Genomic DNA, 115,016 nt, shown 5'->3' on the forward strand with positions numbered 1-115,016 from the left:
GACCCACCCCCGCCTGCACCGGGCCTGGGCGTTGAAAGAAGGCCTCCGACTGGTGTTCACCCTGGCCAAGACCAGCCCGACAGCCGCAGTCGAGGCCCTCGACCGATGGATCGGGTGGGCCCGCCGCAGCCGCATCGACATCTTCATCGACCTACAACGACGCGTCACCCGTCACCGCGACCAGATCATCGCCGCCATCACCCATGGCCTGTCCAACGGCCGCATCGAGTCCGTCAACGCCAAGATCCGCCTCATCACCCGCATGGCCTTCGGCTTCCACTCATCCGAAGCCCTCATTGCCATGGCCATGCTCAGCCTCGGCGGCCACCGACCCGAACTACCCCGCCCATGAACACCCGACCCACACATCCGTCACAAGACCCATATTTATGACTCTGAGGTATATCGCTTCACCGCGAACGTCCACCGCCTGGCGTCACGCGGCGTGATCGCGCCCGGACTCTTCGGCTACGAACCGGCCCGCGATCGCCGGGAAGATGACAGGATGCGGCGGTGGCAGTCGACAAGCGACAGTTGGGGCGCAGCGGCATCGAGGTGAGCGCCCTCGGTATGGGGTGCTGGGCCATCGGCGGCCCCTGGGCCGAGGGCGCCCGCCCGCTGGGCTGGGGCCAGGTCGACGACGACGAGTCGGTACGCGCGATCCGCCGCGCGCTCGACCTCGGTGTCACGCTGTTCGACACCGCCGACACGTACGGCGCCGGGCACGGCGAGCGGGTGCTCGGCCGGGCGCTCGCCGGGCGGCGCGGCGAGGCCGTGATCGCCACGAAGTTCGGCTACACGTTCGACGAGAGCGCCCGGCAGGCCACCGGGGAGAACGCCTCGCCGCACTACCTGCGCCGGGCGGTGACCGACTCGCTGCGCCGGCTGGGCACCGACCACATCGACCTCTACCAGCTGCACCTCGGTGACCTGCCGCTGCCCCGGGCCGAGGCGCTCATCGGCACGCTCGACGACCTGATGGACGACGGCCTGATCCGGGCGTACGGCTGGAGTACCGACCGGGCCGACCGGGCCGCCGCGTTCGCCCAGGTCGCCCGGGGCGCCGCCGCCGTGCAGCACGCGCTGTCGGTGCTCCGCGACGCCCCGGCCATGCTCGACGCCTGCGACAAGCACGACCTGGCCAGCCTGGCCCGGGGACCGCTCGGGATGGGGCTGCTCACCGGCAAGTACACGCCGGAGTCGACGCTGCCCCGCGACGACGTACGCGGACTCGGGCCGACCTGGCTGGAGTGGTTCCGCAGCGGCCGGCCCGCCCCGGAGTGGCTGCGCCGGGTCGCCGCCGTCCGCGACGCGTTGACCGCCGACGGCCGTACCCTCGCGCAGGGGGCGATCGGGTGGATCTGGGCGCGCAGCGGCCGCGCGGTGCCGATCCCCGGCGCCCGTACCGTCGCCCAGGTCGAGGAGAACGCGGCAGCGCTGAGCTGGGGTCCGCTCGCCCCGGACCACTTCGCCGAGGTGGAGCGGCAGCTGGCGGCGGTACGCTCGGCAGCCCTCCGGGACGCCGACCGCCCCCACTGGCCGATGCCCCCGGTCCCCGCCGTCCGCCCCTGACCCCGCGGCGGGTGGGCGGGGCGGGCGGGGTCAGTGGGAGGTGGACTCCTTGCGGGCCTGGTCGGCCAGGTGGGCCGGCATGGGGTCGTGGCGGGCGAACTCGCGGCGGAACGTTCCCGTGCCGGCGGTCATCGAGCGCAGCTCCACCGCGTACCGCAGCAGCTCCGTGGCGGGCACCTCGGCGCGGACCAGCGTGCGGCCCTCGGCGTCCGGGTCCGGCTCGGTGCCGAGCACCCGGCCGCGCCGCCCGGACAGGTCGCCCATCACCGCGCCGACCGACGAGTCCGGCACCCGCACGGTGATCTCGTCGACCGGCTCCAGCAGCGTCGGCTGGCCCTTCTCGGCGGCGTCACGCAGCGCCAGCGCGCCGGCGGTCTGGAACGCGGCGTCGGAGGAGTCGACGCTGTGCGCCTTCCCGTCCACGAGCGTCACCCGCAGGTCCACCACCGGGTAGCCGGCGACCAGACCGCGTTCCATCTGCGCCCGTACACCCTCCTCCACCGACGGGATGTAGTTGTGCGGGACCGCGCCGCCGACCACCCGGTCGACGAACTCGAAGCCGGCGCCCCGGGGCAGCGGCTCCACCTCGATGTCGCAGACCGCGTACTGACCGTGTCCGCCGGACTGCTTGACGTGCCGGCCGTGCCCGCGCGCGGCGGCGCCGAACGTCTCGCGCAGCGGCACCCGGACCGGCTCGGTGTCCAGCTCGACCCCGCCGCCGCGCAGCCGGTCGAGCACCACGTCGGCGTGCGCCTCGCCCATGCACCACAGCACCAGCTGGTGGGTCTCCGCGTTGCGTTCCAGCCGCAGCGTCGGGTCACCGGCGACCAGCCGGGACAGGTTGCGGGCCAGCGCGTCCTCGTCGGCCCGGCTGCGCGCCACGATCGCCACCGGCAGCAGCGGCTCGGGCATCTCCCAGGGCGCGACCAGCAGCGGGTCGTCCTTGGCGGAGATGGTGTCGCCGGTCTCCGCACTGCCCGACTTGGTGATCGCGCACAGGTCACCGGCGACGCAGGCGGCCACCTCGCGCAGCGTCGCGCCCAGCGGGGTGTAGACGTGGCCGACCCGCTCGTCGGCGTCGTGGTCGGGGTGGCCGCGCTCGGCCATGCCGTGACCGGACACGTGGATGACCTGGTCGGGGCGGAGCGTGCCGGAGAAGACGCGCACCAGCGAGACCCGCCCGACGTGCCTGTCGACTGTCGTCTTGACCACCTCGGCGACGAGCGGGCCGTCCGGGTCGCAGGTCAGCGGCGGGCGGGGCGAGCCGTCCACGCCGGTGACCGCCGGCAGGTCGTGCTCCAGCGGCGACGGGAACGCCGCGACCAGGCCGTCGAGCAGCGCGTCCAGGCCCACGCCGGTCTCCGCGCAGACCGGCACCACCGGGTAGAAGTGGCCGCGGGCCACAGCGGTCTCCAGGTCGGTGATGAGCACCTCGGGGTCGATCTCCTCGCCGCCGAGGTAGCGGTCCATGAGGGTCTCGTCCTCGCTCTCGGCGATGATCCCCTCGATCAGCTCGTTGCGGGACTCCTGGATGGCCGGCAGGTGCTCCGGGTCCGGCTCGCGTACCTCCGGCGGCAGCCCGGCCGAGTAGTCGTACACCCGGCGGGTGATCAGGCCCATCAGGCCGGCCACCGACTCGCCGTCGTCGCCGAGCATCGGCAGGTAGAGCGGGAGCACGTTGTCGCCGAAGACGCGCTGGCACAGCGCCACCGCCTCGTCGAAGTCGGCCCGCGGGTGGTCCAGCCGGGAGACCGCCACCGCGCGGGGCATGTCGACGGCGGCGCACTCCTCCCACAGGGCGGCCGTGGCGGCGTCCATGCCGTCGACGGCGGAGACCACGAACAGCGCCGCGTCGGCGGCGCGCAGCCCGGCGCGCAGCTCGCCGACGAAGTCGCCGTAGCCCGGCGTGTCCAGCAGGTTGACCTTGACGTCGCGGTGCACGAGCGGCGCGCAGGCCAGGCTGACCGAGCGCTGCTGGCGTACGGCGGCGGGGTCGTGGTCGCAGACGGTGGTGCCCTCGGTGACGGCGCCGGCCCGGCCGATCGTGCCGCTGGCGGCCAGCAGCGCCTCGACGAGAGTCGTCTTGCCGGCGCCGGAGTGCCCGACGAGCACCACGTTGCGAACCCTGCCGGGCTCGGTCACCACCGGCGCGCCGCCGGTGACACCCTTCTCGTTCTTCTGCGCCATCGCGGCGCACCTCCCTCAACCGGTGGTGGTGGCGACCGCCGCGGGCGACGGGGGAGCGGACCCGGGACGGGCGCCGCGGCGATATCTTCCGGTGATCTCCTGCTGGCCGGGAACGCGGACCGGTGATCCGGTGAACTGGCTCACCTCCTGGCTCGATCTCACACCCGCGCGGGGGCGGGCACAAGGGCCGTCGGGCGGGTCGTGTGCCCGGCTGTGTCCCCGGCGGTTGCGGGCCGTTATCGTGGGACCGCCATGGCGAAGATCTTCCAAGTGACGGCCCGCGCGGGCATGACCCGCGTCGTGGAGCCGATCGCCCGTGCGCTGCTGCGTGCGGGCGTGTCCCCCAACGCGGTCACCGTGACCGGCACCGTCGGCGTGCTCGTCGGCGCGCTCGGCTTCGGCGCGCGCGGCCATCTGGTCGCCGGCGCGCTGATCGTCACGGTCTTCGCCCTCACCGACCTGCTCGACGGCACGATGGCGCGGATGAGCGGCGGGTCCACCCGGTTCGGGGCGTTCCTCGACTCGAGCATGGACCGGGTCGCCGACAGCGCGGTGTTCGGCGCGGTCGCGTACTGGCTGGCCACCGAGCACGACTACTCGGGCGTGGCGGCGGCGCTGATCTGCCTGGCCGCGGGCGGGCTGGTCTCCTACGTCAAGGCCCGCGCCGAGGGCCTCGGGATGACCTGCAACGTGGGCATCGCCGAACGCACCGAGCGGCTGCTCATCGTCGGCGTCGGCGGCCTGCTCACCGGCCTCGGCGTACCGCTGGCGCTGGAGATCGCACTCTGGCTGCTCGCCGCCGTCTCGATCTTCACCGTCGGGCAGCGGATGGCCCACGTGTACCGCCAGGCCCAGCGGGTCGGCGTCGAGTGAACCTCACCGAGGCGGGCTTCGTCGCGGGCTGGCGCCTGATCCGGGCGCTGCCCCGGCCCGTCGCGGCCGCGGCCTTCCGGGCGGGCGCCGACCGCGCCCACCGCAAGGACGGCGGGGGTACGCGCCGGCTGCGCGCCAACCTGCGCCGGGTGGTCGGCCCGGAACTGCCCGACGCGGAGCTGGACGCGCTGGTGCGCGAGGGCCTGCGCTCGTACGCCCGGTACTGGATGGAGGCGTTCCGGCTGCCCGGCCTGAGCCGGGCGCAGATCCTCGCCGGGTTCCGCCTGGACGGGCAGGAACTGCTCGCCGCCGACGTGGCGGCCGGGCGGGGCGCGGTGGTGGCGCTGCCGCACGCCGGCAACTGGGACGCGGCCGGCGCCTGGGTGGCGGCCACCGGCTGGCCGATGACCACGGTGGCCGAGCGGCTCCCGGACGGCGTCTACGAGCGGTTCGTCGGGTTCCGGGAAGGGCTGGGCATGGAGATCCTGCCCAACACCGGCGGCCCGCGTCCCGCGTTCGACGTGCTGGTGGACCGCCTGCGCGCCGGCTACGTGGTGCCGCTGCTGGCCGACCGGGACCTGTCGGCCCGGGGCGTGGAGGTCGACTTCTTCGGCGGCCGGACCCGGATGCCGGCCGGGCCGGCGCTGCTGGCGATCCGCACCGGCGCGCCGCTCTACGTGGCCTCGATGTGGTACGAGCCGGACGCGGCGTGCGCGTCGATCGACGGCCCGCTGCCGCTGCCGGACCCGGACAGCGCCCCGCTGGACGAGCGGGTCCGCGCGGTGACGCAGCGGATTGCCGACGGTCTGGCGGCGGGCATCGCCCGGCATCCGCAAGACTGGCACATGTTGCAGCGGATGTGGCTGGACCAGGGCCGGGACGGTACGCCCACGTCGGCGGCGCCGCCGGCCACCACCGGGACGGTCTAGGGGGAGGGCGCAGTGCGTATCGGCATCGTGTGCCCGTACTCGTTCGACGTGCCGGGCGGGGTGCAAAACCACGTCATGGACCTGGCCGAGGCGCTGCTCGGGCTCGGCCACGAGGTGAGCGTGCTGGCGCCGGCCGACGAGGACTCGGCGCTGCCGCCGTACGTGGTGTCGGCCGGGYGGGCGGTGCCGCTGCCGTACAACGGGTCGGTGGCCCGGATCGCGTTCGGCCCGGTCTCCACCGCCCGGGTGCGGCGTTGGATCACCCGGGGCGACTTCGACGTGCTGCACGTGCACGAGCCGCTCACGCCGAGCCTGTCGATGCTGGCCGTGCTCTGCGCCCGCGGCCCGGTGGTGGCCACGTTCCACACCGCGATGACCCGTTCCCGGGTGCTGTCGGCCGCGCAGGGCGCGCTGCAGATCGTGCTGGAGCGGATCACCGCCCGGATCGCGGTGAGCGCGCTGGCCCGCAAGGTGCAGGTCGAGCACATGGACGGCGGCGCGGTGGAGATCCCCAACGGGGTGGCGGTGGCGAAGTTCGCCGGGGTGCCGCCGCTGCCCGGCTGGCCGGGGGAGTGCGCGCCGGGCACCGGCGGCACGCTGGGTTTCCTGGGCCGGTTCACCGAGCCGCGCAAGGGCTTCCCGATCCTGCGGGACGCGTTCGTCGCGCTCGCGCCGCACCGCCCCGGGCTGCGCCTGCTGGTCGCCGGGCCGGGCGACGCCGACGAGCTGTACGGGCGGTTCCCGGCCGCCCTGCGCGACCGGGTCACGTTCCTCGGCCTGGTCTCCGAGGCGGACAAGGCACGCATGTTGCGCAGCGTGCACCTGTACGTCGCACCGAACACCGGCGGGGAATCCTTCGGGATGATCCTCACCGAGGCGCTGGCCGCCGGGACGACTGTGGTCGCCAGCGACCTGGACGCGTTCCGCCGGGTGCTCGACGGCGGCCGGGCCGGGCGGCTGTTCCCGACCGGCGACGCGGCGGCGCTGGGCGGCGCGCTGTCCGAGCTGCTCGACGACGCCGGCCGCCGCGCCGGGCTGACCGCCTGCGGCGACCAGGTGGTGGCGAATTTCGACTGGCCCGTGGTTGCCCGCCGTGTTCTGGAGGTATACGCAGCCGCGATCGAGGCCACCGACGGCCGGGTCATGGACCAGGAGTGGGCGGGACTGGGCTGACCGGGGTGGCCGCTGCGGCCGCTGTGACGAGCGCGTCGCCCGGTGCCCCGCGCCGGGCGGGCGGGATGAGGAGCAGCACTACGATGCCGGGCATGTGGTGGGTGGTGGGCGCGGTCGGTGTGCTCGGGCTGGTCTCGGCGTACCTGATCTGGACCTCCGGCCGGGTGCAGCGGCTGCAGGTCCGCGCGGACTCGGCGGCCCGCGCGCTGGAGGCGCACCTGCTGCGCCGCGCGGCCGCCGCCGCGGTCCTGGCCGAGCAGCGGTACGGCGTGGAGCTGTACGCCGCCGCCCGGATCGCGCTCGACGCCGCCCCGGAGGAGCGCGAGGCGGCCGAGAACGACCTGACCCGGCAGTTGCGGGCGGTGCGGCTGGACCCGGACGACCCGGGCTGCGCGGCGGTGATCGCGGCGAGCCGCCGGCTGGCGCTGGCCCGGCAGGTGCACACCGACCTGGTCCGGGACGCCCGCTCGGCGCGCAGCCGCCCGGTGGTGCGGCTGTTCCGGATGGGGCGGGGGCGGGAGTGGCCCCGCTACTTCGACATCGACGATCCCACGCTGGCCTCCCCGGCGGACGTGACCACCGGCTGACCGCCGGTCGTGACCGGGGCCACACGGCAGGCCACCGGGGGTTCGATTGGCGCTCGGAGCGGCGTCGCGACGGTCGTAGCATTCCTGCGCAGTCACCTCCCGAGCACGCCGAGGAGCGATGTCCCGTGTCTGAGTCCGCAGCCCCGACCCCCGCCACCGCCGTCGGCACCGCCCGCGTCAAGCGCGGCATGGCCGAGATGCTCAAGGGCGGTGTGATCATGGACGTGGTCACCCCCGAGCAGGCGAAGATCGCCGAGGACGCCGGCGCGGTGGCCGTGATGGCGCTGGAGCGGGTGCCGGCCGACATCCGCGCGCAGGGCGGGGTGTCCCGGATGAGCGACCCGGACATGATCGACGGCATCATCTCCGCCGTCTCGATCCCGGTGATGGCCAAGGCCCGGATCGGCCACTTCGTCGAGGCGCAGATCCTCCAGGCGCTCGGCGTCGACTACGTCGACGAGTCCGAGGTGCTGACCCCGGCCGACTACGCCAACCACATCGACAAGTGGGCGTTCACCGTCCCGTTCGTGTGCGGCGCGACGAACCTGGGCGAGGCGCTGCGCCGGATCACCGAGGGCGCCGCGATGATCCGCTCGAAGGGTGAGGCGGGCACCGGTGACGTCTCCAACGCCACCACCCACATGCGCAAGATCCGGCAGGAGATCCGCCGGCTCCAGTCGCTGCCCGACGACGAGCTGTACGTGGCGGCCAAGGAGCTGCAGGCCCCGTACGAGCTGGTCAAGGAGGTCGCCGAGCAGGGCAAGCTGCCGGTCGTGCTGTTCACCGCGGGCGGCATCGCGACCCCCGCCGACGCGGCCATGATGATGCAGCTCGGCGCCGAGGGCGTCTTCGTCGGCTCGGGCATCTTCAAGTCCGGCAACCCGGCGCAGCGGGCCGCCGCGATCGTCAAGGCGACCACGTTCCACGACGACCCGGACGTGCTCGCCAAGGTGTCGCGCGGGCTGGGCGAGGCGATGGTCGGCATCAACGTCGACGAGATCCCGCAGCCGCACCGCCTCGCCGAGCGCGGCTGGTGAGCGAAAGGAAGGGCCCCCTGTTAACGCCTCCGGTAGAGGCGGGGCCCCTTGTTAACACCCCGGAAGGAGCGGCGTGACCGTACCGGTGATCGGCGTGCTCGCGCTGCAGGGCGACGTACGCGAGCACGTCGCGGCGCTGACCGGCGCGGGCGCCGACGCCCGGCCGGTGCGGCGCCCCGGCGAGCTGGACGCGGTCGACGGCCTGGTGGTGCCCGGCGGCGAGTCGACCACGATCAGCAAGCTGGTGGACATCTTCGAGATGCGCGAGCCGATCGACAAGCGGATCGCCGCCGGCATGCCGGTCTACGGCTCCTGCGCCGGCATGATCATGCTGGCCGTCGAGGTGCTGGACGGCCGCCCCGACCAGCGCGGCTTCGCCGGCGTCGACATGACGGTGCGGCGCAACGCGTTCGGCCGTCAGGTCGACTCGTTCGAGGCGCCGGTGGCGCTCACCGGCGTCGACGGCGGCCCGTTCCACGCCGTGTTCATCAGGGCGCCCTGGGTCGAGCGCGTCGGCCCCGACGTCGAGGTGCTCGGCCGGGTGACAGACGGCCCGGCCGCGGACCGGATCGTCGCGGTACGGCAGGGCAACCTGCTGGCCACCTCGTTCCACCCGGAGCTGACCGGCGACCTGCGCCTGCACCGCCACTTCGTGGAACTGGTCCGGGCGAGCCGCTGAGCGGCCGGTCCGTCCCTGATTGTGCCGGTTCGGGCGGCCCGGGGCGGGCCGCTGCCGTGCGGCGCGTGACAGTGACCCGGCCCCCGCCGGTAGGATTGCCGAGATTCGGCAGGGCCATCAGCCCGCCGCGGCTCCCAGCAGAGATCACGGCACCTCGGCGTCGGCGTGCGCCGGCGGGGGAGCGGGGCGTGTGGTGCGGTCGATGCAGACGGCGGGTAGCAACGGAGGTAACAGATGTCCGGCCACTCAAAGTGGGCGACGACCAAGCACAAGAAGGCGGTCATCGACGCCAAGCGCGGCAAGATGTTCGCCAAGCTGATCAAGAACGTCGAGGTGGCCGCCCGTACCGGCGGTGGTGACCCGGCCGGCAACCCGACTCTCTACGACGCCATCCAGAAGGCGAAGAAGAACTCGGTCCCGAACGACAACATCGACCGCGCGGTCAAGCGCGGCTCCGGCCTGGAGGCCGGCGGCGCCGACTGGCAGACGATCATGTACGAGGGTTACGGCCCGAACGGCGTGGCGATGCTGATCGAGTGCCTCACCGACAACCGCAACCGTGCCGCCACCGAGGTGCGCACCGCGCTGACCCGCAACGGCGGCTCGCTGGCCGACGCCGGCTCGGTGTCGTACATGTTCTCCCGCAAGGGCGTGGTGATCGTCCCCAAGGGCGGCACGACCGAGGACGACGTGATGATGGCAGTGCTCGACGCGGGCGCGGAGGAGGTCAACGACCTCGGCGAGGCGTACGAGGTGGTGTCCGAGCCGGGCGACCTGATCGCGGTCCGCACCGCGCTGCAGGACGCCGGCATCGAGTACGAGTCGGCCGAGTCCTCCCTCATCCCCAGCGTGAACGTGCCGCTGGACGAGGAGGGCGCGCGCAAGATCTTCAAGCTGATCGACGTGCTGGAGGACTGCGACGACGTGCAGAACGTCTACGCCAACTTCGACGTGTCCGACGAGGTGATGGCCGCGGTCGGCTGACCCCGGTCCGACGTGCCGAGCGCCGGCTCCCCGCTGCGGGGTGGCCGGCGCTCGGCGTATGCCGTCGTCAGCCGATCGGCTCGCGCTGCCGCCACGCCGCCCGCACCGAGGTCCGCCCGTTGGTGCGCAGCAGCGAGCCCTCGTAGACCCGGGCCCCGGCGAGCAGGAACCCGGCCGCCGCGAGCAGCAGCAGCGCCAGCGACACGAACGGCTCCCACGTCGCCGCGTCACCGGTGAACAGCCGTACCGGCATCGCTGTGGGCGCGGAGATCGGCAGGTACGACAGGACCCGCATCGCGGTGGCGTTGTCGTTGAGGAACACCACCGCGAAGAACGGCGCCATCACGGCGAGCTGCACCGGGGTGGACGCCCCGGCGATGTCCTCCTGCCGGTTCACCAGCGCGCCGGCCGCCGCCCACATCGCAGCCAGCAGCAGGAAGCCGCACAGGAAGAACGGCACGAACCAGCCGATCGCGGGCGCGATCAGGCCCAGCAGGTCACCGCCGTCGGTCAGGCGCATCCCGATCAGCGCGACGGCCGCGATCAGCGTGATCTGCCCCAGCGCCAGCGCGCCCGCGGCGAGGATCTTGCCGGCCAGCAGCGCCCGGGCCGGCACGGCGGCCACCAGGATCTCCACGATCCGGGTCTGCTTCTCCTCGGTGACGCTCTGCGCGATCTGCAACCCGAACGTCTGGGACATGAAGAAGAAGACGAACGCGAAGGCGAACGGCACCAGGTACGCGACGAGTGGATCCACCGCGTCCGGGTCCAGCAGCTTCACCTGCGGGGCCGCGCTGAGCGCGGCGACCACGTCGTCCGGGGCCCGCTCGTCGGCGACCACCACCGGACCGGTTACCACCGCGGCGTCCGCGTCGCCGTCGCGTACCGCCTGCTCGGCGGCGCCGTCGTCGGCGACCAGCAGGACGTCCAGCCCGGCCGCGCGCAGCGGTTCGGCGCCGGCCGCGGTCACCGCCACCGTGGACGGGCCGCTGCTCAGCATCGCCGGCACCACGGTGGCCACGACGGCGAGCAGCAGGAAGATCAGCGTGCTGTAGAGGAACGTCTTGTCGCGGACCTTGACCTTGATCTCGCGGGCCGCGACCAGCCGGGTGGCCTGGAACGTGTTCACTGGTTGACCTCTCGGAAGATCTCGGCGAGGGACGGGGTGACCGGGCCGAACGCGCGTACCGGGCCGCGTTCCAGCGCCGCGCGCAGCACCGCCTGGTCGTCGGCGGGCGGGTCCACCTCGAACACGGCGCGCGCGCCGTCGAGGTCGACCAGCCGCACGCCGGGCTGGTCCCGCAGCCAGCCGGCGTCGCCGTCCACCACGAGCGAGAACCGGGGCAACGTGTACGCGGCGCGCAGCTCCTCGCGGGCGCCGGCGGCCCGGATCGTCCCGCCGGCGATGAGCACCAGGTCGTCGCAGAGCCGCTCCACCACGTCGAGCTGGTGGCTGGAGAACAGCACCGGCGCTCCGGCGGCGGCACGTTCCCGCAGCACCGCGACCACCATGTCGACGGCGAGCGGGTCGAGCCCGGAGAACGGCTCGTCCAGGATCAGCACCTCCGGGTCGTGCACCAGCGCGGCGGCGATCTGCGCGCGCTGCTGGTTGCCCAGCGACAGCGTCTCCAGCAGGTCGTCGGCCCGCTCGCCGAGACCGACCCGCTCCAGCAGCGCGTCGGTGCGGCGGCGCGCCCCGGCGGCGTCCAGCCCGTACAGGCGGCCGAGGTGGACCACCTGCTCGCGGGGCGTCATCTTCGGGTAGAGGCCGCGTTCCTCGGGCATGTAGCCGAACCGGGCCCGGTCCTCCCGGGTGAGCCGGTGTCCCCGCCAGGTGACCTGCCCGGCGTCCGGGGCGAGCACGCCGAGGATGATGCGCATGGTGGTGGTCTTGCCGGCGCCGTTGCCGCCGACGAACCCGGTCATGCGCCCGGCGGTCACGTCGAAGGAGACGTCTTTGAGCACCTGACGGCCGCCGAAGCTGCGGTCGACGCCGTCGAGGCGGAGCACGCTGGTCATGATCCCGACGCTACGGCCGGCGCCCGCACCCGTCGTCCCACCGCGGAACGATCACGTGGTCCGCCCTGCGACGGACCGGCGTCATCCGCCGGGCCGGACCACCCCGTGCTCGTACGCGAACACCACCGCCTGCACCCGGTCGCGCAGCCCCAGCTTGGCCAGGACGCGGCTGACGTGGGTCTTCACCGTCGCCTCGCCGACGCGCAGCACGTCCGCGATCTCGGCGTTGCTGGCGCCGCTCGCGATCAGCTCCAGCACCTCCCGCTCGCGCGGGGTCAGGTCCGCCGTCGCCGCGTCGTGCCGGGGGTCCGGCGGCGCCCCGCCGGGCCGGGCGAACGTGGAGATCACCCGCCGGGTCAGCGCCGGCGCGATCAGCCCTTCGCCGCGCGCCACCACCCGCACCGCCTCGACCAGGTCCTCCGGGGTGCCGTTCTTCAGCAGGAAGCCGCTCGCCCCGGCGCGCAGCGCCGCGAACAGGTAGTCGTCCCGGTCGAACGTGGTGAGGATCAGCACCGCCGGGCCGCCCGGCGTCGAGTCGGCGGTGATCCGGCGCGTGGCCTCCAGCCCGTCGAGCACCGGCATCTCCACGTCCATCAGCACCACGTCCGGCCGCAGCGCGGACGCCATCGACACGGCGCGCTGCCCGTCGGCGGCCTCGCCGACCACCTCGATGTCGTCCTCGACCTCCAGGATGACCCGGAAACCGGTCCGGACCAGGTGCTGGTCGTCGACGAGCAGCACCCGTACCGGCGCGTTCACGCCGCCCGCCCGGCGGCCTCGACCGGCAGCGGCATGCGGGCCCGGACCCGGAACCCGCCGCCGGGGCGCGGCCCGGCCTCCACCTCACCGCCGTGGGCGGCGACCCGCTCCCGCATGCCGATCAGGCCGAGCCCGGTCCCGGCCGCCGGCGCGCCGCCCTGCCCGTCGTCGCTCACGTCGATCTCCAACTCCCTCGCCAGATAGCGGATGCGCACGTCCAGCGTGGTGGCGTGGGCGTGCTTGACCACGTTCGTCACCGCCTCCTGGACGATCCGGTACGCCGCCTGCGACACCGAGCGCGGCAGCGGCACCGGCTCCCCGTACACCCCGAGGTCGGCCCGTAGCCCGGTCTCCCGGGCCCGGTCGACGAGCGCGCGGACCTGGTCGATGCCGGCGGTGTCCTCCGGCGCGGTGACCGCGCCGGCCGCGGCGTCCGGGTCGCGCAGCACGCCGAGCATCCGGCGCAGCTCGTCGACGGAGGTGCGGGCCGTCTGCTCGATGGCGGCCAGCGCGGTACGCGCCTTGTCCCGGTCCCGGTCGAACACGCGCCGGCACGCGGCGGCCTGCACGCCCATCACCGACACGTGGTGGGCGACCACGTCGTGCAGTTCGCGGGCGATGCGGACCCGCTCGCCCATCACCGCGCGCTCGCGCGCCTCCGCCTGGGAGCGGCGCAGCTGCTCGGCCTGTTCGCGTAGCTCGTGCCGGCGGCGCGCGGCCACCCAGGCGGTCTGCCCGGAGTAGTAGGCGAAGCCGAAGAACAGCACGTTGTAGAGCACACCGTTCACCACTGCGGCGAGCACCGGCGGCACCGGGCCGGCGGCGTCGGCGAAGGAGGCAGCGGAGATCTGGTCGGCCCGCAACGCGAGGGACAGCCAGAGCCAGGCGAACATCGCGACGATGATGCCGGCCCGCAGCCGCCCGGCCAGCCGCCGGTCGGTGCCCCACGCGCCGAGCGTGAACAGGGCGGCGAACAGCGCGCCCGACGGGATCTGGGCCAGCGGGACCGCCCGCGCCTGCCCGGCGACGAAGGCGACGGCCACGATCACCGCGACGGTGGCGGGCCAGCGCCGCCGTACGGCCAGCGGGGCGGTCACCGCGACGGTCCACCAGACCTGCTCGGCGACGCTCGGCGGCGGCCCGAGCAGGAACGCCCCGGTGCTGTACGCCAGGGTCAGCTCGAACAGGGCCAGCACGGTGACCGCGAGCCCGACCCAGAGGTCGGCGCGGAACTGCGCCGCCGTGGGAGCCGGCCGGCGCCAGGCGTTGGTGGGTGCGGTGCTCACCGTACGACCATGCCACCGACCGGGCCGTCGCGGTGGCCGGGGCGTAATCGGGTGGGCCGGACGACAGTGCCGACGTAGCCTGCCGGGGTGTTCGTGCCTGATCTGCCGTTGCGTACCGAGCGTCTGCTGCTGCGCGCCTTCACCGCCGCGGACGTGACCGTGCTCCGGGACTACCGGGGCCGCCCGGAGGTCACCCGCTACCTCTACCACGAGCCGTACGACGACGGCGCCGCCCGGGCCGCGATCGAGCGGCTGGTCCGGCGGACCGCGCTGCGCGCCCCCGGCGACGTGCTCAACCTCGCCGTGACGGTCGCGGACACCGGCGAGTTCGTCGGCGACGTGCTGCTGAGCTGGACCAGCGGAGAGCACCGGCAGGGCGAGATCGGGTACGTGGCGCATCCCGCGCACACCGGCCGCGGGTACGTCACCGAGGCGGCCCGGGAACTGCTGCGGATCGGCTTCGACGGGCTGGGCCTGCACCGGATCGTCGGCCGGCTGGACGCCCGCAACACCGCCTCGGCCCGGTTGCTGGAGCGGCTCGGCATGCGCCGGGAGGCGCACCTGCGGGAGAACGAGTTCGTCAAGGGGGAGTGGACCGACGAGGTGGTCTACGCGCTGCTGGCCCGGGAGTGGCGGGCGGCGGCCTGACTGTCCGCGTACCCGGAAGGGCCCGGCACGCCCTCGACGGGGCGTGCCGGGCCGGGCGTGGCTCAGGCGGCGCGGCCGGCCTTGACCGCGCTGTCGATCACGTCCCAGATCGCGACCAGCACGACCACCGCGCCCGCCACCCGGGCGAACTCGACGGTGCCGCCGTCGCGCAGCCAGGCGAACCGCTCGACCAGCTCCGGGTTGAGCAGCCGGTCGGTGGCGAGCAGCCAGAGCACCGGGGCGGCGAAGGCGACGTTGAGCACCGCGTTGACCGCCACCAGGGGCCAGGTCCACCGGCCGGACCGGTACTTGGCGATCTCCAGGCCGACGGTGGCCAGCAGCACCACGATCAGGGCCGGCAGCCAGAAGCTCCAGAGCGCCGGGTCGAGCGCCGGCAGCCGGGTGCCGTCGTCGGTGGTCCAGCGCTGGAAGTGCTGGCCGATCAGGAGGCCGATGGTGGCGAGCAGGAACACCACCGAGGCGATGCTGTCGGAGTGGTTGATCTGCCGTTCCCGGGTCTCCTCGGGGAGCTGGTCGACGGTCCACTCGGGCAGGCCGAGCGGGGTGCGGGTGCGTTCCAGCACGGCGAACACCAGCGTGACCCAGAACGCGATCTGCACCGCGGTCTGCATGGCGGCCACGATCGCCGCGCCGATCGCCGCGCCCGGCTCGCCGTCGACGAGCGCCTTCGTGACACCGGAGAGCACGCCGACGATCGCCGGGATCCAGGTGAGCAGCAGTCGCAGCAGCCGCCACCAGGTCAGGTAGTAGCGCGGGCCGATGAGTTGCAGCGTGCGGTCGCTGTAGCGGGCCGCGAGCTTCTCCGGGTGGCCCAGCTCGGTGAGCACCTCGCGTTCGGCGGAGGCGTGGTCCTGCCCGCCCGCGGTCCGGTCGTCGATCATGTCGGCGATGGAGCCGCGCAGTTCCTCGGCGAGTTCCAGGCGGCGCTGCGCGGGCACGGCCCGCATGGTGGCGGCGACGTAACGGTCGGTCAGGGAACTCATCGTTCCGCTCCTTCGATCAGGTCGGTGACGGACGTCCGCACCGCGGTCATGTCGTCGAGCAGGCGGTTCAGGACGGACTCGCCGTCGTCGCTGGTCCGGTAGAACTTGCGCGGCCGGCTCTCCTCGGTGTTCCACTCGCTGGTCAGCAGGCCCTGGTCCTCCAGCCGGCGCAGCAGCGGGTAGAGCGTGTTGGCGTCGACCGCGAAGCCGTGCGCGGCCAGCCGTTGCAGCAGGGCGTATCCGTAGTCGGGGCGGCGCAGGGCGACCAGGCTGGCCACCACGACAGTGCCGCGCCGTAGCTCCTGGAGGTGGGTCCGGAGGACCTCTTCGCTGACCATGCTCAACACGATAGTGTGTGCCACACACCATTGCAATAGAGAAGAACATCGCGTGCCGCACACCGGCCGGCCGGAGAGACCCGGGCCACGCCCGGCGCGGACGGTGGAGCCCGCGAGATCACCTCGGTAGGGTGGGTCGGTCGACTCCGACGCAGCTTGATCCACAACCCGGGGGGCGCCACGCATGGGCGATTCGTTCGCGCATCTGCACGTACACACCGAGTACTCGATGCTCGACGGGGCGGCCCGGCTCAAGGACCTCTTCGCCGAGGCGGCGCGGCTCGGCATGCCGGCGGTGGCGATCACCGACCACGGCAACATGCACGGCGCGAACGACTTCTACAAGCAGGCCATGGACGCCGGGGTCAAGCCCATCCTCGGCGTCGAGGCGTACGTCGCGCCGGAGTCGCGCTTCCACAAGGCGCGGGTCAAGTGGGGGCGCCCCGAGCAGAAGAGCGATGACGTCTCCGGCAACGGCGCGATCACCCACATGACCATGTGGGCGGCCAACCGCGACGGCCTGCACAACCTGTTCAAGCTCAACTCCCGCGCCTCCATGGAGGGCCACTACGTGAAGTGGCCCCGGATGGACATGGAGCTGATCGCCGAGCACGCCCAGGGCATCATGGCCACCACCGGCTGCCCGTCCGGCGCGGTGCAGACCCGGCTGCGGCTGGGCCAGTTCGACGAGGCGCTCAAGGTCGCCGCCGCGTACCAGGACATCTTCGGCAAGGACAACTACTTCCTGGAGATCATGGACCACGGCCTCGACATCGAGCGCCGCGTCCGCGACGGGCTCACCGAGATCGCCCGCAAGCTCGACATCCCGCCGGTGGTCACGAACGACTCGCACTACACCCACGAGGCGCAGGCCGAGGCGCACGACGTGCTGCTCTGCGTACAGACCGGCAGCAACGTGGCCGACCCCAACCGGTTCCGGTTCGAGGGCGGCGGCTACTTCGTCAAGTCCGCCGACCAGATGCGCGCCGTCGACTCCTCCGAGCTGTGGCAGCAGGGCTGCCGCAACACGCTGCTGGTGGCCGAGAAGGTCGACCCGGCCGGCATGTTCACGTTCCACAACCTGATGCCGCGCTTCCCGATCCCCGAGGGCGAGACCGAGGAGTCCTGGTTCCGCAAGGAGACCTTCGCCGGGCTGAAGCGCCGCTTCCCCAACGGCATCCCCGAGGGCCACGTCGTCCAGGCCGAGTACGAGCTGGGCGTCATCATCCAGATGGGCTTCCCGTCGTACTTCCTCGTGGTCGCCGACTTCATCCAGTGGGCCAAGAGCCAGGGCATCGCGGTCGGCCCCGGGCGTGGCTCGGCGGCCGGCTCGCTCGTGGCGTACGCGCTCGGCATCACCGACCTCGACCCGATCCCGCACGGCCTGATCTTCGAGCGGTTCCTCAACCCCGAGCGCGTCTCCATGCCCGATGTCGACATCGACTTCGACGAGCGCCGGCGCGGTGAGGTCATCAAGTACGTGACCGACAAGTGGGGCGAGGACAAGGTCGCGCAGATCGCCACGTTCGGCACGATCAAGGCGAAGGCCGCGATCAAGGACTCGGCCCGGGTGCTCGGCTACCCGTACGCGGTCGGCGACCGGATCACCAAGGCCATGCCCCCGGCGGTGATGGGCAAGGACATCCCGCTGTCCGGCATCTTCGACCCGAAGCACCCCCGCTACGCCGAGGCGGGCGAGATCCGTGGCCTCTACGAGTCCGACCCGGACGTCAAGAAGGTCATCGAGACCGCCAAGGGCATCGAGGGCCTGATCCGGCAGACAGGTGTGCACGCCGCCGGCGTCATCATGTCCGCCGAGCCGATCATCGAGCACATCCCGCTCATGCGGCGCGACTCCGACGGCGTCATCATCACGCAGTTCGACTACCCGACCTGCGAGTCGCTCGGGCTGCTGAAGATGGACTTCCTCGGCCTGCGCAACCTGACGATCATCGACGACGCGGTGAAGAACATCCAGCTCAACCACGGCCGGGAGCTGGACCTGCTCGGCCTGCCGCTTGATGACAAGCAGGCGTACGAGCTGCTGGCCCGCGGCGACACGCTCGGCGTGTTCCAGCTCGACGGCGGGCCGATGCGCTCGCTGCTGCGGCTGATGAAACCGGACAACTTCGAGGACATCTCCGCCGTCCTGGCGCTCTACCGGCCCGGCCCGATGGGCGTGGACTCGCACACCAACTACGCGCTGCGCAAGAACGGCCTCCAGGAGATCACCCCGATCCACCCGGAGCTGGAGGAGCCGCTGCGCGAGATCCTCGCGCCCACCTACGGCCTGATCGTCTACCAGGAGCAGGTGCAGCGCGCCGCGCAGATCCTCGCCGGCTACACGCTCGGCCAGGCCGACCTGCTGCGCCGGGCGATGGGCAAGAAGAAGAAGGAGATCCTCGACAAGGAGTTCATCCCGTTCCGGGACGGCTGCCGCGAGCGCGGCTACTCCGACGAGGCCATCCAGGCCGTGTGGGACGTGCTGGTCCCGTTCGCCGGCTACGCCTTCAACAAGGCCCACTCCGCCGCGTACGGCCTGGTCTCCTACTGGACCGCGTACCTCAAGGCGCACTACCCGGCCGAGTACATGGCCGCCCTGCTCACCTCCGTCGGTGACGACAAGGACAAGATGGCGATGTACCTGTCCGAGTGCCGCCGGATGCGCATCCAGGTGCTGCCGCCGGACGTCAACACCTCGGCCGGGCCGTTCACCCCGGTCGGCGAGGAGATCCGCTTCGGTCTCGGCGCGGTACGCAACGTCGGCGCGAACGTGGTCGCCTCGATCATGCGGTGCCGCGAGGAGAAGGGCGACTACGCCGACTTCTACGACTTCCTGTCCAAGGTCGACGCCGTGGTCTGCAACAAGAAGACAATCGAATCGCTGATCAAGGCCGGGGCGTTCGACGCGCTCGGCCACCCGCGCAAGGGCCTGCTCGCAGTGCACGCCGACGCCATCGACGCGTACGCCGACGTCAAGCGCAAGGAGGCGGTCGGCCAGTACGATCTGTTCGGCGCCGGCTTCGGCGAGTCCGAGACCGGCGGCACCACCACTGTCATGCCGGTCATCGGCGAGGGGGAGTGGGACAAGCGCGACAAGCTCGCGTTCGAGCGCGAGATGCTCGGCCTGTACGTCTCCGACCACCCGCTGTTCGGCCTGGAACACGTGCTCGGCGCGGCGGCGGACACCACCATCGCCGCGCTGTCGGAGGAGGGCACGGTGCCCGACGGCGCGGTGGTCACCCTGGCCGGCATCCTCTCCGGCGTGCAGCGCCGGGTCACCAAGCAGGGCCGGGCCTGGGCGTCGGCCACCCTCGAAGACCTCGCCGGCGGCGTGGAGACGCTGTTCTTCCCGAACACGTACGAGGTGATCGGCCAGTACATCGCCGAGGACGCGATCGTGGTGGTCAAGGGCCGGGTCGACCGGCGCGACGACACCCCGCGCATCATGGCGATGGACATGTCCATGCCGGACGTCACCAGCAACCCGGCGAACAAGCCGGTCACGCTCACCATCCCGGTGCACCGCTGCACGCCGCCGCTGGTGGAACGGCTCAAGGAGACGCTGGTGCTGCACCCCGGCGACACCGAGGTGCACGTCAAGCTGCTCAACGGCGGCAAGGTCACCACGCTGCGCCTCGGCCCGTTCCGGGTCGCGCCCACCACTGCGTTGATGGGTGACCTGAAGAGCGTGCTCGGCCCGGCCAACGTGAGCTGACCGGGCCGAGCGGGGACGTGCCGGCTAGACGCGGGTGACGCGGATGGCGTCGGCGATCACGTACCCGGTGCTGCCGGACCACCTGCTGACACCGACCTTGTTGGCGTCACCGGCGGCCAGGGTGAAGGTGCCCAGCGAGCGCCACGAACCGCCGTTGGCGCTCTGGTTCACCGAGACCGTCTGGTTGCCGCTCGTCGTCGCGACGATGTACGGCGTGGAGGTGTTGTAGCCGGCGACGGCCGGATACCAGACCTCCACCCGGTAGGTGGCCGTCGCCGGGATGTTCACCTTGTACCAGGCGGTGTCGCTGGCCGCGACGGGGTTGGCGTACCGGTAGTCGGCGCCGTAGCGCTGCGCCGAGTACGTCGAGGTGCCCCAGTTGGCGCTCGCGGTGAACCGGCCGGCGGTGGTGTTGTCCACGATCGTCGACCAGGCGGTCGGCGGGGGAGTGGTGCCGCCGGTGACGAGCTGCATGTAGTAGGTCCAGTTCCAGTTCGACCCCGGGTCGGTGTGCGTGGCGCCCGGCACCTGGTTGTGCCCGATGATGTTGGTGCGGGTCTTCGGGATGCCGTACTTGTCGCACAGGTACCGGGTCAGCGCCGCCGACGACCGGTACATCGCGTCGGTGTACCAGGAGGCGTTGTCGACGTACCCCTCGTGCTCGATGCCGATCGACTGGGTGTTGTAGGTCCAGTTGCCGGCGTGCCAGGCGATGTCCTTGTCCCGCACCATCTGGGTCACCGCGCCGTCGGAGGAGCGGAGCAGGTAGTGCGCGCTGGTGCCGGCGGCGGCGTTCTGGAACCAGCTGATCGAGCCGGCGTAGCTGCCCTGCATGGTGTGGATGACGATGTAGTTGATCGGGTACGCCGACTCGCGGCTGGAGACCGTGTAGTTGGACGAGTTGGCCGGCACCCATGCGGCCGGGCCGTAGTCGGTGCTCAGGGTGCCGAAGTCGCCGGTGCCCAGCGGCGCCACGTCGGCGTACCGGCCCCGCTGCGGCGCGACCGGACGGCCGTCCACGCTGACCTCGCCGCCGGCCGTGGTAGCGATGAAGCCCCGGGCGAGCAGGTCGTACACGGCGTCCGCGTACAGCCGGGCGGTGGCCGCGTCCGCCGAGCCGCCGTAGCGGGCGATCGGGACGTACCACTGGTTGACGTCGTCGCGCTGCGCCGCGGTCAGCCCGGCCTCGTCGGCGTAGGAGCGCAGCACGGCCGCCGCGCCGGCCACGTTCGCCGCGTCCCGGGTACGCAGCTCGGCCCGGTCCAGCCGGGTCCGGCGTGCGGCCTCGTCCAGCGTCCGTACCTTCGGGTTGCTGGTCAGGTGCATCACGCCGTATCCGCCGGAGGCGCTGGGCTGCCCGCCGTGACCGTCCAGGCGGGTCTCGGCGTACCCGAGCGCGGCGAGCAGGTCGCGCGGCACGTCGGAGCCGGCGGCGGCTCGGTCGAAGGCCGCGGCGAGCGGCTGCGCGTCATGCTGAGGCGCGGCCTGGGCCGGCTGGCCGGTCAGGCCGATCATGAGGATCACGGCGCCGCCGAGCAGGTGGCTCACCCGGCGCGAGGGTCTCCGAACTGTCACGTCACTCCTCGTCGACTGCATGGGGCGACTGGCTCCCGTCGCCGGTTCGCCGCACCTTATAGCGTGACGTTCGTCTATGTCGATACCTTGCGTCGAAGGGCTGTTTGCTGAAGACTTCCTTCAGATGCGGAGCTGTCCCCGTACCGTCGCGGTCTTGCCCGCCGCGCCGCGGCCGGGCAGCATCGTGCGGATGCCGCCCACCGACCTGCTGCTCGTCCGTGACCTGGTGCCCGACTTCCTGGCCCGCGCCGAACGGTCCGGCCCGCCGTGGACCTCCCGCTACCTGGCCGGGCACCCGGACGTGGTCCGGGCGCTGCGCCGCGACGGCGGCTGGTCCGACGCCGCCGGCGTGGCCGCCGCCCTGGACGGGCTCCGCGGCCGCGCCACCGAGCTGGCGGCACGAGCCGAGACGGTACGCGCGCTGCTGCCCGGCGGCGTCGCGGCGGTGGCGGACGCGCTGGGCTGGTCCGGCGACGGCGGGCCGGTCGAGTGCGTGGTGCTGGTCGGGCGCAACCAGGCCAACGGCTGGGCCGGTGAGCTGAACGGCAGGTACGCGCTCTTCCTCGCCGTGGAACAGCTCGGCCCGCCCGAGGATCTCGACCTGCTGGTGCGGCACGAGGCCGCGCACGTGGTGCACGACCGCGGCGCCGCGATCCGCGACTGGCCCGAGTACGGGGTGGCGAACGCCCTGTTCACCGAAGGGCTCGCCACCCAGGTGACGGCGGAGCTGGACCCCGGGCGGCCGGACGAGGAGTACCTCTGGTTCGGCCGGCCCGGCCACCGGCAGTGGCTCGACGAGTGCCGCCGCCGGTGGCCGGAGATCCTGCGCCGGGTCCGCGCCGACTTCGACGCCACCGACGTCGAGCACCACGCCCCGTACTTCCTGATGCGGGACTCGCCGCTGGCCGACGGCCTGCCCAAGCGGTGCGGCTACCTGGTCGGCCTGACCGTGGTACGACACCTGCGCCGCCACCACTCCCTGCGAGACCTGGTCACCTGGCCCCTGCCCCGGGTCCGCGAGGAGCTCACTGCCGCACTCCCCGACCTCCCCCCACCCCCCTGACCCTCCCCACCCCACCGCGTCGATCATGAAGTTGACGGCACCTGACGTCCGATTTGTCGCCGCCAACTTCATGATCGACGGGACGGGGGTTGGCGCGTTGGTGCCCCCGCCTGGCCCCGTGATCTTGCACGTTCCGCCCCTCGCCCTCGTTCCGCCGCGCGATTTTGTACATCTCGCCGCCCCCCAACGCCCTCGTTCTGCCGCGATCTTGCAGCTTCGGCCCCACCGAGGGCCTGTTTGCCCCGATTCGCCGGGGCCGAAAGTGCAAGATTGCCGGGGCCGGGCGGGCCGGGCGGGGGCGGGCGTGGGGGTGGGCGGTGCGGGGGCCACGGGGGTGGGATTGGTGGTGTCGGGGGTGGGGTGGGGGTGGTTAGCGTCGGGGGCATGGAGCTGGAGCAGGCACGGAAGTTGTGGCAGCCGGAACCGGGCTGGTTGAACACCGCCACCTACGGGCTGCCGCCCGAGCCGGTGTGGGACGCCGTGCAGCGGGTGCTCGCCGACTGGCGGGGCGGACGGGTGTCGTTCGAGGTGTGGGACGAGTCGGTGGACCGGTCCCGGGCCGCGTTCGCCCGGCTGACCGGCGTGGACGCCGCCGACGTGAGCATCGGTTCCGCCGTGTCGCAGCTGGTCGCGCCGATCGCGGCGAGCCTGCCGGAGGGTGCGACTGTGGTGGTGCCCGAGAGCGAGTTCACCTCGATCCTGTTCCCCTGGCTCGTCCAGCAGGAGCGCGGGGTGCGGGTCCGCACCGTGCCGCTGGCCGGCCTGGTCGACGCGATCGACGCCGGCACCGACCTGGTGGCGTTCAGCGTGGTGCAGTCCGCCGACGGCGTCGTGGCTCCGTACGACGAGATCGTCGCGGCGGCCCGCGCGCACGGCGCCGTCGTGGTGGTCGACGCCACGCAGGCGTGCGGGTGGCTGCCGTTCGCCGCGGACCGGGCGGACGCGGTGGTGGTCGGTGCGTACAAGTGGTTGATGGCGCCGCGCGGCGCGGCCTTCGCCTACCTGGCGCCGGAGCTGCGCGAGCGGATTCGCCCGGACGCGGCCGGGTGGTTCGCGGGCAAGGACCCGCACGCCTCCTACTACGGACTGCCGCTGCGCCTGGCCGACGACGCCCGGCGCTTCGACATCTCCCCGTCCTGGCTGTGCTACGTCGGGGCCGCGCCCGCGCTGGAGCTGCTCGCCGACCTCGATCCGGAGGAGGTGCGCGCGTACGACGTGGGGCTGGCCAACCGGTTCCTGACCGGGCTGGGCCGCCCGCCCGGCGACAGCGCGATCGTCTCCGTGGACGTGCCGGACGCGCAGGAACGGCTGGCCCGCGCCGGGGTGCGCGCGGCGGTCCGGGCGGGCCGGGTCCGCGCCTCGTTCCACCTGTACACGACCGAGGAGGACGTGGACCGGGCGGTCGAGGCGCTGACCGGCTGACGGCTCGGCCCGGCGACCGCCCAGGCCACTCAGGCCAGGTGGCCGCCGATCTTCGTGTAGCCGCGTAGCAGGTCCCGGGAGATGATCAGCCGCTGCATCTCGTCGGTGCCCTCGAAGATCCGGTACAGCCGGACCTGCCGGTACCAGCGTTCGATCGGCAGCTCGCGGGTGTAGCCCATGCCGCCGTGGATCTGCAGCGCGCGGTCCACCACCCGGTTGACCATGCCGGCGCCGTAGAGCTTGCCCATCGAGGAGGCGTGCCGGGGGTCGAGGCCCTGGTCGACCGTCCAGGCCGAGCGCAGGATCAGCCAGCGGGCCGCCTCCAGCTCGGTCTCCGAGTCGGCGATCATCCACTGGATGGCCTGGTTGGTGGCGATCGGCGCGCCGAACGTCTCCCGCGTGTTGGCGTGGTCGATCGCCATCTGGAGGACTCGTTCGGCGATGCCGACGGCGTGCGACGGGATGGTGTAGCGGCCCTTGCCGATCCACTCCATGCCGAGCGTGAAGCCCTGCCCGATCTCGCCGAGGATGTTGCGGTGCGGCACCCGTACGCCGTCGAAGATCAGCGAGGCCGGGCCGCCCTCGCCCATGGTCTGGATGAACTCCGAGCGCCAGCCCATCGCGCGGTCCACCAGGAAGGCGGTGGCGCCGCCGCGGCGGGCGCCCTTCTCCGGGTCGGTCACGGCGACCACGATGGCGAAGTCGGCGTCGTTGCCGTTGGTGATGAACGTCTTCTCGCCGTCGAGGATCCAGTCGTCGCCGTCGCGGCGGGCGCGCAGCTTGATGTTCGCCGCGTCGGAGCCCGCGCCGGGCTCGGTGATGGCGAAGCAGGAGATCCGTTCCCCCTCGATGGTGGGGATGAGGAACTCGCGCTTCTGCTCCTCGGTGGCGTGGAACAGGATGTTGTCGGCTTCGCCGCCGAAGCGGAACGGCACGAAGGTGCGGCCCAGCTCGGTCCAGATCAGCGACTGCATGACCGCCGGCAGCGCCATGCCGCCGTACTCCTCCGGGGTGGCCAGCCCCCAGAAGCCGAACTTCTTCGCCTTGAGCTGCAGTTCGCGCAGCTCGGAGCGGTCGAGGCCGGGCTGGTGGGCGCGCTCGCGGCGCAGCACCTCCGCCTCCAGCGGCATCACCTCGCGGGTGACGAACGTGCGAACGGTGTCCCGGATCGCGCGTTCCTCGTCGGACAGTGCGAAGTCCACGGTTCCCCCTCAGGTCGACTGGCTATAAACTAGCGCTGGAAGTTTTCCCGCGTCCAGACCCGATGTCGAAAGGAGGATGATGATCAGGTGCCCCGACCCCGACAGGCCCTGCTCACCCGCGACCGGATCGTCGAGACCGCGCTGGCGCTGATCGACGCCGACGGGCTGGACGCGCTCTCCACCCGGCGGCTCGCCGCCGCGCTGGGCGTACGCGGCCCCTCGCTCTACAACCACTTCGCCACCAAGGAGGAGATCCTCGACGCGGTGGCCGACGGCGTCGCGGCGACCGTGGACATCGGCGTCTTCGACGAGTACGAGTGGCTCGACGCGCTCGGCCGCTGGGCGCGCTCGTACCGGGCCGCGCTGGCCGCGCACCCGAACATCGTGCCGTACCTGGCGCAGGGGCCGGGCCGCCGTCCGGCCGCGCTCGCCATGGCCGACGCGGTCTACGGCGCGCTGGTCCGGGCCGGCTGGCCGCCCGCGCGGGCCACCCACATCGGCGCCGCGATGCGCTACTTCGTGGCCGGGTCCGCGCTCGGCTCGTTCGCCCGCGGCTTCGTCGAGGACCCCTCGCTCTACGCCGCGCACCCGCACCTCAACCAGGCGCACCGCCTCGCCGGCCACCAGCGCAGCGTGGACGAGGGGGCGTTCGCGCTCGGCCTGGACGCGCTGCTGCACGGCCTCGCCGCCGAGTACGCGGCCACCGTCGCCCCGCTGGAACGGGTCGGCGGTCCGGAGTAGCGTCCAAACTCCCACCGCTAGTTTCCACCGCCGCCCCCGAAGGACGCCATGGATCTCGCCGCCGCCCCGCCCGCCCTGCTGACGCGCCGCCACCTGCACATCGCCGGTGACTGGGCCGACCCGTCGTCGGACGACACCGTCCCGGTGGAGAACCCGGCCACCGCGAGCATCATCGGCGAGGTGCCGGCCGGTACGCCGGCCGACGTGGACCGCGCGGTCGCCGCCGCCCGCGCCGCGTTCCCCGGCTGGGCCGCAACCGCCCCCGAGCAGCGGGCCGCGCACCTGGACCGGCTGCACACCGCGCTCGCCGCGCGCGCCGACGAGATCGCCCGCACCGTGGCCACCGAGCTGGGCACCCCGCTCAAGCTCGCCACCCGCGTCCAGGCCGGGCTGCCGCTCAAAGTGCTGCGGAGCATGGTCGACCTGGCCGCCCGCCCGGCCGCCGAGCACACGGTCGGCAACTCGCTCGTCGTCCGCGAGCCGGTCGGCGTGGTCGGCGCGATCACCCCGTGGAACTACCCGCTGCACCAGGTGGTCGCGAAGGTCGCGCCCGCGCTCGCCGCCGGGTGCACAGTGGTGCTCAAGCCCAGCGAGTTGACGCCGCTCACCGCGTACCTGCTGTTCGACGCGATCACCGACGCCGGCCTGCCGCCCGGCGTGGTGAACCTGGTGCCCGGCACCGGCCCGGTGGTCGGCGAGGCGCTGGCCGCGCACCCCGACGTCGACCTGGTCTCGTTCACCGGCTCCACCGCCACCGGCCGGCGCATCGCCCACCTGGCCGCCGAGCGGATCGCCCGGGTGTCGCTGGAACTCGGCGGCAAGTCCGCGAACATCGTCCTGGCCGACGCCGACCTGCCCACCGCGGTCAAGGTCGGCGTCGGCAACGCGCTGCTCAACTCCGGGCAGACCTGCACCGCCTGGACCCGGATGCTCGTACACCGCGACCGCTACGACGAGGCCCTGGACCTGGTCGCGGCGGCGGTGGCCGGCTACCGGCTCGGCGACCCCTTCGACCCGGCCACCCGGCTGGGCCCGCTCGCCTCCGCCGCGCAGGCCCGGCGGGTACGCGACCACGTGGACCGGGCGCTCGCCGACGGCGCCCGGCTCGTCGCCGGCGGACCGGACGCGCCGCTGCCGCCGCAGGGGCACTTCGTCGCGCCCACCGTCTTCGCCGACGTGCACCCGGACAGCGCGCTCGCCCAGGAGGAGGTGTTCGGCCCGGTGCTCGCGGTGATCCCGTTCGCCGACACCGACGAGGCGGTCGCCATCGCCAACAACTCCCGGTACGGGCTGGCCGGCGCGGTCTGGTCCGCCGACCCCGACGCGGCGCTGGCGGTGGCCCGGCGGATGCGTACCGGTCAGGTGGACGTCAACGGCGGCGCGTTCAACCCGCTCGCCCCGTTCGGCGGCTACAAGCAGTCCGGCCTGGGCCGGGAACTGGGCGCGTACGGCGTGGAGGAGTTCACCGAGCTGAAGGCGATCCAGCGGTGAGGGCGCTGGTGGTACGCGGCCGGGGCGAGACCCCGGCGGTCGAGGAGGTACGCCTGCCCGCGCCCGGCCCGGGCGAGCTGCGGGTACGCATCCGCGCCGCCGGCATCTGCCACTCCGACCTGGCCATGGTGGACGGCACGCTGGCGCCCGCGTACCCGCTGGTGCTGGGCCATGAGGCGACCGGCGTGGTGGCCGAGGCCGGGCCGGACACGACGATCGCGGTCGGCACACCCGTGGTGCTCAACTGGGCGCCGGCCTGCCGGGACTGCTGGCACTGCCGGCACGGTGAGCCGTGGCTCTGCGCGGCCAATCCCAACCCGTCGACACCCCGGGGTAAGACGGCCGCCGGTGAGCCCCTCGCGGTCACGCTCGGGCTCGGCGCGCTCGCCGAGGAGGTGGTGGTGCCGCAGCGCGCCGCCGTACCGGTGCCGGCCGGGCTGCCGCCGGAGCAGGCCGCGGTGCTGGGCTGCGCGGTGCTCACCGGCGTCGGCGCGGTCCGCAACACCGCGCGGGTCGCGCCCGGTGAGTCGGTAGCGGTGATCGGGCTCGGCGGGGTGGGCCTGGCCGTGCTGGCCGCCGCGCGGCGGGCCGGCGCGTCGCCGATCCTCGCCGTGGACGTGGTGGAGGCCAAGCGGGACCTGGCGCTCGCGGCCGGGGCCACCGACTTCCTGCGCTCCGACGACACGCTGGGCAAGCAGATCCGGGCGCGCACCGACGGGCGCGGCGTGGACCACGCCTTCGAGTGCGTCGGCCGGTCCGCCACCATCCGCGCCGCCTGGCGGGCGACGCGGCGCGGGGGAGCGGTCACCGTGGTCGGCATGGGCGGCAAGGACGACATGCTCAGCCTCTCCGCGCTGGACATCTTCCACTCCGCCCGCACGCTGCGCTCCTCGGTGTACGGCTCGACCGACCCGGACCGGGAGGTGCCGGAGCTGGCCGCCGCGCTCGCCGCCGGTGATCTCGACCTCGGCCCGCTGGTGAGCGGCACGGTGCCGCTGGCGGAGGCGCCCGATGCGCTGGAGCGGCTGGCCCGTGGCGAGGGCGCCCGCTGGGTGGTGACCTTCCCGGACTGACCGGCCGATCCGGATCCGCCGTCGGCGCATCCGGATCGGCCGGTGCGAGCGAACCCCTGGGTAGGAGAGCTACCCGGGGGTACGTCCGTTGCTGACCGAGAACATGCCGGCCGGGGCCGCCGAGACGGCCCGCAAACGGCTGACCGCCGCCGCCGAGGACCTGGACGACAACCAGGTCGCCGGGCTGCTGCTCGACCTGGCCGCCGAGGCCGGCGTGGTGCCCGCCTGGGAACAGGTCTGCCTGCCGCTGCTCGGCTCGCTGCGCGGCGACAGCGCCGCCGAGATCGCGATGGAGCACGCCCTCTCCGAGGGGCTGCGGGTCGGGCTGGACGTGTTCGGCCGCGAGCCGACCCGGCCGCTGCCCGCCCAGGGTGTGCTGCTGGCCGGCGCCGAGCACGAGACACACTGCCTCGGGCTGCACGCGCTCGCCGCGGCGCTGCGCGAGCGCGGGCGCGGCGCGCTGCACCTCGGCCCGGCCCTGCCCTGGTCGGCGCTGGCCAGCGCGGCGGCGCGGGTCCGTCCGCGGGTGGTGGTGGTCTGGTCGCAGACCCCGGTGACCGGCCGCGCGTACCGCCTGGTCCGGCTGCGGCGGGACCTGCCAGGGGTACGGGTGCTCGCCGCCGGCCCGGGTTGGATCGAGCCGTTCCCGCCCACCTCGGCCGTGCCGCAGCGCCTCACCACGCTCGGCGAGGCCACGCTGGCCTGCCTGCGTAGCGCCGCCTGACGCCGAGAAGTGACCTGGCACACATTCGATACGAACCGGTTCCGTATCGAAATCCTCGCGCCTACGCTCGTCACCGTTACGAGTCTGGCCCGTATCGTATTTCGACGCGGGGGAGCCGGGGGGAGAACCTGCAGTGGAGCCACACGGGAACACCGGACACCCGAGGAGGTGGGCGATCCTCGGGGTGCTGGTGATCAGCCTCCTCGTGGTCGTCCTCGACAACACCATCCTCAACGTCGCGCTGCGCACCCTCGCCGACCCGGTGCACGGCCTCGGCGCCACCCAGGGCGAGCTGGAATGGGCGATCAACTCCTACACGCTCGTCTTCGCCGGGCTGCTGTTCACCTTCGGCGTGCTCGGTGACCGGCTCGGCCGCCGCCGCTTCCTGATCCTGGGCCTGGCGCTGTTCGGGCTGGCCTCGCTGCTGTCCGCGTACGCGCAGGACCCGGCCCAGCTCATCGCGGCCCGCGCGCTCATGGGCGTCGGCGGCGCGGCCATCATGCCGGTGACGCTCTCGATCATCTCCAACGTCTTCGACCCGCGTGAGCGGGCCAAGGCGATCGGCGTCTGGGCCGGCGCGGTCGGCCTCGGCGTGGCGATCGGCCCGGTGCTCGGCGGCGCGCTGCTGGAGCGCTTCTGGTGGGGCTCGGTCTTCCTGATCAACGTGCCGGTGGTGGCGCTCGGCGTGGTGCTGGTCGCGGCCCTGGTGCCGGAGTCCCGCGACCCGAAGCCCGGCCGGGTCGACGTGCCCGGAGTGCTGCTGTCGGTGGTCGGCCTGGTCGCGCTCACGTACGGCATCATCGACGGCGGCGAGCACGGCTTCGACCGGCCGCAGGTGTGGGTAGCGGTGCTGGGCGGTCTCGCGGTGCTCGGCTGGTTCATCGCCCACGAGCTGCGCAGCGACCACCCGTCGCTGGACGTACGGCTGTTCCGGGTGCCCCGCTTCGCCGCCCCGGTGGCGCTGGTCGGGCTGGTCTTCTTCGCCGCCATGGGCGTGATGTTCTTCGGCGCGTTCTACCTGCAGCTCGTCCGCGGCTACAGCCCGCTGGAGAGCGGCCTGCTGTTCCTGCCGTTCGCGGTGGCCCAGCTGATCTTCGCCCCGCGCAGCGCGGCGATGGTCCGCCGCTACGGCGGCCGGTCGGTGGCGGCGGTCGGACTGCTGCTCACCGCCACCGCGCTGGGCGCGTTCGTCTTCATCGACGCGGACACCCCGATCTGGATCTTCTCGGCGCTCGGCTTCCTCCAGGGCGCCGGCATGGCCAACATCATGCCCCCGGCCACCGAGTCGATCATGTCGTCGCTGCCCCGGGAGAAGGCCGGTGTCGGGTCGGCGGTCAGCAACACCGTGCGGCAGGTCGCCGGCGCGCTCGGCGTGGCGGTGCTCGGCTCGGTGCTCTCCGCCGTCTACCGCGACCAGGTCGCCCCGGCGGTGGCCGCCCTGCCCGCGCCGGTACGCGACGCGGCCCGCGAGTCGGTCTCCGGGGCGTACGCGGTCGCCGACCGGCTCGGCCCGGCCGCGCCGCGACTCATCGACGCGGCGAACGACTCCTTCGTCTCGGCCATGCACTGGGCCGCCGGCGTCTCGGCGGTGGTGGCCGCGCTCGGCCTCGTCATCGTGCTGTGCTGGATGCCCGGCCGGCCGGTCGCCGCCGCCGGTGGTGCGACCCCCGCCACGGACCGGGAGCTGGCCGGGGCCGCGTAGGTTCGTGGACAATGTCTGACATGACTTCCACGGCGGATGCTCCGCGGTCGCCCGGACGACCGCGGAGCACCCGCGCGGACGAGGCGATCGTGGACGCCACACTCGACCTGCTGGCCGAGGGCAACAGCGTCGAGTCGCTGAGCATCGAGGCGATCGCGGCCCGCGCCGGAGTCGGCAAGGCCACCATCTACCGCCGCTGGCCGGGTAAGGACGCGCTGCTGCTGGATGCGCTGCGCACGCTCAAGGGGCCCGCGCCGCACTGCGCCGGCCGTTCCGTCCGCGACGACCTGGTGCTGCTCGTCGGCGCCGTCGGCCAGCACGCCGACCCCCGGGCCCGCAAGATCATGCCGTGCCTGGTGCCCGAGGTGAACCGCAGCTCGGCCCACCGGCAGGCGTACGAGGCGATCGTCGAGCCCCGCCGCGAGGCGTTGCGCGAGGTGCTGCGCCGCGCGATCGAGCGCGGCGAACTCCGCGCCGACATCGACATCGAGGTGACCATGGCGCTGCTCACCGCGCCGATGCTCACCCAGCGGATGCTGCACTGGCACGCCGGGGACGAGCGGGTGGTGCCCGAGCGGATCGTGGACACCGTCCTGGACGGCCTGCGCGTCCGCTGACCCCGGGTCGCCGTGCCCGGCCCGCTCAGCGGGCGGGCGTGCGCAGGCGGTGCAGGCGCAGCGCGAGCTGCACCTCCAGCGCCCGATCCGGGCGCTGCCAGTCCGCGCCGAGCAGCTGCCCGACCCGTTCCAGCCGCTGGGTGACCGTGTTCACGTGCACGTGCAGCTGCTCGGCGGCCCGGGCCAGGCTGCCGCCCACCCCGAAGTACGCCTCCAGCGTCTTCACCAGCGCCGTGCCCCGCCGGGCGTCGTAGTCCACCACCGGACCCACTGTCGCGGTGAGGAATCCGGCCACGTCCCGGTCCCCGGCGTCGCCCACCGCGCCCAGCAGCAGCCCGACGAAGCCCAGCTCGGCGGTGCTCGCCCCCTGCCCGGCCCGGCCCAGCGCGCCCAGCGCGGACAGGCAGCGCTCCGCCTCGGCGAACGTGACTGCGAGCGACGCCGGCCCGGTCGAGGGGCCGCTCGCCCCCGCCGTCACCGGCCGCCCGGTCACCCGCGACAGGTCCCGGGCCACCGCCCGGGCCGCGCCGCCCGCGTCCCGGCCCGGCAGCATCAGCACCACCCGCCCGTCGCGCGCCGCCGCCAGGCCGCCCCGGGTCGAGGCGTACGTGGTGGCCCAGGACAGCACCCGCTGCCGGGCCGAGCCGGTCTCGGCGAACGCGTCGTCGCCGACCGCCACCAGCACGTGCGGCGCGTCCAGGTCCACCCCGATGCGGCGGGCCCGCGCGCGCAGCGCGTCCGCGTCGCGCAGCGGCCGGGCGATCAGGTCGTCCAGCAGCTCGCCGCGCACGCGCCCCTCCGCCTCGGCCACCGTGCGGCGGAACAGCAGCAGCAACGCGGTCACCAGCGCGGCCCGCTCCAGGATGCGCTGGTCGGCGTCGACCAGCTCGTCGTCCGGGCGCAGCACCAGCGCGCCCAGGTTCTCCGCGCCGGCCACCACCGCGGCGTACCAGAGCGGACCCCGGCGCACGCTGCGTCCCTCGGTACGCGACGCGGCGACCGCCTCCACGATGTCCGCCCGGTCCGGCTCCTCGATCTCGCCGACCCGGGCCAGCCGCCGGCCCTCGGCGTCCAGCGCCAGCAGCGCCCCGCCGAGCACCTCGGTGACCGCCGCGGCCACGTCCTCCATCCCGCCGCCGCGCACCACGAGCGCGGTCATCCGGTCGTGCGCGGCGGCGGCGCGCTCCACCGAGCTGCTGTGCGCCCGGATCGTGCTGTTCGCCGCCGACAGCTCCGCCAGCGCCGCCCGCGTCTCGGCCAGCAGCCGTGCGGTGTCGATCGCCACCGCCGCGTGCGCCGCCAGCGACACCAGCAGCGACACCTCCTCCCGGGCGAACGGCCGGGCCGAGCGGTTCGCCGCGTACAGCACGCCGATCACGCTGGAGCCCAGCCGCAGCGGCACGCCCAGGATGGCCACCAGGCCCTCCTCGCCCACCCCGCCGTCGATCTCCCCGGTGTGCCGGAACCGCTCGTCCTCCTGGTAGTTCGAGGTGACGTACGGCGTGCCGGTCTGCGCCACCAGGCCGCCCAGGCCGTCGCCCAGCTCCAGCCGCAGCCGCTGGAACCGGGCCGAGATCGAGCCGTCGGTCACCCGCATGTACGTGTCGCCGCGCTCCTCGTCGTTGAGCGTCATGTACGCCACGTCGGTGCCGAGCAGGATCCGCGCCCGGTGCACGATCGCGTGCAGCACGTCGTCCAGGTCGCGCAGCCCGGCCAGGTCGCTCGCGGTGTCGTAGAGGCCGGACAGCTCGGTCTCCCGGCGCCGCCGCCGGGCCAGCAGCGCCCGTACCCGCAGCGCCACCACCTTCGCCTGCTCCAGCTCGGCCAGCCGGTCGGCGGGCAGCCCGGCGGCGCGCGCGGCCACCAGCGGACCCTCGAACTCGACCGCCGCGGCCTCGCGCGCCAGCAACTCCAGGAACTCCACCGGCGACGACATGACCGACATTGTGCGGGGCGCCACTAGTTCGCCGTCCAGCCCCCGTCGAGGGCGATCGAGGCGCCGGTGAGGAACGCGGCCGGCGGGGAGCACAGGTACGCCAGCAGCTCGGCCACCTCCTCCGGCTCGATCAGCCGCTTGATCGCCGCCCGGGCCAGCATGATCTTCTCGACCACCTCGTCCTCGCCGATGCCGTGCGTGGCCGCCTGGTCGGCGATCTGGCTCTCCACCAGCGCGGTCCGCACGTACGCCGGGTTGATGCAGTTGGCGGTGACGCCGTGCGCGGCGCCCTCCAGCGCGACCACCTTGGACAGGCCCTCCAGCGCGTGTTTGGCCGAGACGTACGCGGCCTTGAACGGCGAGGCGCGCAGCCCGTGCACCGAGGAGATGTTGACGATCCGGCCCCAGCCGTTCGCGTACATCCGGGGCAGCGCCCGGCGCACGAGCAGGAACGGCGCCTCGACCATCACCCGCTGGATGTACTCGAAGCGCTCGACCGGGAAGTCCTGCACCGGCGAGACGTGCTGCAGGCCGGCGTTGTTGACCACGATGTCGGCGTCGACGTCGAGGCGGTCCACCGCCGCCGGGTCGGCGAGGTCGATCCCGACCGCCCGGCCACCGGCCTCGGCGGCCACCGCCCCGGCCGCCGCCTCGTCGCGGTCCAGCACCACCACTGTCGCGCCGGCCGCCGCCAGGCGCAGGGCGCAGGCGCGTCCGATGCCGCTGCCGCCGCCGGTGACCAGCGCGGTACGGCCGGTCAGGTCGACGTGTACGACGTGGGGGACCACCACGGGTTCTGCCGTCATGGCGCATGAACGTACGAGCCGGGTGCCCCCTGGCACATGGGGCGGCGACACATACTCCACCGCCCGGGTGTGTGGTGCGCCGCGTCACCGGCCGCGCCCGGCGTGTCCGGCCGACCCGCCGTCGGCGGGCACCAGTAGGGTGTGTCGAACACACGTACTGCTGGCGGCTCGGGGAGGAGGCGGCGTGCGCGTGCTGGGCGTCGACCCGGGGCTGACCCGGTGCGGGGTCGGCGTGGTCGAGGGCGTGCCGGGCCGCCCCTGCACGCTCGTGGCCTACTACGTGGTCTACACCGACCCGGCCGACGACCTGCCGCTGCGCCTGCTGCACCTGGACCGCTCGCTCACCGACCTGGTCGCCGAGCACCGCCCGGACGCGGTCGCCGTGGAGCGCGTGTTCAGCCAGCACAACGTCCGCACCGTGATGGGCACCGCGCAGGCCAGCGGCGTCGCGGTGCTCGCCGGGGCCCGGGCCGGGCTGCCGGTGACGACGTACACGCCGAGCGAGGTGAAGGCGGCGGTGACCGGCTCCGGCCAGGCCGACAAGGCGCAGATGACGGCGATGGTCACCCGGCTGCTGCGGCTGCCCGAGCCGCCGAAACCGGCCGACGCCGCCGACGCCCTGGCGCTGGCCATCTGTCACGTGTGGCGCGGCGGCACCCGGTCCAAGCTGGCCGAGGCCGCGCAGCGGGCCCGACGAGGAGGGACGCGATGATCGCGAGCGTACGCGGCACGGTGACCGCCACCGGCCCGGATCACGCGGTGGTGGAGGTGGGCGGCATCGGCCTGGCCGTGCAGTGCGCCCCCGGCACGATCGCCGAGCTGCGCGTGGGCCAGCCGGCCCGACTGGCGACCAGCCTGGTCGTCCGGGAGGACTCGCTCACCCTCTACGGCTTCGCCGACGACGACGCCAAGCAGCTGTTCGAGCTGCTCCAGACCGCCAGCGGGGTCGGTCCCCGGCTGGCCCAGGCGGTGCTCGCCGTGCACACGCCGGATGCGGTCCGCAAGGCCATCGCCAACGCCGACACCGCGGCGCTGACCCGGGTGCCGGGCATCGGCAAGAAGGGCGCCGAGCGGCTGGTGCTGGAGCTGCGCGACCGGATCGGCCCGGTGCCGGTGGGCGCCGACGGCGCGGCCGGGGTGACCGCCGGCGCCTGGCCGGAGCAGGTCCGCCAGGCCCTCGTCGGGCTGGGCTGGACGGCCGCCCAGGCCGAGCAGGCGGTGGCCGCGGTGGCGGAGACCGTGGACGGTGAGACGCCGCCGGTGCCGGTCCTGCTCAAGCAGGCGATCCGCCTCCTGGGCCGGACCCGATGAGCGGGGAGAACCTGGTCTCGGCGTACGTCGACGACGCCGAGCGGGACGCGGAGGCGAGCGTCCGGCCGAAGCGGCTGGCCGAGTTCATCGCCCAGGACCGCGTCCGGGACCAGCTCGACCTGCTGCTGCAGGGCGCGATGCGGCGTGGCTCGCCGCCGGACCACATCCTGCTGTCCGGTCCGCCCGGCCTGGGCAAGACCAGCCTGGCCAACATCGTCGCCGCCGAGCTGGGCGCGGGGATCCGGGTGACCAGCGGCCCGGCCATCGAGCGCTCCGGCGACCTGGCCGCGATCCTGACCAGCCTCGCCGAGGGCGACGTGCTGTTCATCGACGAGATCCACCGGATCGCCAAGCCGGCCGAGGAACTGCTCTACAGCGCCATGGAGGACTTCCGCGTCGACGTGGTGGTCGGCAAGGGCCCGGGCGCGACGGCCATCCCACTCGACGTGGAGCCGTTCACGCTGGTCGGCGCCACCACCCGGTCCGGCCTGCTGACCGGGCCGATGCGCGACCGCTTCGGCTTCGTCGCGCACCTCGACTTCTACGCCCCGGCCGACCTGGAGACGCTGCTGCACCGGTCGGCCCGGATCCTCGGCGTGCCGATCACCGCTGACGGCGCGGCGGAGATCGCCGGCCGGTCCCGCGGCACCCCGCGTATCGCCAACCGGCTGCTGCGCCGGGTGCGCGACTACGCCGAGGTGCGGGCCGAGGGGGTGGTCACGCTGGAGACCGCCCGGGCCGCGCTGACCGTCTACGACGTGGACGCGCTCGGCCTGGACCGGCTCGACCGGGCGGTGCTGACCGCGCTCGTCGACTCGTTCCGGGGCGGCCCGGTGGGCCTGTCCACGCTGGCGGTCGCGGTGGGGGAGCAGCCGGACACGGTCGAGGAGGTCTGCGAGCCGTTCCTGGTGCGGGCCGGCCTGCTGGCGCGTACGCCGCGGGGGCGGGTGGCGACGGAGGCCGCTTGGCGGCATCTGGGCCGCAACCCGCCGAATGGTACATTTGGTGCGGATACCTCTTCGGGGCCCGATCTCTTCTCGGTACAGACCGACCAGCCGTGATCCGTTCGTGATCTGTGCCGCATTCGGTCTTCTCAGGAGCAGGGACTAGACTTCGCCGCGGTTTGTACAGGACGTGAGAATCCGCTTCCGCTGCGGCGCCCTCCGGCGCCGGGACGGAGGCCAACCGGAAGGTCTACACCGTGCTTTACGCAGCAGCGAGTGGCGGGGGAGCCGGCGGTCTGACGCCGATCCTGATGATCGCTCTGCTCTTCGTCGTCATGTACTTCATGATGATCCGACCGCAGCAGAAGCGCCGCCGCGAGGCCGAGCAGATGCAGTCCGCCCTGGCCCCGGGCGACGAGGTGGTCACCATCGGCGGCCTGCACGGCACTGTCACCGCGGTCGAGGACGAGACCGTCCTGCTGGAGGTGGCCCCGGGTGTGCAGACCCGGTACGCCCGCCCCGCCGTGGCCCGCGTGATCAAGCGCGCCGAGGCGCCGGCCGCCGAGACGATCAGCGAGGAAGCCGAGCCGGTCAAGGAGTGACTGCCGCCCCGGACGGGGCAGCGGAATCATCGGTACAAGTGGATAGTTGGGGTCGGCGCCCGGCGCCGGCACCCGGCCAGGCCGTGCGGCGCCCCCGCGCCGTGCCCCGGTCGGCGTGCCGTCGGCCGGTGCCGATCCGCCGGAGCAGTCGGGCGGACACCCCCGGCCCGACAGTTGTCGCCGCCGCGGAAGCGGCGCGACCGTACAGGGAGACAGGACAGCCGTGGCACCACCTCAGGGACAGATGCGGCCCGGACGGCAGCTCGCCGTGCTCGGGCTCATCTTCGTCGTCCTCTATCTTTTGGTGTTCTTCTCGGGCGGCGCCAGCGGTGGCTGGAAGGACCGGCTGGAGCCCCGGCTCGGCCTGGACCTCGTCGGCGGCACCCGGCTGACGCTCGAGGCCACAAACACCGTGGACGGCAAGCCGCCGACCGCCGGCAACCTCGAGGAGGCGCGCCAGATCATCGAGAGCCGGGTCAACGCCTACGGCGTGGCCGAGGCCGAGGTGGTCACCGAGGGCAACCGCAACATCGTCATCTCCCTGCCCGGCCAGAACCGGGACCTGACCGACGTGGGCAGCGCCGCCGAGCTGCGCTTCCGCAAGGTCCTCAAGGCCACCGACGGCAGCGGCGCCGCCGCCGCGCCCGCGCCGACCCCGAGCGTCGCTCCGTCCGGTACCGCCAGCCCGGCGCCGTCGGGCAGCGCGTCGCCGCAGGCGACCACGAGCCCCAAGGTCAGCGGGTCGCCGAGCGCCGGCGGACAGGGCGGCATGGCCCCGAACCCGAGCGCCAGCGCCTCGGCCACCCCGTCGGCCTCGCCGAGCGCCGCGTCCCCCAGCGCCAGCGCCAGCGCCGAGCCGGTGCCGCAGAGCATCGAGCAGCAGCGCAAGGCCGTCGAGCAGAAGGTCGGCGCGGCCGCCTGGGCCGCCGCCTCGGGCCTGCAGGCCCCGGCCGACCTCACCACCGACCCGACGCTCGCCGACAAGCTCAAGCCGTTCGGCACGCTCACTCCGCAGGAGGTCGCGGTCCTGCCGGTCGAGATGCAGTTCAACGTCCCGACCATCACCTGCGCCCAGCTCGACAAGCGCCCGGCCGCCTCGATCAAGGACGAGAAGCAGAAGGCGGTCGCCTGCGAGTCCGGCGCGAAATACCTCCTCGACGTGGCGAAGGTGCTCGGCACCGACGTCAAGAACGCCTCCGCCCAGCTCGACCAGACCAGCTCCTGGGTGGTCAGCCTCAACTTCACCGGCAAGGGCCAGGAGAAGTGGACCGCGCTGACCCGCGAGGCGTTCAACAACGAGGGCCAGGCCTGCGACCAGACCGCGCTCGGCCAGGACGGCAAGTGCCGGGTCGCCGTGGTCCTGGACAACGAGATCGTCTCGTCCCCGGAGATCCAGGGCGTGCTGACCGGTGACTCGCAGATCACCGGCAGCTTCGACAACAAGACCGCGAACGCGCTCGCCAGCCAGCTCCGCTACGGCGCGCTGCCGGTCACGTTCGAGCCGCAGGAGCAGCAGAACGTCACCGCCACGCTCGGCGACAGCCACCTCAAGGCGGGTCTGCTGGCCGCCGGCATCGGCATGCTGCTGGTCATCATCTACTCGTTCTTCTACTACCGGCTGCTCGGCTCGGTCATCTTCCTGAGCCTGGTGCTCTCCGCGCTGCTGGTCTTCGGCGCGCTCGTGGTGCTCGGCCGTTCGATCGGCTTCACGCTCACGCTCGCCGGCATCGCCGGCATGATCGTCTCACTGGGCGTCGCGGCGGACTCGTTCGTCATCTACTTCGAACGATTGAAGGACGAGATCCGGGAGGGCCGCAGCCCACGCAGCGCGGTGCCGCGCGCCTGGATCCGGGCCCGCCGGACGATCATCTCGGCGAACGCGATCACGCTGATGTCGGCGGTGGTGCTCTACATCGTGTCGGTCGGCGCGGTGAAGGGCTTCGCCTTCGCGCTCGGCCTGGCGACAGTGCTCGACCTGGTCGTCGTGTTCCTCTTCCGCCACCCGATCATGACGATGTTCGCCCGCACCCGGGCGTTCCTGTCGCCGCGGGTCAGCGGTCTGGGCCGGGCTCTGCCGGCCCGGTCGGCCGAGTCGGGCACCGCCCGCAACCCGCGTGTCAAGGAGGCCTGAGATGGCTAAGAACGGTCTGGCCGCCCGGCTCTACCGGGGCGAGGCGGATCTCAACATCGTCGGCCGCCGCAACCTGTGGTTCGGCGTGGCGGGCGTCCTCGTCCTGATCGCGGTGCTCAGCTTCGCGATCAGCGGCTTCAAGCTCGGCATCGAGTTCGCCGGCGGCAACACGTTCCAGGTGCCGGCCAGCGTCGGCACGCTGGACCGGGCCGAGCAGACCGTCGACGAGGTGCTGGCCGACGAGGCGCCCGGCGTCGAGGTGGTGAGCGCGCAGAAGGTCGGCAGCACCAGCGGCGAGTTCTACGAGATGCGCACCGGGCAGCTCAGCGCCGAGCAGGCCAACGCGGCCAAGGCCGCGATGGCGGAGGAGTTCGGCATCCAGGCCGACCAGATCAGCGGCAGCCAGGTCTCCGAGGCGTGGGGCAGCCAGGTCACCTCCCGCGCCTTCCTCGGTCTGCTGATCTTCATCGCGGTGGTGTCGATCTACCTGGTGCTGCGCTTCGAGTGGCGGATGGCGGTCGCGGCGATCACCTCGCTGCTGACCAACCTGGTCCTCACCGCCGGCATCTACTCGCTGGTCGGCTTCGAGGTCACCCCGTCGACGATCATCGGCTTCCTCACGATCCTGGGCTTCGCGCTCTACGACGTGGTGGTGGTCTTCGACAAGGTGCAGGAGAACACACGCGGCATCACCGCGAACAACAACGTCACCTACGGCGAGGCGTCCAACCTGGCGCTCAACCAGAGCCTCATGCGGTCGCTGAACACCTCGGTGGTGGCGCTGCTGCCGGTCGGCGGCCTGCTCTTCATCGGCGCCGGCCTGCTCGGCGCGGGCACGCTGAAGGACCTCGGCCTGGTGCTGTTCGTCGGTATGGCGGTGGCGTTCCTGACCTCGATCGTGCTGGCCACCCCGCTGCTGGTGCTGCTGAAGAACATGGACCCGCGGATCAGCGCGCACAACAAGCGGGTGCTGTCGCGCCGGGCCGCGCTGGCCCGGGGCGAGATCACGCCGAAGGGCGCCTCGCGCGCCGCCCCGGCTGCCGACGCCGACGAGCCGATCGACCCGGAGGCCGCCGCGCTCGCCGGCGCCGCCCCCAAGGTCGGCGCCCGCCCGGCCGGCAAGCGCCCCAGCGGCGCCCGCGGCGGCCGGCCCGCCGGCGGTGGCGGCAACCGGCCCGGCGGCAAGCGCCGCTGAACCACGGGCCCGGACGTAGTCGCGACGACGGCGTCCGTCATGCTGGACTCACGGCATGACGGACGCCGTCGTCGTTTCGAGAGGACATGGGACGCACTGTGACGGAGACCCACACCACGGGCGTACGCGGAGACAGCGGCCCGGAGGTCGCCCAGCTCGTCGCCAGCCGGTTGCTGGACGTGCCGGACTTCCCCAAGCCGGGTGTCGTGTTCAAGGACCTGATGCCGCTGTTCGCCGACGGTACGGCGTTCCGTGAGGTGATCGACGGCATCATCGCGTACCACGGGCGCGACTCGTTCGACGCCGTCGCCGGCATCGAGGCGCGTGGGTTCGTGCTCGCCGCGGCCGTCGCGTACGCCACCGGGGTCGGCGTGGTGCCGGTGCGCAAGGCCGGCAAGCTGCCCCGGGCCACGCACTCCGCCTCCTACGCGCTGGAGTACGGCGAGGCGACGCTGGAGGTGCACCAGGACGCCTTCACCGCCGGCCACCGCGTGCTGGTGCTCGACGACGTGCTCGCCACCGGCGGCACCGCCGAGGCGACGCTGGACCTGGTGGAGCGGGCCGGTGGCACGGTGACCGGGTTCACCGTGCTGCTGGAGCTGGGCTTCCTGGAAGGCCGCAAGCGGCTCGCGCCGCGTCCGGTCCACGCCCTGTTGACCGTTTGACCCGGCCCCGGCCGTCGGGCCGGTCGGCGCCGACCGTCCGGGGGAGCGGTGGCGTACCCTGCGTACGGGTAGCATTGCGCTTTGCCCGACCCGGCCGAGGTGTCCGGGGCGGCGAAGGCGCCGGGGCCCGGCCCCGGTGACCGCGCGGAACAACACCGGCCCCCGGGCCGGTTGAACCAGACGTCGGCCGAACGGCCGGCGCATCCCGGCGAGCGGTGAGGAGGCCGGTGTCCCACGATGTCGTCCCTCCGGTGGAGGGCACGGTGCACCCGACAGGCGACGCGGACGGCTCGGTGACCGAGCGCAGCGGCAACCCGCAGGCCCGGGCGACCGGCGCCACCGGCGGCGCGCCCGACGCGACGGCCGACGGCGGGGCGGTCGTGGTGCCGTTCCCGACCGAGGCTGCCGCCGACGCGGCGACCAGCGGCGGGTTCGCGCTCTCCAACGCGCCCACCGGCCGGCGGGTACGCGCCCGGCTGGCCCGGTTCAACGCGCCCTGGCAGACCTCGCAGGTCAGCGAGGTGCTGGAGCCGCTGATCGCGACGCACCGGGAGAACCACCCCAAGGCCGACGCGCGGCTGCTGCAGCGCGCCTTCGACACGGCCGCGCGGTGGCACTCGGGGCAGTACCGCAAGTCCGGCGACCCCTACATCACGCACCCGCTCGCGGTGGCGACCATCCTGGCGAACCTGGGCATGGACACCACCACGCTGGTCGCGGCGCTGCTGCACGACACCATCGAGGACACCGAATACACGCTCGACGCGATGCGCGCCGACTTCGGCGGCGAGGTCGCGCTGCTCGTCGACGGCGTCACCAAGCTCGACAAGGTCAAGCTCGGCGACGCGGCCAAGGCCGAGACCATCCGCAAGATGGTCGTCGCGATGGCGAAGGACCCCCGGGTCCTGGTGATCAAGCTGGCCGACCGGCTGCACAACATGCGGACCCTGACCTTCCTGCCGCGCCCCAAGCAGGAGCAGAAGGCCAAGGAGACGCTGGAGATCCTGGCGCCGCTGGCGCACCGCCTCGGTATGAACACGATCAAGTGGGAGCTGGAGGATCTCGCCTTCGGCACGCTGTTCCCGAAGCGGTTCGAGGAGATCAACCGGCTGATCGGCGAGCACCAGCCGCAGCGGGAGGCGCTGCTGCGCCAGGTGACCCAGAAGGTCTCCACCGACCTGAAGGCCGCCAAGATCAAGGCGGAGACGACCGGGCGGCCGAAGCACCTCTACTCGATCTACCAGAAGATGATCGTGCGGGGGCGCGACTTCAACGACATCTACGACCTGGTGGGTGTGCGGATCCTGGTCGACACGGTGCGCGACTGCTACGCGGCGCTGGGAGTCATCCACGCCAACTGGCAGCCGGTGCCGGGCCGGTTCAAGGACTACATCGCCATGCCCAAGTTCAACATGTACCAGTCGTTGCACACGACTGTCATCGGGCCCACCGGCAAGCCGGTGGAGATGCAGATCCGCACGTACGCGATGCACCGCACCGCCGAGTTCGGCATCGCCGCGCACTGGAAGTACAAGGAGCACAAGGGCACCCCGGTGGTGGGCCCGCCGGCGCACATCGACGAGATGACCTGGCTGCGGCAGCTGCTGGACTGGCAGCGCGAGGCGGCCGACCCGAGCGAGTTCCTGGACGCGCTGCGGTTCGACCTGTCCAGCCAGGAGGTGTACGTCTTCACGCCCAAGGGCGACGTCATCCCGCTGCCGACCGGGTCGACGCCCGTGGACTTCGCGTACGCGGTGCACACCGAGGTCGGGCACAAGTGCATCGGCGCGCGGGTCAACGGCAAGCTGGTGCCCCTCGAATCGACGCTGTCCAACGGCGACGTGATCGAGATCTTCACGTCGAAGTCCGACACGGCCGGCCCCACCCAGGACTGGCTCGGCTTCGTCAAGAGCCCGCGCGCGCGCACGAAGATCCGCCAGTACTTCAACAAGGAGCGGCGCGAGGAGGCGATCGAGGCCGGCAAGGACGCGATCGTCAAGGCGATGCGCAAGCAGGGCATGCCGCTGCAGCGGATGCTCACCTCGGACGCGCTGATGGCGATCGCCCGGGACCTGCACCTGGCCGACGTGGCCTCGCTGTACGCGGCGGTCGGCGACAGCCAGGTCTCCGCGCAGTCGGTCGTGCAGAAGCTGATGGCCTCCTACGGCGGCGAGGAGGGCGCGGCGGAGGACATCGCCGAGACCGCCGTCGCCACCCGGCCGCCGCGCAGCCGGCAGAGCAGCGCCGACCCCGGCGTGGTGGTCCGCGGCGTCAGCGACGTCTGGATCAAGCTGGCCCGCTGCTGCACACCGGTGCCGCCGGACTCGGTGTTCGGTTTCGTCACCCGCTCCGGCGGGGTCAGCGTGCACCGCGACGACTGCGCCAACGCCGAGGACCTGCGCGCCCAGCCCGAGCGGGTGGTCGAGGTCAGCTGGAAGCTCACCTCGGCGTCCACGTTCCTGGTCGCCATCCAGGTCGAGGCGCTGGACCGGCACAAGCTGCTCGCCGACGTGACCCGGGTGCTGTCCGAGGAGCGGGTCAACATCCTCTCCGCGACCGTCACCACCACCCGGGACCGGGTGGCGGTGAGCCGGTTCAGCTTCGAGATGGCCGACCCGAAGCACCTGGGCCACCTGCTGGCCGCGGTACGCAAGGTCGACGGCGTGTTCGACGCGTACCGGGTCACCTCCGGGGCCTGAGCCACCACGTACGCGAAAGCGCCCGCCGGCTGCGATCAGCCGGCGGGCGCTTCGTCGTCGTACCGGTGCGGTCAGCCGCCCTCGACCGGGCTCATCGTCACCTTGGTCATGGTGATCTCCTTCTTCGGGTGACCACCGCCGGCCTGCTTGGCGAACGCGCCGTCGTCACCGGCCGCGGCGACCTGCTTCACCACGTCCATGCCACCGGTGATGGTGCCCAGCACCGTGTAGTTCGGGTCGAGCGGCGAGTCGCCGTACACGATGAAGAACTGGCTGCCGGTGCTGCCCGGCTGCCCGGAGTTGGCCATCGCGATGACACCCTCCGGGTACGGCGGGCGCTTGTTGGTGGGGAGGTTCTCCTCGGCCAGGTTGTAGCTGGGCCCGCCGGTGCCGTCGGTGTCCCGCCAGCCCTTGCCGGTGGCGCTCGGGTCGCCGCACTGGAGCACCTTGATGCCCTCGGTCACCAGGCGGTGGCACTTGGTGTTGTCGAAGAAGCCCTTGCTGGCGAGATGCGTGAAGCTGCCCGCGGTGCAGGGCACGGCGGCACGGTCGATCTTGGCGGTGATCGGGCCCAGGTTGGTGTCGATGGTCATCGTCTGGGAGCCCTTGCCGGCCTGCTGGGTCGGCGGCAGCCCGACGTCCTTGATCTGCGGCGGCCGGCCCTCCTTGGGCACCTCCGTGTACGCGCACTGCACGGCGTCGGCAGTGGTCGTGCCGCCCGTCTGCTCGTCGTCGTCGCCGCCGAGCGAGGTGGCCAGCCACACCGTGCCGGCAACGACGAGCACCAGCACGGCCGCGGCGCCGACGATCGCCTGGGTCTGCCGGCGCTTGCGGGCCTTGCCGGCCCGCTCCGCCATCTCCCGCTCGAGCTTGGCCCGCGCCGCCGCGCGCTGGCGGTCTCTGGTGGACGTCACGGTCACTCCTCACCTGCTGCGTTTGGGGTCGGCGCGCGCGCCGCCGGTCACGTGTGGGTGAGCCGGCGGGCTGCCGCCGGCTCTGGGTCGGTCAGCCCGCGCTGGCGCTCGGCGAGGGCGCGGGACTGTCGGCCGGAGCCGCGCCCGGCTCGCCGACGGTGACGCTCTGCACCAGGATCTGCGTCTTGGGCTTGACCTTGGCGCCGTTGCCATTGTCCTCCGTCGGCATGGCACCGATCTTCTCCACCACGTCGAGCCCGCCGGTGACCTTGCCGACCACGGAGTAGGCCGGCTTCTCCGGGCTGGCGTCCTTGAAGAAGATCAGGAACTGGCTGCCGTTGCTACCCGGCGGGTTGCCGATCATGGCGACCGTGCCCTTCGGGTACGTCGCCGGCTGCCCCGGGGCCGGGGAGGCCGACGGGCTGGGCTCCGGCGCGGCCGGCAGGTTCTCGTCGAAGAACGAGTAGGTCGGTCCGCCGAGCCCGGTGCCGGTCGGGTCGCCGCAGCGCAGCGCGCCCTCGGCGGTGATCTCGTGGCACGTGGTGTTGTCGAAGAACGAGCGGCCGGCCAGGTAGCTCAGGCTCGCCGCGCCGCACGGCGCGTCGGTCTGGTCCAGCTCGACGGTGATCGGGCCACCCTGGTTGGTGGTGATCGTCATCGGCCGGGTGCCCGAGGTGGGCAGGCCCGTGGTGGGCGGCTCGCCGACGTCCTTGAGGTTGGTGTTGACGGCGCCGTCCTGCGCGGTCCAGAGGCAGACGTCCTCGGCGGCCTGCTTCTCCGGCTCCGAGTCGAACGCGCCGAGCGCCCAGGCGGAACCGGCCACGATCAGCACGAGCACCACCGCGGCGCCCACACCGGCCCGGATCTGCCGGCGGCGCTTCGCGGCCGCCGCCCGCCGGGCGAGCTGCCGGTCGAGCTTGGCCCGCGCCAGTTTGCGCTGCCGGTCCCTGCTGGAAGCCACGTGCGCTCCCCTTCCTCTGCCTGAATCGCCGCCGGCGCCGGGCGCCGGCCGCCGTTCCGGTCGGGGTGCGCCACGCCACACGCCCGCCAGAGTGTACGGGTAGCGACTGTGAATGTCGTGTACGAGGTCCCGTCATCTCAGCCCGGCCGGGGCGGACGGGCCCGGTGGCGGGCGGAACTCGCTCGCCGCTACGACTAGGCTGCAAGCAGACGACGACCGGACGGAAAGGGGAGCGACGTGCTCGTGGCCGGCTTTCCCGCGGACGCCTTCGGCACCAACTGCTACGTGGTGGCGACCGCTCCGGGGGAGCAGTGCGTGGTGGTCGACCCCGGCATCGGGGTGCTCGACCGGCTCGACGCCGTGCTCGCCGAGCATCGCCTGCACCCGGCCGCCGTGCTGCTCACCCACGGCCACCTGGACCACACGTTCTCCGTCGCCCCGGTCTGCGGCGCGCGGGGCATCCCCGCCTACGTCCACCCGGACGACCGGGAGCTGCTGGCCGACCCGAGCAAGGCGCTGTCGATGGACCTGACCCAGCTGTTCGGCGGCCGGCTGCCGTACGCCGAGCCGGACGACGTGGCCGAGCTGACCGACGGCGCGACGCTGTCGCTGGCCGGGTTGGAGATCACCGTCGACCACGCCCCCGGCCATACCGGCGGGTCGGTGCTGTTCCGGTTGCCCGGCGCCGGCTCGCCCTGGGAGGCGGAGCAGATCTGCCTCTCCGGTGACGTGCTGTTCGCCGGCTCGATCGGCCGTACCGACCTGCCGGGCGGCAGCATGCCCCGGATGCTGTCCAGCCTGCGGGACAAGGTGCTCCCGCTGGCCGACGACACAGTCGTCCTGCCCGGCCACGGCCCCGCGACCACTATCGGCCGCGAGCGCGCGACCAACCCGTACCTCGTCGAGGTGGCGGGCACCGGCGGCGCGCGCCCGGCCGCGCCCACCCGAGGCCTCTAGACCCTCACCCGCGCCCGCGCGGGTTCTCAAGGAGTTCGTGATGAGCAAGCCCACGCCCATTTCCGGCTTCCCCGAGTGGACGCCGGCGCAGCGGATGATCGAGCAGTTCGTGCTCGACCGGATCCGCGCCACGTTCGAGCTGTACGGCTTCGCGCCGCTGGAGACCCGCTCGGTCGAGCCGCTGGACCAGCTCCTGCGCAAGGGGGAGACCTCCAAGGAGGTGTACCTGCTGCGCCGGTTGCAGGCCGACACCGACGGGCCTGCCGGTGACGACGCGCTCGGTCTGCACTTCGACCTGACCGTGCCGTTCGCCCGCTACGTGCTGGAGAACGCCGGCAAGCTGCAGTTCCCGTTCCGCCGCTACCAGATCCAGAAGGTGTGGCGCGGTGAGCGCCCGCAGGAGGGCCGCTACCGCGAGTTCCTCCAGGCCGACATCGACATCGTCGACCGGGACACGCTGCCGGCCCACTACGAGGCCGAGATGCCGCTGGTCATCGGCGACGCGCTGCGGTCGTTGCCGATCCCGCCGGTGCGGATCCAGGTCAACAACCGCAAGATCTGCGAGGGCTTCTACCGGGGCATCGGGCTGACCGACGCGGAGGCGGCGCTGCGCGCCGTCGACAAGCTCGACAAGATCGGCCCGGCCGGTGTGACGGAGCTGCTGGCGAGCACCGCCGGGGCGAGTGAGGCGCAGGCCAAGGCCGTGCTGTCGCTGGCCGAGATCTCCGCGCCGGACGCCTCCTTCGCCGACGCGGTGCGCGGCCTCGGGGTGAGCGATCCGCTGCTGGACGAGGGCGTCGCGGAGCTGGCCGCCGTGGTGGAGACCGCCGCCGCGCACGCGCCCGGCCTCTGCGTGGCCGACCTGCGCATCGCGCGGGGCCTGGACTACTACACGGGTACGGTCTACGAGACGCAGATGATCGGCTACGAGCGGTTCGGGTCGATCTGCTCCGGCGGCCGGTACGACAACCTGGCCAGTTCCGGCAACGTCCGGTTCCCCGGGGTGGGCATCTCGATCGGGGTGACCCGGCTGCTCGGCCTGCTCTTCGGCGCCGAGGCGCTGTCGGTGTCCCGTTCGGTGCCGACCTGTGTGCTGGTGGCGGTCACCGCCGAGGAGGACCGGGCGGCCAGTGACGCGGTCGCGGCGGCGCTGCGGTCGCGCGGTGTGCCGACCGAGGTGTCCCCGTCGGCGGCCAAGTTCGGCAAGCAGATCCGGTACGCCGAGCGGCGCGGCATCCCGTACGTCTGGTTCCCCGGCGCGGACGGCGACGAGGTCAAGGACATCCGTTCCGGTGAGCAGGTGGCCGCTTCGGCGGGCGAGTGGACGCCGCCCCGGGCGGACCTGAAGCCGCTGGTCGGCCCGGCCGGCACTGGCGTCTGAAGGCGTTTGGACCTACGGTGGCGTAAGTTACGCCACCGTAGGGAGAACGTCGTGACCGTGCTCAGCCAGACCGCTCTGCTCACCGAACTCGAGCCGGTGGTCGAGAAGAACCTCGACCGCCACCTGTCGCTGGCCAAGGAGTGGTTCCCGCACGAGTACGTGCCGTGGAGCGAGGGCCGCACCTTCGACGGCCCGCTGGGCGGCGAGGCCTGGTCACCGGAGGACTCGACGCTGCCCGACGTGGCCCGGACGGCGCTGATCGTCAACCTGCTCACCGAGGACAACCTGCCCTCGTACCACCACGAGATCGCCACCCTGTTCGGGCGCGACGGCGCGTGGGGCACCTGGGTGCACCGGTGGACCGCCGAGGAGGGGCGGCACGGCACGGCGATCCGCGACTACCTGACGGTGACCCGGGCGGTGGACCCGGTGGCGCTGGAGCGGGCCCGCATGGTGCACATGTCGGCGGGCTACCAGAACGTCCACGACCAGGAGATGCTGCACTCGCTGGCGTACGTGTCGTTCCAGGAGCTGGCGACCCGCATCTCGCACCGCAACACCGGCCGGGCCACCGGCGACCCGACGTGCGAGGCGCTGCTGGCCCGGGTGGCGGCGGACGAGAACCTGCACATGGTCTTCTACCGCAACCTGCTCGGCGCGGCGTTCGAGCTGGCCCCGTCGCAGGCCATGCGCGCGGTCGCCGACGTGCTGGCCAACTTCCAGATGCCGGGCGTGGGCATCGACGGCTTCGCCCGCAAGTCGGTGGCGATCGCGCTGGCCGGCATCTACGACCTGCGCCAGCACCGTGACGAGGTGGTGATGCCGGTGCTGCGTCAGTGGAACCTGTTCGACGTGACCGGCCTGAACGCCGACGGCGAGGCCGCCCGCGACCAGATCGCCGCCCACCTGGACATGCTGGAGACCCAGGCGTCCCGCTTCGAGGAGAAGCGCGCAGCCCGAGCAGCCCGCCTGGCCGCAACCCGCTGACCCCGCCCCCCTCTCTCCCGCGCGATCTTGCACTCACGGCCCCCGCGAATGCCGCGAAACCGGCGCTGCGGGGGCCGCAACCGCAAGATCGCCGGGCGCGGCGGGGTCGCGCGCGGGGTGCGGTGGTCAGGGGAGGGGGAAGATCAGGCAGGTTGAGGTGGCGTGGGCCACCAGGCGGTCGGCGGGGTCGGTCAGGCGGGCCTCGGCCAGGGCGGTGCGGCGGCCCCGCTGGAGCACAGTGCCCTCGCAGCGCAGTGTGCCGGTGTCGACTGTTACCGGGCGCAGGAACTTCACGTTGAGGTCGAGCGACGTGTAGCCGACCCCGGGCGGCAGCGTGGTGTGCACGGCGCAGGCCGCGGCGGTGTCCAGCAGCGTGGAGAGGACGCCGCCGTGCACCGTGCCGAGCGGGTTGTAGTGGAACTCCTGCGGCAGCAGCTCGACCGCCACGCGCCCCTCCTCGGCCTCCATCCGGGACATGTCGATCAGGTGCATGATCGGCGGGGCGGCCAGCTCGCCGGCGATCATCGCCCGCATCAGTTCCAGGCCGCTGCGCCGGCCCAGGTGGGCGGCCCCGGCGGCCGGGTCGGACCAGGTGAACGTGCGCGAGCGTTCCTGCGTCTGCGTCATGGACTCAGCCTGGCAGCGCGTTGCTGAGTCTGTCAATCAGACCTAGCCTGGTCGGATGAGACCCGCGGCACTGGACTGGTCGGTGGAGAACTGCACCATCGCGCGCGCCATGGAGGTCCTCGGCGAGCGGTGGACACTGGTCGTGCTGCGCGAGGTCTTCAACGGCGTACGCCGCTTCGACGACATGCGGGTGCGCACCGGCATCCCGCGCCAGGTGCTGACCAACCGGCTCGCCATGCTCGTCGAGCGCGGCGTGCTGCGTCGCGAGCCGTACCGGGAGCCGGGCAGCCGGCCGCGTCACGAGTACCGGCTCACCGAGATGGGGCTGGACCTGTGGCCGGTGCTCGTCGCCGTGCTCGGCTGGGGTGACCGTTACCTGGCCGACCCGGAGGGCTCCCCGCTGAGCGTGGCGCATCGTGACTGTGGCGCCGAGGTCCGGGTCGAGCTGCGCTGCGCCGAGGGGCACGAGATCACCGAGGCGCGCGACGTGCTGCCCCGTCCCGGCCCCGGCGCCCACCGCCGCGCCTGACCGCCCCGCGCGCCCGACCGTTCGCCGCGCCTGCCCCCAGCACGTCGACGTGGGTCGATCCCCGGCTCTGACACCTTGAGTCGATGTTGTTGCTGGGGCGTTACATCGGGCGCTGGTGCGAATCCGGGCAAAGCCATGTCTTGTTTACGATCTTAAATGTGTGAATACTTTGGGCACCCGGGCGGTTTCCCCAGGTCGCCCGGGTTGTCCTCGGGCGCGCCCCCATGACAGCGCCCGTTCACCCCCATTCGGAGGTTGTTACATGCGACCCACGAGGTCCACGCTCCGCCGCGCCGCCGCAGTCGCCGTTGCCGGCACCCTGGTCACCGGCTCGCTGCTCAGCGCCCCCGCGCAGGCCGCCCCCGCGGCCCTCTCGCCGGACGCCGCCGCCACCCTCGTCGAGAAGCTCGGCGCCCGCGCGGCCGGCACGTACGCCGACGCCAGCGGCAAGATGATCGTCACGGTGACCGACACCGCGACCGCTCGCCAGGTGCGCGACGCCGGCGCCATCCCGAAGATCGTGGCGCGCGGCGCGGACAAGCTGAACGCCGCCACCGGCGAGCTGGAGCGCTCCGCCAAGATCCCCGGCACCGCCTGGTGGACCGACCCGGCCACGAACCAGGTCGTCGTCTCCGTCGACAGCACCGTCACCGGCGCCAAGCTGGAGCGGGTCAAGGCGGCCGCCGCCCGGCACAACGGCGCGATCCGCATCGAGGCCGAGGCCGGCGTGCTGAGCACCCGGATCTCCGGCGGCCAGGCGATCTACGCCAGCGGCGGACGCTGCTCGCTCGGCTTCAACGTGCGCAGCGGCTCGACGTACTACTTCCTCACCGCCGGGCACTGCACCAACATCGGCTCGACCTGGTACTCCAACTCCAGCCGCACCACCGTGCTCGGCACCCGGACCGGCACCAGCTTCCCGGGTAACGACTACGGCATCGTCCGGCACAGCAACTCGGCCAACGCGGCCGGCAACGTCTCGCTCTACAACGGCAGCACCCAGGACATCACCTCGGCCGGCAACGCCTACGTCGGCCAGTCCGTCCGCCGTTCCGGCAGCACCACCGGCGTGAAGAGCGGCAGCGTGACCGCGCTCAACGCGACCGTCAACTACGCCGAGGGCAGCGTCTCCGGTCTCATCCGCACCACCGTCTGCGCCGAGCCGGGCGACAGCGGCGGCTCGCTGTTCGCCGGCACCACCGCCCTGGGCCTCACCTCCGGCGGCAGCGGCAACTGCTCCTCCGGCGGTACCACCTACTTCCAGCCGGTCACCGAGCCGCTCAGCGTCTACGGCGTGAGCGTCTTCTGATCCACGCATCGCATCCAACGGGCCGCCGGGCGACCGGCGGCCCGTTCCGCGTACCCGCTCAGGCGCCCGCTCCAAGACGGCCCGGACCGATCGGCGGCCCGTCCGGGCGGGGCGGGTCCGACGGCCGGGCCGTCCAGTGCCGGTGGGCCCGCCGCGCCGACAGCACCGCCGCCAGCGGCCAGAGCGTCACCGCGAGCGCTGCCACCCGCTCGGCCAGCCCGGTCCGGGAGCCGCCGGTCACCTCCGCCACCGACCAGCCGAACAACGCCAGCAGCGCCGCCGTCACGGCCAGCGCCACCGGCCGGCGGAACGCCCACGGCGGCGTGCCGGCCGGGGAGGCGGCCACCTCGCGCGGGACTCTGCGGGGCAGCCGCAGCGCCGTCCCGGCCGGCCACAGCGACAACGCGAGCACCGCCACCGTCGCGACCACGCCGTGCGCCGGGGAGCCACCAACCTGCGGACGGGGGAACGCGACCAGCGCGACGGTGGCCACCCCGCCGACCGCGAGCAGGAAGCGGCTGGGCAGCCCGGCGGCGTGCAGCGCGGCGGCGGTGGCGGCGTAGCAGCAGCCGAGCAGCACCAGCGCGCCACCCATCAGCCACGGATCGGTCGCGCCCTCGCCGGCTAGCTCGCTGATCGTGTCCCGCACCGGGTCGTACCCCGGCCCCTGGCGGGCGCCCGCGACCGTCCAGCCCGCCACCAGCAGCGCGGGCGCGGCGGCCGCGGTGACGACGGCCCAGCTCGGTACGGCACGCACCCGGCCACGGTAGAACGCCGGACCCGGCCCGCACGGCGCTTTCGCCACCGCCGGGGCGGACCGGCTCGACGGGTGCCCGGGAGCGGACTCGCCCGCCCTGACAGAATGCGGGGGAGCAGTGAGTGGACCAGATTGAGGAGACGCCAGCCGTGATCCGTACCCACAATGCCGGAAGCCTGCGCGCCGCGGACGCCGGCTCGACGGTGACGCTCGCCGGGTGGGTGGCCCGCCGGCGCGACCACGGCGGTGTCATCTTCGTCGACCTGCGCGACGCCTCCGGCGTCGTGCAGGTGGTCTTCCGCGAGGAGGACGCGCACGCGCTGCGTAACGAGTTCTGCGTCAAGGTCACCGGCGAGGTGACCCGCCGCCCGGAGGGCAACGAGAACCCGGAGCTGCCCACCGGTGAGGTCGAGGTGACCGCGTCCGAGCTGGAGGTGCTCTCCGAGGCCGCGCCGCTGCCTCTGCCGGTGGACGACCAGATCGAGGCCGGTGACGACATCCGGCTCAAGTACCGCTACCTGGACCTGCGCCGGGGCGGCCCGGCGAAGGCGATGCGGCTGCGCTCGCGGGCCAACCAGATCGCCCGTGGTGTGCTGCACGAGCGGGACTTCCTGGAGATCGAGACGCCGACGCTCACCCGCTCCACCCCGGAGGGCGCGCGCGACTTCCTGGTGCCGGTGCGGCTGCAGCCGGGCAGCTGGTACGCGCTGCCGCAGTCGCCGCAGCTGTTCAAGCAGCTGCTCATGGTCGGCGGCATGGAGCGGTACTACCAGATCGCCCGCTGCTACCGCGACGAGGACTTCCGTGCCGACCGGCAGCCGGAGTTCACCCAGCTCGACATCGAGATGTCGTTCGTCACCGAGGACGACGTGATCGACCTCGGCGAGGCGATCGTCTCGGCGCTGTGGAAGGACCTCGCCGGTTACGAGATCGCCCGGCCGATCCCGCGCATCACCTGGCACGACGCCATGTCCCGGTACGGCTCGGACAAGCCGGACCTGCGCTACGGCGTGGAGCTGACCGAGCTGACCGACTACCTGCGCGGCACCGAGTTCCGGGTGTTCGCCGGCGCGATCGACGCGGGCGGCTACGTCGGCGCGGTGGTCATGCCCGGCGGCGCGGCGCAGACCCGCAAGGAGCTGGACGGCTGGCAGGACTGGGCCAAGGCGCGCGGCGCGCGCGGCCTGGCGTACGTGGTGCTGGACGCCGAGACCGGCGAGCCGCGCGGCCCGGTGGCGAAGAACCTGTCCGAGGCGCACCTGTCCGGCCTGGCCGACGCGGTCGGCGCGAAGCCCGGCGACGCGATCTTCTTCGCCGCGAGCACGAACACCCGCGAGGCGCAGGAGCTGCTCGGCGCGGCCCGGATCGAGATCGCCAAGCGGTCGAACCTGATCGACGAGAGCGCCTGGGCGTTCTGCTGGGTCGTGGACGCGCCGATGTTCGAACGCACCGACGAGGGCGGCTGGACCGCCGTGCACCACCCGTTCACCTCGCCGAACGCCGAGTGGGTGGACCGGTTCGAGGACGCGCCGGACCGGGCGCTGGCGTACGCGTACGACATCGTCTGCAACGGCAACGAGATCGGCGGCGGCTCGATCCGTATCCATCGCGGCGACGTACAGCAGCGGGTGTTCGACCTGCTCGGCATCACCGCCGACGAGGCGCAGGACAAGTTCGGCTTCCTGCTGGAGGCATTCAAGTACGGCGCCCCGCCGCACGGCGGCATCGCGTTCGGCTGGGACCGGGTCTGCATGCTGCTGGCCGGCGCCGACTCGATCCGCGAGGTCATCGCGTTCCCGAAGACCCGCGGCGGCTTCGACCCGCTGACCGGCGCGCCCACCCCGATCACCGGGCAGCAGCGCGCCGAGGCCGGCATCGACGCCAAGCCGAAGGCCCCGGCCGGTCCGCACGCCGGCACCGCCGGCCCGGCCGCCCCGGTGGCCGACCCCGTCTGATCCTCGCTTTCCGGAACTGGCCCGCGTCATGATGACGCGGGCCTTTTTCGATCTTCGGGGGAGACGACATGAACCTGCTCGTGGTGGGAGCCAGCGGCTTCCTCGGCGCCGAGGTGTGCCGGCAGGCGGTCGCCGCCGGGCACCGGGTCGCCGGCACGTACCACCGCGCCGCCGTCGCGGTGCCCGGCGTCGCGCCGCACCGGCTCGACGTGACCGACCGCGCCGCCGTGCGGGAGCTGCTGACCCGGGTACGCCCCGACGCGGTCGTCGCCACCCCCTACCGGTACGACGACTGGGCGGTCACGGCGGACGGGGCGGCCCACATCGCGGTAGCCGCCGCCGAGGTGGACGCCCGGCTGGTGCACCTGTCCAGCGACGCGCTGCACGCCGGGCGGCCTGCGCCGTACGCGGACGAGGACGTGCCCACGCCGCTGCACGCGTACGGGGCGGCGAAGGCGGCGGCGGAGACGGCGGTGCGGGCGGTCGATCCGGGCGCGGCGCTGGTGCGTACCTCGCTGATCGTGGGGGAGGGCAGCAAGCAGATCCAGCTCTGCCGGGAGGCCCTCGCGGGGCGGGCCACGCTGTTCACCGACGAGCTGCGCTGCCCGGTGCACGTCGCCGACCTCGCCGCCGCGGTGCTGGAGCTGGTGCCGGGCGACTACGCCGGGCTGCTGAACGTGGCCGGGCCGGACGCGGTGAGCCGCGCCGAGCTGGGGCTGCTGGTGGCCCGGCACGACGGGGTGGATACGGGCGGGCTGCGGACGACCACGATCGCCGCCGCCGGGCTGCGCCGGCCGGGCGAGGTGGTGCTGAACTCCACCCGCGCCGCGGGCCTGCTGCGGACCCGGCTGCGCGGAATCACCGAGCTGTACGGGTAGTTGCACAGATTCTTTGCAAGCATCTTGTGCATGGAAAGTGTGCACAGATATTGTGCATCTCATGGAGGAGAAGAAGCGCACCGTACGCATCGACCACCGTCAGGTCCGCGCGCTGGCCCAGCCGCTGCGCATGCGGCTGATCGGGGCGCTGCGCGTGGTGGGCCCGGCCACCGCCACCACCCTCGCCGAGACGCTCGGCACCAACAGCGGCGCGACCAGCTACCACCTGCGCCAACTCGCCGAGGTCGGCCTCGTGGTCGAGGACCCGAGCCTCGGCACCGGCCGGCAGCGCTACTGGCGGGCCGCGCACGACGTCACCAGCTGGGAGTCCAGCGACTTCGACGACGACCCCGACTCGCGGGCGGCCATCGAGTGGGTCGAGGCGGACTACGTCCGCTTCTTCGCCGGGCACGCCGAACGCTGGTTCGCCCAGCGGCACCGGTGGTCGCCGGCCTGGCGTGACGCGTTCGGCATGGGCGACTTCTTCATGCGGATTCCGGTGGACCGCCTCAAAGCGATCCAGGAGGAGGTCTTCGCGGTCTTCGAGCGGCACCGCGACGAGACCGACCCGGACGACCCCGACGCCGAGACGGTGCAGCTCTACCTCGCCGCCCTCCCGATGGACGCGGCGTTCCCCCGGTCCACCCCGCCACCCGCCGAGGAGAAGCCGTGACCGCGCTGTCCGTACGCCAGATCCGGATCCGCTACCTCACGCTGTACGGCCTGCGCTGGCTACCGAGCGGCCTGCTCATGCCGGTGATGGTCCTGCTGATGCAGGAGCGCGGCCTCACGCTGTCCCAGATCGGCCTGGTCGCCACCGCGCAGGGCCTCGTCGTGCTGGCGCTGGAACTGCCCACCGGCGGCTTCGCCGACGCGCTCGGCCGCAAACCCGTGCTGGTCGCCGCCTGGGCCATCGGCCTCGGCTCGCTGGCGCTGATGGCGGTGGCCGACTCGTTCTGGATGTTCTTCCTGGTCTGGGCGCTGCAGGGCGTCTACCGGGCGCTCGACAGCGGCCCGATGGAATCCTGGTACGTCGACGCCACGCTCGCCGCCGACCCGAAAGCCGAGTACGAACGCGGCCTCGGCTGGGCCGGCACCGTGATCGGTGTCGCCATCGGCGCCGGCGCCCTGCTCAGCGGCGGCCTCGTCGCGCTCGGCCCGGTCGGCCCGGTCAGCGCCCTCGCGCTGCCGGTGATCGTCGCCGCCGTGCTCCAGGCCGTGTCCATCGTGGCGCTGCTCGCGCTGATGGCCGAGCGGCGGCCCGCGTCCGGCCCGGCCGCGCTGCGCGCCTCCGTGGTCGACGCGCCCCGGATGGTCGGGCAGGCCGTCGGGCTGCTGCGCCGAAACCGGGTGCTGGCGGCCCTGGTCGCCGTCGAGCTGTTCTGGGGCTTCGGCATGGTCACCTTCGAGTCGCTGCTGCCGGTACGCCTCGCCGAGGTGCTCGACGACCCGGCCCGCGCCGCGGCGCTGCTCGGCCCCGCCGGCACCGCGGCCTGGCTCGCGAACGCCGCCGGCGCCGCGCTCACCCCGTTCCTGCTGCGCCGCCTCGGCGCCGCCCCGGCCGCCGCGCTGATGCGGATCCTCCAGGGCGTCACAGTGGTCGGCATGGGCCTGCTGGCCGGGCCGGTCGGCATCCTCATCGCGTACCTGGCCTGCTACACCGTGCACGGCGCGTCGAACCCGCTGCACATGGGACTGCTGCACCGGCAGGTCGACGGGCCGTACCGCACCAGCGTGCTGTCGCTCAACTCGATGGCCGGCCAGCCGGCCGGCGCGCTCGGCGCGGTCACGCTCACCGCGCTGGCCGACGCCACGAGCGTCAGCACCGCCATGATCGTCGGCGGGGTGGTGCTCGCCGTGGCCGCGCCGCTCTACCTGCCGGCCTGGCGCGCCGCCCGCCGTACCCCCTCGGCGGTCGACGTGACGCCGGAGGTGACGGGCGGCGGCCCCGGCCACGCCGGCCTGGCGTCCGAGCCGCCCCTCGACGCGGCGGACCGTGGCGCCGCCGTCGGCGCGGACGCGGCTGCCGTCACTGGCGGGCCCGGGCCGGTGGTCGTGCCGGCGTCACCCGGCCGCGACTGAGTCCTGCGGGCGTCGTCCGGCAGTGGTTGGGCCGTCCCGGCGTCCCGGCGTCCCGACGGCGGGCGTCGCCCGGCGGCGGCCGAGTGGTGCCGGCGTTGTCGGCAGCAACGTTCCCGGCATCGCCGTGCGGGTCACCGCCCCGCGGGTGGAACGTCATGGGTGTCTCGGCTCCCGTTTGACACCCATGACGTTCCACTCACCGGTTCGACGCGCCCGCTTCCGATCGCAGCCCTGGCCGGGTGCCGGCAGCGTCAGGCCAGCTTGATCGAGGTGCGGCGTTCGGTGGCGGTGAAGCCGAGCCGCCGGTAGAGCCGGATCGCGCCCAGGTTGTCCGGGTAGACGCCCAGCGCCACCGTGTCGTACCGGGCGAACAGCGCGCCCGTCATGCCGGCGGTCAGCGCCGCGCCCAGCCCTCGCCCGCGAAGCCCGGGTGCGACGGTCAACCCGGCCAGGAAGCCGATGTCGGCGCGGCTGCGATCCGCGCCGCAGGCGAGCAGGCGGTCCCCGTCGCGGATCCCGTACCAGTCGACGATGCCCGGCTCACCCGGCCGGGAGGTGGTGCTCGGGAACGCCTCCTCGATCAGCGCGGTCAGGGCGGGGTGGTCGGCAGCGGTGAGCCGCTCCACCCGCTCCTGCTCCGGCTGGTGCGGCGGCGGCGCGGTGGTCCAGAGGAAGTCCCACTCGATCAGCCGGGCCACCGGCAGCCGCGCGGCCACCTCGTCCGGGTCGGCGTGGGGCAGGTTGATCGACTGACCGGCTCGCAGCGTCCCGTCCGCCCGGTGGGCGGCGAAGACGTCGATCGCCGGGCCGGGGGTGCCGACCGCCCCGCCGGCCGACCACTCGCCCGGCGGGAGCAGCCACCCGACCGCGCCGCCGTGCCGCCATCCGCGTACGGCCTGGTCGCGCCGCAGCGCGTGCCGGGCGTACGGGTGGTCGCCGGCCGCGGCGAGCAGCGCCCCGCGCCCGGTCAGCGCCTCGTCGACAGTGATCATTGCGCCAGCCTACGAGCACCCGCAGCCCGTATCGGAGGACGGCCATCTCCTGTTCCAGGGTGGAGATTGACGAACAGACCGATTGGGTACATCCGTCGCCGACCTGCTGGGAACCCCCACCGGAGGAACGACATGCTCGCCATTCTCGCGGCCATCGTGTTCGGTTTCGCGCTGCTGCTCGACTTCATGAACACCGACCTCGGCGCGCCCGATCTGTTCAGCACCTCGACGCTCATGCTCATCGGCTTCCTGCTGCTCTCGCTCTACCTGGCCGGCGTCGGCTCCGGCCCGCGCGGCGGCGGTGGCGGCCGCTGGTACCGGGGCCGGCGGCCGGGTCGCGGCTGACCGGAAACGACCACCCGGGTCGGGTCGGCGGCGCGATTCCGGCGCCGTCGGCCCGGCCCGGTACTGTTCTCGTGATGGAATCGGACGCCCTCTTCACCCTCGGCGAGCCCGCCGGAGCACCCGCGGGCGCGAGCGGCGCCGACGGCTTCACCGACGCCCGGGCGGACTCGCCCCTGCCGGTGCGGATGCGGCCGGCCGGCATCGACGAGCTGGTCGGGCAGGAGCACCTGCTCGCACCGGGCGCGCCGCTGCGTCAGCTGGTCGAGGGCGCGGCGCCGATGTCGGTCATCCTCTGGGGGCCGCCGGGCAGCGGCAAGACCACGATCGCGTATCTCGTGGCCCGGGCCACCGACCGGCGGTTCGTGGCGATGTCCGCGCTGACCGCAGGTGTGAAGGACGTCCGCGCGGTGATCGAGACCGCGCGGCGGCAGCGGCGTTCCGGCGGCCCGCCGACGGTGCTGTTCATCGACGAGGTGCACCGGTTCAGCAAGACCCAGCAGGACTCGCTTCTCGCCGCCGTCGAGGACCGTACTGTCACGCTGCTGGCGGCGACCACGGAGAACCCGTACTTCTCGGTCATCTCGCCCTTGTTGTCGCGGTGCGTGCTGCTCACCCTTCAGGCCCTCGACGACGACGACGTACGCGGGCTGCTGCGCCGCGCGGTCGCCGACGAGCGCGGCCTCGGCGGCGCGCTGGTGCTGGCCGAGGAGGCGGAGGACCACCTGGTCCGGCTCGCCGGGGGCGACGTACGCAAGGCGCTCACCGCGCTGGAGGCGGCCGCGGCCACCGCGACCGCGCTCGGCGCCGGCCGGATCGACCTGGCCGTGGCGGAGCAGGCGGTCGACGTGGCGGCGGTGCGCTACGACCGCGACGGCGACGCGCACTACGACGTGACCAGCGCGTTCATCAAGAGCATGCGCGGCTCCGACGTGGACGCGGCGCTGCACTGGCTGGCCCGGATGCTGGTGGCCGGCGAGGACGCCCGGTTCATCGCCCGCCGGCTGGTGATCTTCGCCAGCGAGGACGTCGGCATGGCCGATCCCACCGCGCTGACGGTGGCCACCGCCGCCGCCCACGCGGTCGAGTACGTGGGCCTGCCGGAGGCGCAGCTCAACCTGGCCCAGGCGGTCATCCACCTGGCCACCGCGCCGAAGTCGAACTCGGCCACCGCCGCGATCGGCGCCGCTGTCGCCGACGTACGCGCCGGTCGTGGCGGCCCGGTGCCGCGCGGGCTGCGCGACGCCCACTACTCCGGCGCGCGCGGACTCGGCCACGGGGCCGGCTACCGCTACCCGCACGACGACCACCGGGGGGTGGTCACCCAGCAGTACGCTCCGGACGACCTCGTCGGGACCGACTACTACCAGCCCAGTGGGCACGGCGCGGAGCGGGCGGTGGCCACCCGGCTGCCGCTGCTGCGCCGGATCGTCCGTGGGCTGCCGGCACCGGCGACCCGGGCGGAGGCCGGCGCCCCGGCCGCCGTGAACGGGGCCCGGGTGGGTGGCGGCGAGCAGGCCAGCGGGGCGAGTGAGGGCGGCAGCGACGCCGCCGAGGGGGGTCAGTAGTGATGGCGCGTGGTCCGGAGCGGCCGGCGGACGGCCCCGACGAGCGGCGCGATCCGCGGGCCAAGGGCCGCCGGTGGGGACGCGGCCGGGCCGAGCCCGAGCTCGACCCGACCGTCGTCGGCGAGGAACTCGGCTGGATCGACGATCTGCGTACCGCCAAGCAGCAGGGCGGCGAACTCGGACCGGAGGGGGATTCCTCCGCGCCCGCGCCGGGCCGGCCGGGAGCAGCACCGGGCCCGGCCGCCGGGCCCGGCATGCCTCCGCCGGCCGCCGGGCCGGGGATGCCCGCCCGGTCCGCTCCGCGGCCCCCGGCGCCGGGCCCGCAACCACCCGGCCGGCCGGGTCCGCAGCCGCCCGCGTCCGGTCACCCGGGCCCGCAGCCGCCCCTGGCCGGTCACCCGGGTCCGCAGCCACCCGTCTCCGGTCGGCCCGGCCCGGCGGCTCCTCCGTCGGCCGGCCGGCCCGGTCCGTCGTCTCCCGCCGCCCCGCCCCCCGGCCGTCCCCAACCGGCCGGGCCGGTGCCGGACGGCCGCACCGACCCGACGCAACCGCCCGTTTCCGGTCGTGGCGGCCCGGCGTCCCCGCCGGGCGTGGGCCGCGGAGGACCGGCCGGGCCCGGTCACGTCCGGCCCGGCGCGGACGTACCACCTGTCGCCGGGCGTTCCGCAGCGGACGCGGGCGCCGCCCGGCCCGGTCCGGAGATGCCACCCGGCCGCCCGGCTGACGCGCCGCCCCCGATGCCCGGCGGCCGGCCCGGTCCGCGTCCTCCGGTGACCCGGCGCGGTCCCGACCAGCTCGGCCCGGCCGCGCCGCCGGTGCGCCCCGGCGGTCCCGAGGGCGGCGCGCCGCGCCCGCCCGTCGACGGCCCCTGGCCCGGCGTGCCCGAGGCCCGTCGTCCGGCGGGAGCACCCGCCCGCCGGGGCGCGGACGGCCCCACCGGCCAGCAGCCGCCGGTCACCGGCGTCTCGCCGCCGCCCGGCGCGCCCGCCGGGCCGCCACCCGGCCGGGTACCCGCCGAGCCGGGCCGCCCGCCCGTCGACGGCGAGCACCGGCCCCCGACACCGCGCGGCCGGCACGGCGCCGGCGTGCCGGAGGGCGCGCACCAGGCCGCGGCCAACCCGCCCGTCACCTCGCCGCCCGGCGGCCGCCGGGCCCGGCCCGACGACACCGCCGGCGTCCAGCCGGTCTCCGGCGGGCCCCGTCGCGCGCGACCGGACGACGTAGCGCCCGGCGTCCGGCCCGTGTCGGGCGCGGGCCGTCGTGCCCGGCCGGACGACGTTCCGCCCGGCACCCGCCCCGTCTCCGGCGCCGGCCGCCGCGCCGCGCCGGAGGGCGTCGTGCCCCCGGCGGGTGGCCGCCGGGCCGCCCCGGAACCGGACCGCCCGCCGGTGGTGCCGCGCAGCGGAAACGCGCCGGACCTGCCCGGCGCGCCCGTGTCCGGCGGCCCGGCGAACGCGCCGCGCCGCGCCGCGCCGGGTGGCCGGAGGGCCGCTCCCGACGGGCCGGCCGAACCCGGCGCCGCGGCCGAGGCGGCGCGGCCCGGACGTCGCGCGGCGCCTGACGACACCGGCGACCCGCGCCCGCAGCGGCCGGGCGAATGGTTGCGGCAGGCCGGTCGCGCGCCACACACCGACCCCGCCATGCCGGTGACCCGCCGCCCGGCCGACGAGCCGACCGGCCGTACCGGCGCCGCCGTCCCACCGGTCCGCCCCGAACCGGCCGATCCGGGTACGCCGTCGCGGCGGCCCGCGCCGGCTGGACCGGGTGGGCCGGCGCGTGGCGCGGCGGCAGGCCCTCCGGCTGCACCGGTCCGGCCCGATCAGTCCGGCCCGATCGCGCCCCCGGCGGGTCCTCCGATGCCCGCCCCGGCCGCGAACCCCGCCCGTCCCGGCCCGGCCCGGGGCGCCGCCCGCCCCGGCGTACGACCCGGTGGCGGCCCGCAGAGCGACGTCGAGCGCACGGGTGGTGTGCCGATCGGTGGTGGCCGTCCCGGTGGTGGCCCGCCGCGTCCGGCCGGTCCGCCCGGCGGCGACGGTGGCCGTATCGGTCCCGGCCCGCACCCACCCCGGCAGGGACCCGGCGGTCCCGGCCCGCATCCGCCCCGGCAGGGGCCCGGCGGGTCCGGCCCGGTCCGGCCCGGTGAGGCACCTCCGCCCGGTGGCGGACCCCGTCCACCGGTGGCGCCCGGTGCCCGGGGCGCGGCCGCCGGACCGGCGCCTGCCGCCCGCGCGGCGGCGGGTGTGGCGCGACCGGTCGGGCCGGACGAGCGGACCACCGGCCGGGCGGCCGGCCCCGGACCGGAGCCGGATCGCAGCGGTCCGGGCAACCCGGCCGGCGTGGCGCCGCCTCCGGGCGCTCCGGCGGTGGCGCGGGCGGCTGCTGTCGTACCCCCGGGGGAGGCTGCCGGGCCACGGCCCGGCGCGGACGGCATGCCCGCGCCGCGACCCGCCGGTCCCGGCGTGGACGAGACCGACGCGGAGGCCGGTGGCCTGCGCGGCGCCCGGTCCGAGCTGCGGCGGCAGATGCGCGAGCGGCGCCGCCTGCGGATGGGTGTCCTCGCGCTGGTGAGCCTCCTGCTGCTGGGCGCGGTACCGCTCTACTTCGGCATGCGGACGCTCAGCCGCGATCCGGTCTTCGACACCCTCGACGCGCTCGACGTGCCCGCCTGGGCCGAGAAGAAGACAGTCGACAACGTCAGCGGCAGCCGCTGGTGCCTGCAGGACTGCCGGCTGCGGGAACGCGCGGTCGAGTCGGAGCAGGGATGGGAGCAGACGGTCGCCGTCTACGAGCAGGCGCTGGCCAAGGACGGCTGGCGGCGGTGGAGCGTCGAACGCTGCCCGGAGGAGAAGGTCGAGGGCAGCTACACCTGCTGGCGTCGCGACGAACTCACGCTTGACCTGTGGGTACGCGACCCGGCCTGCACGCCACCGCCGATCGACGGCGCGCCCGCGCCCTCCGCGCCGGCCGCGCCCGCAGCGGCGACGTGCACCGGCTCGTTGGTGTCGGTGAAGGTGCGCAACGCGATCGACGACGAGCGCACCGGGCCGACGCCGACCACCGATCCGTCACTCACCGGTGAGGATCCGTTCCCGACGCTGACCGACGACCCGCTGGGCGAGGCGACTCCCTCACCGTCGTGAGCCGACTTTCATCACGGACGGTAGGGTCTGGGGCTGGCACGCCCGTCCGCGCCCGGTGACCGGGTCGGCGTGGCGCGAAGTGGGTAGGTACGGTCGCGCGTTCCGGAGCGTCGGGTTCCGGGACACTGCTTGAGGAGGACATGCGCGTGAGTGGTGGAGAAATCGCTGCGCTGATCGCGGCCGGCGCGTTCCTGATGCTGGTGCTCGTGCTGGCGGTGCCGATCCTGCGGCTGCGGCACACCGTGGACGCGACGACCCGCATGATCACCGAGGTGAACGAGCGCACCGCGCCGCTGCTCGGGGACGTGAACACCACGGTGAAGAACGTCAACGTGGCGCTGGAGCAGGTGCAGACCTCGCTGGACGGGGTGAACCTGCAGCTCGCCAAGGTGGACACCATGACCAGCCACGCGCAGAACGTCACCGCGAACGTGGCGAACCTGGCGACCGTGGTCTCGGCCGCCGCCGCGAACCCGCTGGTGAAGGTGGCCGCGTTCGGGTATGGCGTGCGCCGCGCCGCCTCCGCGCGTCGGCACGCCGAGACCGAGCGCGAGGTGCGCGACACCATCAAGCAGCAGCGTCGCGCCGCCAAGCGCGGCAACCGCTGACCCCGACCGGCGTACGCGGGAGGATGAGAGCATGAGGCGGTTGTTCTGGCTGGGCATCGGGCTGGCCGTGGGCGTCCTGGTGGTGCGCAAGGCCACCCGGACCGCGCAGGCGTACACCCCGGCCGGCATCGCCAGCGGGCTGTCCGAGTCCGCCGGCGGTCTGGTCGAGTCCGTCCGGGCGTTCGTGGACGACGTCCGGGTCGGCATGGCCGAGCGTGAGCAGGAGATCCACGAGGCCTTCGCCCGCGGCGAGGTGTACGACGACCAGTTCGCCGAGCTGCGGGAGGACCCGCGCATCGGCGACCGAGAGATTTTCCCGGAGGACCACCAGCGATGAAGACGGCGGAGATCAAGCGGCGGTTCCTCGCCCACTTCGAGGCGAACGGGCACACCGTGGTGCCGTCCGCTCCGCTGCCCGCCATCAGCGACCCGAACCTGCTGTTCATCAACGCGGGCATGGTGCAGTTCGTGCCCTACTTCCTGGGCCAGCAGACCCCGCCGTACGCGCGGGCGACGAGCGTGCAGAAGTGCATCCGGACGCCTGATATCGACGAGGTCGGCAAGACCAGCCGGCACGGCACGTTCTTCCAGATGAACGGCAACTTCTCCTTCGGTGACTACTTCAAGTCCGGGGCGATCCCGCTCGCCTGGGACCTGGCGACGAAGTCGGTCGAGGCGGGCGGTTTCGGGCTGGACCCGGAGCGGATCTGGGCCACGGTCTACCTGGACGACGACGAGGCGTACGACATCTGGCGCGCCACCGGCGTGCCGGCCGAGCGGATCGTGCGCCGCGGCAAGGCCGACAACTTCTGGTCGATGGGCATCCCCGGCCCGTGCGGCCCGTGCTCCGAGCTGTACTACGACCGCGGCCCGGCCTACGGCCGCGAGGGCGGTCCGGAGGTCGACGAGGACCGTTACCTGGAGTTCTGGAACCTCGTCTTCATGCAGTTCGAGCGCGGCCCGGGCACCGGCAAGGAGGACTTCCCGATCCTCGGTGACCTGCCGGCGAAGAACATCGACACCGGCATGGGCCTGGAGCGGATGGCCTCGCTGCTGCAGGGCGTGGACAACCTCTACGAGATCGACGAGGTCCGCCCGATCCTCGACAAGGCCGCCGAGCTGACCGGCAAGCGCTACGGCGTGCACTCCGGTCACGCGGCGAACGAGTCGCACCCGGACGACGTACGGCTGCGGGTCATCGCCGACCACGTGCGCACCTCGCTGATGCTCATCGGCGACGGCGTGACCCCGTCGAACGAGGGCCGGGGCTACGTGCTGCGCCGGATCATGCGGCGGGCGATCCGGGCGGTGCGGCTGCTGGGCTACCAGGACCGGGCGCTGCCGGAGCTGCTGCCGGTGGCCCGCGACTGCATGGCGCCGTCGTACCCGGAGCTGGCCGAGGACTTCGGCCGGATCTCCCAGTACGCGTACGCCGAGGAGGACGCGTTCCTGGCCACGCTGCGCGCCGGCACCACGATCCTGGACACCGCCATCGCGGAGACCAAGTCGGCCGGCAAGGCGGCGCTCTCCGGTGACAAGGCGTTCCAGCTGCACGACACGTACGGCTTCCCGATCGACCTGACCCTGGAGATCGCGGCCGAGCAGGGGCTGCAGGTCGACGCGGAGGGCTTCCGCCGGCTGATGGCCGACCAGCGCAGCCGGGCCAAGGCCGACGCGCAGGCGCGCAAGACCGGGCACACCGACGTGTCGGCGTACCGGTCGGTGCTCGACGGCGGCGGGCCGGTGGAGTTCACCGGCTACACCGAGCTGAGCCGCGAGTCGCGGGTGCGCGCGCTGCTGTCCGGCGGCGCCGCGATCTCCGCCGCGGTCGAGGGCGACACGATCGAGCTGGTGCTCGACACCACCCCGTTCTACGCCGAGGGCGGCGGGCAGCAGCCCGACCAGGGGCTCATCACCGTCGGCGGCGGCCAGGTCGAGGTCTTCGACGTGCAGCAGCCGGTGCCCGGCCTGATCGTGCACCGGGCCAAGGTGGTACGCGGCGAGGTCCGCTCCGGGGAGACCGGGTACGCCGAGATCGACGTGTCCCGCCGCCGGGCGATCTCCCGCTCGCACACCGCGACGCACCTGGTGCACCAGACGATGCGCAACTTCCTCGGCGAGTCGGCCACCCAGGCGGGTTCGCTGAACGCGCCGGGCCGGCTGCGGTTCGACTTCAACACCCCGACGGGTGTGGCGCCGAGCGTGCTGCACGACGTGGAGCAGCAGGTCAACGAGGTGCTGCTGGCCGACCTGGAGGTGCACGCGTTCGTCACCAGCCAGGAGGAGGCCCGCCGGATCGGGGCGATGGCCCTGTTCGGCGAGAAGTACGGCGAGCGGGTCCGGGTCGTCGAGGTCGGCGACTACGCCCGGGAGTTGTGCGGCGGCACGCACGTGGCCCGCTCTGCCCAGCTCGGCCTGGTGAAGATCCTCTCCGAGGCGTCGGTGGGTTCTGGGGTACGCCGGATCGAGGCGCTCGTCGGCATGGACGCGTTCGGCTTCCTGGCCCGCGAGCACCTGCTGGTGTCCCGGCTGGCCGAGCTGTTCCGGGTGCCGGGGGAGCAGGTCGCCGACCGGGTGGAGCAGACCGTCACCCAGCTTCGCGACGCGGAGAAGGAACTGGAGAAGCTGCGCGCCCAGCTCGTGCTCGGCGGGGCCGGCGCCCTGGCCGCGCAGGCCAAGGACGTGCGCGGCGTCGCGTACGTCGGCACCGAGGCCCCCGAGGGCGCGGCTGCGAACGACGTGCGGACCCTCGCCCAGGAGATCCGGGGCCGGATCGACCCGGCCCGCCCGGCGGTGGTCGCGGTGGCGGCCCGGGCCAACGGCAAGGCGTCCCTGGTGGTGGCCGTCAACCAGGCCGCCCGGGGGCGGAGCCTGAGCGCGAAGGACCTCGTGAAGGCGGCGTTCTCCGGCCGGGGCGGCGGCAGCGACGACCTGGCCCAGGGCGGCGGCCTGCCCGCGGCGGAGGCGCCGAACCTGCTGGTCACCGTCGAGCAGGCGGTCGCTGGCACGGCATGAGTGAACGCACCGAGCGGAGCGAGGGCCGTGAGCGCATGCCCGGCTGGCACTGCATGAGCGAATGCACCGAGCGGAGCGAGGGCCGTGAGCGCATGCCCGGCGATACGGCATGAGCGCACCGATCGACGCCAGGGCGGACCACCCGGTCCGCCCTGGCCCGTACCGGCGGGGAGGTGTCCGATAGTGGCCGAGCTGTCCCGTGGCGTCCGGCTGGGCGTCGACGTGGGCCAGGTCCGGGTGGGTGTGGCCCGATGTGATCCGCACGGCATCCTCGCCACGCCCCTGGTCACGTTGGCCCGCGACCTGACCGCCGAACCGGACGCGGTGCCCGCCGACATGGCCGAGCTGGTCCGGCTCGCCGCCGAGCACGAGGCGGTGGGAATCGTCGTCGGGCTACCGGTCAACCTCGCCGGAAAGCACGGCCCCGCAGCGGTGAACGTATCAGCCTATGCCAGCCGATTGGCTGATGTAATGAGGCCGATTCCGGTGACGCTGACGGACGAGAGGATGTCTACCGTCGTCGCGAGTCGTAGGCTGGCCGAACGGGGCGTCCGGGGAAAGCGCCAACGGGCGGTGGTCGACCAGGCCGCCGCGGTGGAGATTCTGCAGAGCTGGCTGGACGCACAGCGGAGGCGGACGCAATGATCGACGACCTTGATCTGGGCTTCGACGAGCAGGACAGGGGGGAGAAGGGCCGGCACCGGCGCGGCGCGGTACGCCGACGGCAGGGCAAGTCCGGCGGCGGCCGGGGCAAGACCCTGCTCGCCCTCGCGCTCGCGCTGATCCTGCTGGGCGGCATCGGCGGCGGCGCGTTCTACGGCTTCGACCGGGTCCAGAACTACTTCGTCACCCCCGACTACGACGGCTCCGGCACCGGCGAGGTGACCGTCGAGATCAAGCAGGGCGCGCTGCTCGCCGACATGGCCGACGCGCTGGTCGCCGCCGACGTGGTGAAGAGCACCAAGGCGTTCATCGAGGCCGCCGAGGAGAACTCGCGCAGCAAGAACATCCAGCCCGGCACGTACAAGCTGCGCAAGCAGATGAGCGGCGACGCGGCGGTCACGGCGATGCTGGACCTGAAGAACCGGATCGTGAACGGGATCACCATTCCCGAGGGGCTCACCGCGAAGACGGTCTACAAGCGGCTCTCCGAGAAGACCGACATCCCGGTCAAGGACTTCGAGGCGGCGGCGAAGGATCCGGAGGCGCTCGGCGTGCCGGACTGGTGGTTCAAGCGTTCCGACGGCAAGAAGGTCACGCCCTCGATCGAGGGCTTCCTCTTCCCGGACACCTACGAGATCCCGCCGAAGGCCACCGCCGAGACGGTGCTCAAGCTGATGGTGAACAACTTCCTCACCGTCACCTCGAACATGCAGTACGCCGAGAAGGTGCAGCAGGAACGCGGCGGCATCACCCCGTACGAGGCGCTGATCGTCGCCTCGCTCGCGCAGGCCGAGGCCGGCAACAAGGCCGACCTGGGCAAGGTCGCCCGGGTGGCCTACAACCGGGTCTACGGCGAGTTCCCCTGCAACTGCCTGGAGATGGACGTCACCGTCAACTACTACTTCGAGCTGACCGGGCAGAAGACCAAGGCGTCGAAGGACATGACTGCCGCCGAGCTGGACAACCCGAAGAACCCGTACAACCGCAAGCTGCGCGGGCTGGTCCCGTCACCGATCAACAACCCGGGCAAGGAGGCGCTCGAGGGCGCTCTGGCCCCGCCGCCGGGCAAGTGGCTCTACTTCGTGGCGATCAGCAAGGACGGCCGCTCCGCGTTCGCCGACACCTACGCCGAGCACCAGCGCAACGAGCAGAAGGCGCGCGAGGCCGGGATCATCTGATGGCCGATCCCCGCCGCGCCGCGGTGGTCGGCAAGCCGATCGCCCACTCGCTCTCCCCGGTGATCCACACCGCCGGGTACGCGGCGGCCGGGCTGAGCGGCTGGTCGTACACCCAGATCGAAGCCGGCGCCGACGACCTGCCCGGCCTGGTCGCGGGCCTCGGCCCGGAATGGGCCGGGCTGTCGGTGACCATGCCGGGCAAGGAGGCGGCGCTCGCGCTGGCCGACGAGGTCTCACCGGCCGCCGCCGCCGTCGGCGCCGCCAACACGCTGGTACGACGCGCCGACGGCACCTGGTACGCGGACAACACCGACGTCACCGGCATGGTCGAGGTGCTCACCGGCGCGGGCTGCGTCGCCGGGGCGGTCGTCACCGTGCTCGGCGCCGGTGGCACCGCCCGGGCGGCCATCGCGGCGGCAGCCCGGATCGGGGCGGCCGAGGTGACTGTGGTGGCCCGCCGCCCGGAGGCGGTCGACGAGCTGCGCCCGGTCGCGGCGGCGGCCGGCGTGCCATTGGCCGGGGCCGAGTGGGACGGCGCGCCCGCGCACGCCCGCGCCGACCTGGTGATCTCCACGGTGCCGAAGGGCGTCGCCGACGCGCTCGCAGACAACTTCGACTGGCGACCGGAGTCGGTCTTCTTCGACGTCGTCTACGACCCGTGGCCCACGCCGCTCGCGGCGGCGGCGCTGACAGCCGGGTGCCGGGTGGTCTCCGGGCTGGACCTGCTGCTTGCCCAGGCGTACGGCCAGTTCGAGCACTTCACCGGCGTCACCGCCCCACGCGCCGCGATGCGCGCTGCCCTGCCGGTGTAAGGAAGGGCCCCTTGTTAACTCCTCCGGTAGAGGAAGGGTCCCTTGTTAACGCCTCGCCCCACGAGGCGGCAGATCGGCGCGGAGGCGGCCTGTCCGGTGGGCGGGATGCGGCGGGCGGCGTACGCCGGTGACCACCGGGCGTGACACACTGACCGTCGTGTTGCGCTGGCTGACTGCAGGTGAATCGCACGGACCCGCCCTCGTCGCGATGCTGGAGGGCGTACCCGCCGGCATCGAGGTGACCACCGGGGAGATCTCCGGCGAGCTGGCCCGGCGCCGGCTCGGCTACGGCCGGGGTGCCCGGATGTCGTTCGAGCAGGACGAGGTCGAGATCATCGGCGGGCTCCGGCACGGCGTGACGCTCGGCAGCCCGGTCGCGATCCGGGTCGGCAACTCCGAGTGGCCCAAGTGGCGCACCGTGATGGCCGCCGACCCGGTCGACCCGGAGGAGCTGGCGAGTCAGGCCCGCAACGCGCCGCTGACCCGTCCCCGCCCGGGTCACGCCGACCTGGCCGGCATGCAGAAGTACGGGCACACCGACGCCCGGCCGATCCTGGAGCGCGCCAGCGCCCGGGAGACCGCCGCCCGGGTCGCGGTGGGCACCGTCGCCAAGGCGCTCGTGCGTCAGGCGCTCGGCGTCGAGATCGTCTCCCACGTGGTCGAGCTGGGCCCGGTTGCGGTCAAGCCGGGGCTTCGCCCCACCCCGGAGGACGCCGCCCGCATCGACGCCGACCCGCTGCGCTGCCTCGACGCCGAGGCCAGCGCGCGGATGGTCGCCGAGGTCGACGCCGCGAAGAAGGCCGCCGACACGCTCGGCGGCGTGGTCGAGGTGCTCGCGTACGGGGTACCGCCGGGCCTGGGCAGCCACGTGCAGTGGGACCGCAAGCTCGACGCGCGCCTCGCCACCGCGCTCATGTCGATCCAGGCGATCAAGGGCGTGGAGATCGGCGACGGCTGGCAGCAGGCCCGCTCGCGCGGCTCGGAGGCGCACGACGAGATCGTGCCCACCGCCACCGGCGTGCGGCGGATCACCGACCGGGCCGGTGGCCTGGAGGGTGGCATCACCACCGGTGAGCCGCTGCGGGTGAAGGCGGCCATGAAGCCCATCTCGTCGCTGAACCGGGCCCTGGCCACGGTCGACGTGACCACCGGCGAGCCGGCCACCGCGATCAACCAGCGCTCCGACGTGTGCGCGGTGCCGGCGGCGGCGGTGGTGGCCGAGGCGATGGTCGCGCTCGTGCTGGCCGAGGCGGCGGTGGAGAAGTTCGGCGGCGACTCGGTCGCCGAGATGCGCCGCAACCTGACCGGTTACCTCGACAGCTTGGTGATCCGGTGAGCGCGAGGAACGCAGCGCAGCGGAGTCCCGCAGTCGCGAACGAGAGGTGGCAACGATGAGCACCCGGCCGATCTGCGTGCTGGTCGGTGCGCCCGGTGCCGGCAAGACCACTGTCGGCACGGCGCTGGCCGAGGCGCTCGGCGTCGACTTCCGGGACACCGACGCCGACATCGAGAACCTCGCCGGCAAGCCCATTCCGGAGATCTTCGTGGACGAGGGGGAGGAGCACTTCCGTACCCTCGAACGGGCCGCCGTGGCGGCGGCGCTCGCGTCGCACGCGGGCGTGCTCGCGATCGGCGGCGGCGCGGTGCTGGCCGAGGAGAACCGGGCCGCGCTGATCGGCCACACCGTGGTGCACCTGTCGGTGGAGCTGCCGGACGCGGTCAAGCGGGTCGGTCTGGGCGCCGGGCGTCCGTTGCTCGCGCTGAACCCGCGCGCCACGCTCAAGCATCTGATGGACCAGCGCCGCCCGCTCTACGCCGAGGTGGCGACCGCGACCGTGGTGACGGACGGGCGTACGCCGGAGGAGTTGGCCGCGGAGATCGCCGCGCTGCTCAAGCCTTGACACCCGCCCCGCCGCGCCCGGCTCCCGCCCTCGGTGGAACGCGGTGGGTGTCTCCGGGGTGTCGTGGCACCCATGACGTTCCACCCGGCGTGGATGACGTTGGTGGGTGGAACGCCTTGGGTGTCTCCCGAGCGTTATGGCACCCGTGGCGTTCCAGTCGGCGTCGATGGCGTCGGTGGGTGGAACGCCATGGGTGCGTGGGAAACGTGTCGGGACGGGCCGGTCAGGCATTTGCCGCAACGGCCCCGGCCGCCCTGCGGCGAGGGCTCCGCTCCGGTCGCCAGGTGGCGAGCAGCGCCAGCGCCAGCGCGATCTCGGCCAGGTCACCGAGGTAGTACATGAGCGTGGCGCCGGCCCGCAGCTCGGCGGCGGTCGCCGGCACGTCCACGAACAGCCCGGCGTAGAGCAGCTGGGCGATGGTGGCGTGCGCGGCCACCCCGAACCCGATCACCACCAGCCGCACCGGTACGCGCGGGCGGTGCGGGCCCGGGTCGGGACCGGCGATCGACCAGGCGAACAGGCAGCCGCTGAGCAGGAAGTGCACGTTCACCAGCGTGTGCAGGGCCGGGCTGTCCAGCGTGGCCCGGTACAGCGGGGTGAGGTAGAGCAGCCACAGCACGCCCGCGGTGAGCAGCAGGCCGGTCACCGGGTGGCCGAGCACCCGTGCTGTCGGATGCCGCAGCAGATGGACCAGTGCCCGGCCGGTACGCCGGTCCAGCGTGCGCAGCAGCAGCGTGACCGGGGCGCCGAGCACCAGCGCCAGCGGCGCGAGCATGCCGATCAGCAGGTGCTGCCACATGTGCCCGACGAAGTCGCCGGCCGGCCACGCCAGCCCGCCCGCCAGCAGCAGCGCGCCCAGCCCGAAGCTCGCCGTCCGGGCGTGCGGCCAGCCGGGCCCGCCCGGGTCCCGCAGCCGCAGCGCGGCGGCCAGGTACGCCCAGAACAGCGCCGCCGGGATCAGCGCGATCGCCGGGAAGCCGCCGCCGGCGTGCCCGGCGTGAGCCAGGCTCACCGGCGCTCCGGCGCGCAGAGGTCCACCGCGCGGGCCCGGCGCTGGATCGTCCAGCCGACAGCGATCAGCACCACGCCGAGCGCGAGGAACCCGAGGTCCCACCAGAGCTGGTTCGGGCCGCCGCGGACGTGGTGGATGCCGAGCAGGTGGTGGTCGACGACGCCCTCGACCAGGTTGAACAGGCCCCAGCCGATCAGCGCCCAGCCCCACAGCATCGGCGAGCGCCACAGCCGGCCCCGCGAGTGTGTGACCCGGGAGTAGAGCAGGGCCAGGCCGGTCAGCACCGCCACCCAGGTGACCACGTGGAACAGGCCGTCCCAGAGCGTGTTCATCTGCAAGCCGGGCACGGTGTCCACCGGGTACTCGCGCACGCCGATCCGGTCGCTGCCGGTGCTGCTGAGCATGTGGTGCCACTGCAGGACCTGGTGCAGGACGATGCCGTCGACGAAGCCGCCGAGCCCGACGCCGAGGATCGTGGCGGGCAGCCGGATGCTCGTCGCGGACTCCGGTCGGGTCGCGTGTGCCGTCGTCTCACTCATTCCGGCCGCCCTACCCGCGATGTGGCCGGACAAACACCCAGCCAGTGGACAACGGCCGCGCGGGGGCGGCGCGCTGGACTAGGCTGCCCGCGATGGACGAGGTGACCCGGATCCCGGTCGGCGGCGAGCGGCCGTACGACGTGCTGGTGGGACGTGACCTGCTGGACCCGCCGCCGGTGCTGCTGGCGGGCGCCGAGCGGGTGGCCTTCCTGCACGCGCCGCCGCTCAAGGCGCTCGCCGACCGGCTCGCCGACGCGGTCCGCGAGGGCGGCGTGACGCCGCTGCTGATCGAGGTGCCGGACGCCGAGGCGGGCAAGCACGTCGACGTGGCGGCGGCCTGCTGGGAGCGGCTCGGCGACGCCGGTTTCACCCGTACCGACGCGGTGGTCGGGGTGGGCGGCGGCGCGGTCACCGACCTGGCCGGGTTCGTCGCCGCGACCTGGCTGCGCGGCGTGCGCTGGGTGCCGGTCGCCACGTCGCTGCTCGGCATGGTCGACGCGGCGGTGGGCGGCAAGACCGGCATCAACACGGCCGCCGGCAAGAACCTGGTCGGCGCGTTCCACCCGCCGGCCGGCGTGCTGGCCGACCTGGCGACGCTGGACAGCCTGCCCCCGGCCGACCTGGCCGCCGGCATGGCCGAGGTGGTCAAGTGCGGGTTCATCGCCGACCCGGTGATCCTCGACCTGGTCGAGCGGGACCCGGCCGCCGCGCTCGACCCGGCCGGGCCGGTGCTGCGGGAACTGGTCGAGCGCGCGGTCCGCGTGAAGGCCGACGTGGTCGCCGGGGACCTGCGCGAATCCGGGGTACGCGAGGTGCTCAACTACGGGCACACCCTCGCCCACGCGATCGAGAAGGTGGAGGGGTACCGCTGGCGGCACGGTCACGCGGTGTCGGTCGGCCTGGTCTACGCGGCCACTCTCGCGCGGCTCGCCGGCCGTCTCGACGCGGCCGACGCCGAGCGGCACCGCCGGGTGCTGACCGCGCTCGACCTGCCGACCGGCTACCGGGCCGACGCCTGGCCGGAACTGCTGGCCGCGATGCGGGTGGACAAGAAGGCCCGGGGCAGCCGGCTGCGGTTCGTGGTGCTCGACGGGATCGCCCGCCCGGCGATCCTGGAGGCGCCGCCGGACGACCTGCTCGCCGCCGCGTACGCGGAGATCAGCTCATGAGGGTGTACGTGCTCAACGGGCCGAACCTGGGCCGGCTCGGCACCCGCCAGGTCGACGTGTACGGGGTGACCAGCTACGCCCAGCTGGTGGCCGACTGCGAGCGGCACGGCCGGGAGCTGGGGCTGGACGTGGTGGTCCGGCAGACCGACGCCGAGCACGAGATGCTGGCCTGGCTGCACGCGGCGGCCGACGAGGAGGCGGCGGTGGTGCTCAACCCGGCTGCCTGGACGCACTACTCGGTGGCGGTGCGGGATGCCTGCGCGATGCTGCGCGGCCCGCTGGTCGAGGTGCACATCTCCAACATCCACGCCCGGGAGGAGTTCCGGCGCCACTCGGTGGTCTCCGCCGTGGCGACCGGGGTGATCTGCGGGCTGGGCGTGGACGGCTACCGGCTGGCGCTGCAGCATCTGGCTCAGCGTGCGAGTCCGATTCGACAGGGCGAGTAGACTTGGACGGTCTGTCCGCCAATTGATGATCAAGGCAGGAAATGGCCACCACCAACGACCTGAAGAACGGCCTGGTACTCAACCTGGACGGCGAGCTGTGGGCCGTCGTCGAGTTCCAGCACGTCAAGCCCGGTAAGGGTGGTGCCTTCGTGCGCACCACGCTGAAGAACGTGCTGTCCGGCAAGGTGGTCGACAAGACCTTCAACGCGGGCACCAAGGTCGAGACCGCGACCGTGGACAAGCGCACCATGCAGTACCTGTACGCCGACGGCGAGGACTACGTCTTCATGGATCTGGAGACGTTCGACCAGATCACCGTCCCCGGCGGCACCGTCGGCGAGGCCGCCAACTACCTCCTCCCCGAGGCCGAGGCGACCGTCGCCACCCACGAGAGCGTGCCGCTGTACATCGAGCTGCCGACCTCGGTCGTGCTCGAGGTCACCTACACCGAGCCGGGCCTGCAGGGCGACCGGTCGACCGGCGGCAACAAGCCGGCCACCGTCGAGACCGGCGCCACCGTGCAGGTGCCGCTGTTCATCACCACCGGTGAGAAGATCAAGGTCGACACCCGCGACGGCCGTTACCTCGGCCGAGCCTGATGGCCGAGGGTCCCAAGCAGCAGATGCCCGCGCGTCGCAAGGCGCGCAAGCGGGCGCTGGACGTGCTCTTCGAGGCCGACCTGCGGGACCGCCCGCCGGTCGAGGTGCTCGCCGGCTACCTGGAGCGGATCGAGCAGCCGCGCCCCGACCACCTCGGCTACGCGGTCGGGCTGGTCGAGGGCGTGGCGGCGCACCTCGACCGGATCGACGAGACGATCGCCAGCTACGCCGAGGGGTGGACGCTGGACCGGATGCCGGTGGTCGACCGCAACCTGGCCCGGATCGCCGTGTACGAACTGCTCTACGTCGACGAGATCGACGACGCGGTGGCGATCAGCGAGGCGGTGGAGCTGGCCCGGCAGATGTCGACGGACGACTCGCCCCGGTTCCTCAACGGCATTCTCGGCCGGATCGCCGAGTACGCCAGCCGCTGAGCCCCGCGCTCCGACGACGAAAGGGCCCGTGCCGGACGGCACGGGCCCTTCTCGTATGCGGATGTCAGGACGCGAAGAACGCCCGCGGGTCGGCGACCAGCACGCCGTGCTCGGTCAGCCGCTCGATCAGCCCCGACGGTGAGGCGTCGTAGACGATCGCGAGGGCGCGCAGGTCGTCGGCGCGGATGGAGAGTACCCGGCCGTTGTAGTCGCCGCGCTGCTGCTGGATGGCGCGCGCGTAGCGGGCGACGTAGGCCAGGTCCTCGGAGGCCTCGTCGTAGAGCCGCTCCAGGTCCAGCACGATCTTGCTGGTGGGCTCGTGACGCACCCCGCTGCCGTCGGGCAGCAGCTCCGAGACGGGAACGCGGTAGAAGTCGGCCAGTTCCGCCAGGCGGGACACGGTGACGGCGCGGTCGCCGCGCTCGTACGAGCCGACCACCACGGCCTTCCACCGCCCGTTCGACTTCTCCTCCACCCCCTGCAGGGACAGGCCCTGCTGCTGGCGGATGGAGCGCAGGCGGGCGCCCAGCGACTTGGCGTATTCAGAGGGCATTCGGACACTCCCAGTGCTGCTCGGGGTTCTCCCAGCTATCGCTACGGAGCGTGACGGTACGGGGATTGCGACACGCGGTCAAGTGTTGCTGTCCACGACGTCTAGGACGCTCGTGTGGCTTGTCCCCATTTCTCCGGGCTGACCAGCAGGTCAGTACCGGCGGCGGGCGGCCCGGTGACCGCTGGTAACGTGGCGTGAAGCCCCGGTCCGGGCCCCGCGCGGGCCCCCGGAGCCGACCCAGACGTCCTTTAACGACCCGTCCCGTGAGGCGGGGAAGGAGGTCCGCCGTGGCCTACCCACCGGCTGCCCATTCGTCACCGCCGCGACAACCCTCGGTGAAGGTGATCCTCGCCGCTGCGGACGTGTCGCGGGTGGTCGACCGCATCGCCCACCAGATCCTGGAGAAGACCCAGGGCGCCGCCGACACCGTGCTGCTCGGCATCCCCACCCGCGGTGTGCCGCTGTCCCGCCGCCTCGCGGACCGGATCAGCACGTTCGAGGACGTCACCGTCCCGGTCGGCGTGCTCGACATCACGCTCTACCGCGACGACCTGCGCCGGCACGCCACCCGCGCGGTCGGCCCGACCGACCTGCCGTCCGGCGGGATCGACGGCAAGCGGGTGATCCTCGTCGACGACGTGCTGTTCTCCGGCCGCACCGTACGGGCCGCGCTCGACGCGCTCAGCGACGTCGGCCGCCCGGCCTCGGTGCAACTCGCCGTCCTGGTCGACCGCGGTCACCGTCAGCTCCCGATCCGCGCCGACTACGTCGGCAAGAACATCCCCACCGCGCTGGCCGAGAACGTGAAGGTCACCCTCGCCGAGACCGACGGCGCCGACGAGGTACGGCTGTACGGAGGCTCTCCCGCATGATCCGGCACCTGCTCTCCGGCGCCGACCTGGACGCCGCCACCGCCACCCTGGTCCTGGACACCGCCGCGGAGATGGCGACGGTGGCCGGGCGCGAGGTCAAGAAGCTGCCCGCGCTGCGCGGGCGCACCGTGGTGAACCTCTTCTACGAGGACTCCACCCGGACCCGGATCTCGTTCGAGGCGGCCGCCAAGCGGCTCAGCGCCGACGTGATCAACTTTTCTGCCAAGGGTTCCAGCGTGGCCAAGGGGGAGAGCCTGAAGGACACCGCGCTGACGCTCCAGGCGATGGGCGCGGACGCGGTGGTCGTCCGGCACCCCGCCTCCGGCGCGCCGCACCGGCTCGCCGAGTGGGTCGACGGGTCGGTGGTCAACGCCGGTGACGGCACCCACGAGCACCCCACCCAGGCGCTGCTCGACGCGTACACGATGCGGTCCCGGCTGGGCCGGCTCGACGGCCTGCACGTGGCGATCGTCGGCGACGTGCTGCACTCCCGGGTGGCCCGCTCCAACGTGCTGCTGCTGTCCACGCTCGGCGCGAAGGTCACCCTGATCGGCCCGCCCACGCTCATCCCGGTCGACATCGCCGCCGCCCTGGCCCCCGGCACCGACGTCTGTTACGACCTCGACGCCGTTCTCCCAGATGTGGACGTGGTGATGATGCTGCGGGTGCAGCGCGAACGGATGGGTGACTCCTACTTCCCGTCGGCCCGCGAGTACGCCCGCCGCTACGGGCTCGACGGGCCGCGCATGCGCCGGCTGCCCGAGCACGCGATCGTCATGCACCCCGGGCCGATGAACCGGGGCATGGAGATCACGCCCGAGGTGGCCGACTCGCCCCGCTCCACCATCGTCGAACAGGTCGCCAACGGGGTCTCCGTGCGGATGGCCGTGCTCTACCTGCTGCTCGGAGGGAACAACCGGTGACCGCGTACCTCATCACTAACGTCAGTGTGGTCGGCGGCGAGCCGACCGACCTGCTCATCCGCGACGGCGTGGTGGCCGCCGTCGGCGACGGACTCGCCGCCGACGACGCCACGGTCGTCGACGCGACCGGCCTGGTCGCGCTGCCCGGCCTGGTCGACCTGCACACCCACCTGCGCGAGCCCGGCCGGGAGGACGCCGAGACCGTCGAGTCCGGTTCCCGGGCCGCGGCGCTCGGCGGCTACACGGCGGTGTGCGCGATGGCGAACACCTCGCCGGTCGCCGACACCGCCGGCGTGGTCGAGCAGGTGTGGCGGCTCGGCCGGGAGGCCGGCCTGGTCGACGTGCAGCCGATCGGCGCGGTCACCGTCGGGCTGGCCGGCGAGCGCCTGGCCGAGCTGGGCGCGATGGCCGACTCCGCCGCCGGGGTGCGGATCTTCTCCGACGACGGGCACTGCGTGTCCGACCCGCGGCTGATGCGCCGGGCCCTGGAGTACGTCAAGGCGTTCGACGGCGTGATCGCCCAGCACGCCGAGGAGCCCCGGCTGACCGAGGGCGCGCAGATGCACGAGGGCGAGGTGTCCACCCGCCTCGGCCTGACCGGCTGGCCGGCCGTCGCCGAGGAGGCGATCATCGCCCGGGACGTGCTGCTGGCCGAGCACGTCGGCAGCCGCCTGCACGTCTGCCACGTCTCCACCGCGGGCAGCGTCGAGGTGCTGCGCCAGGCCAAGGCGCGCGGGGTACGGGTCACCGCCGAGGTGACGCCGCACCACCTGCTGCTGACCGACGCCAAGGCGGAGAGCTACGACCCGGTCTTCAAGGTCAACCCGCCGCTGCGCACCGCCGCCGACATCGCCGCGCTGCGGGAGGCGCTGGCCGAGGGCGTGATCGACATCATCGCCACCGACCACGCCCCGCACGCCGTGGAGGACAAGGAGTGCGAGTGGGCGTACGCCCGGCCGGGCATGCTCGGCCTGGAGACCGCCCTGTCCATCGCGCTCGACGTGTTCGGCCCCCGCTGGGACCTGATCGCCGAGCGGATGTCCCGCACGCCGGCCCGCATCGCCGGGCTGACCGGGCACGGCGTCGACCCGGCGCCCGGCGTGCCGGCCAACCTGACCCTTGTCGACCCCGCCGCCCGCCGCGTCATCGAACCGGCGGAGCTGGCCAGCCGTAGTCGTAACACCCCGTACGCCCGCATGACGCTGCCGGGTCGCATCGTGGCGACCTTCCTGCGCGGCGAGCCGACGGTCCTGGACGGAAAGGCAGTTAAGTGAAGAGACGTCCTGCGATTCTCGTCCTCGAGGACGGGCGCACGTTCCACGGCGAGGCGTACGGCAGCGTCGGGGAGACCTTCGGCGAGGCGGTCTTCAACACCGGCATGACCGGCTACCAGGAGACGCTCACCGACCCCTCGTACCACCGGCAGGTGGTGGTGCAGACCGCGCCGCACATCGGCAACACCGGCGTCAACGGTGAGGACGACGAGTCCGACCGGATCTGGGTGGCCGGGTACGTGGTGCGTGACCCGGCCCGGATCAGCTCCAACTGGCGCGCCGACGGCGGGCTGGAGGACCGGCTCGCCGCCGAGGGCGTGGTCGGCATCAGCGGGGTGGACACCCGGGCGCTGACCCGGCACCTGCGCGAGCGCGGCGCGATGCGGGTCGGCATCTCCAGCGTCGAGGACGACCCGGCCGCGCTGCTGGAGCGGGTGCGCCGTTCGCCGCAGATGGTCGGCGCGAACCTGTCCGACGAGGTGACCACCGCCAAGCCGTACGTCGTCGAGGCGGAGGGCGAGCACCGGTTCACGGTGGCCGCGGTGGACTTGGGCATCAAGCGCAACGTGCCGCGCCGGCTCGCCGCCCGCGGCGTCACCACCCACGTGCTGCCCGCCGGGTCGACGATCGAGGACCTGCTCGCCACCGGCGCGGACGCGGTCTTCTTCTCGCCCGGCCCGGGCGACCCGGCGACCGCCGACGGTCCGGTGGCGCTGGCCCGGGAGGTGCTGGCCCGGCGGATCCCGCTGTTCGGCATCTGCTTCGGCAGCCAGATCCTCGGCCGGGCGCTCGGCTTCGGCACCTACAAGCTGGGGTACGGCCACCGCGGCATCAACCAGCCGGTGCTCGACCGGGCCACCGGCAAGGTCGAGGTGACCAGCCACAACCACGGCTTCGCGGTGCAGGTGCCGGGCGCCGGGGCTGGCGCGGTGGTGCCGGATCAGGTGATCCAGACCGAGTTCGGCGGTGTCCAGGTGTCACACGTCTGCCTCAATGACAACGTGGTCGAGGGGCTGCGGGGCGTCGACATCCCCGCTTTCACCGTCCAGTACCACCCGGAGGCGGCGGCCGGCCCGCACGACGCGGACTACCTCTTCGACCGTTTCGCAGAGCTGATCGAGGGGCGCAAGAATGCCTAAGCGGACCGACCTCAAGCACGTCCTGGTGATCGGCTCCGGGCCGATCGTGATCGGACAGGCCTGCGAGTTCGACTACTCCGGCACCCAGGCCTGCCGGGTGCTGCGCAGCGAGGGGATCCGGGTCAGCCTGGTCAACTCCAACCCGGCGACGATCATGACGGACCCGGAGTTCGCCGACGCCACGTACGTCGAGCCGATCACCCCGGAGTTCGTCGAGCTGGTCATCGCCAAGGAGCGCCCCGACGCGCTGCTGCCGACGCTGGGCGGGCAGACCGCGCTGAACACCGCCGTCGCGCTGCACGAGGCGGGCGTGCTGGAGAAGTACGGCGTCGAGCTGATCGGCGCGAACATCGAGGCGATCAACCGGGGCGAGGACCGGCAGCTGTTCAAGGAGATCGTCGCGAAGGCCGGCGTACGGCTGGGCCTGGAGGATCCGTCCGCGCTGGTGCCGCGCTCGCGGGTCTGCCACTCGATGGACGAGGTCCGCGAGACGGTCGCCGAGCTGGGCCTGCCGGTGGTCATCCGGCCGTCGTTCACGATGGGCGGCCTCGGTTCCGGCATGGCGCACACCGACGAGGACCTGGAGCGCATCGCTGGCTCGGGCCTCGCGGCCAGCCCGGTGCACGAGGTGCTCATCGAGGAGAGCGTGCTCGGCTGGAAGGAGTACGAGCTCGAACTGATGCGCGACCGCCACGACAACGTGGTGGTGGTCTGCTCGATCGAGAACGTCGACCCGATGGGCGTGCACACCGGCGACAGCGTCACCGTCGCGCCGTCGATGACGCTCACCGACCGGGAGTACCAGCGGCTGCGTGACCTCGGCATCGCGGTGCTGCGCGAGGTCGGGGTGGACACCGGCGGCTGCAACATCCAGTTCGCGGTCAACCCGGCCGACGGCCGGATCGTCGTGATCGAGATGAACCCCCGGGTGTCGCGTTCCTCGGCGCTGGCGTCGAAGGCCACCGGCTTCCCGATCGCGAAGATCGCCGCGAAGCTGGCCATCGGCTACACGCTGGACGAGATCCCGAACGACATCACGCTCAAGACGCCTGCGGCGTTCGAGCCGACGCTCGACTACGTGGTGGTGAAGATCCCCCGGTTCGCGTTCGAGAAGTTCCCCGGCGCCGACCCGGAGCTGACCACCACCATGAAGTCGGTGGGCGAGGCGATGAGCCTGGGCCGCAACTTCACCGAGGCGCTGAACAAGGCGATGCGCTCGATGGAAACCAAGGCGTCGGGCTTCTGGACCACTCCGGACCCGGACGGCGCCACGTTGGAGAACACCCTCGCGGCGCTGCGGACGCCGCACGACGGCCGGCTCTACACCGTCGAGCGGGCGCTGCGCCTGGGCGCGTCGATCGCCGAGGTGTCCGAGGCGTCCGGCGGCATGGACCCGTGGTTCCTGGACCAGATCGCCTCGCTGGTCGAGCTGCGCGCCGAGATCGTGGCCGCGCCGGTGCTCGACGCCGGTCTGCTGCGCCGGGCCAAGCGCGCCGGCCTGTCCGACCGGCAGCTCGCCGCGCTGCGTCCCGAGCTGGCCGCCGAGGACGGCGTCCGCACGCTGCGCCACCGGCTCGGCGTACGGCCGGTCTACAAGACGGTGGACACCTGCGCGGCCGAGTTCGAGGCGACCACGCCGTACCACTACTCGACCTACGACTCGGAGACCGAGGTGGCGCCCTCGGCGCGGCCGAAGGTGCTGATCCTGGGCTCCGGGCCGAACCGGATCGGTCAGGGCATCGAGTTCGACTACTCGTGCGTGCACGCGGTCCAGGCGCTCCGGGCCGTGGACTACGAGACGGTGATGGTCAACTGCAACCCGGAGACCGTCTCCACCGACTACGACACCGCCGACCGGCTCTACTTCGAGCCGCTGACGTTCGAGGACGTGCTGGAGGTCTGGCACGCCGAGGACTCCTCCGGCAAGGCCGCCGGCGGCCCCGGCGTGATCGGGGTGATCGTCCAGCTCGGCGGGCAGACGCCGCTCGGCCTGGCCCAGCGGCTCAAGAACGCCGGGGTGCCGATCGTCGGGACGTCCCCGGAGTCGATCCACCTGGCCGAGGAGCGCGGCGCGTTCGGCGCGGTGCTGTCCCGGGCCGGGCTGCGCGCGCCCGCGCACGGCATGGCCACCTCGTACGACGAGGCGAAGGCGATCGCCGACGAGATCGGGTACCCGGTGCTGGTCCGTCCCTCGTACGTGCTCGGCGGGCGCGGCATGGAGATCGTGTACGACGACGCCACGCTGCGCGACTACATCGGCCGGGCCACCGCCATCTCGCCGGACCGCCCGGTGCTGGTGGACCGGTTCCTGGACGACGCCATCGAGATCGACGTGGACGCGCTCGTGGACGCCGACGGCGACGTCTACCTGGGCGGCGTGATGGAGCACATCGAGGAGGCCGGCATCCACTCCGGCGACTCGTCCTGCGCGCTGCCGCCGATCACCCTGGCCGGCTCGCACCTGGCCCAGGTGCGCCGTTACACCGAGGAGATCGCCCGCGGCGTCGGGGTGCGCGGCCTGCTCAACGTCCAGTACGCGCTGCAGGGCGACATGCTCTACGTGCTGGAGGCCAACCCGCGTGCCTCCCGTACCGTGCCGTTCGTCTCGAAGGCCACGGCGGTGCCGCTGGCCAAGGCGGCGGCCCGGATCGCCCTCGGCGCCACCATCGCGCAGCTGCGCGCCGAGGGGATGCTGCCGCCCACCGGCGACGGCGGCACCATGCCGGCCGACGCGCCGATCGCGGTCAAGGAGGCGGTGCTGCCGTTCAAGCGGTTCCGCACCCCCTCCGGCAAGGGCATCGACGTGCTGCTCGGCCCGGAGATGAAGTCCACCGGCGAGGTGATGGGCATCGACACCGGCTTCGGGCAGGCGTTCGCCAAGTCGCAGGCTGCCGCGTACGGGTCGCTGCCCACCGCCGGGAAGATCTTCGTCTCGGTCGCCAACCGGGACAAGCGCGGCATGATCTTCCCGATCAAGCGCCTGGCCGACCTGGGCTTCGAGATCGTGGCCACCACCGGCACGGCCGAGGTGCTGCGCCGGCACGGCATCGCCTGCGAGCAGATCCGCAAGCACTACGAGTCGGGTGAGGGTGCGGACGCGGTCTCGCTGATCCTCGGCGGGGACGTGGCGCTGGTGGTGAACACGCCGCAGGGCTCCGGCGCGAGCGCCCGCTCCGACGGGTACGAGATCCGCAGCGCCGCGGTGAGCGTCGACATCCCCTGCGTCACCACGGTCCCCGGCGCCGCAGCCGCGGTCATGGGCATCGAGGCCCGCATCCGAGGCGACCTGAAGGTCCGCCCCCTGCAGGACCTGCACGCCGCCCTCCGGGCGGGCGAGTGACCCCGCGCCTGACCGCGCCGATCATGAGGTTGGCGGCGATGTGGATCTCCAAATCCGCCGCCAACCTCATGATCAACGGGGAGAGCGGGCGGGGGGCCGGGGCGTGATCTTCGAGAAGGTGGTGCGGCCCCGGCTGTTCTCGCTCGCGGGCGGGGACGCCGAGGGGGCGCACGAGTGGACCCTGGAACGGCTCGCGGCGGTGTCGCGGCAGCCGGCCGTTCTCGCGGCGCTGCGACGGGCGTACTTCCGGTCCGCGCCGCGCACCGTGTTCGGGGTGCGCTTCCCCAACCCGGTCGGGCTGGCCGCCGGGATGGACAAGAACGGACTCGCGTTGCCCGCCTGGCCGGCGCTCGGCTTCGGCTTCGTCGAGGTCGGCACCGTGACCGCGCACGCCCAGCCGGGCAATCCCCGGCCCCGGCTGTTCCGGCTGCGCGACAGCGAAGCGGTGATCAACCGGATGGGCTTCAACAACGCGGGCGCGGCGGCCCTCGCCGACCGGCTGGCGGCGTTGCCGCGCCCGCTCGGCGTACCGCTGGGCATCTCGCTCGGCAAGTCCAAGGTGACCCCGTTAGACCAGGCGGTCGAGGACTATCTCGACTCCTACCGGGCGCTCAAGGGACACGGTGACTACTTCGCCGTGAACGTGTCCTCACCGAACACGCCCGGGCTGCGCTCGCTTCAGGACCGGTCCCACCTGGACGCGCTGCTGGCCGCGCTGGTGGGGGAGAAGCCGGTGCTGGTGAAGATCGCCCCGGATCTCACCGAGCCGGCCGTGGCCGAGCTGCTGGAGGTCTGCCTCGACCGGGGCGCCGCCGGGGTCATCGCCACCAACACCACGCTCGCCCGGGACGGGCTGGCCCCGGCCGACCGGGCGCGCGGCGCGGAGACGGGCGGCCTGTCCGGCCGGCCGCTGACCGTACGGGCCCGGGAGATGGTCGCCTTCGTGCACCGGGAGACCGGCGGGCGGCTGCCTGTGATCGGCGTCGGCGGCATCCTCGACCCGGACGACGCGACGCGCATGTTCGACGCCGGCGCGTCCCTGGTCCAGCTCTACACCGGCTTCATCTACCGCGGCCCCGCCCTGACGAGAGCCATAACCCGGACCACCCACCCCTGACCCACCCCTCTCTTCCCCGCGATCTTGCACTCGCGGCCCCGGCACACCCCCTCATTCCGGGCGCGGCAGGGGCGGCAACCGCAAGATCGCGGGGGAAGAGAGGGGGCGGCGGGGAGGGGTGAAGGAGGAGACGTGACGCCTGAGGAGATTCTGGACGCGGACCGGCGGCACGTGTGGCATCCGTACGCCGCGATGCCCTCCGCCGGCGCGCCGTACGTCGTGGACAGCGCGCAAGGGGTGCGGCTGCGGCTGGCGGACGGGCGGGAGCTGGTCGACGGCATGTCGTCGTGGTGGGCGGCGATCCACGGCTACCGGCACCCGGCGCTCGACGCCGCGGTGACCGGCCAGCTCGGGCGGATGAGCCACGTGATGTTCGGCGGGCTCACCCACGAGCCGGCGGTACGCCTGGCGCGTACGCTCGTCGAGCTGACCCCGGACGGCCTGGAACACGTCTTCCTGGCCGACTCCGGCTCGGTGAGCGTCGAGGTCGCGGTGAAGATGTGCCTGCAGTACCAGCGGGCGCGGGGACGCCCGCAGCGCCGCCGGCTGGGCACCTGGCGGGGCGGCTACCACGGTGACACGTTCCACCCGATGAGCGTCTGCGACCCGGAGGGCGGCATGCACCACCTCTGGGGCGACGTGCTGCCCCGGCAGGTGTTCGCGCCGGCGCCGCCGTCCGGCTTCGACGCGCCGCCGGACCCGGCGTACGAGGCGGCTCTGGTGGACGCCGTGGAGCGGCACGCCGACGAGCTGGCCGCGGTGATCGTCGAGCCGGTGGTCCAGGGCGCCGGCGGGATGCGGTTCCACCACCCGCACTACCTGCGCGTGCTGCGCGAGGTGACCCGGAAGCACGGCATCCTGCTGGTCTTCGACGAGATCGCCACCGGCTTCGGCCGGACCGGGAAGATGTTCGCCGCCGAGCACGCCGGGGTGGCCCCGGACGTGCTCTGCGTCGGCAAGGCGCTCACCGGCGGGTACCTGACGCTGGCCGCGGCGCTCTGCACGCCCGAGGTGGCGCGGGCGATCTCCGCCGACGGGGTGCTGGCGCACGGACCGACGTTCATGGGCAACCCGCTCGCCTGCGCGGTCGCCAACGCCTCCCTGGAGCTTCTGCGGGCCGGGGACTGGGCCGGCCGGGTGGCGGGGATCGCCGAGGGCCTGCGGGCCGGCCTGGCGCCGTTGCGCGGCGCGCCCGGCGTGGCCGACGTACGGGTGCTCGGCGCGATCGGGGTGGTGCAGCTCGACCACGAGGTGGACCTGCCCCGGGCGACCGCTGCCGCGGTGGCGCAGGGGGTGTGGCTGCGCCCGTTCCGGGATCTCGTCTACACCATGCCGCCGTACGTCTGCGACGCCGCGGACGTGGCGCGGATCGCGGCCGGGGTGGCCGCGGCGGTGAAGGCCGGCTGAGCCCGGCCGAGTTCGACAGGGCGCGACGGGAAGGCCGTCGCCGGACACGCCCAGGCGGCCCGGGGCCGCGGGGAGAGGAGAGACGCGATGGAGACGTTCGGCGCCCGACTGCACCGGGCCGTGGCGGAGCGAGGGCCGCTGTGCGTGGGGATCGATCCGCACCCCGGGTTGCTGGCCGACTGGGGGCTGACCGACGACGTCGACGGACTCGACCGGTTCTGCCGCACCGTGGTGGAGGCGATCGGGGACCGGGTGGCCGTGGTCAAGCCGCAGTCGGCGTTCTTCGAGCGCTTCGGCTCGCGCGGCGTCGGGGTGCTTGAGTCAACTATCCGACAGTTGCGAGATCTGGGAGCGCTCGTTCTGCTTGACGTGAAGCGCGGCGACATCGGCTCGACGGTGGCCGCGTACGCGTCGGCGTACCTCGATCCATCCAGCCCGATGTATGTCGATGCGGTGACCGCGAGCCCCTACCTGGGAGTAGGTTCACTCGCGCCGATGTTCTCCACCGCAGCCGAGCACGGTGGCGGGGTCTTCGTCCTGGCCCTCACCTCGAACCCGGAGGGCGCCTCCGTGCAGCGTGCCGTCGGGGCCGACGGGCGCACCGTCGCGCAGACCGTGATCGACGAGATTTCCCAGCTCAACCGGGGTGCGGAGCCGCTCGGAAGCTTCGGTTTGGTGGTCGGCGCGACGGTCGGCGAGACCGGTCACGACCTCGGCTCGGTGAACGGTCCGCTGCTCGCTCCGGGCCTGGGCGCGCAGGGCGGCACGCCCGCCGGGTTGCGCACCGTCTTCGGCGCCGCGCTGCCGTCGGTGCTCCCGTCGTACTCCCGGGAGGTGCTCGGCGCGGGACCGGACCCGGACGCTCTGCGCGCCGCCGCCGAGCGGGCGCTGGCCGAGTGTCGGAGCGCCCTGGACGCCGTAGGCTGACTGACGGCTCGGTCACTTTCCGTTGATCATCGCGCGCCCACGTTGCCGAAATCTCCGTTGACCGCTAGTTTTCCCCGCGCTGGGAACCACGGACCCCTTTGGTTGCCAGCGACACCACGTTTCACAGATGCGGTGGGGCGCTCCGCCCGCCGTACTAGGGACCTGAGGAGAACTGGTGCCGCTCCCGTCACTGACCCCCGAACAGCGCGCTGCCGCGCTGGAGAAGGCCGCGGAGATCCGCAAGGCCCGCGCTGAGCTGAAGGAGCAGCTCAAGCAGGGCAAGACCACCCTCGCCACCGTCCTCGAGCGGGCCGAGTCCGACGACGTCGTGGGCAAGCTGAAGGTTTCGGCCGTGCTCCAGGCGATGCCGGGCATCGGCAAGATCCGGGCCACCCAGATCATGGAGAAGCTCAAGATCGCGGACAGCCGTCGCCTGCGCGGCCTCGGCGAGCAGCAGCGCAAGGCTCTGCTCGGGGAGTTCGCCGCGAACTGAACGGCCCGCCGTGTAGAAACAAGCGGTGAGCACGGATGACGAGGCGCGCTCGGCGGCTCGGCTCACTGTCCTGTCCGGTCCCTCCGGGGCCGGCCGGAGCAGTGTGGTCGAGGCGGTCCGGGCGCGCCTTGCGTCTGTCTGGGTGCCGGTGGTCGCCACCACCCGGCCGCCGCGCCCCGACGAGCGGGACGGCGTGGACCGCGTCTTCCTCGACGCGCCCGCCTTCGACCAGCTGATCGCCGCCGGGGAACTGCTGGAGTGGTGCCGGATCGGGCCGTACCGCCGGGGGGTGCCCCGGGCCGAGGTACGGGCGCGGCTCGCCGCGGGCCGGCCGGTGCTGCTGCCGCTGGACCTGGGCGGCGCGCTCGCGGTACGGGCGGCGGCGCCCGGCGCCCGGCTGGTGCTGCTCGCGCCGCCGGCGTACCGGGCCGACCCGGACGTCGCGGCCCTCTTCGCCCACGCCGTGGCACACGACCACACCGAGCGCGCCGCGGCGGAGCTGGTAGGATTGCTCGGTTCGTCCTTCCTGGCTCCGGCCCGACCGCCCGCGGGCGGCGCACGAGACGCAGAGGTTTAATTCGTGGGATCCATCGCCACCAACCCCGAGGGCATCACCAACCCGCCGATCGACGAGCTGCTCGAGAAGACCACCTCGAAGTACGCGCTGGTCATCTTCGCCGCCAAGCGCGCCCGTCAGGTCAACGCCTACTACAGCCAGCTCGGTGAGGGCCTGCTGGAGTACGTCGGCCCGCTGGTGGAGACCACCCCACAGGAGAAGCCGCTCTCCATCGCCATGCGCGAGATCAACGCGGGCCTGCTCACCGCTGAGCCGACCGACCAGCCGTAACCGCGCCCGCGCCGATGCCCGCCGAGATCGTCCTCGGGGTCGGCGGCGGCATCGCCGCCTACAAGGCGTGTGAGCTGCTCCGGCTCTTCACCGAGTCGGGTCACCGGGTCCGGGTGGTGCCGACCGCCTCGGCGCTCCGTTTCGTCGGGGCGCCGACCTGGGCGGCCCTGTCCGGCCAGCCGGTGGCCGACGACGTCTGGTCCGACGTGCACGAGGTGCCGCACGTGCGGCTCGGGCAGCACGCCGACCTGGTCGTGGTCGCCCCGGCCACCGCTGACCTGCTCGCCAAGGCCGCCCACGGCCTCGCCGACGACCTGCTCACAAACACGCTGCTGACCGCGCGCTGCCCGGTGCTGCTGGCGCCGACCATGCACACCGAGATGTGGGAGCACCCGGCGACCGTGGCGAACGTGGCCACGCTGCGCTCGCGCGGCGTCCGGGTGATCGAGCCGGCCGTGGGGCGGCTCACCGGGCGGGACACCGGCAAGGGCCGGCTGCCCGACCCGGCGGAGATCTTCGCGGTGGCCCGACGGGCCCTGGCCCGCGGCGTCGAGGCCGAGGCCGACCTGGCCGGCCGGCACGTGGTGGTCACCGCCGGGGGCACCCGCGAGCCGCTGGACCCGGTCCGGTTCCTGGGCAACCGGTCCTCCGGCAAGCAGGGGTACGCGTTCGCCCGCGCCGCTGTGGCCCGGGGCGCCCGGGTGACGCTGGTCGCGGCGAACGTGGCGCTGCCCGATCCGGCCGGGGTGGACCTGGTCCGGGTGGGCACCACCGAGGAGCTGCGCACGGCGACGCTGGCGGCGGCCGTCGACGCGGACGCCGTGGTGATGGCCGCCGCGCCCGCCGACTTCCGGCCGGCCAGCTACGCCACCGGGAAGATCAAGAAGTCGGACGACGGTGTCGCGCCGACCATCGAGCTGGTCACCAACCCGGACATCGCCGCCGAGCTGGGTCGCGTCCGCCGCCCCGGCCAGGTGCTGGTGATCTTCGCCGCGGAGACCGACGACGCGGAGGCCAACGGCCGGGCCAAACTGGCCCGCAAGGGAGCCGACATGATCGTCGTCAACGAGGTCGGCGTGGACAAGGTCTTCGGCGCCGACACCAACGCGGCCACCGTGATCGGCGCCGACGGCGCCGTGCACCGGCTGGCCGAGCAGCCCAAGGAGGCCCTGGCCGACGCCGTCTGGGACCTCGTCTGTCCGCGGTTGCCGTCACGTTCCTGACGGTTGGTCGGCCCGCGTTCAGGGGGTCGCGGCGGAACGAGGATGGCTAAACTGCCGCCGAGCGACCTTTAAAAGTCTTCACATGCTTAGGAGTGCCGTGACACGTCTCTTCACGTCCGAATCGGTCACGGAGGGCCACCCGGACAAGATCGCCGACCAGATCAGTGACGGCATTCTCGACGCGCTGCTCGCCCAGGACCCGCACAGCCGGGTCGCGGTGGAGACCTTGATCACCACCGGTCAGGTGCACGTGGCCGGTGAGGTGACCACGAAGGCGTACGCCGACATCCCCACCATCGTCCGGGAGACCATCCTCGGCATCGGCTACGACTCGTCGAAGAAGGGCTTCGACGGCGCGTCCTGCGGCGTCAGCGTGTCCATCGGCGCCCAGTCGCCGGACATCGCCCAGGGCGTCGACAACGCCTTCGAGCTGCGTACCGGCGGGTCGGAGAGCGCGCTGGACGCGCAGGGCGCCGGTGACCAGGGCATGATGTTCGGCTTCGCCTGCTCCGAGACGCCCGAGCTGATGCCGCTGCCGATCGCGCTGGCGCACCGGCTGGCGCGCCGGCTCGCCACGGTCCGCAAGGACGGCACCATCCCCTACCTGCGGCCGGACGGCAAGACCCAGGTGACCATCGAGTACGACGGGCTGCGCCCGGTCCGGCTCAACACCGTCGTCGTGTCCAGCCAGCACGCGGCCGACATCTCGCTGGAGTCGCTGCTCACCCCGGACATCCGGGACCACGTCATCACCCCGGAGCTGGAGGGCCTCGGCCTGGAGACCGAGGGCTACCGGCTGCTGGTCAACCCGACCGGGCGCTTCGAGATCGGCGGCCCGATGGGTGACGCCGGCCTGACCGGCCGGAAGATCATCGTGGACACCTACGGCGGGTACGCGCGCCACGGCGGCGGCGCGTTCTCCGGCAAGGACCCCTCGAAGGTCGACCGCTCGGCCGCGTACGCGATGCGCTGGGTGGCCAAGAACGTGGTCGCCGCCGGGCTGGCCGAGCGGTGCGAGGCGCAGGTCGCGTACGCGATCGGCAAGGCCCACCCGGTGAGCCTGTTCATCGAGACGTTCGGCACCGAGACGGTGCCGGTCGCCTCGATCGAGAAGGCCGTCGCCGAGGTGTTCGACCTGCGCCCGGCCGCCATCATCCGGGACCTGCACCTGCTCCGCCCGATCTACCAGCAGACCGCCGCGTACGGCCACTTCGGCCGGGAGCTGCCGGACCTGACCTGGGAGGGCACCGACCGGGCCGCCGACCTCAAGTCGGCCGCGGGAGCCTGACCGCCGCCACGCGCCGCGACCGGCGACCCGCGCAGGGGTCGCCGGTCGCGCGCGTCTGCGTGGACGTGCCCCTGCCGCACCTGGACCGCCCGTTCGACTACCTGGTGCCGGCGGCGCTCGACGCCGAGGCGCAACCGGGGGTACGGGTGAAGGTGCGCTTCGCCGGGCAGCTGGTCGACGGCTGGCTGCTGGAGCGCGCCGAGTCCTCCGCGCACCCGAAACTGGCGTACCTGGAGAAGGTCGTCTCGTCGGTGCCGGTGCTTTCCCCGGAGGTGGCCCGGCTGGCCCGCGCGGTCGCCGACCGGTACGCGGGCAGCCTCGCCGACGTGCTGAGGCTGGCGGTGCCGCCCCGGCACGCCCGCGCCGAGAAGGCCGTCACCGCCGACGCGGACGCGCCCGCCGACCCCGACGCGCCCGCGGACGCCAGGCCGGGAGGCCGGGCGGAGGTGGACCCGCGCGGCTGGCGGGACTACCCGGCCGGGCCGGCGCTGCTGCGGGCGCTCACCGACGGCCGCCCCGCGCGCGCCGTGTGGTCGGCGCTGCCGGGGGAGGACTGGGCCGGCCGGTACGCCGACGCGGTGGCCGCCACCGTGGCCGGTGGCCGGGGCGCAGTGGTCGTGGTGGCCGACGCCCGTGACCTGGACCGGCTCGACGCCGCCCTGACCGCCGTGCTCGGCGCGGGGCGGCACGTGCGCCTCACCGCCGCCGACGGCCCGGCCCGCCGCTACCGGGCGTTCCTGGCCGCCCGGCGCGGCGACGTGGCAGTGGTGATCGGCACCCGGGCGGCCATGTTCGCCCCGGTGGAGCGGCTCGGCCTGGTGGCGATCTGGGACGACGGCGACGACCTGCACGCCGAGCCCCGCGCGCCCTACCCGCACGCCCGGGACGTGCTGCTCACCCGGGCGCAGCTCGGCGACGCCGCCGCCCTGGTCGGCGGGTACGCCCGCAGCGCCGAGGCGCAGCTGCTGGTGGAGACGTCCTGGGCCCGGGAGGTGGTGGCCGACCGGGCGGTGGTGCGCGCGCGTACCCCGGCCATGGCGCCCACCGGCGACGACCCGCAACTGGCCCGCGATCCCGGCGCGGCCTCGGCGCGGCTGCCGAGCCTGGCCTGGACCAGCGCCCGGGACGCGCTGCGCGCGGACCTGCCGGTGCTGGTGCAGGTGCCGCGCCGGGGTTACGTGCCGTCGGTGGCCTGCGCCGACTGCCGGACCCCGGCCCGCTGCCCGCACTGCGCCGGGCCGCTCGCGCTGCCCTCGGCGCAGGGCACGCCCGCCTGCCGCTGGTGCGGCCGGGTGGCCGCCGCGTACGCCTGCCCGGAGTGCGGTGGGCGGCGGCTGCGCGCCTCGGTCACCGGCGCCCGGCGCACGGCCGAGGAGCTGGGCCGGGCGTTCCCGGGCGTGCCGGTGCGCACCTCGGGGCGGGAGGAGGTGCTCGCCACGGTGCCGGGCGGGGCCGGGCTGGTGATCGCCACGCCGGGCGCCGAACCGGTGGCCGACGGCGGCTACGGCGCGGTGCTGCTGCTCGACTCCTGGGCGCTGCTGACCCGGGCCGACCTGCGGGCCGGTGAGGAGGCGCTGCGGCGGTGGATGGCCGCCGCCGCGCTGGCCCGGACCGGTACGGCCGGCGGGCGGGTGGTGGTGGTCGCGGACGGCGCGCTCGCGCCGGTGCAGGCGTTGCTGCGCTGGGACTCCGCCTGGTTCGCCGCCCGCGAGCTGGCCGAGCGGCGCGAGCTGGGCTTCCCCCCGGCGGTGCGGATGGCGAGCGTCACCGGCGTCGCCGAGGCGGTCAGTGACCTGCTGGACGGCGCCCGGCTGCCGGACGGCGCCGAGGTGCTCGGGCCGGTGCCGGCCGACGAGGGCCGGGAGCGGATGCTCGTGCGGGTGCCCCGGTCCCGGGCCGCCGCGCTGGCCGAGGCGCTGCACGCCGCCGCCGGCCAGCGCAGCGCCCGCAAGGCGGCCGATCCGGTACGCCTGCAGGTCGATCCGCTCGTGCTGTTCTGACCGGCCGCCGCCGCGTGACACTGCGCACGCGGCCCCTCGCGCACGGTCGTGAGCTGGGGTTTGCCGCACACCTGGTCCGGCAATTGGGTAGCGGGCGGTGATAGCATCGCCCGTCATGCCCAGCCGCGCGGTTTCCCCGCGCGGGACGCGGCGCGGCGGGTGCCAGAGCACGTCGGGCCGACACTCGATGTCGTCAGTCAGCCGGTGAGCAGGGGTGGACCAGTCGTGACCGTTCGTCAGTCGATCGTCTTCAACGGTGACCTCGGCAGTGGCAAGAGCACCGTCTCGGTCGAGATCGCCAAGCGGCTGGGGCTGCGCCGGGTCAGCGTCGGCGACCTCTACCGCCAGATGGCCCAGGAGCGGCAGATGACCGCTCTGCAGCTCAACCTGCACGCCGAGCTGGACCAGGCGGTCGACGGCTACGTCGACCAGCTCCAGCGCGACATCGCCGCCTCCGGCGAGTCGCTGGTCATGGACTCCCGCCTGGCCTGGCACTTCTTCACCGACGCGCTCAAGGTGCACATGATCACCGAGCCGACCGAGGCGGCCCGGCGCGTGCTGGCCCGCCCGTCCGGCCCGGCCGAGAGCTACACCTCGCTGGAGGAGGCGCGGACCAAGCTGCGCGAGCGCAGCGAGAGCGAGCGGGGCCGGTTCATCGTCCGCTACGGCGTCGACAAGGCCCGCCTGCGCAACTACGACCTGATCTGCGACACCACCCGGGCCAACCCGGAGCAGGTCATCCAGCACGTCATCGACGTCTACGAGGGCCGCCTCGGCGCGGACGTGCTGCGCGCCGGTCAGCCGCTGCTGCTGCTCGACCCGACCCGGGTCTACCCCACCGAGGACGTGTCCGCGCTGCGGGGCCTGTGGGACGCCGACCTCGCCGCCGAGCTGGCCGAGAGCGGTGAGGAGCCGGAGCCGCTGAGCATCGGCTACACCGGCGAGTACTTCTTCGTCGTCGACGGGCACCGGCGGCTCAGCTCGGCGGTGCGCGCCGGCCTGCCGATGGTCCCCGCCCGGCTGGTCGCCGAGGTGGACGAGCCGGTGGTCGGCGGGATGAGCGCCGTCGAATTCTTCACCACGCAGGCCCGGCCGGGGCTGATCCACGACTGGGAGGACGCCCACGGCATCACGCTGCCGCTGCCCGAGCACGCGCTGCTCGACGGCGGCCCGGTGCTGGCCGGGGAGCCGGGCGCGGGCGCCTGACCGCGGTGGATACCGCCGTCTCGCCGTGACGGGTTGACCACCCTCGGGCGGCGCGGAGCATGATGGGGGTCTCCGACGCCTGGGGAGGCGGACCGTGGATCCTGCCGACGCGCTCGCGCTGCTGATGTCCCCCGAGGGTCGTGTCGACCCCTACCCGACGTACGAGCTGCTGCGCGCACACGGCCCGGTGGTCCAGGCCGGCCCGGTCTTCTTCGTGGTCACCGGGTACGCCGAGGCCGACGCGATCCTGCGCGACGCCCGGTTCGGGGTGCTGGACGACGCGCTGCGCGACCAGTTCATGCCCGGCTGGCGGGAGAGCCCGGCGATTCTGTCGATCTCCCGGTCGATGCTGCGCACCAACCCGCCCGACCACAGCCGGATGCGGCGGCTGGCGGCGGGCGCGTTCACCCCGCGCCGGATCGCCACCATGCACGACGTGGTGCGGGCGCAGGCCGACGAGCTGGTCGACGCGATGCTCGCCGCCGAGGGGCCGGTCGACTTCATGGCCGGGTTCGCGTACCCGCTGCCGGTCGGGGTGATCTGCGCGCTGCTCGGCGTGCCGGCGGCGGACCGGCCGTTGTTCCGACGCTGGGCCACCGACCTGACCGGCGTGCTGGAACCGGAGATCACCGAAGAGGAGCTGGCGGTCGCCGACCGGGGCGCGAGCGAGTTGCGCGCCTACTTCACCGAGCTGGTGGCGGCGCGCCGCCGGGCGCCGGCCGACGACCTGACCAGCGCGCTGGTGCAGGCGCACGACGGCGGTGACCGGCTCTCCGGCGACGAGTTGCTGGCCAACCTGATCGTGCTGCTGGTGGCCGGCTTCGAGACCACCACCAACCTGCTCGGCAACGGCCTGGTGGCGCTGCTGGAGCACCCGCGCGCGGCGGCGACGCTGGCCGAGCACCCGGAGTTCGCCCCCGGGTACGTCGACGAGCTGCTGCGCTACGACTCGCCGGTGCAGCTCACGTCCCGGATGAGCACCGCGCCGGCCCGGTACGGCGACGTCGACCTGCCGCCGGAGAGCTGGGTGATCGTGATGCTCGGCGCGGCCAACCGTGATCCGCGCCGCTATCCGGAGCCGGCGCGCTTCGACCCGTGGCGTCCGCAGGTCCACCCGCTGTCCTTCGGCGCCGGGCCGCACTACTGCCTCGGCGCGGCGCTGGCCCGGCTGGAGGCGCAGGTGGCGTTCCCGCTGCTGCTGCGCCGGCTGCCCGGCCTCGCCGTGGCGGGCCGGCCCGAGCGGCGCGTCCGGCTCACGCTTCGTGGTCACGCCACGCTGCCGGTGCGCGTCGGCCGGGAGGCGTCCCCGGTCACCGTTCCCGGTACGCCACCCGGGTCGGCCGGGCCGACTCCGTAGACTGGACGCGCATCGTTCGACCCAGACAAGGAGCCACGCCGAGTGACCGTCCAGCCCATCCGTCTGTTCGGCGATCCGGTGCTGCGCACGCCGGCCGACCCGGTCGTCGACTTCGACGCCGAGCTGCGCAAGCTGATCGCCGACCTGACCGACACGATGCGCGAGCAGAGCGGCGCCGGCCTCGCCGCGCCGCAGCTCGGGGTGGGCCTGCGGGTGTTCACCTTCGACGTCGACGACGTCCTCGGCCACCTGGTCAACCCGGTGCTGGAGTTCCCCGACGAAGAGGAGCAGGACGGCCCGGAGGGCTGCCTGTCCATCCCCGGGCTCTACTTCGACACCAAGCGCCGGCAGAACGTGATCGCCAAGGGCTTCAACGGCTACGGCGACCCGTTGCAGATCGTCGGCACCGGCCTGATGGCCCGCTGCGTGCAGCACGAGACCGACCACCTCGACGGCGTGCTCTTCGTCGACCGGCTCGACCTGGCCGGCCGCAAGGAGGCCATGAAGGCGATCCGGCAGGCCGAGTGGTACGACCAGGCCGCCCCGCCCACCGTCAAGCTCAGCCCGCACGCCGCCGGCAACCCGTTCGGCCTGGGGCGGTGACCCGGATGCGCCTGGTCTTCGCCGGCACGCCGGCCGTCGCCGTACCGGCCCTGGACGCGATCGCCGCCTCCGGGCACGAGCTGCTCGCCGTGGTCACCCGCCCCGACGCCCCGGCCGGGCGCGGCCGGGGGCTGGTCCGCTCGCCCGTGGGCGCGTGGGCCGACGCGCACGGCGTCGAGGTGCTCACCCCGGCCCGCCCGCGCGAGCCGGAGTTCCTCGACCGGCTGCGCGAGCTGGCGCCGGACTGCGTACCGGTGGTCGCCTACGGCGCGCTGGTGCCGCCGGTGGCGCTGGAGATCCCCCGGCACGGCTGGATCAACCTGCACTTCTCGCTGCTGCCCGCCTGGCGCGGCGCCGCGCCGGTGCAGCACGCCGTGCTGCACGGCGACGAGGTGACCGGGGCCAGCGTCTTCGAGCTGGAGGAGGGGCTGGACACCGGCCCGGTCTACGGCACGGTCACCGACGAGATCCGCCCGTCCGACACCTCCGGCGACCTGCTGGAGCGGCTCGCGCACTCCGGCGCCGGGCTGCTGGTCGCGGTGCTCGACGCGATCGGCGCCGGCACCGCCCGCGCCGTGCCGCAGCCGGTCGACGGCGTCTCGCTCGCCCCGAAGCTGACGGTCGAGGACGCCCGGGTCCGTTGGGGCGCCCCCGCGTTCGCGGTGGACCGGCGCGTCCGCGCCTGCACTCCCGCGCCCGGCCCGTGGACGACGTTCCGCGACGACCGGGTCAAGCTCGGTCCGGTCACGCCGGTGGCCGACGGCCCGGAGCTGAAGCCGGGGGAGCTGCACGTGACGAAGTCCGGTGTGCTCGTCGGCACCGCCACCACGCCGGTGCGCCTCGGCGAGGTGCGCGCCGCAGGCAAGAAGGCCATGCCCGCCGGCGACTGGGCGCGCGGCGCCCGGGTCACCGCCGGCGAGGTGTTCGCGTGACGGGGCCGTCGCGTCCGGACCGGCCCGTCGAGGGCGAGCGTCAGCGGGGGTACGGCGACCGCCAGCGCGCCGGTGACCGGCCTGGTGGCGAGCGTCAGCGCGGCGACGAGCGGTTCGGCGACCGGCAGCGTTCCGACCGGCAGCGCTCCGAGCGGCCCGGCGGCGACCGGCGCGGCGGGGACCGGTTCGGTGGCGACCGGCGGGGCGGGCGTCCGGCCCGTCCGGCCGTGGACCTGCCCCGGCAGGTCGCCTACGAGGCGATCGCGGCGGTGCACCGCGACGACGCGTACGCCAACCTGGTGCTCCCGGCGATGCTGCGCGAGGCGGGGCTGACCGGCCGGGACGCCGCGTTCGCCACCGAGCTGACCTACGGCACGCTGCGGCACACCGGCACGCTCGACGCGATCGTGACCGACGCGGCCGGGCGGGACGTGCAGCGCATCGACCCGCCGGTGCGCGACGCGCTGCGGCTCGGGGCGTACCAGATCCTGCACATGCGGGTGCCCGCGCACGCCGCGGTGTCGTCCACCGTGGACCTGGTCCGGTCGGTGGGGCCGGGCGCGACCGGGTTCGCCAACGCGGTGCTGCGGGAGATCACCAGCCGGGACGCCGACGCCTGGGTGGCCAAGCTCGCCCCGGCGCAGGAGACCGACCCGGTCGGGCACCTCGCGCTGGCGTACAGCCATCCGCAGTGGATCGTGCGGTCGTTCGCCGAGGCGCTCGGCGGCGACATGGGCGAGACGACCCGGCTGCTCATCGAGGACAACGAGCGCCCGCCGGTGCACCTGTGCGCCCGGCCGGGCCTGGCCGACCCGGTGGCGCTGGCCGACGAGGTGGGCGGCGCGCCCGGCGCGTTCTCGCCGTACGCGGTCTATCTGCCCGGCGGCGCGCCGGGCGACCTGGCGGCGGTGGCCGACGGCCGCGCGCACGTGCAGGACGAGGGCTCCCAGCTGGTGGCGGACGCGCTGGCGGCGGCGCCGCTGGACGGCCCGGACGGCCGGTGGCTGGATCTGTGCGCCGGCCCGGGCGGCAAGTCCGGTCTGCTCGGCGCGCTGGCCGCGACCCGGGGCGCGCGGCTGACGGCGGTCGAGGTGGCCGAGCACCGGGCGCGGCTGGTGGAGCAGGCCACCCGCGGGCTGCCGGTGACCGTGCTGAACACCGACGGGCGCAGCGTGGGCAGCGACCCGAAGCTGCCGGAGGGGCACTTCGACCGGGTGCTCGTCGACGCGCCGTGCACCGGGCTGGGCGCGCTGCGCCGCCGGCCGGAGGCGCGATGGCGTCGCCAGCCGTCGGACCTGCCGCCGCTGACCCGGTTGCAGCGTGAGCTGCTGACCGCCGCGTTGCGGGCGGCCCGGCCGGGTGGCCTGGTCGCGTACGTGACGTGTTCGCCGCACGTGGTGGAGACGCACGTGACGGTGACCGAGGCGGCCCGGCGCTGCGGCCTCGGCGTCGATTTCGTCGACGCGCGGCCGCTGCTGCCGGCCGGCATGCCGGGCCTGGGGGACGGCCCCACGGTGCAGCTGTGGCCGCACCGTCACGGCACCGACGCCATGTTCCTGGCGGTCCTGCGCCGGAACTGACCCACCTCTCGCAGTCGACCAAGGAGTTCGTGTCCGCCGTGCCCGGACACGAACTCCTTGCTCGTCATGCGGAGAAATGGGGAGCGATGGAGCGTGTGCGGCATCCCGGTGGGGGGAGGGGGCCGGTGGGATGTGACAGCCCGTTGACTGTCCGATCGATGCATGTAACTGTTTCGACCACCGGTCCCGGCACCCCGCCCGCCGAACCCCCACGAGGAGTCTCCATGAGACGCAGAACGCCGACCACGAGCCTCGCGCTCGCCCTCGTCGCCACCCTGACGACGGCGAGCCTGGCCGGCACCGCCTCCGCCGCGCCCGCGCCGGCCGCCGCCCCCGCCCCGGCCGTCGCCGCGCTCGCCGCGCCGGACGTCTCCCTCAGCAACATCCAGGCCCACCTCACCCAGTTCAACTCCATCGCCACCAGCAACGGCGGCAACCGGCGCGCCGGCTCGGCCGGCTACACCGCGTCGGTCAACTACGTGAAGGGCAAGCTCCAGGCGGCCGGCTACACGGTCACCGAGCAGAACTGCTCCACCTGCACCTACCCGGGCAACAACCTGATCGCCGAGTGGCCGCAGGGCCCGTCGGACCAGGTCGTCATGTTCGGCGCGCATCTGGACGGCGTGGCCGCCGGGCCGGGCATCAACGACAACGCCTCCGGCTCGTCGGTGCTGCTGGAGAACGCGCTGGTGCTGGCCGCGCAGAACCCGACCATGACCAAGCGGGTCCGGTTCGCCTGGTGGAACGGCGAGGAGCAGGGCCTGCAGGGCTCCAAGCACTACGTCAACCAGCTCAGCTCCACCCAGCGCGGCTACATCAAGGGCTACTACAACTTCGACATGGTCGGCTCCCCCAACGGCGGCTACTTCATCAACCGGATCACCTCGGCCACCGCGGCGCCGCTGAAGGCGTACTGGGACTCGTTCGGCATCTCGCCGGAGGAGAACACCGAGGGTCAGGGCCGCTCCGACGACTACTCGTTCGCCAACGCCGGCATCCAGACCTCCGGCTACGCGGCGGGCGCCAGCTACACCAAGACGTCGGCGCAGGCCAGCAAGTGGGGCGGCACCGCGGGCGCGGCGTACGACGGCTGCTACCACCGCTCCTGCGACAACACCAGCAACATCAACACGACCATCCTGAACCGGGCCGCGGACGGCGTCGCGTACACGATCTGGGCGCTCGCGGTCGGCGGCGGCACACCCGCCAACGACTTCTCCGTCTCGGTGAGCCCCACCTCCGGCAGCGTCGCCCGGGGCGGCTCCACCACCGCCACCGTCAGCACCGCCACCACCTCCGGCAGCGCGCAGACCGTGGCGCTGTCCGCCAGTGGCGCCCCGAGCGGCGTGTCGGTGAGCTTCAGCCCGTCCTCGGTCACCTCGGGCGGCTCGTCCACCATGACCGTCAGCGCCTCGTCGACGGCCACCACCGGCACGTTCACGCTCACCGTGACCGGCACCGGCTCGGCCACCCGCACCGCCAGCTACACGATCACCGTGACCGGCGGGAGCGGCGGCTGCACCGGCGGCCAGCTCATCGGCAACAGCAGCTTCGAGTCCGGCACCACGCCGTGGACGGCCAGCTCCGGCGTGATCACCAACAGCTCCAGCCAGGCGGCCCGCACCGGGTCGTACAAGGCGTGGCTGAACGGGTACGGCTCCTCGCGTACCGACACGCTGTCCCAGTCGGTCACGCTGCCGTCCGGGTGCAGCAGCTACACGTTCTCGTTCTGGCTGCACATCGACTCGGCCGAGACGACCAGCTCGACCGCGTACGACAAGCTCACCGTGCAGGTCGGCTCGACCACGCTGGCCACGTACTCGAACCTGAACAAGGCCACCGGCTACACCCAGCGCACCTTCAACCTGGCCGCGTACGCCGGGCAGACGGTCACGCTGAAGTGGACCGGGGTCGAGGACTCCTCGTTGCAGACCAGCTTCGTCGTGGACGACGTGACGCTGCAGGTCGGCTGAGCGGACACGGGCGGGGTGGGCGCCGGCCCGCCCCGCCCGTGGCTCAGGTGATCGGTAGCGCCTTGGCGCCCGCGCCCTTCACCGAGCGGGTCAGCGTCCGGTCGGAGACCCAGAGGAAGCACTGCACGCCCCGGTCGCCGTCGCGCCACTGCTCCGCGTACGGGTGGTAGATGATGGTGCCCGCCCGGTACTGCATGTTGCCGTCGTCGGGCAGCTTCGCGTACTTGGCGATCAGCCCGCGGCACGCCTTGTGCGTACGCAGCGGGGTGCGCTCGAACTCGGCGTAGCTGATGTCCGGCGCCTGGTAGACGCCGACGAACTCGGCGTGGTGCTTCGCGGTGCAGGCCACCGGCCGCATCTCCTGCACGTCGTCCTTGCTCATCTTCGGGTTGAAGCAGCCCAGCGCCAGCTTCGAGCCGGGCTTCAGCGCGCCCCGCAGGCTGCCGGTGCGCTCGGCCACGTCGCCCTGGTCCAGATCGGTCACCTCGGCGACGTCGCAGCGGTACCAGCGGGCCCCGCCGGACCAGGCGAGCGCCGAGGGGAAGACCACCGACAGCCGCAGCCGCCCGGAGCGCCAGTCCCCGCCGAGGGCCTGGGTGACCTGGCGGGCGCAGTCGCCGTGCGCGGCGCGCATGCCGGCCGAGCCGGTGCGCGGCGGGGCGGAGCGCTCCGCCTCCGGGCCGCTCATCGTGCCGACGTGCAGCGTCTCGGCGCGGTGGGTGGCGGCGCAGTCGACCGGCTGGTAGCCGCTGAGGTAGCCGACGTCGGCGACGGTGGGGTGACAGGCCCCGGTGCTCGGCACGAAGCCGACCGGCGCGGCGAACGCGGGCCAGTCGTCGGTCAGGTCGCGGTCCACTCCGGCCGGCGCGGCGCAGCCGCCGAGCGCCAGCGCCGCCACCGTTGACACGGTGACCGCCACCCACAAACGCCGCATCGCGACCGACCTCCCCGTGCGTCCGGAGCCGACCGGCCCCCCGGTACGCCTCGGCGGTGCAGCATACGGCAGCCGATCAGGTCACCGGGAGCCCCTCGGGACCGGCGCCGCGCACCGATCGGTTGAGCTTGCGGTCGTCGCTCCACAGGAAACAACGCACCCCCCGGTCGCCCTCCTCCCACTCCCGCTGCGACGGTGGGTAGTAGATGGACCCGGCGCGGTACGGCAGCTCGGCGTTGTCCGGCACCTCGGCGAACTGGGCGATCAGCGTCATGCAGCGCCGGTGCGTGGTGGGCGCGCCCTTGGTGAACTCCGCCCAGCTCATGTCGCGTTCCTCGTACACGCCGACGAACTCTGCGCGGTGCGGCTCGGTGCAGAGCACCGGGGCCATGTAGTTGAGGTTCTTGCCGATCAGCTTCGGGTCGAAGCACCTGTGCACGAGCGGGTTGTCGCCGACCAGCGCGCCGCGCAGGCTGCCGACCCGGTTGATCGGACGGGTGTTGTCGATGCTGTCGGTCTCGGCCAGGTCGCAGCGGAACCAGCGCGCGCCGGCGCCCCAGGCGGCCACAGTCGGCAGCGCGATGTTCAGCGTGAGCCGGGCGGCGTGCCAGTCCCCGCCGATCATCTCCCGGGCGCTCCGGTCGCACTCGGCGCGCGCGGTCCGCAGCGCCGGGGTGCCCGGCTCGGGGCGGTCGCCGAGCGTCTCCGGCCCGGTGAACGTGCCGACGTGCACCGTCTCGGCCAGGTGGCTGCCCGCGCAGTCGACGGTCTCGTACGTGGCGGCGGCCACCACCGTGGTGAGCCGGGGCAGGCACGCGTCTGTCGCCGGTACGAACAGCCGCGGCGCCGGCAGCGCCGCCCAGTCGTCGATCAGGTCGCCGTCGGCCCGGTGTGTCTGAGCGCAGCCGGCGAGCACCGCAGTCGCGGCGCCGGCCAGCGCGAGCACGTGGAGCCACCGTCGCATCGTCCGCCCCTTCCGGGAGAGATGGCAGCCGGTCGCCATAGGCCCGACCGGCGTCCCCCGCGCCCGGGCGTGCAGCATACGTGACCGTCCCTGTAGGAGTTTCGTCATCTTTCAATCGATCGGCTAGTCACCGACGACTATTCGTGCCGTTTTCCGCTCCGGACGGCCCGATGGTGCACCACGGGTGACGGAAGGCTCACCACCTGTCGCTCCGGGAGCCGTGCCGCGACCTCCGGATCACCGCGTTCGTACACTGGCCCGGTGACCGTACCGCCGCCGATCGTCGCGCCGAGCATCCTGGCCGCCGATTTCGCCCGCCTCGCCGACGAGGTCCGTGCCGTGGAGCCCGCCGCCGACTGGCTGCACGTCGACGTCATGGACAACCACTTCGTGCCCAACCTGACCATCGGGCTGCCGGTGGTGCAGAGCCTGCGCGCCGTGACCGAGATCCCGTTCGACGTGCATCTGATGATCACCGATCCGCGCCGCTGGGCGCCCGGGTACGCCGACGCCGGGGCGTACAACGTCACGTTCCATGCCGAGGCGTGCGACGACCCGGTGGCGCTGGCCAAGGATCTGCGCTCGGCCGGGGCGAAGGCGGGCCTGGCGATCGACCGGGACACCCCGATCGAGCCGTACCTGGAGCTGCTGCCGAGCTTCGACACGCTGCTGATCATGACGATCAAGGCCGGTTTCGGCGGCCAGCGGTTCCTGCCGCAGCTGCTGGACAAGGTGCGCGCCGCCCGCCGGCACGTCGACAGCGGCCACCTGGAGCTGCGCATCGAGGTCGACGGCGGCATCGCCGCGGACACCATCGAGCAGGCCGCCGCGGCCGGGGCCGACGCGTTCGTCGCGGGCACCGCCGTCTACGGCGCCGACGATCCCGCGGAGGCGGTACGCCGCCTGCGGGGCCTGGCGGAACGTGCGATGACCGGGGCCTGAGATGGACGCGGCCGGCGAGCGCCCCGACGTCATCCTGGTCGTCGACGACGACGAGGACATCGCCCGCTTCGTCGAGTTCAACCTGCGCCTGCACGGTTTCGAGGTGCTGCACGCCAGTGACGGCCAGGAGGCGCTGGAGATCATCGAGCGGCAGCGGCCCGACCTGGCGGTGGTGGACCTGATGATGCCGCGCGTCGACGGCCTGGAGCTGACCCGGCGGCTGCGCGCCGACCCGATGACCTCCGCGCTGCCGGTGATCATGCTGACCGCCAAGGGGATGACCCAGGACAAGGTCAACGGGCTCAGCGTCGGCGCCGACGACTACCTGGTCAAGCCGTTCGACACGCTGGAGCTGGTGGCCCGGGTCAACTCCACGCTGCGGCGCAACAAGGAGTTCCGCGAGGTCTCGCCGCTGACCGGCCTGCCCGGCAACAGCCGGATCCGGCGGGAGATCAGCGACCGGGTCCGCAACGGCGTCGACTACGCCGTGGGCTACATCGACATCGACCGGTTCAAGAGCGTCAACGACCGGTACGGCTTCGTGCGCGGCGACGAGTTCATCTCGGCGCTGGCCCGCAGCCTGCACCGGGCGGTGGTGTCGATCGGGCTGCCGCCGGCGTTCCTCGGGCACGTCGGCGGCGACGACTTCGTGATCGTCTGCGCGCCCAGCCAGGTCCGGCCGCTGACCAGCCGGGCGGTTGTCGACTTCGAGAAGGCCGCGGACGCGCTCTACGACGCCACCGACCGGGAACGCGGCTTCGTCGAGCTGAAGGACCGGCGCGGCAACATCCGCCGCGCCGCGCTCGTCACGCTCTCCATCGGGGTGTCGCTGTCCGATTCCGGCAAGCGGTTCACCGACCCGCTGGAGGCCATCGCGGTGGCCTCGGAGATGAAGACGGTGGCCAAGAGCCAGCCCGGCTCGTACGTGGCGGTGGACCGCCGGCGCGGCGTCACCTGAGCGCTCCTGTGAGGTAGCTCGCCTCTGTGGCGCGCACCCGGCCGGAACGTGTAAGACTTCCCGTATACCCACCACGCGCTGGCGGGGCTCGGTGAAATTCCGAACCGGCGGTGATCCACGGTCCGACCGTGGTAAGCCCGCGACCCGGACGGCTTCGGCCGGACGGTGGACCTGGTGAGAATCCAGGGCCGACGGTTGGGGTGCGGCTCGTCCGCCCCCAGACAGTCCGGATGGGAGACAGCGCGCGGAACGGGGGAGGCCCCTGCCGGCCGCTGAGCACCCTCAGCCGCCGCGTGGGCTCCCCGGGGTCGGCGACGCCGTCCCCGGGTTCTCCGCCGCCGCGTGTCCGCGGCTTTGTGGCCGCTGCTCCCGAACCCGCCCGCGCGCGACCGGCGAGCGGGAGGACAGACGGCCATGGCGAGCGTCTCCGTCGACGAGGCGATGCGTCGTGCCATCGAACTGGCCGCGCGCGGCCTCGGCGCCACCAGCCCCAACCCGGTCGTCGGCTGCGTGCTGCTCGACACCGACGGCGAGGTCGTCGGCGAGGGCTTCCACGCCTACGCCGGCGGCCCGCACGCCGAGATCGTCGCGCTGGCCCAGGCCGGCGCCCGCGCCCGCGGCGGCACCGCTGTGGTCACCCTGGAGCCCTGCGACCACACCGGCCGCACCGGCCCCTGCAGCCACGCGCTCATCGCCGCCGGGGTGGCCCGCGTCGTGGTCGCCGTGCCCGACCCCAACCCGGTCGCCTCCGGCGGCGCGGCCACGCTGCGCGCCGCCGGGGTCCAGGTGACCCTCGGGGTACGCGCCCAGGAAGCCGAGGCCGGCAACGTCGCCTGGCTCACCTCGATGCGCCGGGGCTGGCCGTACCTGATCTGGAAGTACGCGGCCACGCTCGACGGGCGCTCGGCCGCCGCCGACGGCACCAGCATGTGGATCACCTCCGAGGCGGCCCGGATCGACGTGCACGCGCTGCGCGGCACCGTCGACGCGGTGCTCGCCGGGGTGGGCACCGTGCTCACCGACGACCCCCGGCTCACCGCCCGCAACCTGCGCGACGGCACCCTGGCCATCCGGCAGCCGCTGCGGGTGGTGGTGGACAGCTCGGGGCGTACCCCGGCCGAGGCCCGGGTCCGCGACGGCGCCGCCCGCACCTGGGTGGCCACCGCCGCGGAGGTCGGCGCCGGGCCGGACGGCCGGGTCGACCTGGCGGCGCTGCTCGCGGAGCTGCACCACCGCGGCGTGCGGGCCGCGTTGCTGGAGGGCGGGCCGACGCTGGCCGGCGCGTTCCTCGCCGCCGGCCTGGTCGACAAGATCGTCGGGTACGTCGCGCCGAAGCTGCTCGGCGCCGGACCGACCGCGCTGCTCGACGCCGGCGTGAGCACCATCGCCGACGCCATCGATCTGGAGATCACCGACGTTACGCGGGTCGGTCCCGACCTGCGGATCACCGCGCTGCCCCGGAAGAGGGAGGCCTGACATGTTCACCGGCATCGTCGAGGAGCTGGGCGAGATCGTCCGGAGCACCGAGACCGGCGACGACTCCGCCCTGGTCGCCATCCGTGGCCCGCTCGTCACCTCGGACGCCCGGCACGGCGACTCCATCGCGGTGAACGGCGTCTGCCTGACCGTTGTCGACGTCGACGGCGGGGTGTTCACCGCCGACGTGATGGGCGAGACGCTGCGCCGCACCGCGCTGGGGGCGCTGCGCCCCGGCGACCCGGTCAACCTGGAACGCGCCGCCGCGCTCAACAGCCGCCTCGGCGGGCACCTGGTGCAGGGCCACGTCGACGGCGTCGGCGAGATCGTCGCACGGGAGCCGGCCGCGCAGTGGGAGACGGTCCGGTTCCGGCTGCCCGACGGGCTGGCCCGGTACGTGGTGGAGAAGGGCTCGATCACCGTCGACGGCGTGTCGCTGACCGTCGCCGAGGCGGGCGACGACTGGTTCTCGGTCGGCCTGATCCCCACCACGCTCAAGCTCACCGTGCTCGGCACGAAGCAGGTCGGCGACCCGGTCAACCTGGAGGTCGACGTGCTGGCCAAGTACGTCGAACGGCTGCTCGGCGACCGCGGCGCGGGAAGCGTGCGGTGATGGGCCCGCTCGGCTGGCTGCTCGACGCCCAGGTGCACGTGGCCGGCTCGCCGGTGCTGGTCCGGGAGATCGTCGGCAACGGCTTCGGGCTCGCCTCGGCGCTGCTCGGGCTGCGCCGGGTGGTGTGGGCCTGGCCGGTCGGCATGATCGGCAACGCGCTGCTGCTCACCGTGTTCCTCGGCGGCGTCTTCGTCACCCCGCAGGCGCACGACCTCTACGGCCAGGCCGGCCGGCAGGTCTTCTTCTTCGCCGTCAGCGTGTACGGCTGGTGGCGCTGGTCGCGCAACCGGCGTGCCGGTGGCGGGGACGAGCCGGCCGTGGTGCCGCGCTGGGCCACCTGGCCGGAGCGGCTCGGCCTGCTCGTGGCCGCCGTCGTCGGCACCGCCGCCGCGTACCCGGTGCTCGCCGCGCTCGGCTCGTGGGGGCCGCTGCCCGATGCCTGGATCCTGGTCGGCAGCCTGCTCGCCACGTACGGCATGGCCCGCGGCTGGGTCGAGTTCTGGCTGATCTGGATCGCCGTCGACGCGGTCGGCGTACCGCTGCTGCTGCGCGGCGGCTTCTACCCGTCGGCCGCCATGTACCTGGTCTACGGCGCGTTCTGCGCGGCCGGCCTGTACAGCTGGTGGCGCACCTCCCGGGCCGTCGCGACCGCGCCCGCCCCGATCCCGGCGACGTACTCGGAGGCAGTGGCATGACCACTTTCGGATCGATCGAGCAGGCGGTGGCGGACATCGCCGCCGGGCGCCCCGTGGTCGTGGTCGACGACGAGGACCGCGAGAACGAGGGCGACCTGATCTTCGCGGCCGAGCTGGCCACCCCGGAGCTGGTCGCGTTCATGGTCCGCTACACCTCCGGCTACATCTGCGTGCCGTTGACCGAGGACGAGTGCGACCGGCTGGACCTGCCGCCGATGCACCACACCAACCAGGACCGGCGCGGCACCGCGTACACCGTGACGGTGGACGCCCGGGAGGGCGTCAGCACCGGCATCTCGGCCGCCGACCGGTCGCACACCATCCGGCTGCTCGCCGACGCCGCGACCGACCCGACCGACCTGGCCCGGCCCGGCCACGTGGTGCCGCTGCGCGCCCGCGCCGGCGGGGTGCTGCGCCGACCCGGGCACACCGAGGCGGCGGTGGACCTGACCCGGATGGCCGGGCTGCGCCCGGCCGGGGTGCTGTGCGAGCTGGTGAACGACGACGGCACCATGATGCGCCTGCCGGACCTGGAGAAGTTCTGCGCCGAGCACGGCCTCACGCTGGTCACCATCGCGGACCTGATCGCCTACCGGCGGCGTACCGAGAAGCAGGTCGAGCTGGCCGCCGAGGCCCGCATGCCCACCCCGTACGGCGTGTTCAAGGCGCTCGGCTACCGCGCCGAGCACGACCCGGCCGAGCACGTCGCGCTGGTCATGGGCGACCTCGGCGACGGGCGGGAAGTGCTGGTGCGGGTGCACTCCGAGTGCCTCACCGGCGACGTGTTCGGCTCGCTGCGCTGCGACTGCGGGCCGCAGTTGCAGGCCGCGCTGGCCCGGGTCGCGGCCGAGGGCCGCGGCGTGGTCCTCTACGTGCGCGGGCACGAGGGCCGGGGCATCGGCCTGCTGCACAAGCTGCAGGCGTACCAGCTCCAGGACCAGGGCCGCGACACCGTGGACGCGAACCTCGACCTGGGCCTGCCGGCCGATGCCCGCGACTACGGCACCGGCGCGCAGATCCTCTACGACCTGGGCGTCCGCTCGATGCGGCTGCTGACGAACAACCCGGCCAAGCGGGCCGGGCTGGAGGGGTACGGGCTCACCGTGACCGGCCGGGAGGGGCTGCCCGTGCGGTCCAACCCGGAGAACGTGCGCTACCTGCGCACCAAGCGGGACCGGATGGGTCACCTGCTGGACGGACTGGACGAGGTGACCGAGGCGCCGATGGGCCGCCCGGTCGCCGGTGACGAGATCGGAGCGTAGGGCGATGGCGGGTTTCGGGGAGCCGGGCGTGAGCGCGGTGGACGCCGCCGGCATGACTGTCGGCGTGGTGGCCGCCCGCTGGCACGGCGAGCTGACCGACCACATGACCGAGCGGGCGGTGGCCGCCGCGCAGGCGTGCGGGGCGCGGGCCGTGGTGGCCCGGGTGGCAGGCTCGGTGGAGCTGCCGGTGGTGGCCCAGGCGATGGCCCGCCGCTTCGACGTGGTGGTCGCGCTCGGCGTCGTGGTACGCGGCGCGACGGCGCATTTCGACTACGTCTGCCAGTCGGTCACCGAGGGGCTGACCCGGGTGGCGCTGGACGAGGGCAAGCCGGTGGCGCACGGGGTGCTGACGGTGGACACCGTCGAGCAGGCCCGGGACCGGGCCGGGCTGCCCGGCTCGGCCGAGGACAAGGGCTGGTCGGCGACGGTGGCCGCGCTGGACGCCGCCCTCGCGATTCGCGGCCTGGACGCCCAGTCCGCCCACCGCGTCGGCTTCGCCTGACCCACCCGGCCCGTCACCAGCAGCGGCTGGAAGAATCGCCTTCCGTGAAGACGTTCGAGGAGTTGTTCGCCGAGCTGCAGGCCAAGGCCGCCGCCGGCACCCCGGGCTCGGGCACGGTCGACGCGCTCGCGAAGGGCGTGCACTTCATCGGCAAGAAGGTCGTCGAGGAGGCGGCCGAGTCGTGGATGGCCGCCGAGCACGAGGGCCCGGAGCGGGCCGCCGAGGAGATCTCCCAGCTGCTCTACCAGGCGCAGGTGCTGATGCTCGCGACCGGTCTGGAACTGAAGGACGTCTACCGACATCTGTGAGTGCCCGTCCGCTGATCATCCGATCGAACGAAGGAGCACTCCCATGCTGCGTGTCGCAGTACCCAACAAGGGCGCCCTGGCCGAGAAGGCGGCCCAGATGCTGCGCGAGGCGGGCTACCGCCAGCGCACCGACCCGAAGGACCTGGTCTGCCGGGACGAGCCCAACGACATCGAGTTCTTCTACCTGCGCCCCAAGGACATCGCCACCTACGTCGGCTCCGGTGACCTCGACGTCGGCATCACCGGGCGGGACCTGCTGATCGACTCCGGCGCTCCGGCCGAGGAGGTGGTGGACCTCGCCTTCGCCCAGGCCACCTTCCGGTTCGCCGCACGCCCGCAGGACGTGGACGACGTCCGGGATCTGGGCGGGCACCGGATCGCCACCGCGTACCCGGGTCTGGTCGAGCGGCACCTGGCCGAGCTGGGCGTCAAGGCCGACGTGATCCGCCTGGACGGCGCGGTGGAGAACGCCATCCGCCTCGGCGTGGCCGACGTGGTCGCCGACGTGGTGGAGACCGGCGCGACGCTGCGCCAGGCCGGCCTGGTGGTGTTCGGCGAGCCGCTGCTGCGTTCCTCGGCGGTGCTGGTCCGCCGCGCCGGCACGCCCGGCGGCACCCAGCACGAGCAGCTGCTGCGCCGGCTGCACGGCGTCCTGGTCGCCCGGCGCTACGTGATGCTCGCCTACGACGTACCGGCCGGCCTGCTCGACCGGGCCAGCTCGCTGACCCCCGGCATCGAGTCGCCGACGGTCTCGCCGCTGCACCGGGAGGGCTGGGTCGCGGTGCAGGCGATGGTGCTCCGCGACGACGTGCACCGGATCATGGACGAGCTGTACGAGCTGGGCGCCCGCGCGATCCTGGTCACCAACATCCACGCCTGCCGCCTGTGAGGCCGCTGCCGCTCCCGGCCGCGCTCGCGGTGGTCGTGGCCGGTGGCGTGGCCTCCGCCGCCCAGGGCGTGGTCAACGCCGAGATGGGGGAGCGGACCGGCGCCCCGGTCCTCGGCGCGGTCGTCAACAACCTCGGCGGCTGCCTGCTGGTGCTGGCCGGGATCGTGGCGCTGCCGTCGATGCGCGCCGGGCTGGCCGCGTTGCGCCGCTCCGGGCTGCCCTGGTGGACCTACCTGGGCGGGGTGGGCGGCGCGGTGATCGTGCTGGTCGCGCCGGTGGTGGTGCCCGTGCTCGGGGTGGCGGTGTTCACCATCGCCCAGGTGGCCGGCGGCAGCCTCGGCGGCCTGGCGGTGGACCGGGCCGGGCTGGCCGCGACCGGGCGGATGCCGCTCACCGTGCCCCGCGTCGGCGGGGCGGTGCTCGGCGTCGGCGCGGTCGCGCTCGCCCAGCTCGGCCGCCCGGTCGGCGAACTGGCGGTCGGGCTGGTGCTGCTCTGCGTCCTGGGCGGGCTGGCGGTGGCGACGCAGTCCGCGCTCAACGGCCGGGTCGCCGCCACCGTGGGCCCGGCTGCCGGGCTCGCCGTCAACTTCGCGGTCAGCACCGTGGTGATCGGCGCGGTGGCGGCGCTGACCGGCGCGCTCGCGAGCCAGCCCCGCTGGCCCGGCCAGTGGTGGCTCTACGTCGGCGGCCTGCTCGGCGTCGGCATCGTGCTCTCCCTGCTGGTCGGCGTACGCGCCGCCGGGGTGCTGCGCACCGGCCTGGCGCTGGTGGCCGGGCAGCTCGGTGGCGCGCTGCTGCTGGACCTGGTCCTGCCCGGCGGGCCCGGAGTGCGGCTGCCGGTGCTGGCCGGCGCCCTGCTCACGCTGCTCGCCGTGGTGGTCACCAGCCTGCGCCGGCGCGGCCCGGACCGTGTGGCGGCCGAAGATGCGCGCGAACCGGATGGCAGACTGGTCGGGTGAGCGATTCCGTGGTGACCGTGCGACCCCGCCGCGTCCGGGTCGTCTGCTGGGTGTCGGCCGTCACGCTGTTCGTCGTGTTCAGCCTCGTCGCGACGTCGCTGACCGGCGCCACCGGCAACGGCTACGGCACGTTCCAGCGCGGCGACCAGTTCGCCATGATCGGCCTGGGCGTGTTCGGTGCGCTCGGCTTCCTGCTGTTTACCCGCCCGCGCGTGGTCGCCGACGCCAAGGGCGTCCGGGTGCGCAACGTGTTCAGCTCGTACGAGCTGCCGTGGGAGGTGATCCGCGGGGTCCGGTTCGACCGGGGCGCCCCGTGGGCCAGCCTGGAGCTGCACGACGACGACCTGCTCCCGATGGTCGCGTTGCAGGCCGCCGACAAGGAGAGCGCGGTCGAGGCGGTCCGCGCGTTGCGCCGGCTGCACCAGGCGCACCTGGCGGCGCTGTCCGCCGGCCAGTCGGCACCCCGCTGACCAGCGAGCCCGGTTTGGGCGGGCCTGGGCCGAGGGTGTAGTGTTGCGGAGTCGACCAGACTGCCCCCGTCCCTGACGCGCGGGCGGTCGTGAAGCGGAGCGCCCGCTCCCACCCGAGTCGCCGCCACGGTGGCCGGGTCCGGTCCCCGGTTTCGGGCACGTCCCGGCGCCGGATGCGCGATCCTGTGATCGTGCCGACCGGTCGAGTGGGCCCTGGCATACGCCGGGGCCTTCTGCTTTCCGGGTCGGCTCCCGCCCGGGAGCCCGCGGAGTCGGCACCGTAGGAGACTCGACTCGAGGAGGCCCCATCAGCGTCGAACCACGCGTGAACGAGCAGATCCGGGCACGTGAGGTCCGACTGGTCGGCCCTGAGGGTGAGCAGGTGGGCATCGTCCCGCTTGAGCGCGCCCTGCAGCTGGCCGCGGACGTCGACCTGGACCTGGTCGAGGTTGCGCCGATGGCGCGCCCGCCGGTGTGCAAGCTCATGGACTTCGGCAAGTTCAAGTACGAGAGCGCACTCAAGGCGCGCGAAGCGCGGCGTAACCAGCAGCAGACCGTCATCAAGGAGATGAAGCTCCGGCCGAAGATCGACCCGCACGACTACGAGACCAAGAAGGGTCACGTGGTGCGGTTCCTCAAGGCTGGCGACAAGGTCAAGGTGACGATCATGTTCCGCGGTCGGGAGCAGAGCCGCCCGGAGCTGGGTTACCGGCTCCTGCGCCGACTCGAGTCCGAGATCACGGACCTGGGATACGTCGAGGCCGCTCCGAAGCAGGACGGCCGCAACATGATCATGGTTCTCGCTCCGCACCGGGCCGTCAAGGCCTCCGCGGTCGCCGCCACGGCGTCCCGCGGTGGACCGCGCGACCGGGCCGCGGAGGAACCGGCCGCTCCGGCCGGCGAGACCCCGGCGGCCGGCGACACCGCAGCAGCCGGCGAGACCGGTACGACCGCTGAGACCAGCGGCCAGTAACAGGGGAGAAGACGTTCCAATGCCGAAGATGAAGAGCCACACGGGTATGGGCAAGCGGGTCAAGGTGACCGGCAAGGGCAAGATCGTTGCCCAGCAGGCCGGCCTTCGCCACAACCTGGAGAAGAAGCCCAGCACCCAGACCCGTCGGCTGACCGGCACCGTCGAGCTGGCCAAGGCCGACGTCAAGCGCATCAAGAAGCTGCTCGGCCGCTGACGCGAGCCACCTGAACCGAAGAAGGAGTTGAGATGGCACGCGTCAAGCGGGCTGTGAACGCCCAGAAGAAGCGTCGTACCCTGCTGGAGACCGCGAGCGGTTACCGCGGTCAGCGCTCCCGGCTGTACCGCAAGGCCAAGGAGCAGGTGCTGCACTCGATGCAGTACTCCTACCGGGACCGTCGCGACCGCAAGGGCGACTTCCGGCAGCTCTGGATCCAGCGGATCAACGCCGGCGCCCGGGCCAACGGCCTGACCTACAACCGGCTGATCCAGGGCCTGCGCCTGGCCGGCATCGAGGTCGACCGGAAGATCCTGGCCGACATGGCCGTCAACGACGCCGCCTCGTTCGCGGCGATCGTCGAGCTGGCCCGCGCCGCCGTGGCGGCCGAGGGCACCGGTGGCGCCGCGGCTCAGGCCGCCTGACCCACCCCGTACGGCAGATCGAGGCGTCTCCCATGCAGTCACATTCGCAGGGGAGGCGTCTCGACGCCGTTCCCGGACCGTTCACCCCGCGTACCCCCAGGGTCGTGGCGGCCCGCCGGCTGCACCGCCGGCGCGACCGCGACCAGGCCGGCCGGTTCCTGGCCGAGGGGCCGCAGGCGGTCCGGGAGGCGCTGGCCCGCGCCGGCACCGTGGTCGAGCTGTTCGGCACCCCGGCGGCGCTCGACAGGTACGCCGACCTCGCCGCCGCGGCCGCCCGGGCCGACGTGCCCGTCTCCGAGGTGACCGACGACGCGCTGGCCGCGCTCGCCGAGACCGTCGCCCCGCAGGGCCTGGTGGCGGTGTGCCGGCACCTCGACGTGCCCCTGGCGCAGGCCGTGGCGCGCGGACCGCGACTGGTCGCGGTGCTCGCCGGGATCCGCGACCCGGGCAACGCCGGCACCGTGCTGCGCACCGCCGACGCGGCCGGGGCGGGCGCGGTGATCTTCGCTGGCGAGGCGGTCGACCCCTACAACGGCAAATGCGTGCGGGCCTCCGCCGGCAGCCTCTTCCACGTCGACGTGGTGCGCGCCGCCGACCCGCTCGCGGCCGTCGAGGCGCTGCGGGCCGCTGGCCTGAAGATCTTCGCCACCACCGGGTACGGCGACAGCGACCTGGACGACCTCGCCGACGCCGGAAGGCTGGCCGCGCCGACAGCGTGGCTGTTCGGATCGGAGGCGCACGGCCTGCCCGAGGAGCTGACCGCCGCCGCCGACGCCCGGGTCCGGGTGCCGCTGCACGGGCGCGCGGAGAGCCTGAACCTGGCTGCGGCTGCCGCTGTCTGCCTGTATTCTTCCGCCAGAGCACTGCGTGTCCCCCGGGGCACGCGAGAGACAGCAGGGGAGTCCGCCTCGTCATGAACGCGCCACGGCGTTCGTTTAGCCAGCCCGCCGGTGTCGGCGGGCGGCGGGCCTGACCCTTCCCCCTGCACGACTCCCCACCGGCGGGCTGCGGCGAAGCCGCGCGTCCGTAGACTCGCCTAGCCACCCGTGAGGGTCGGCGCCGCCGTGAGGGAGTGCCCGTTCACCATGAGCTACCGCAACGATCCGTACGACCCGAAGCAGGTCGCCCTGCTCGACCCGGACGCCCTGGCCGGAGCAGTGGCCGACGCCGAGAAGGCGTTCGCCGACGCCACCGACCCGGACGCGCTCACCGCGCTGCGCCCCGCGCACCTCGGCGACCGGTCCCCGGTGTCGCTCGCGCGCCGGGAGATCGGCGCGCTGCCGCCGGCCGCGAAGGCCGACGCCGGCAAGCGGGTCAACGAGGCCCGCCGCGCCATCGAGAGCGCGTACGCCGCCCGGCAGGAGATCCTGGAGCGCGAGCAGGCCGAGCGGGTGCTGGTCGAGGAGCGGGTCGACGTGACCCTGCCGTACGACCGCCGGCCGCGTGGCGCCCGCCACCCGCTGAGCGTGCTGATGGAGCAGATCAGTGACCTGTTCATCGGCATGGGCTACGAGGTGGCCGAGGGTCCCGAGGTCGAGCTGGAGTGGACCAACTTCGACGCGCTGAACATCCCGGCCGACCACCCGGCGCGCGGCCTGATGGACACGTTCCACATCGCACCCGAGGGCTCGGGCCTGGTGCTGCGCACCCACACGTCGCCGGTGCAGGCGCGCACCATGCTCAGCCGCAAGCCGCCCATCTACGTGGTGGTGCCCGGCCGGGTCTACCGCACCGACGAGCTGGACGCCACCCACGCGCCGGTCTTCCACCAGGTCGAGGGCCTCGTGGTGGACAAGGGCATCACCATGGCGCACCTGCGCGGCACGCTCGACCACTTCGCCCGGGCCATGTTCGGCGAGGGCGCGAAGACCCGCTGGCGGCCGCACTACTTCCCGTTCACCGAGCCGTCGGCGGAGTTCGACGTCTGGTTC

108 protein-coding genes and 1 riboswitch (1 of these 109 running past the window's edge) are annotated in these 115,016 nt (G+C 73.5%); of the genes, 87 read left to right on the forward strand and 21 right to left on the reverse strand.

What is annotated here, in order from left to right:
- Both A8711_RS05655 and A8711_RS05660 read left to right on the forward strand, forming a co-directional pair.
- On the forward strand, positions 1-352 hold a 352-nt coding region (locus tag A8711_RS05655; RefSeq protein ID WP_141707646.1), incomplete at its 5' end, for a transposase.
- Between the two features lie 218 nt (positions 353-570).
- The gene (locus A8711_RS05660) at positions 571-1,572 is read left to right on the forward strand and encodes an aldo/keto reductase (protein WP_176722759.1); all 1,002 of its coding nucleotides are present in this window, start codon (positions 571-573) and stop codon (positions 1,570-1,572) included.
- Positions 1,573-1,602: 30 nt separating this feature from the next.
- Here the strand turns inward: A8711_RS05660 and A8711_RS05665 are convergent, their stop codons facing one another.
- Positions 1,603-3,759 (reverse strand): elongation factor G-like protein EF-G2, encoded by a 2,157-nt coding sequence (locus tag A8711_RS05665; RefSeq protein ID WP_069087652.1) that lies wholly within the window; start codon positions 3,757-3,759, stop codon positions 1,603-1,605.
- A 252-nt stretch (positions 3,760-4,011) separates the two neighbouring features.
- Between A8711_RS05665 and pgsA the strand changes: the two genes are divergently transcribed.
- The 7 genes from pgsA to A8711_RS05700 all read left to right on the forward strand — a co-directional run bounded on the left by pgsA (position 4,012) and on the right by A8711_RS05700 (position 10,021).
- Entirely contained in the window at positions 4,012-4,632 is a 621-nt protein-coding gene (gene pgsA / locus A8711_RS05670; protein ID WP_069087653.1) for a phosphatidylinositol phosphate synthase, read from the forward strand.
- Entirely contained in the window at positions 4,629-5,561 is a 933-nt protein-coding gene (locus tag A8711_RS05675) for a phosphatidylinositol mannoside acyltransferase (protein WP_064448893.1), read from the forward strand. Before pgsA ends, A8711_RS05675 begins: the two co-directional genes overlap by 4 nt.
- A gap of 12 nt (positions 5,562-5,573) precedes the next feature.
- Complete coding sequence (locus A8711_RS05680; protein ID WP_069087654.1) at positions 5,574-6,734, forward strand: glycosyltransferase family 4 protein; 1,161 nt, start codon at positions 5,574-5,576, stop codon at positions 6,732-6,734.
- 83 nt (positions 6,735-6,817) lie between these two features.
- Positions 6,818-7,321, forward strand: a complete 504-nt coding sequence (locus A8711_RS05685; RefSeq protein WP_043325001.1) for a hypothetical protein — start codon at positions 6,818-6,820, stop codon at positions 7,319-7,321.
- A gap of 125 nt (positions 7,322-7,446) precedes the next feature.
- On the forward strand, positions 7,447-8,358 hold the full coding sequence (pdxS, locus tag A8711_RS05690) for a pyridoxal 5'-phosphate synthase lyase subunit PdxS (RefSeq protein WP_043325000.1): 912 nt from the start codon (positions 7,447-7,449) through the stop codon (positions 8,356-8,358).
- 73 nt (positions 8,359-8,431) lie between these two features.
- Positions 8,432-9,037, forward strand: a complete 606-nt coding sequence (gene pdxT, locus A8711_RS05695; RefSeq protein ID WP_043324999.1) for a pyridoxal 5'-phosphate synthase glutaminase subunit PdxT — start codon at positions 8,432-8,434, stop codon at positions 9,035-9,037.
- A gap of 234 nt (positions 9,038-9,271) precedes the next feature.
- On the forward strand, positions 9,272-10,021 hold the full coding sequence (locus tag A8711_RS05700) for a YebC/PmpR family DNA-binding transcriptional regulator (RefSeq protein ID WP_043324998.1): 750 nt from the start codon (positions 9,272-9,274) through the stop codon (positions 10,019-10,021).
- 67 nt (positions 10,022-10,088) lie between these two features.
- Here the strand turns inward: A8711_RS05700 and A8711_RS05705 are convergent, their stop codons facing one another.
- The 4 genes from A8711_RS05705 to A8711_RS05720 all read right to left on the reverse strand — a co-directional run bounded on the left by A8711_RS05705 (position 10,089) and on the right by A8711_RS05720 (position 14,085).
- Complete coding sequence (locus A8711_RS05705; protein ID WP_069087655.1) at positions 10,089-11,150, reverse strand: ABC transporter permease; 1,062 nt, start codon at positions 11,148-11,150, stop codon at positions 10,089-10,091.
- Positions 11,147-12,040, reverse strand: a complete 894-nt coding sequence (locus A8711_RS05710) for an ABC transporter ATP-binding protein (protein WP_043324996.1) — start codon at positions 12,038-12,040, stop codon at positions 11,147-11,149. The genes A8711_RS05705 and A8711_RS05710 overlap by 4 nt, the downstream gene beginning before the upstream one ends.
- Positions 12,041-12,121: 81 nt before the next feature.
- Entirely contained in the window at positions 12,122-12,799 is a 678-nt protein-coding gene (locus A8711_RS05715; RefSeq protein WP_043324995.1) for a response regulator transcription factor, read from the reverse strand.
- Positions 12,796-14,085: a sensor histidine kinase gene (locus A8711_RS05720; protein ID WP_069087656.1), complete on the reverse strand. Its 1,290-nt coding sequence runs from the start codon at positions 14,083-14,085 to the stop codon at positions 12,796-12,798. The genes A8711_RS05715 and A8711_RS05720 overlap by 4 nt, the downstream gene beginning before the upstream one ends.
- A gap of 87 nt (positions 14,086-14,172) precedes the next feature.
- Between A8711_RS05720 and A8711_RS05725 the strand changes: the two genes are divergently transcribed.
- Entirely contained in the window at positions 14,173-14,733 is a 561-nt protein-coding gene (locus tag A8711_RS05725) for a GNAT family N-acetyltransferase (RefSeq protein ID WP_043324993.1), read from the forward strand.
- A gap of 62 nt (positions 14,734-14,795) precedes the next feature.
- Here the strand turns inward: A8711_RS05725 and A8711_RS05730 are convergent, their stop codons facing one another.
- Positions 14,796-15,737 carry a permease prefix domain 1-containing protein gene (locus tag A8711_RS05730; RefSeq protein WP_043324992.1) on the reverse strand — a complete coding sequence of 314 codons (942 nt, stop codon included), beginning with the start codon at positions 15,735-15,737 and terminating at the stop codon, positions 14,796-14,798.
- Positions 15,734-16,075, reverse strand: a complete 342-nt coding sequence (locus A8711_RS05735; protein WP_043324991.1) for a PadR family transcriptional regulator — start codon at positions 16,073-16,075, stop codon at positions 15,734-15,736. Before A8711_RS05735 ends, A8711_RS05730 begins: the two co-directional genes overlap by 4 nt.
- A gap of 184 nt (positions 16,076-16,259) precedes the next feature.
- Here A8711_RS05735 and dnaE point away from each other — a divergent pair, with 184 nt between their 5' ends.
- Entirely contained in the window at positions 16,260-19,793 is a 3,534-nt protein-coding gene (dnaE, locus tag A8711_RS05740; RefSeq protein WP_043324990.1) for a DNA polymerase III subunit alpha, read from the forward strand.
- Between the two features lie 24 nt (positions 19,794-19,817).
- On the opposite strand, the gene A8711_RS33110 is transcribed toward dnaE, so the two are convergent.
- Complete coding sequence (locus A8711_RS33110; RefSeq protein WP_369830101.1) at positions 19,818-20,768, reverse strand: N-acetylmuramoyl-L-alanine amidase; 951 nt, start codon at positions 20,766-20,768, stop codon at positions 19,818-19,820.
- Between the two features lie 754 nt (positions 20,769-21,522).
- Here A8711_RS33110 and A8711_RS05750 point away from each other — a divergent pair.
- The gene (locus A8711_RS05750; RefSeq protein WP_255365599.1) at positions 21,523-22,431 is read left to right on the forward strand and encodes a hypothetical protein; all 909 of its coding nucleotides are present in this window, start codon (positions 21,523-21,525) and stop codon (positions 22,429-22,431) included.
- Between the two features lie 384 nt (positions 22,432-22,815).
- On the forward strand, positions 22,816-23,853 hold the full coding sequence (locus tag A8711_RS05755) for an aminotransferase class V-fold PLP-dependent enzyme (protein WP_069087659.1): 1,038 nt from the start codon (positions 22,816-22,818) through the stop codon (positions 23,851-23,853).
- Positions 23,854-23,882: 29 nt separating this feature from the next.
- Here the strand turns inward: A8711_RS05755 and A8711_RS05760 are convergent, their stop codons facing one another.
- On the reverse strand, positions 23,883-25,055 hold the full coding sequence (locus A8711_RS05760) for an acyl-CoA dehydrogenase family protein (protein ID WP_043324984.1): 1,173 nt from the start codon (positions 25,053-25,055) through the stop codon (positions 23,883-23,885).
- Between the two features lie 87 nt (positions 25,056-25,142).
- Between A8711_RS05760 and A8711_RS05765 the strand changes: the two genes are divergently transcribed.
- The 6 genes from A8711_RS05765 (at position 25,143) to A8711_RS05790 (ending at position 31,403) form a co-directional block, all read left to right on the forward strand.
- Positions 25,143-25,796 (forward strand): TetR/AcrR family transcriptional regulator, encoded by a 654-nt coding sequence (locus A8711_RS05765; protein ID WP_043324983.1) that lies wholly within the window; start codon positions 25,143-25,145, stop codon positions 25,794-25,796.
- Positions 25,797-25,844: 48 nt separating this feature from the next.
- Entirely contained in the window at positions 25,845-27,287 is a 1,443-nt protein-coding gene (locus A8711_RS05770) for an aldehyde dehydrogenase family protein (RefSeq protein ID WP_064448532.1), read from the forward strand.
- Complete coding sequence (locus A8711_RS05775; protein ID WP_233607668.1) at positions 27,284-28,360, forward strand: zinc-binding dehydrogenase; 1,077 nt, start codon at positions 27,284-27,286, stop codon at positions 28,358-28,360. Before A8711_RS05770 ends, A8711_RS05775 begins: the two co-directional genes overlap by 4 nt.
- Before the next feature lie 88 nt (positions 28,361-28,448).
- The gene (locus tag A8711_RS05780) at positions 28,449-29,084 is read left to right on the forward strand and encodes a transcriptional regulator (RefSeq protein WP_223201133.1); all 636 of its coding nucleotides are present in this window, start codon (positions 28,449-28,451) and stop codon (positions 29,082-29,084) included.
- 133 nt (positions 29,085-29,217) lie between these two features.
- Positions 29,218-30,786 (forward strand): MFS transporter, encoded by a 1,569-nt coding sequence (locus A8711_RS05785; RefSeq protein WP_069087660.1) that lies wholly within the window; start codon positions 29,218-29,220, stop codon positions 30,784-30,786.
- An 11-nt stretch (positions 30,787-30,797) separates the two neighbouring features.
- Complete coding sequence (locus tag A8711_RS05790) at positions 30,798-31,403, forward strand: TetR/AcrR family transcriptional regulator (RefSeq protein WP_030502541.1); 606 nt, start codon at positions 30,798-30,800, stop codon at positions 31,401-31,403.
- A 25-nt stretch (positions 31,404-31,428) separates the two neighbouring features.
- Here the strand turns inward: A8711_RS05790 and A8711_RS05795 are convergent, their stop codons facing one another.
- Both A8711_RS05795 and A8711_RS05800 read right to left on the reverse strand, forming a co-directional pair.
- Entirely contained in the window at positions 31,429-33,348 is a 1,920-nt protein-coding gene (locus A8711_RS05795; protein WP_069087661.1) for a helix-turn-helix domain-containing protein, read from the reverse strand.
- A gap of 14 nt (positions 33,349-33,362) precedes the next feature.
- On the reverse strand, positions 33,363-34,145 hold the full coding sequence (locus tag A8711_RS05800) for a 3-hydroxybutyrate dehydrogenase (RefSeq protein ID WP_030502539.1): 783 nt from the start codon (positions 34,143-34,145) through the stop codon (positions 33,363-33,365).
- A gap of 184 nt (positions 34,146-34,329) precedes the next feature.
- Here A8711_RS05800 and ruvC point away from each other — a divergent pair, with 184 nt between their 5' ends.
- The 8 genes from ruvC (at position 34,330) to A8711_RS05840 (ending at position 43,692) form a co-directional block, all read left to right on the forward strand.
- A complete protein-coding gene (gene ruvC, locus A8711_RS05805) occupies positions 34,330-34,857 on the forward strand; it encodes a crossover junction endodeoxyribonuclease RuvC (RefSeq protein WP_030502538.1) in 528 nt (175 codons plus the stop codon).
- Positions 34,854-35,456, forward strand: coding sequence for a Holliday junction branch migration protein RuvA (gene ruvA / locus A8711_RS05810; protein ID WP_043324978.1), 603 nt, complete (start codon positions 34,854-34,856; stop codon positions 35,454-35,456). Before ruvC ends, ruvA begins: the two co-directional genes overlap by 4 nt.
- Entirely contained in the window at positions 35,453-36,517 is a 1,065-nt protein-coding gene (gene ruvB, locus A8711_RS05815; RefSeq protein WP_043324977.1) for a Holliday junction branch migration DNA helicase RuvB, read from the forward strand. The genes ruvA and ruvB overlap by 4 nt, the downstream gene beginning before the upstream one ends.
- Before the next feature lie 140 nt (positions 36,518-36,657).
- Entirely contained in the window at positions 36,658-37,002 is a 345-nt protein-coding gene (gene yajC, locus A8711_RS05820; protein ID WP_036343450.1) for a preprotein translocase subunit YajC, read from the forward strand.
- Positions 37,003-37,225: 223 nt separating this feature from the next.
- The gene (gene secD, locus A8711_RS05825; protein ID WP_176722758.1) at positions 37,226-39,133 is read left to right on the forward strand and encodes a protein translocase subunit SecD; all 1,908 of its coding nucleotides are present in this window, start codon (positions 37,226-37,228) and stop codon (positions 39,131-39,133) included.
- 1 nt (position 39,134) lies between these two features.
- Positions 39,135-40,328 carry a protein translocase subunit SecF gene (gene secF, locus A8711_RS05830; protein ID WP_069087662.1) on the forward strand — a complete coding sequence of 398 codons (1,194 nt, stop codon included), beginning with the start codon at positions 39,135-39,137 and terminating at the stop codon, positions 40,326-40,328.
- Between the two features lie 98 nt (positions 40,329-40,426).
- Entirely contained in the window at positions 40,427-40,993 is a 567-nt protein-coding gene (locus tag A8711_RS05835; protein ID WP_043324974.1) for an adenine phosphoribosyltransferase, read from the forward strand.
- Between the two features lie 227 nt (positions 40,994-41,220).
- Entirely contained in the window at positions 41,221-43,692 is a 2,472-nt protein-coding gene (locus tag A8711_RS05840; protein ID WP_043324973.1) for a bifunctional (p)ppGpp synthetase/guanosine-3',5'-bis(diphosphate) 3'-pyrophosphohydrolase, read from the forward strand.
- A 71-nt stretch (positions 43,693-43,763) separates the two neighbouring features.
- On the opposite strand, the gene A8711_RS05845 is transcribed toward A8711_RS05840, so the two are convergent.
- Entirely contained in the window at positions 43,764-44,606 is an 843-nt protein-coding gene (locus tag A8711_RS05845; RefSeq protein WP_043330340.1) for a peptidylprolyl isomerase, read from the reverse strand.
- 91 nt (positions 44,607-44,697) lie between these two features.
- On the reverse strand, positions 44,698-45,567 hold the full coding sequence (locus A8711_RS05850; RefSeq protein ID WP_043324972.1) for a peptidylprolyl isomerase: 870 nt from the start codon (positions 45,565-45,567) through the stop codon (positions 44,698-44,700).
- A 237-nt stretch (positions 45,568-45,804) separates the two neighbouring features.
- Here A8711_RS05850 and A8711_RS05855 point away from each other — a divergent pair, with 237 nt between their 5' ends.
- Genes A8711_RS05855 through A8711_RS05865 form a run of 3 tightly spaced genes read left to right on the forward strand, consistent with a single transcriptional unit; the run spans position 45,805 to position 48,892 of the window.
- Positions 45,805-46,524, forward strand: coding sequence for an MBL fold metallo-hydrolase (locus A8711_RS05855; RefSeq protein ID WP_030502528.1), 720 nt, complete (start codon positions 45,805-45,807; stop codon positions 46,522-46,524).
- Positions 46,525-46,564: 40 nt separating this feature from the next.
- On the forward strand, positions 46,565-47,905 hold the full coding sequence (hisS, locus tag A8711_RS05860; protein WP_069087663.1) for a histidine--tRNA ligase: 1,341 nt from the start codon (positions 46,565-46,567) through the stop codon (positions 47,903-47,905).
- Positions 47,906-47,956: 51 nt separating this feature from the next.
- Positions 47,957-48,892, forward strand: coding sequence for an acyl-ACP desaturase (locus A8711_RS05865; protein ID WP_043324971.1), 936 nt, complete (start codon positions 47,957-47,959; stop codon positions 48,890-48,892).
- Between the two features lie 126 nt (positions 48,893-49,018).
- Here A8711_RS05865 and A8711_RS05870 read toward each other — a convergent pair whose 3' ends face one another.
- On the reverse strand, positions 49,019-49,519 hold the full coding sequence (locus A8711_RS05870) for a PaaI family thioesterase (RefSeq protein ID WP_064448524.1): 501 nt from the start codon (positions 49,517-49,519) through the stop codon (positions 49,019-49,021).
- 55 nt (positions 49,520-49,574) lie between these two features.
- On the opposite strand from A8711_RS05870, the gene A8711_RS05875 reads away from it, so the two are divergent.
- Positions 49,575-50,048 carry a helix-turn-helix domain-containing protein gene (locus A8711_RS05875; RefSeq protein WP_043324969.1) on the forward strand — a complete coding sequence of 158 codons (474 nt, stop codon included), beginning with the start codon at positions 49,575-49,577 and terminating at the stop codon, positions 50,046-50,048.
- A 262-nt stretch (positions 50,049-50,310) separates the two neighbouring features.
- Complete coding sequence (locus tag A8711_RS05880; protein ID WP_069087664.1) at positions 50,311-51,357, forward strand: S1 family peptidase; 1,047 nt, start codon at positions 50,311-50,313, stop codon at positions 51,355-51,357.
- 58 nt (positions 51,358-51,415) lie between these two features.
- Here A8711_RS05880 and A8711_RS05885 read toward each other — a convergent pair whose 3' ends face one another.
- Complete coding sequence (locus A8711_RS05885) at positions 51,416-52,114, reverse strand: DUF998 domain-containing protein (protein ID WP_069087702.1); 699 nt, start codon at positions 52,112-52,114, stop codon at positions 51,416-51,418.
- Positions 52,115-52,263: 149 nt separating this feature from the next.
- On the opposite strand from A8711_RS05885, the gene aspS reads away from it, so the two are divergent.
- The 4 genes from aspS (at position 52,264) to A8711_RS05905 (ending at position 57,029) form a co-directional block, all read left to right on the forward strand.
- Positions 52,264-54,069, forward strand: a complete 1,806-nt coding sequence (aspS, locus tag A8711_RS05890; RefSeq protein WP_069087665.1) for an aspartate--tRNA ligase — start codon at positions 52,264-52,266, stop codon at positions 54,067-54,069.
- 68 nt (positions 54,070-54,137) lie between these two features.
- Complete coding sequence (locus A8711_RS05895) at positions 54,138-54,947, forward strand: sugar nucleotide-binding protein (RefSeq protein WP_069087666.1); 810 nt, start codon at positions 54,138-54,140, stop codon at positions 54,945-54,947.
- Between the two features lie 61 nt (positions 54,948-55,008).
- The gene (locus A8711_RS05900; RefSeq protein WP_043324965.1) at positions 55,009-55,620 is read left to right on the forward strand and encodes a helix-turn-helix transcriptional regulator; all 612 of its coding nucleotides are present in this window, start codon (positions 55,009-55,011) and stop codon (positions 55,618-55,620) included.
- Positions 55,617-57,029, forward strand: coding sequence for an MFS transporter (locus tag A8711_RS05905; RefSeq protein ID WP_064448518.1), 1,413 nt, complete (start codon positions 55,617-55,619; stop codon positions 57,027-57,029). The genes A8711_RS05900 and A8711_RS05905 overlap by 4 nt, the downstream gene beginning before the upstream one ends.
- 251 nt (positions 57,030-57,280) lie before the next feature.
- Here the strand turns inward: A8711_RS05905 and A8711_RS05910 are convergent, their stop codons facing one another.
- Positions 57,281-58,021 (reverse strand): GNAT family N-acetyltransferase, encoded by a 741-nt coding sequence (locus A8711_RS05910; protein WP_069087667.1) that lies wholly within the window; start codon positions 58,019-58,021, stop codon positions 57,281-57,283.
- A gap of 132 nt (positions 58,022-58,153) precedes the next feature.
- Between A8711_RS05910 and A8711_RS05915 the strand changes: the two genes are divergently transcribed.
- From A8711_RS05915 to A8711_RS05970, 11 genes are all read left to right on the forward strand, one after another.
- The gene (locus tag A8711_RS05915) at positions 58,154-58,366 is read left to right on the forward strand and encodes a hypothetical protein (RefSeq protein WP_018785054.1); all 213 of its coding nucleotides are present in this window, start codon (positions 58,154-58,156) and stop codon (positions 58,364-58,366) included.
- Between the two features lie 74 nt (positions 58,367-58,440).
- Positions 58,441-59,931 (forward strand): replication-associated recombination protein A, encoded by a 1,491-nt coding sequence (locus tag A8711_RS05920; RefSeq protein WP_069087668.1) that lies wholly within the window; start codon positions 58,441-58,443, stop codon positions 59,929-59,931.
- A gap of 2,522 nt (positions 59,932-62,453) precedes the next feature.
- Positions 62,454-63,071 carry a hypothetical protein gene (locus A8711_RS33115; RefSeq protein WP_043330338.1) on the forward strand — a complete coding sequence of 206 codons (618 nt, stop codon included), beginning with the start codon at positions 62,454-62,456 and terminating at the stop codon, positions 63,069-63,071.
- A gap of 146 nt (positions 63,072-63,217) precedes the next feature.
- A complete protein-coding gene (locus A8711_RS05935; RefSeq protein ID WP_104115776.1) occupies positions 63,218-63,679 on the forward strand; it encodes a DUF948 domain-containing protein in 462 nt (153 codons plus the stop codon).
- A gap of 31 nt (positions 63,680-63,710) precedes the next feature.
- Entirely contained in the window at positions 63,711-64,016 is a 306-nt protein-coding gene (locus tag A8711_RS05940) for a DUF6167 family protein (protein WP_069087671.1), read from the forward strand.
- A complete protein-coding gene (gene alaS, locus A8711_RS05945) occupies positions 64,013-66,694 on the forward strand; it encodes an alanine--tRNA ligase (RefSeq protein ID WP_064448515.1) in 2,682 nt (893 codons plus the stop codon). The genes A8711_RS05940 and alaS overlap by 4 nt, the downstream gene beginning before the upstream one ends.
- Positions 66,695-66,877: 183 nt before the next feature.
- A complete protein-coding gene (gene ruvX, locus A8711_RS05950; protein ID WP_043324961.1) occupies positions 66,878-67,339 on the forward strand; it encodes a Holliday junction resolvase RuvX in 462 nt (153 codons plus the stop codon).
- Positions 67,336-68,535 (forward strand): endolytic transglycosylase MltG, encoded by a 1,200-nt coding sequence (gene mltG, locus A8711_RS05955; RefSeq protein WP_069087672.1) that lies wholly within the window; start codon positions 67,336-67,338, stop codon positions 68,533-68,535. The genes ruvX and mltG overlap by 4 nt, the downstream gene beginning before the upstream one ends.
- Positions 68,535-69,347: a shikimate dehydrogenase gene (locus A8711_RS05960; protein WP_069087673.1), complete on the forward strand. Its 813-nt coding sequence runs from the start codon at positions 68,535-68,537 to the stop codon at positions 69,345-69,347. The genes mltG and A8711_RS05960 overlap by 1 nt, the downstream gene beginning before the upstream one ends.
- 157 nt (positions 69,348-69,504) lie before the next feature.
- Positions 69,505-70,683: a chorismate synthase gene (gene aroC / locus A8711_RS05965; RefSeq protein WP_069087703.1), complete on the forward strand. Its 1,179-nt coding sequence runs from the start codon at positions 69,505-69,507 to the stop codon at positions 70,681-70,683.
- Positions 70,684-70,738: 55 nt separating this feature from the next.
- On the forward strand, positions 70,739-71,248 hold the full coding sequence (locus tag A8711_RS05970; protein WP_043324958.1) for a shikimate kinase: 510 nt from the start codon (positions 70,739-70,741) through the stop codon (positions 71,246-71,248).
- A 223-nt stretch (positions 71,249-71,471) separates the two neighbouring features.
- Here the strand turns inward: A8711_RS05970 and A8711_RS05975 are convergent, their stop codons facing one another.
- Together A8711_RS05975 and A8711_RS05980 are read right to left on the reverse strand one after the other, a co-directional pair.
- A complete protein-coding gene (locus A8711_RS05975; RefSeq protein WP_069087674.1) occupies positions 71,472-72,260 on the reverse strand; it encodes a cytochrome c oxidase assembly protein in 789 nt (262 codons plus the stop codon).
- On the reverse strand, positions 72,257-72,799 hold the full coding sequence (locus A8711_RS05980; RefSeq protein WP_043324956.1) for a DUF2243 domain-containing protein: 543 nt from the start codon (positions 72,797-72,799) through the stop codon (positions 72,257-72,259). The genes A8711_RS05975 and A8711_RS05980 overlap by 4 nt, the downstream gene beginning before the upstream one ends.
- Before the next feature lie 92 nt (positions 72,800-72,891).
- Here A8711_RS05980 and aroB point away from each other — a divergent pair, with 92 nt between their 5' ends.
- From aroB to nusB, 4 genes are read left to right on the forward strand one after another with little or no spacing between them, the layout of a single operon-like run.
- The gene (gene aroB / locus A8711_RS05985) at positions 72,892-73,968 is read left to right on the forward strand and encodes a 3-dehydroquinate synthase (RefSeq protein WP_043324955.1); all 1,077 of its coding nucleotides are present in this window, start codon (positions 72,892-72,894) and stop codon (positions 73,966-73,968) included.
- Positions 73,965-74,414 (forward strand): type II 3-dehydroquinate dehydratase, encoded by a 450-nt coding sequence (aroQ, locus tag A8711_RS05990; protein WP_043324954.1) that lies wholly within the window; start codon positions 73,965-73,967, stop codon positions 74,412-74,414. Before aroB ends, aroQ begins: the two co-directional genes overlap by 4 nt.
- Before the next feature lie 41 nt (positions 74,415-74,455).
- Positions 74,456-75,013 (forward strand): elongation factor P, encoded by a 558-nt coding sequence (gene efp / locus A8711_RS05995; protein WP_013285503.1) that lies wholly within the window; start codon positions 74,456-74,458, stop codon positions 75,011-75,013.
- A gap of 23 nt (positions 75,014-75,036) precedes the next feature.
- A complete protein-coding gene (gene nusB, locus A8711_RS06000) occupies positions 75,037-75,447 on the forward strand; it encodes a transcription antitermination factor NusB (RefSeq protein WP_174534511.1) in 411 nt (136 codons plus the stop codon).
- A gap of 64 nt (positions 75,448-75,511) precedes the next feature.
- Here the strand turns inward: nusB and A8711_RS06005 are convergent, their stop codons facing one another.
- Complete coding sequence (locus tag A8711_RS06005; RefSeq protein WP_013285505.1) at positions 75,512-76,000, reverse strand: transcriptional regulator; 489 nt, start codon at positions 75,998-76,000, stop codon at positions 75,512-75,514.
- 287 nt (positions 76,001-76,287) lie between these two features.
- On the opposite strand from A8711_RS06005, the gene pyrR reads away from it, so the two are divergent.
- The 20 genes from pyrR (at position 76,288) to A8711_RS06105 (ending at position 100,501) form a co-directional block, all read left to right on the forward strand.
- A complete protein-coding gene (gene pyrR / locus A8711_RS06010) occupies positions 76,288-76,872 on the forward strand; it encodes a bifunctional pyr operon transcriptional regulator/uracil phosphoribosyltransferase PyrR (RefSeq protein WP_043324953.1) in 585 nt (194 codons plus the stop codon).
- Positions 76,869-77,795, forward strand: coding sequence for an aspartate carbamoyltransferase catalytic subunit (locus A8711_RS06015; protein ID WP_030502502.1), 927 nt, complete (start codon positions 76,869-76,871; stop codon positions 77,793-77,795). The genes pyrR and A8711_RS06015 overlap by 4 nt, the downstream gene beginning before the upstream one ends.
- Positions 77,792-79,069 carry a dihydroorotase gene (locus tag A8711_RS06020; protein WP_069087675.1) on the forward strand — a complete coding sequence of 426 codons (1,278 nt, stop codon included), beginning with the start codon at positions 77,792-77,794 and terminating at the stop codon, positions 79,067-79,069. The genes A8711_RS06015 and A8711_RS06020 overlap by 4 nt, the downstream gene beginning before the upstream one ends.
- Positions 79,066-80,208 carry a glutamine-hydrolyzing carbamoyl-phosphate synthase small subunit gene (gene carA / locus A8711_RS06025; protein ID WP_043324951.1) on the forward strand — a complete coding sequence of 381 codons (1,143 nt, stop codon included), beginning with the start codon at positions 79,066-79,068 and terminating at the stop codon, positions 80,206-80,208. The genes A8711_RS06020 and carA overlap by 4 nt, the downstream gene beginning before the upstream one ends.
- Positions 80,201-83,548: a carbamoyl-phosphate synthase large subunit gene (gene carB, locus A8711_RS06030; protein ID WP_064448508.1), complete on the forward strand. Its 3,348-nt coding sequence runs from the start codon at positions 80,201-80,203 to the stop codon at positions 83,546-83,548. The genes carA and carB overlap by 8 nt, the downstream gene beginning before the upstream one ends.
- Before the next feature lie 103 nt (positions 83,549-83,651).
- Entirely contained in the window at positions 83,652-84,665 is a 1,014-nt protein-coding gene (locus A8711_RS06035; protein WP_043324949.1) for a quinone-dependent dihydroorotate dehydrogenase, read from the forward strand.
- 132 nt (positions 84,666-84,797) lie between these two features.
- Positions 84,798-86,072 carry an adenosylmethionine--8-amino-7-oxononanoate transaminase gene (locus tag A8711_RS06040; RefSeq protein ID WP_069087676.1) on the forward strand — a complete coding sequence of 425 codons (1,275 nt, stop codon included), beginning with the start codon at positions 84,798-84,800 and terminating at the stop codon, positions 86,070-86,072.
- An 87-nt stretch (positions 86,073-86,159) separates the two neighbouring features.
- Positions 86,160-86,999 carry an orotidine-5'-phosphate decarboxylase gene (gene pyrF, locus A8711_RS06045; protein ID WP_043324947.1) on the forward strand — a complete coding sequence of 280 codons (840 nt, stop codon included), beginning with the start codon at positions 86,160-86,162 and terminating at the stop codon, positions 86,997-86,999.
- A gap of 175 nt (positions 87,000-87,174) precedes the next feature.
- Positions 87,175-87,492, forward strand: coding sequence for an integration host factor, actinobacterial type (gene mihF, locus A8711_RS06050; protein ID WP_013285515.1), 318 nt, complete (start codon positions 87,175-87,177; stop codon positions 87,490-87,492).
- A 25-nt stretch (positions 87,493-87,517) separates the two neighbouring features.
- On the forward strand, positions 87,518-88,069 hold the full coding sequence (locus A8711_RS06055; protein ID WP_064448505.1) for a guanylate kinase: 552 nt from the start codon (positions 87,518-87,520) through the stop codon (positions 88,067-88,069).
- 3 nt (positions 88,070-88,072) lie between these two features.
- Positions 88,073-88,339, forward strand: coding sequence for a DNA-directed RNA polymerase subunit omega (gene rpoZ, locus A8711_RS06060; RefSeq protein ID WP_013285517.1), 267 nt, complete (start codon positions 88,073-88,075; stop codon positions 88,337-88,339).
- A gap of 14 nt (positions 88,340-88,353) precedes the next feature.
- Positions 88,354-89,562 (forward strand): bifunctional phosphopantothenoylcysteine decarboxylase/phosphopantothenate--cysteine ligase CoaBC, encoded by a 1,209-nt coding sequence (coaBC, locus tag A8711_RS06065; protein ID WP_069087677.1) that lies wholly within the window; start codon positions 88,354-88,356, stop codon positions 89,560-89,562.
- Between the two features lie 82 nt (positions 89,563-89,644).
- Positions 89,645-90,850, forward strand: coding sequence for a methionine adenosyltransferase (gene metK / locus A8711_RS06070; protein WP_030502493.1), 1,206 nt, complete (start codon positions 89,645-89,647; stop codon positions 90,848-90,850).
- 59 nt (positions 90,851-90,909) lie between these two features.
- Positions 90,910-92,850, forward strand: a complete 1,941-nt coding sequence (locus A8711_RS06075; protein ID WP_069087678.1) for a primosomal protein N' — start codon at positions 90,910-90,912, stop codon at positions 92,848-92,850.
- Between the two features lie 225 nt (positions 92,851-93,075).
- Entirely contained in the window at positions 93,076-94,056 is a 981-nt protein-coding gene (locus A8711_RS06080) for an AAA family ATPase (RefSeq protein ID WP_069087679.1), read from the forward strand.
- A 94-nt stretch (positions 94,057-94,150) separates the two neighbouring features.
- On the forward strand, positions 94,151-95,413 hold the full coding sequence (locus A8711_RS06085) for a cytochrome P450 (RefSeq protein WP_069087680.1): 1,263 nt from the start codon (positions 94,151-94,153) through the stop codon (positions 95,411-95,413).
- A 42-nt stretch (positions 95,414-95,455) separates the two neighbouring features.
- Positions 95,456-96,016 (forward strand): peptide deformylase, encoded by a 561-nt coding sequence (gene def, locus A8711_RS06090; RefSeq protein WP_069087681.1) that lies wholly within the window; start codon positions 95,456-95,458, stop codon positions 96,014-96,016.
- Positions 96,017-96,021: 5 nt separating this feature from the next.
- Positions 96,022-96,948, forward strand: coding sequence for a methionyl-tRNA formyltransferase (gene fmt, locus A8711_RS06095; RefSeq protein ID WP_069087704.1), 927 nt, complete (start codon positions 96,022-96,024; stop codon positions 96,946-96,948).
- Positions 96,945-98,528 (forward strand): RsmB/NOP family class I SAM-dependent RNA methyltransferase, encoded by a 1,584-nt coding sequence (locus A8711_RS06100; protein WP_069087682.1) that lies wholly within the window; start codon positions 96,945-96,947, stop codon positions 98,526-98,528. The genes fmt and A8711_RS06100 overlap by 4 nt, the downstream gene beginning before the upstream one ends.
- Positions 98,529-98,752: 224 nt before the next feature.
- On the forward strand, positions 98,753-100,501 hold the full coding sequence (locus A8711_RS06105; protein ID WP_069087683.1) for a M28 family peptidase: 1,749 nt from the start codon (positions 98,753-98,755) through the stop codon (positions 100,499-100,501).
- Positions 100,502-100,544: 43 nt separating this feature from the next.
- Here the strand turns inward: A8711_RS06105 and A8711_RS06110 are convergent, their stop codons facing one another.
- On the reverse strand, positions 100,545-101,435 hold the full coding sequence (locus A8711_RS06110) for a septum formation family protein (protein WP_043324941.1): 891 nt from the start codon (positions 101,433-101,435) through the stop codon (positions 100,545-100,547).
- A 76-nt stretch (positions 101,436-101,511) separates the two neighbouring features.
- Positions 101,512-102,399 carry a septum formation family protein gene (locus A8711_RS06115; protein ID WP_064448498.1) on the reverse strand — a complete coding sequence of 296 codons (888 nt, stop codon included), beginning with the start codon at positions 102,397-102,399 and terminating at the stop codon, positions 101,512-101,514.
- A gap of 261 nt (positions 102,400-102,660) precedes the next feature.
- Here A8711_RS06115 and rpe point away from each other — a divergent pair, with 261 nt between their 5' ends.
- The 16 genes from rpe to pheS form a co-directional block, all read left to right on the forward strand.
- Positions 102,661-103,341, forward strand: a complete 681-nt coding sequence (rpe, locus tag A8711_RS06120) for a ribulose-phosphate 3-epimerase (protein ID WP_043324939.1) — start codon at positions 102,661-102,663, stop codon at positions 103,339-103,341.
- Between the two features lies 1 nt (position 103,342).
- Positions 103,343-104,299, forward strand: a complete 957-nt coding sequence (locus tag A8711_RS06125) for a response regulator (RefSeq protein WP_043324938.1) — start codon at positions 103,343-103,345, stop codon at positions 104,297-104,299.
- A gap of 73 nt (positions 104,300-104,372) precedes the next feature.
- Positions 104,373-104,545, forward strand: a riboswitch (FMN riboswitch).
- A 168-nt stretch (positions 104,546-104,713) separates the two neighbouring features.
- Complete coding sequence (gene ribD, locus A8711_RS06130) at positions 104,714-105,775, forward strand: bifunctional diaminohydroxyphosphoribosylaminopyrimidine deaminase/5-amino-6-(5-phosphoribosylamino)uracil reductase RibD (protein WP_043324937.1); 1,062 nt, start codon at positions 104,714-104,716, stop codon at positions 105,773-105,775.
- Position 105,776: 1 nt separating this feature from the next.
- On the forward strand, positions 105,777-106,388 hold the full coding sequence (locus tag A8711_RS06135) for a riboflavin synthase (protein WP_064448497.1): 612 nt from the start codon (positions 105,777-105,779) through the stop codon (positions 106,386-106,388).
- The gene (gene pnuC, locus A8711_RS06140; RefSeq protein WP_030502479.1) at positions 106,388-107,083 is read left to right on the forward strand and encodes a nicotinamide riboside transporter PnuC; all 696 of its coding nucleotides are present in this window, start codon (positions 106,388-106,390) and stop codon (positions 107,081-107,083) included. Before A8711_RS06135 ends, pnuC begins: the two co-directional genes overlap by 1 nt.
- Positions 107,080-108,345, forward strand: a complete 1,266-nt coding sequence (locus A8711_RS06145; protein ID WP_069087684.1) for a bifunctional 3,4-dihydroxy-2-butanone-4-phosphate synthase/GTP cyclohydrolase II — start codon at positions 107,080-107,082, stop codon at positions 108,343-108,345. Before pnuC ends, A8711_RS06145 begins: the two co-directional genes overlap by 4 nt.
- A gap of 4 nt (positions 108,346-108,349) precedes the next feature.
- Entirely contained in the window at positions 108,350-108,847 is a 498-nt protein-coding gene (ribH, locus tag A8711_RS06150; RefSeq protein WP_043324935.1) for a 6,7-dimethyl-8-ribityllumazine synthase, read from the forward strand.
- A gap of 26 nt (positions 108,848-108,873) precedes the next feature.
- Complete coding sequence (locus A8711_RS06155) at positions 108,874-109,155, forward strand: phosphoribosyl-ATP diphosphatase (RefSeq protein ID WP_197494977.1); 282 nt, start codon at positions 108,874-108,876, stop codon at positions 109,153-109,155.
- 43 nt (positions 109,156-109,198) lie between these two features.
- A complete protein-coding gene (hisG, locus tag A8711_RS06160) occupies positions 109,199-110,044 on the forward strand; it encodes an ATP phosphoribosyltransferase (protein WP_043324931.1) in 846 nt (281 codons plus the stop codon).
- Positions 110,041-111,003: a DMT family transporter gene (locus tag A8711_RS06165; protein ID WP_069087685.1), complete on the forward strand. Its 963-nt coding sequence runs from the start codon at positions 110,041-110,043 to the stop codon at positions 111,001-111,003. Before hisG ends, A8711_RS06165 begins: the two co-directional genes overlap by 4 nt.
- The gene (locus tag A8711_RS06170) at positions 111,000-111,473 is read left to right on the forward strand and encodes a PH domain-containing protein (protein ID WP_030502474.1); all 474 of its coding nucleotides are present in this window, start codon (positions 111,000-111,002) and stop codon (positions 111,471-111,473) included. The genes A8711_RS06165 and A8711_RS06170 overlap by 4 nt, the downstream gene beginning before the upstream one ends.
- A 325-nt stretch (positions 111,474-111,798) precedes the next feature.
- On the forward strand, positions 111,799-112,446 hold the full coding sequence (infC, locus tag A8711_RS06175) for a translation initiation factor IF-3 (protein WP_043324929.1): 648 nt from the start codon (positions 111,799-111,801) through the stop codon (positions 112,444-112,446).
- A gap of 19 nt (positions 112,447-112,465) precedes the next feature.
- Positions 112,466-112,660, forward strand: a complete 195-nt coding sequence (rpmI, locus tag A8711_RS06180) for a 50S ribosomal protein L35 (protein ID WP_026267805.1) — start codon at positions 112,466-112,468, stop codon at positions 112,658-112,660.
- A 32-nt stretch (positions 112,661-112,692) separates the two neighbouring features.
- The gene (rplT, locus tag A8711_RS06185; RefSeq protein WP_043324928.1) at positions 112,693-113,085 is read left to right on the forward strand and encodes a 50S ribosomal protein L20; all 393 of its coding nucleotides are present in this window, start codon (positions 112,693-112,695) and stop codon (positions 113,083-113,085) included.
- A gap of 32 nt (positions 113,086-113,117) precedes the next feature.
- Entirely contained in the window at positions 113,118-114,002 is an 885-nt protein-coding gene (locus A8711_RS06190; protein ID WP_069087686.1) for an RNA methyltransferase, read from the forward strand.
- A 168-nt stretch (positions 114,003-114,170) separates the two neighbouring features.
- On the forward strand, positions 114,171-115,016 hold the 5' portion of the coding sequence (pheS, locus tag A8711_RS06195; RefSeq protein WP_043324926.1) for a phenylalanine--tRNA ligase subunit alpha. It continues 216 nt past the right edge of the window; 846 of the gene's 1,062 nt are visible here — the first part of the coding sequence; its start codon is at positions 114,171-114,173; its stop codon lies beyond the right edge, outside the window.

Origin of the sequence: Micromonospora sp. II, assembly GCF_001709195.1 — a bacterium.
In the GTDB taxonomy this organism is placed as follows: Bacteria; Actinomycetota; Actinomycetes; order Mycobacteriales; family Micromonosporaceae; genus Micromonospora; species Micromonospora chalcea.

Bases quoted from the DNA above. Each gene is read 5' to 3' on its own strand.
- A8711_RS06115 (WP_064448498.1), bottom strand. From the start codon at position 102,399: ATGCGACGGTGGCTCCACGTGCTCGCGCTGGCCGGCGCCGCGACTGCG.
- A8711_RS06005 (WP_013285505.1), bottom strand. From the start codon at position 76,000: ATGCCCTCTGAATACGCCAAGTCGCTGGGCGCCCGCCTGCGCTCCATC.
- A8711_RS05960 (WP_069087673.1), top strand. From the start codon at position 68,535: ATGGCCGATCCCCGCCGCGCCGCGGTGGTCGGCAAGCCGATCGCCCAC.
- A8711_RS06145 (WP_069087684.1), top strand. From the start codon at position 107,080: ATGACCACTTTCGGATCGATCGAGCAGGCGGTGGCGGACATCGCCGCC.
- A8711_RS06125 (WP_043324938.1), top strand. From the start codon at position 103,343: ATGGACGCGGCCGGCGAGCGCCCCGACGTCATCCTGGTCGTCGACGAC.
- efp (WP_013285503.1), top strand. From the start codon at position 74,456: ATGGCCACCACCAACGACCTGAAGAACGGCCTGGTACTCAACCTGGAC.
- alaS (WP_064448515.1), top strand. From the start codon at position 64,013: ATGAAGACGGCGGAGATCAAGCGGCGGTTCCTCGCCCACTTCGAGGCG.
- fmt (WP_069087704.1), top strand. From the start codon at position 96,022: ATGCGCCTGGTCTTCGCCGGCACGCCGGCCGTCGCCGTACCGGCCCTG.
- A8711_RS05895 (WP_069087666.1), top strand. From the start codon at position 54,138: ATGAACCTGCTCGTGGTGGGAGCCAGCGGCTTCCTCGGCGCCGAGGTG.
- hisS (WP_069087663.1), top strand. From the start codon at position 46,565: ATGAGCAAGCCCACGCCCATTTCCGGCTTCCCCGAGTGGACGCCGGCG.
- A8711_RS05795 (WP_069087661.1), bottom strand. From the start codon at position 33,348: ATGTCGGTCATGTCGTCGCCGGTGGAGTTCCTGGAGTTGCTGGCGCGC.
- A8711_RS05755 (WP_069087659.1), top strand. From the start codon at position 22,816: ATGGAGCTGGAGCAGGCACGGAAGTTGTGGCAGCCGGAACCGGGCTGG.
- mltG (WP_069087672.1), top strand. From the start codon at position 67,336: ATGATCGACGACCTTGATCTGGGCTTCGACGAGCAGGACAGGGGGGAG.
- A8711_RS05915 (WP_018785054.1), top strand. From the start codon at position 58,154: ATGCTCGCCATTCTCGCGGCCATCGTGTTCGGTTTCGCGCTGCTGCTC.
- A8711_RS05800 (WP_030502539.1), bottom strand. From the start codon at position 34,145: ATGACGGCAGAACCCGTGGTGGTCCCCCACGTCGTACACGTCGACCTG.
- A8711_RS06110 (WP_043324941.1), bottom strand. From the start codon at position 101,435: ATGCGGCGTTTGTGGGTGGCGGTCACCGTGTCAACGGTGGCGGCGCTG.
- A8711_RS05700 (WP_043324998.1), top strand. From the start codon at position 9,272: ATGTCCGGCCACTCAAAGTGGGCGACGACCAAGCACAAGAAGGCGGTC.
- A8711_RS05910 (WP_069087667.1), bottom strand. From the start codon at position 58,021: ATGATCACTGTCGACGAGGCGCTGACCGGGCGCGGGGCGCTGCTCGCC.
- rplT (WP_043324928.1), top strand. From the start codon at position 112,693: ATGGCACGCGTCAAGCGGGCTGTGAACGCCCAGAAGAAGCGTCGTACC.
- A8711_RS06135 (WP_064448497.1), top strand. From the start codon at position 105,777: ATGTTCACCGGCATCGTCGAGGAGCTGGGCGAGATCGTCCGGAGCACC.
- A8711_RS05685 (WP_043325001.1), top strand. From the start codon at position 6,818: ATGCCGGGCATGTGGTGGGTGGTGGGCGCGGTCGGTGTGCTCGGGCTG.
- pgsA (WP_069087653.1), top strand. From the start codon at position 4,012: ATGGCGAAGATCTTCCAAGTGACGGCCCGCGCGGGCATGACCCGCGTC.
- carB (WP_064448508.1), top strand. From the start codon at position 80,201: ATGCCTAAGCGGACCGACCTCAAGCACGTCCTGGTGATCGGCTCCGGG.
- aroB (WP_043324955.1), top strand. From the start codon at position 72,892: ATGGACGAGGTGACCCGGATCCCGGTCGGCGGCGAGCGGCCGTACGAC.
- A8711_RS05770 (WP_064448532.1), top strand. From the start codon at position 25,845: ATGGATCTCGCCGCCGCCCCGCCCGCCCTGCTGACGCGCCGCCACCTG.
- A8711_RS05735 (WP_043324991.1), bottom strand. From the start codon at position 16,075: ATGGTCAGCGAAGAGGTCCTCCGGACCCACCTCCAGGAGCTACGGCGC.
- hisG (WP_043324931.1), top strand. From the start codon at position 109,199: ATGCTGCGTGTCGCAGTACCCAACAAGGGCGCCCTGGCCGAGAAGGCG.
- dnaE (WP_043324990.1), top strand. From the start codon at position 16,260: ATGGGCGATTCGTTCGCGCATCTGCACGTACACACCGAGTACTCGATG.
- A8711_RS06105 (WP_069087683.1), top strand. From the start codon at position 98,753: ATGAGACGCAGAACGCCGACCACGAGCCTCGCGCTCGCCCTCGTCGCC.
- A8711_RS05660 (WP_176722759.1), top strand. From the start codon at position 571: ATGGGGTGCTGGGCCATCGGCGGCCCCTGGGCCGAGGGCGCCCGCCCG.
- A8711_RS05710 (WP_043324996.1), bottom strand. From the start codon at position 12,040: ATGACCAGCGTGCTCCGCCTCGACGGCGTCGACCGCAGCTTCGGCGGC.
- A8711_RS33115 (WP_043330338.1), top strand. From the start codon at position 62,454: ATGCGCGAGCGGCGCCGCCTGCGGATGGGTGTCCTCGCGCTGGTGAGC.
- A8711_RS05920 (WP_069087668.1), top strand. From the start codon at position 58,441: ATGGAATCGGACGCCCTCTTCACCCTCGGCGAGCCCGCCGGAGCACCC.
- ribH (WP_043324935.1), top strand. From the start codon at position 108,350: ATGGCGGGTTTCGGGGAGCCGGGCGTGAGCGCGGTGGACGCCGCCGGC.
- A8711_RS05880 (WP_069087664.1), top strand. From the start codon at position 50,311: ATGCGACCCACGAGGTCCACGCTCCGCCGCGCCGCCGCAGTCGCCGTT.
- A8711_RS05875 (WP_043324969.1), top strand. From the start codon at position 49,575: ATGAGACCCGCGGCACTGGACTGGTCGGTGGAGAACTGCACCATCGCG.
- ruvA (WP_043324978.1), top strand. From the start codon at position 34,854: ATGATCGCGAGCGTACGCGGCACGGTGACCGCCACCGGCCCGGATCAC.
- A8711_RS05665 (WP_069087652.1), bottom strand. From the start codon at position 3,759: ATGGCGCAGAAGAACGAGAAGGGTGTCACCGGCGGCGCGCCGGTGGTG.
- pnuC (WP_030502479.1), top strand. From the start codon at position 106,388: ATGGGCCCGCTCGGCTGGCTGCTCGACGCCCAGGTGCACGTGGCCGGC.
- A8711_RS05870 (WP_064448524.1), bottom strand. From the start codon at position 49,519: ATGACGCAGACGCAGGAACGCTCGCGCACGTTCACCTGGTCCGACCCG.
- A8711_RS05730 (WP_043324992.1), bottom strand. From the start codon at position 15,737: ATGAGTTCCCTGACCGACCGTTACGTCGCCGCCACCATGCGGGCCGTG.
- ruvB (WP_043324977.1), top strand. From the start codon at position 35,453: ATGAGCGGGGAGAACCTGGTCTCGGCGTACGTCGACGACGCCGAGCGG.
- rpmI (WP_026267805.1), top strand. From the start codon at position 112,466: ATGCCGAAGATGAAGAGCCACACGGGTATGGGCAAGCGGGTCAAGGTG.
- coaBC (WP_069087677.1), top strand. From the start codon at position 88,354: ATGCCCGCCGAGATCGTCCTCGGGGTCGGCGGCGGCATCGCCGCCTAC.
- A8711_RS06190 (WP_069087686.1), top strand. From the start codon at position 113,118: ATGCAGTCACATTCGCAGGGGAGGCGTCTCGACGCCGTTCCCGGACCG.
- A8711_RS06015 (WP_030502502.1), top strand. From the start codon at position 76,869: ATGATCCGGCACCTGCTCTCCGGCGCCGACCTGGACGCCGCCACCGCC.
- metK (WP_030502493.1), top strand. From the start codon at position 89,645: ATGCTTAGGAGTGCCGTGACACGTCTCTTCACGTCCGAATCGGTCACG.
- ribD (WP_043324937.1), top strand. From the start codon at position 104,714: ATGGCGAGCGTCTCCGTCGACGAGGCGATGCGTCGTGCCATCGAACTG.
- aroQ (WP_043324954.1), top strand. From the start codon at position 73,965: ATGAGGGTGTACGTGCTCAACGGGCCGAACCTGGGCCGGCTCGGCACC.
- A8711_RS05900 (WP_043324965.1), top strand. From the start codon at position 55,009: ATGGAGGAGAAGAAGCGCACCGTACGCATCGACCACCGTCAGGTCCGC.
- A8711_RS05970 (WP_043324958.1), top strand. From the start codon at position 70,739: ATGAGCACCCGGCCGATCTGCGTGCTGGTCGGTGCGCCCGGTGCCGGC.
- A8711_RS05790 (WP_030502541.1), top strand. From the start codon at position 30,798: ATGTCTGACATGACTTCCACGGCGGATGCTCCGCGGTCGCCCGGACGA.
- A8711_RS05980 (WP_043324956.1), bottom strand. From the start codon at position 72,799: ATGAGTGAGACGACGGCACACGCGACCCGACCGGAGTCCGCGACGAGC.
- secF (WP_069087662.1), top strand. From the start codon at position 39,135: ATGGCTAAGAACGGTCTGGCCGCCCGGCTCTACCGGGGCGAGGCGGAT.
- A8711_RS05940 (WP_069087671.1), top strand. From the start codon at position 63,711: ATGAGGCGGTTGTTCTGGCTGGGCATCGGGCTGGCCGTGGGCGTCCTG.
- pyrF (WP_043324947.1), top strand. From the start codon at position 86,160: ATGGAGACGTTCGGCGCCCGACTGCACCGGGCCGTGGCGGAGCGAGGG.
- nusB (WP_174534511.1), top strand. From the start codon at position 75,037: ATGCCCGCGCGTCGCAAGGCGCGCAAGCGGGCGCTGGACGTGCTCTTC.